Source organism: Nonomuraea sp. B208 (assembly GCF_057536035.1).
This window is the reverse complement of record NZ_BAAJOU010000024.1, coordinates 1-112743: the sequence shown is the minus strand read 5'-3', so window position 1 is coordinate 112743 and position 112743 is coordinate 1. Positions and strand designations below refer to the sequence as shown.

Annotated in this window: 103 protein-coding genes and 1 riboswitch (1 of these 104 only partly in view); of the genes, 52 read left to right on the top strand and 51 right to left on the bottom strand. The window is 73.7% G+C overall.

Annotated elements, in window-relative coordinates:
- Positions 1–1060, top strand: partial view of a serine/threonine-protein kinase gene (locus tag AC27IY_RS26535; protein WP_487179498.1) — the final stretch only. Its footprint begins 1523 nt before the window's first position; 1060 of the gene's 2583 nt are visible here — the last part of the coding sequence; its start codon lies beyond the left edge, outside the window; it ends in the stop codon at positions 1058–1060.
- Between the two features lie 25 nt (positions 1061–1085).
- Here AC27IY_RS26535 and AC27IY_RS26530 read toward each other — a convergent pair whose 3' ends face one another.
- On the bottom strand, positions 1086–1991 hold the full coding sequence (locus AC27IY_RS26530; protein ID WP_487179497.1) for a D-isomer specific 2-hydroxyacid dehydrogenase family protein: 906 nt from the start codon (positions 1989–1991) through the stop codon (positions 1086–1088).
- A gap of 26 nt (positions 1992–2017) precedes the next feature.
- Positions 2018–2932, bottom strand: a complete 915-nt coding sequence (locus AC27IY_RS26525) for a sugar kinase (RefSeq protein WP_364452318.1) — start codon at positions 2930–2932, stop codon at positions 2018–2020.
- A 148-nt stretch (positions 2933–3080) separates the two neighbouring features.
- Here AC27IY_RS26525 and AC27IY_RS26520 point away from each other — a divergent pair, with 148 nt between their 5' ends.
- Complete coding sequence (locus tag AC27IY_RS26520) at positions 3081–4274, top strand: MFS transporter (RefSeq protein WP_487179496.1); 1194 nt, start codon at positions 3081–3083, stop codon at positions 4272–4274.
- On the opposite strand, the gene AC27IY_RS26515 is transcribed toward AC27IY_RS26520, so the two are convergent.
- Positions 4217–5188, bottom strand: a complete 972-nt coding sequence (locus tag AC27IY_RS26515) for a carbohydrate kinase family protein (RefSeq protein ID WP_423448531.1) — start codon at positions 5186–5188, stop codon at positions 4217–4219. The two genes, AC27IY_RS26520 and AC27IY_RS26515, sit on opposite strands and share 58 nt — an antisense overlap.
- The gene (locus AC27IY_RS26510) at positions 5185–6210 is read right to left on the bottom strand and encodes a LacI family DNA-binding transcriptional regulator (RefSeq protein WP_344215105.1); all 1026 of its coding nucleotides are present in this window, start codon (positions 6208–6210) and stop codon (positions 5185–5187) included. The genes AC27IY_RS26515 and AC27IY_RS26510 overlap by 4 nt, the downstream gene beginning before the upstream one ends.
- A gap of 298 nt (positions 6211–6508) precedes the next feature.
- Between AC27IY_RS26510 and AC27IY_RS26505 the strand changes: the two genes are divergently transcribed.
- Positions 6509–7795 (top strand): ABC transporter ATP-binding protein, encoded by a 1287-nt coding sequence (locus AC27IY_RS26505; RefSeq protein ID WP_371247144.1) that lies wholly within the window; start codon positions 6509–6511, stop codon positions 7793–7795.
- 159 nt (positions 7796–7954) lie between these two features.
- Here AC27IY_RS26505 and AC27IY_RS26500 read toward each other — a convergent pair whose 3' ends face one another.
- The gene (locus tag AC27IY_RS26500) at positions 7955–9139 is read right to left on the bottom strand and encodes a type 1 glutamine amidotransferase family protein (protein ID WP_487179495.1); all 1185 of its coding nucleotides are present in this window, start codon (positions 9137–9139) and stop codon (positions 7955–7957) included.
- Positions 9140–9262: 123 nt separating this feature from the next.
- On the opposite strand from AC27IY_RS26500, the gene AC27IY_RS26495 reads away from it, so the two are divergent.
- Positions 9263–9748 carry an NUDIX hydrolase gene (locus AC27IY_RS26495; protein WP_371247143.1) on the top strand — a complete coding sequence of 162 codons (486 nt, stop codon included), beginning with the start codon at positions 9263–9265 and terminating at the stop codon, positions 9746–9748.
- Here AC27IY_RS26495 and AC27IY_RS26490 read toward each other — a convergent pair.
- The 5 genes from AC27IY_RS26490 to AC27IY_RS26470 all read right to left on the bottom strand — a co-directional run bounded on the left by AC27IY_RS26490 (position 9692) and on the right by AC27IY_RS26470 (position 17287).
- Entirely contained in the window at positions 9692–10945 is a 1254-nt protein-coding gene (locus AC27IY_RS26490; RefSeq protein WP_487179494.1) for an acyltransferase family protein, read from the bottom strand. The genes AC27IY_RS26495 and AC27IY_RS26490 overlap by 57 nt on opposite strands.
- A gap of 47 nt (positions 10946–10992) precedes the next feature.
- A complete protein-coding gene (locus tag AC27IY_RS26485) occupies positions 10993–11946 on the bottom strand; it encodes a cation diffusion facilitator family transporter (protein WP_487179493.1) in 954 nt (317 codons plus the stop codon).
- A 180-nt stretch (positions 11947–12126) separates the two neighbouring features.
- Complete coding sequence (locus tag AC27IY_RS26480; RefSeq protein WP_487179492.1) at positions 12127–13290, bottom strand: acyl-CoA dehydrogenase family protein; 1164 nt, start codon at positions 13288–13290, stop codon at positions 12127–12129.
- 72 nt (positions 13291–13362) lie between these two features.
- Complete coding sequence (locus AC27IY_RS26475) at positions 13363–13974, bottom strand: ACT domain-containing protein (RefSeq protein WP_423448539.1); 612 nt, start codon at positions 13972–13974, stop codon at positions 13363–13365.
- Positions 13975–14158: 184 nt separating this feature from the next.
- On the bottom strand, positions 14159–17287 hold the full coding sequence (locus AC27IY_RS26470) for a bifunctional cytochrome P450/NADPH--P450 reductase (protein ID WP_487179491.1): 3129 nt from the start codon (positions 17285–17287) through the stop codon (positions 14159–14161).
- Positions 17288–17342: 55 nt separating this feature from the next.
- Here AC27IY_RS26470 and AC27IY_RS26465 point away from each other — a divergent pair, with 55 nt between their 5' ends.
- Positions 17343–17909, top strand: coding sequence for a TetR/AcrR family transcriptional regulator (locus AC27IY_RS26465; protein ID WP_423448542.1), 567 nt, complete (start codon positions 17343–17345; stop codon positions 17907–17909).
- Here AC27IY_RS26465 and AC27IY_RS26460 read toward each other — a convergent pair whose 3' ends face one another.
- The 6 genes from AC27IY_RS26460 to AC27IY_RS26435 are packed head-to-tail and all read right to left on the bottom strand — an operon-like array spanning position 17910 to position 25014.
- Entirely contained in the window at positions 17910–18215 is a 306-nt protein-coding gene (locus AC27IY_RS26460; RefSeq protein WP_091093265.1) for a hypothetical protein, read from the bottom strand.
- Positions 18216–18224: 9 nt separating this feature from the next.
- Positions 18225–19478 carry a NosD domain-containing protein gene (locus tag AC27IY_RS26455; protein WP_423470605.1) on the bottom strand — a complete coding sequence of 418 codons (1254 nt, stop codon included), beginning with the start codon at positions 19476–19478 and terminating at the stop codon, positions 18225–18227.
- A gap of 56 nt (positions 19479–19534) precedes the next feature.
- Positions 19535–21322 carry a glycoside hydrolase family 13 protein gene (locus tag AC27IY_RS26450; RefSeq protein ID WP_364452351.1) on the bottom strand — a complete coding sequence of 596 codons (1788 nt, stop codon included), beginning with the start codon at positions 21320–21322 and terminating at the stop codon, positions 19535–19537.
- A gap of 5 nt (positions 21323–21327) precedes the next feature.
- Positions 21328–22167, bottom strand: coding sequence for a sugar ABC transporter permease (locus AC27IY_RS26445; protein ID WP_344215136.1), 840 nt, complete (start codon positions 22165–22167; stop codon positions 21328–21330).
- Entirely contained in the window at positions 22164–23738 is a 1575-nt protein-coding gene (locus tag AC27IY_RS26440) for an ABC transporter permease subunit (protein ID WP_487179488.1), read from the bottom strand. The genes AC27IY_RS26445 and AC27IY_RS26440 overlap by 4 nt, the downstream gene beginning before the upstream one ends.
- 4 nt (positions 23739–23742) lie before the next feature.
- Positions 23743–25014 carry a sugar ABC transporter substrate-binding protein gene (locus AC27IY_RS26435; RefSeq protein ID WP_364452358.1) on the bottom strand — a complete coding sequence of 424 codons (1272 nt, stop codon included), beginning with the start codon at positions 25012–25014 and terminating at the stop codon, positions 23743–23745.
- Positions 25015–25262: 248 nt separating this feature from the next.
- On the opposite strand from AC27IY_RS26435, the gene AC27IY_RS26430 reads away from it, so the two are divergent.
- From AC27IY_RS26430 to AC27IY_RS26420, 3 genes are all read left to right on the top strand, one after another.
- The gene (locus tag AC27IY_RS26430) at positions 25263–26780 is read left to right on the top strand and encodes a glycoside hydrolase family 13 protein (RefSeq protein ID WP_344215142.1); all 1518 of its coding nucleotides are present in this window, start codon (positions 25263–25265) and stop codon (positions 26778–26780) included.
- 71 nt (positions 26781–26851) lie between these two features.
- On the top strand, positions 26852–28207 hold the full coding sequence (locus AC27IY_RS26425; RefSeq protein ID WP_487179486.1) for a sensor histidine kinase: 1356 nt from the start codon (positions 26852–26854) through the stop codon (positions 28205–28207).
- A 32-nt stretch (positions 28208–28239) separates the two neighbouring features.
- Positions 28240–29058: an SAM-dependent methyltransferase gene (locus AC27IY_RS26420; RefSeq protein WP_371247136.1), complete on the top strand. Its 819-nt coding sequence runs from the start codon at positions 28240–28242 to the stop codon at positions 29056–29058.
- Positions 29059–29119: 61 nt separating this feature from the next.
- Here the strand turns inward: AC27IY_RS26420 and AC27IY_RS26415 are convergent, their stop codons facing one another.
- Complete coding sequence (locus AC27IY_RS26415) at positions 29120–29719, bottom strand: TetR/AcrR family transcriptional regulator (RefSeq protein ID WP_423470600.1); 600 nt, start codon at positions 29717–29719, stop codon at positions 29120–29122.
- Between the two features lie 87 nt (positions 29720–29806).
- On the opposite strand from AC27IY_RS26415, the gene AC27IY_RS26410 reads away from it, so the two are divergent.
- Complete coding sequence (locus tag AC27IY_RS26410; protein WP_487179484.1) at positions 29807–30970, top strand: DUF418 domain-containing protein; 1164 nt, start codon at positions 29807–29809, stop codon at positions 30968–30970.
- Between the two features lie 6 nt (positions 30971–30976).
- On the opposite strand, the gene AC27IY_RS26405 is transcribed toward AC27IY_RS26410, so the two are convergent.
- Positions 30977–32317 (bottom strand): cation:dicarboxylate symporter family transporter, encoded by a 1341-nt coding sequence (locus AC27IY_RS26405; protein WP_487179483.1) that lies wholly within the window; start codon positions 32315–32317, stop codon positions 30977–30979.
- 125 nt (positions 32318–32442) lie between these two features.
- On the opposite strand from AC27IY_RS26405, the gene AC27IY_RS26400 reads away from it, so the two are divergent.
- From AC27IY_RS26400 to AC27IY_RS26380, 5 genes are all read left to right on the top strand, one after another.
- Entirely contained in the window at positions 32443–33948 is a 1506-nt protein-coding gene (locus tag AC27IY_RS26400) for a sensor histidine kinase (RefSeq protein WP_423448560.1), read from the top strand.
- Complete coding sequence (locus tag AC27IY_RS26395) at positions 33945–34622, top strand: response regulator (protein WP_364452376.1); 678 nt, start codon at positions 33945–33947, stop codon at positions 34620–34622. Before AC27IY_RS26400 ends, AC27IY_RS26395 begins: the two co-directional genes overlap by 4 nt.
- Positions 34623–34694: 72 nt before the next feature.
- On the top strand, positions 34695–36740 hold the full coding sequence (locus AC27IY_RS26390; RefSeq protein ID WP_487179481.1) for an N-acetylneuraminate synthase family protein: 2046 nt from the start codon (positions 34695–34697) through the stop codon (positions 36738–36740).
- A gap of 33 nt (positions 36741–36773) precedes the next feature.
- Complete coding sequence (locus AC27IY_RS26385) at positions 36774–37745, top strand: glycosyltransferase family 2 protein (protein WP_487179479.1); 972 nt, start codon at positions 36774–36776, stop codon at positions 37743–37745.
- Positions 37742–39004, top strand: coding sequence for a polysialyltransferase family glycosyltransferase (locus tag AC27IY_RS26380; RefSeq protein ID WP_487179478.1), 1263 nt, complete (start codon positions 37742–37744; stop codon positions 39002–39004). The genes AC27IY_RS26385 and AC27IY_RS26380 overlap by 4 nt, the downstream gene beginning before the upstream one ends.
- A gap of 136 nt (positions 39005–39140) precedes the next feature.
- Here the strand turns inward: AC27IY_RS26380 and AC27IY_RS26375 are convergent, their stop codons facing one another.
- Both AC27IY_RS26375 and AC27IY_RS26370 read right to left on the bottom strand, forming a co-directional pair.
- On the bottom strand, positions 39141–40307 hold the full coding sequence (locus AC27IY_RS26375; protein WP_487179727.1) for a DUF6716 putative glycosyltransferase: 1167 nt from the start codon (positions 40305–40307) through the stop codon (positions 39141–39143).
- A gap of 2 nt (positions 40308–40309) precedes the next feature.
- Positions 40310–41254, bottom strand: coding sequence for a hypothetical protein (locus AC27IY_RS26370; RefSeq protein WP_487179477.1), 945 nt, complete (start codon positions 41252–41254; stop codon positions 40310–40312).
- 114 nt (positions 41255–41368) lie between these two features.
- Between AC27IY_RS26370 and AC27IY_RS26365 the strand changes: the two genes are divergently transcribed.
- The 3 genes from AC27IY_RS26365 to AC27IY_RS26355 all read left to right on the top strand — a co-directional run bounded on the left by AC27IY_RS26365 (position 41369) and on the right by AC27IY_RS26355 (position 44136).
- Complete coding sequence (locus AC27IY_RS26365; protein ID WP_487179476.1) at positions 41369–42190, top strand: aldo/keto reductase; 822 nt, start codon at positions 41369–41371, stop codon at positions 42188–42190.
- A gap of 20 nt (positions 42191–42210) precedes the next feature.
- Entirely contained in the window at positions 42211–43164 is a 954-nt protein-coding gene (locus AC27IY_RS26360) for a Gfo/Idh/MocA family protein (RefSeq protein WP_487179475.1), read from the top strand.
- Between the two features lie 122 nt (positions 43165–43286).
- Positions 43287–43422, top strand: a riboswitch (cyclic di-AMP (ydaO/yuaA leader).
- Between the two features lie 12 nt (positions 43423–43434).
- Entirely contained in the window at positions 43435–44136 is a 702-nt protein-coding gene (locus tag AC27IY_RS26355; RefSeq protein WP_487179474.1) for a CHAP domain-containing protein, read from the top strand.
- A 73-nt stretch (positions 44137–44209) separates the two neighbouring features.
- On the opposite strand, the gene AC27IY_RS26350 is transcribed toward AC27IY_RS26355, so the two are convergent.
- Positions 44210–44791: a PadR family transcriptional regulator gene (locus AC27IY_RS26350; protein WP_487179472.1), complete on the bottom strand. Its 582-nt coding sequence runs from the start codon at positions 44789–44791 to the stop codon at positions 44210–44212.
- Positions 44792–44898: 107 nt separating this feature from the next.
- Here AC27IY_RS26350 and AC27IY_RS26345 point away from each other — a divergent pair, with 107 nt between their 5' ends.
- The 6 genes from AC27IY_RS26345 (at position 44899) to AC27IY_RS26320 (ending at position 50061) form a co-directional block, all read left to right on the top strand.
- Positions 44899–45582 (top strand): class II aldolase/adducin family protein, encoded by a 684-nt coding sequence (locus AC27IY_RS26345; RefSeq protein WP_487179471.1) that lies wholly within the window; start codon positions 44899–44901, stop codon positions 45580–45582.
- Positions 45579–46490, top strand: a complete 912-nt coding sequence (locus AC27IY_RS26340) for a VOC family protein (protein WP_344215176.1) — start codon at positions 45579–45581, stop codon at positions 46488–46490. The genes AC27IY_RS26345 and AC27IY_RS26340 overlap by 4 nt, the downstream gene beginning before the upstream one ends.
- A gap of 1 nt (position 46491) precedes the next feature.
- Entirely contained in the window at positions 46492–46698 is a 207-nt protein-coding gene (locus tag AC27IY_RS26335; RefSeq protein WP_020541062.1) for a tautomerase family protein, read from the top strand.
- A 1-nt stretch (position 46699) separates the two neighbouring features.
- Entirely contained in the window at positions 46700–48130 is a 1431-nt protein-coding gene (locus AC27IY_RS26330; RefSeq protein ID WP_487179470.1) for an aldehyde dehydrogenase, read from the top strand.
- A 114-nt stretch (positions 48131–48244) separates the two neighbouring features.
- Positions 48245–48670 carry a YciI family protein gene (locus AC27IY_RS26325; RefSeq protein ID WP_449952243.1) on the top strand — a complete coding sequence of 142 codons (426 nt, stop codon included), beginning with the start codon at positions 48245–48247 and terminating at the stop codon, positions 48668–48670.
- Between the two features lie 173 nt (positions 48671–48843).
- On the top strand, positions 48844–50061 hold the full coding sequence (locus AC27IY_RS26320) for an RNA polymerase sigma factor (protein ID WP_487179726.1): 1218 nt from the start codon (positions 48844–48846) through the stop codon (positions 50059–50061).
- Between the two features lie 13 nt (positions 50062–50074).
- Here the strand turns inward: AC27IY_RS26320 and AC27IY_RS26315 are convergent, their stop codons facing one another.
- Both AC27IY_RS26315 and AC27IY_RS26310 read right to left on the bottom strand, forming a co-directional pair.
- On the bottom strand, positions 50075–50410 hold the full coding sequence (locus AC27IY_RS26315) for an ArsR/SmtB family transcription factor (protein WP_423448580.1): 336 nt from the start codon (positions 50408–50410) through the stop codon (positions 50075–50077).
- Positions 50411–50450: 40 nt separating this feature from the next.
- The gene (locus AC27IY_RS26310; RefSeq protein ID WP_423448582.1) at positions 50451–51746 is read right to left on the bottom strand and encodes a UDP-glucose dehydrogenase family protein; all 1296 of its coding nucleotides are present in this window, start codon (positions 51744–51746) and stop codon (positions 50451–50453) included.
- A gap of 311 nt (positions 51747–52057) precedes the next feature.
- Between AC27IY_RS26310 and AC27IY_RS26305 the strand changes: the two genes are divergently transcribed.
- Genes AC27IY_RS26305 through AC27IY_RS26280 form a run of 6 tightly spaced genes read left to right on the top strand, consistent with a single transcriptional unit; the run spans position 52058 to position 59785 of the window.
- Positions 52058–53110, top strand: coding sequence for a sugar ABC transporter substrate-binding protein (locus AC27IY_RS26305; RefSeq protein ID WP_423448584.1), 1053 nt, complete (start codon positions 52058–52060; stop codon positions 53108–53110).
- Between the two features lie 12 nt (positions 53111–53122).
- Entirely contained in the window at positions 53123–54637 is a 1515-nt protein-coding gene (locus tag AC27IY_RS26300; RefSeq protein ID WP_449952042.1) for a sugar ABC transporter ATP-binding protein, read from the top strand.
- Positions 54634–55623, top strand: coding sequence for an ABC transporter permease (locus AC27IY_RS26295; protein ID WP_487179468.1), 990 nt, complete (start codon positions 54634–54636; stop codon positions 55621–55623). Before AC27IY_RS26300 ends, AC27IY_RS26295 begins: the two co-directional genes overlap by 4 nt.
- Complete coding sequence (locus tag AC27IY_RS26290) at positions 55624–56946, top strand: hypothetical protein (RefSeq protein ID WP_423448588.1); 1323 nt, start codon at positions 55624–55626, stop codon at positions 56944–56946. It abuts the gene before it with no gap.
- Positions 56943–58274 carry an S-methyl thiohydantoin desulfurase domain-containing protein gene (locus AC27IY_RS26285; RefSeq protein ID WP_487179467.1) on the top strand — a complete coding sequence of 444 codons (1332 nt, stop codon included), beginning with the start codon at positions 56943–56945 and terminating at the stop codon, positions 58272–58274. Before AC27IY_RS26290 ends, AC27IY_RS26285 begins: the two co-directional genes overlap by 4 nt.
- On the top strand, positions 58271–59785 hold the full coding sequence (locus AC27IY_RS26280; protein WP_487179466.1) for a PucR family transcriptional regulator: 1515 nt from the start codon (positions 58271–58273) through the stop codon (positions 59783–59785). The genes AC27IY_RS26285 and AC27IY_RS26280 overlap by 4 nt, the downstream gene beginning before the upstream one ends.
- 208 nt (positions 59786–59993) lie before the next feature.
- Here AC27IY_RS26280 and AC27IY_RS26275 read toward each other — a convergent pair whose 3' ends face one another.
- Entirely contained in the window at positions 59994–61688 is a 1695-nt protein-coding gene (locus AC27IY_RS26275; protein ID WP_344215198.1) for a hydantoinase B/oxoprolinase family protein, read from the bottom strand.
- Positions 61685–63733, bottom strand: coding sequence for a hydantoinase/oxoprolinase family protein (locus AC27IY_RS26270; protein ID WP_423448592.1), 2049 nt, complete (start codon positions 63731–63733; stop codon positions 61685–61687). Before AC27IY_RS26270 ends, AC27IY_RS26275 begins: the two co-directional genes overlap by 4 nt.
- A 172-nt stretch (positions 63734–63905) precedes the next feature.
- Here AC27IY_RS26270 and AC27IY_RS26265 point away from each other — a divergent pair, with 172 nt between their 5' ends.
- The 3 genes from AC27IY_RS26265 to AC27IY_RS26255 all read left to right on the top strand — a co-directional run bounded on the left by AC27IY_RS26265 (position 63906) and on the right by AC27IY_RS26255 (position 67240).
- A complete protein-coding gene (locus tag AC27IY_RS26265; RefSeq protein WP_487179465.1) occupies positions 63906–64760 on the top strand; it encodes a hypothetical protein in 855 nt (284 codons plus the stop codon).
- A gap of 32 nt (positions 64761–64792) precedes the next feature.
- Positions 64793–65290: a DUF305 domain-containing protein gene (locus tag AC27IY_RS26260; protein WP_487179464.1), complete on the top strand. Its 498-nt coding sequence runs from the start codon at positions 64793–64795 to the stop codon at positions 65288–65290.
- Positions 65291–65401: 111 nt separating this feature from the next.
- A complete protein-coding gene (locus tag AC27IY_RS26255; protein ID WP_487179463.1) occupies positions 65402–67240 on the top strand; it encodes a serine hydrolase in 1839 nt (612 codons plus the stop codon).
- Here the strand turns inward: AC27IY_RS26255 and AC27IY_RS26250 are convergent.
- The 4 genes from AC27IY_RS26250 to AC27IY_RS26235 all read right to left on the bottom strand — a co-directional run bounded on the left by AC27IY_RS26250 (position 67225) and on the right by AC27IY_RS26235 (position 71075).
- Positions 67225–68796, bottom strand: coding sequence for an MFS transporter (locus AC27IY_RS26250; RefSeq protein WP_487179461.1), 1572 nt, complete (start codon positions 68794–68796; stop codon positions 67225–67227). The two genes, AC27IY_RS26255 and AC27IY_RS26250, sit on opposite strands and share 16 nt — an antisense overlap.
- Positions 68797–68862: 66 nt before the next feature.
- Complete coding sequence (locus AC27IY_RS26245) at positions 68863–69321, bottom strand: MarR family winged helix-turn-helix transcriptional regulator (protein ID WP_344215210.1); 459 nt, start codon at positions 69319–69321, stop codon at positions 68863–68865.
- Positions 69322–69349: 28 nt separating this feature from the next.
- The gene (locus AC27IY_RS26240) at positions 69350–70576 is read right to left on the bottom strand and encodes a cytochrome P450 (RefSeq protein ID WP_423448601.1); all 1227 of its coding nucleotides are present in this window, start codon (positions 70574–70576) and stop codon (positions 69350–69352) included.
- An 82-nt stretch (positions 70577–70658) separates the two neighbouring features.
- A complete protein-coding gene (locus AC27IY_RS26235) occupies positions 70659–71075 on the bottom strand; it encodes an ATP-binding protein (RefSeq protein WP_344215214.1) in 417 nt (138 codons plus the stop codon).
- Positions 71076–71309: 234 nt separating this feature from the next.
- Between AC27IY_RS26235 and AC27IY_RS26230 the strand changes: the two genes are divergently transcribed.
- Positions 71310–72167: an SGNH/GDSL hydrolase family protein gene (locus AC27IY_RS26230; RefSeq protein ID WP_423448604.1), complete on the top strand. Its 858-nt coding sequence runs from the start codon at positions 71310–71312 to the stop codon at positions 72165–72167.
- 26 nt (positions 72168–72193) lie between these two features.
- On the opposite strand, the gene AC27IY_RS26225 is transcribed toward AC27IY_RS26230, so the two are convergent.
- The 5 genes from AC27IY_RS26225 to AC27IY_RS26205 all read right to left on the bottom strand — a co-directional run bounded on the left by AC27IY_RS26225 (position 72194) and on the right by AC27IY_RS26205 (position 76930).
- Complete coding sequence (locus tag AC27IY_RS26225; RefSeq protein WP_487179460.1) at positions 72194–73333, bottom strand: esterase-like activity of phytase family protein; 1140 nt, start codon at positions 73331–73333, stop codon at positions 72194–72196.
- 328 nt (positions 73334–73661) lie between these two features.
- Positions 73662–74183, bottom strand: a complete 522-nt coding sequence (locus AC27IY_RS26220; protein WP_364452455.1) for a flavodoxin family protein — start codon at positions 74181–74183, stop codon at positions 73662–73664.
- 14 nt (positions 74184–74197) lie between these two features.
- Entirely contained in the window at positions 74198–74668 is a 471-nt protein-coding gene (locus AC27IY_RS26215; RefSeq protein WP_487179459.1) for a CBS domain-containing protein, read from the bottom strand.
- Positions 74669–74766: 98 nt separating this feature from the next.
- Complete coding sequence (locus AC27IY_RS26210; RefSeq protein ID WP_487179458.1) at positions 74767–75570, bottom strand: putative protein N(5)-glutamine methyltransferase; 804 nt, start codon at positions 75568–75570, stop codon at positions 74767–74769.
- A 283-nt stretch (positions 75571–75853) separates the two neighbouring features.
- Positions 75854–76930, bottom strand: coding sequence for a TetR/AcrR family transcriptional regulator (locus AC27IY_RS26205; RefSeq protein WP_487179456.1), 1077 nt, complete (start codon positions 76928–76930; stop codon positions 75854–75856).
- Between the two features lie 84 nt (positions 76931–77014).
- Here AC27IY_RS26205 and AC27IY_RS26200 point away from each other — a divergent pair, with 84 nt between their 5' ends.
- Both AC27IY_RS26200 and clpX read left to right on the top strand, forming a co-directional pair.
- Positions 77015–78241: a cytochrome P450 family protein gene (locus AC27IY_RS26200; RefSeq protein ID WP_487179455.1), complete on the top strand. Its 1227-nt coding sequence runs from the start codon at positions 77015–77017 to the stop codon at positions 78239–78241.
- Between the two features lie 5 nt (positions 78242–78246).
- The gene (clpX, locus tag AC27IY_RS26195; RefSeq protein WP_487179453.1) at positions 78247–79482 is read left to right on the top strand and encodes an ATP-dependent Clp protease ATP-binding subunit ClpX; all 1236 of its coding nucleotides are present in this window, start codon (positions 78247–78249) and stop codon (positions 79480–79482) included.
- 25 nt (positions 79483–79507) lie between these two features.
- Here the strand turns inward: clpX and AC27IY_RS26190 are convergent, their stop codons facing one another.
- The 4 genes from AC27IY_RS26190 to AC27IY_RS26175 all read right to left on the bottom strand — a co-directional run bounded on the left by AC27IY_RS26190 (position 79508) and on the right by AC27IY_RS26175 (position 83437).
- A complete protein-coding gene (locus AC27IY_RS26190; protein ID WP_487179452.1) occupies positions 79508–80020 on the bottom strand; it encodes an FBP domain-containing protein in 513 nt (170 codons plus the stop codon).
- A gap of 41 nt (positions 80021–80061) precedes the next feature.
- Complete coding sequence (locus AC27IY_RS26185; protein ID WP_487179725.1) at positions 80062–81411, bottom strand: MATE family efflux transporter; 1350 nt, start codon at positions 81409–81411, stop codon at positions 80062–80064.
- A gap of 197 nt (positions 81412–81608) precedes the next feature.
- Complete coding sequence (locus tag AC27IY_RS26180) at positions 81609–82559, bottom strand: endonuclease/exonuclease/phosphatase family protein (protein ID WP_487179451.1); 951 nt, start codon at positions 82557–82559, stop codon at positions 81609–81611.
- The gene (locus AC27IY_RS26175; protein WP_487179450.1) at positions 82556–83437 is read right to left on the bottom strand and encodes an SDR family NAD(P)-dependent oxidoreductase; all 882 of its coding nucleotides are present in this window, start codon (positions 83435–83437) and stop codon (positions 82556–82558) included. Before AC27IY_RS26175 ends, AC27IY_RS26180 begins: the two co-directional genes overlap by 4 nt.
- A gap of 93 nt (positions 83438–83530) precedes the next feature.
- On the opposite strand from AC27IY_RS26175, the gene AC27IY_RS26170 reads away from it, so the two are divergent.
- A complete protein-coding gene (locus tag AC27IY_RS26170) occupies positions 83531–84136 on the top strand; it encodes a TetR/AcrR family transcriptional regulator (RefSeq protein WP_487179449.1) in 606 nt (201 codons plus the stop codon).
- Positions 84137–84263: 127 nt separating this feature from the next.
- On the opposite strand, the gene AC27IY_RS26165 is transcribed toward AC27IY_RS26170, so the two are convergent.
- From AC27IY_RS26165 to AC27IY_RS26130, 8 genes are all read right to left on the bottom strand, one after another.
- Entirely contained in the window at positions 84264–85127 is an 864-nt protein-coding gene (locus AC27IY_RS26165) for an SMP-30/gluconolactonase/LRE family protein (RefSeq protein ID WP_487179448.1), read from the bottom strand.
- 85 nt (positions 85128–85212) lie between these two features.
- Entirely contained in the window at positions 85213–86094 is an 882-nt protein-coding gene (locus AC27IY_RS26160) for a pentapeptide repeat-containing protein (protein ID WP_364452485.1), read from the bottom strand.
- A 41-nt stretch (positions 86095–86135) separates the two neighbouring features.
- Positions 86136–86915 carry a GNAT family N-acetyltransferase gene (locus AC27IY_RS26155; protein ID WP_487179447.1) on the bottom strand — a complete coding sequence of 260 codons (780 nt, stop codon included), beginning with the start codon at positions 86913–86915 and terminating at the stop codon, positions 86136–86138.
- Between the two features lie 2 nt (positions 86916–86917).
- The gene (gene uppS, locus AC27IY_RS26150; protein ID WP_364452490.1) at positions 86918–87694 is read right to left on the bottom strand and encodes a polyprenyl diphosphate synthase; all 777 of its coding nucleotides are present in this window, start codon (positions 87692–87694) and stop codon (positions 86918–86920) included.
- Between the two features lie 70 nt (positions 87695–87764).
- A complete protein-coding gene (locus AC27IY_RS26145; RefSeq protein ID WP_449951978.1) occupies positions 87765–88829 on the bottom strand; it encodes a small ribosomal subunit Rsm22 family protein in 1065 nt (354 codons plus the stop codon).
- A 157-nt stretch (positions 88830–88986) separates the two neighbouring features.
- Entirely contained in the window at positions 88987–89340 is a 354-nt protein-coding gene (locus AC27IY_RS26140) for an MmcQ/YjbR family DNA-binding protein (RefSeq protein ID WP_423470565.1), read from the bottom strand.
- Between the two features lie 60 nt (positions 89341–89400).
- The gene (locus tag AC27IY_RS26135; RefSeq protein ID WP_344215254.1) at positions 89401–90003 is read right to left on the bottom strand and encodes a Dps family protein; all 603 of its coding nucleotides are present in this window, start codon (positions 90001–90003) and stop codon (positions 89401–89403) included.
- A 91-nt stretch (positions 90004–90094) separates the two neighbouring features.
- Positions 90095–91282, bottom strand: coding sequence for an MFS transporter (locus AC27IY_RS26130; RefSeq protein WP_449951973.1), 1188 nt, complete (start codon positions 91280–91282; stop codon positions 90095–90097).
- Between the two features lie 51 nt (positions 91283–91333).
- Here AC27IY_RS26130 and AC27IY_RS26125 point away from each other — a divergent pair, with 51 nt between their 5' ends.
- The 3 genes from AC27IY_RS26125 to AC27IY_RS26115 all read left to right on the top strand — a co-directional run bounded on the left by AC27IY_RS26125 (position 91334) and on the right by AC27IY_RS26115 (position 93200).
- Positions 91334–91717 carry a MerR family transcriptional regulator gene (locus AC27IY_RS26125; protein ID WP_423448632.1) on the top strand — a complete coding sequence of 128 codons (384 nt, stop codon included), beginning with the start codon at positions 91334–91336 and terminating at the stop codon, positions 91715–91717.
- Positions 91714–92337, top strand: coding sequence for a GNAT family N-acetyltransferase (locus AC27IY_RS26120; RefSeq protein ID WP_487179445.1), 624 nt, complete (start codon positions 91714–91716; stop codon positions 92335–92337). The genes AC27IY_RS26125 and AC27IY_RS26120 overlap by 4 nt, the downstream gene beginning before the upstream one ends.
- 77 nt (positions 92338–92414) lie before the next feature.
- Positions 92415–93200, top strand: a complete 786-nt coding sequence (locus AC27IY_RS26115; RefSeq protein WP_344215262.1) for a TetR/AcrR family transcriptional regulator — start codon at positions 92415–92417, stop codon at positions 93198–93200.
- Positions 93201–93237: 37 nt separating this feature from the next.
- Here AC27IY_RS26115 and AC27IY_RS26110 read toward each other — a convergent pair whose 3' ends face one another.
- The gene (locus AC27IY_RS26110) at positions 93238–94365 is read right to left on the bottom strand and encodes a winged helix DNA-binding domain-containing protein (RefSeq protein ID WP_371247099.1); all 1128 of its coding nucleotides are present in this window, start codon (positions 94363–94365) and stop codon (positions 93238–93240) included.
- Between the two features lie 133 nt (positions 94366–94498).
- Between AC27IY_RS26110 and AC27IY_RS26105 the strand changes: the two genes are divergently transcribed.
- The 11 genes from AC27IY_RS26105 (at position 94499) to fusA (ending at position 106343) form a co-directional block, all read left to right on the top strand.
- Complete coding sequence (locus AC27IY_RS26105; RefSeq protein ID WP_487179444.1) at positions 94499–96037, top strand: phenylacetate--CoA ligase family protein; 1539 nt, start codon at positions 94499–94501, stop codon at positions 96035–96037.
- A complete protein-coding gene (locus AC27IY_RS26100) occupies positions 96034–96477 on the top strand; it encodes a DUF4188 domain-containing protein (RefSeq protein ID WP_487179443.1) in 444 nt (147 codons plus the stop codon). The genes AC27IY_RS26105 and AC27IY_RS26100 overlap by 4 nt, the downstream gene beginning before the upstream one ends.
- Complete coding sequence (locus AC27IY_RS26095; RefSeq protein ID WP_487179441.1) at positions 96474–97559, top strand: hypothetical protein; 1086 nt, start codon at positions 96474–96476, stop codon at positions 97557–97559. The genes AC27IY_RS26100 and AC27IY_RS26095 overlap by 4 nt, the downstream gene beginning before the upstream one ends.
- Positions 97556–98476, top strand: a complete 921-nt coding sequence (locus AC27IY_RS26090; protein WP_487179440.1) for a hypothetical protein — start codon at positions 97556–97558, stop codon at positions 98474–98476. Before AC27IY_RS26095 ends, AC27IY_RS26090 begins: the two co-directional genes overlap by 4 nt.
- Positions 98477–98529: 53 nt before the next feature.
- Positions 98530–99942: a carboxylesterase/lipase family protein gene (locus AC27IY_RS26085; protein ID WP_487179438.1), complete on the top strand. Its 1413-nt coding sequence runs from the start codon at positions 98530–98532 to the stop codon at positions 99940–99942.
- Between the two features lie 21 nt (positions 99943–99963).
- On the top strand, positions 99964–100389 hold the full coding sequence (locus tag AC27IY_RS26080; protein WP_487179437.1) for a hypothetical protein: 426 nt from the start codon (positions 99964–99966) through the stop codon (positions 100387–100389).
- Between the two features lie 26 nt (positions 100390–100415).
- On the top strand, positions 100416–100790 hold the full coding sequence (locus AC27IY_RS26075; RefSeq protein WP_344215874.1) for a YciI family protein: 375 nt from the start codon (positions 100416–100418) through the stop codon (positions 100788–100790).
- A complete protein-coding gene (locus tag AC27IY_RS26070; protein ID WP_423448647.1) occupies positions 100787–102049 on the top strand; it encodes an RNA polymerase sigma factor in 1263 nt (420 codons plus the stop codon). Before AC27IY_RS26075 ends, AC27IY_RS26070 begins: the two co-directional genes overlap by 4 nt.
- Positions 102046–102528 (top strand): metallophosphoesterase family protein, encoded by a 483-nt coding sequence (locus tag AC27IY_RS26065; RefSeq protein ID WP_344215280.1) that lies wholly within the window; start codon positions 102046–102048, stop codon positions 102526–102528. The genes AC27IY_RS26070 and AC27IY_RS26065 overlap by 4 nt, the downstream gene beginning before the upstream one ends.
- 227 nt (positions 102529–102755) lie before the next feature.
- Positions 102756–104042: an FAD-binding oxidoreductase gene (locus AC27IY_RS26060; protein WP_487179434.1), complete on the top strand. Its 1287-nt coding sequence runs from the start codon at positions 102756–102758 to the stop codon at positions 104040–104042.
- A 285-nt stretch (positions 104043–104327) separates the two neighbouring features.
- Complete coding sequence (gene fusA, locus AC27IY_RS26055; RefSeq protein WP_487179433.1) at positions 104328–106343, top strand: elongation factor G; 2016 nt, start codon at positions 104328–104330, stop codon at positions 106341–106343.
- 62 nt (positions 106344–106405) lie between these two features.
- Here the strand turns inward: fusA and AC27IY_RS26050 are convergent, their stop codons facing one another.
- On the bottom strand, positions 106406–108979 hold the full coding sequence (locus AC27IY_RS26050; RefSeq protein WP_487179432.1) for a M14 family zinc carboxypeptidase: 2574 nt from the start codon (positions 108977–108979) through the stop codon (positions 106406–106408).
- Between the two features lie 187 nt (positions 108980–109166).
- The gene (locus AC27IY_RS26045) at positions 109167–109823 is read right to left on the bottom strand and encodes a TetR/AcrR family transcriptional regulator (RefSeq protein ID WP_449951941.1); all 657 of its coding nucleotides are present in this window, start codon (positions 109821–109823) and stop codon (positions 109167–109169) included.
- Positions 109824–109881: 58 nt separating this feature from the next.
- Here AC27IY_RS26045 and AC27IY_RS26040 point away from each other — a divergent pair, with 58 nt between their 5' ends.
- Positions 109882–110712 carry an SDR family NAD(P)-dependent oxidoreductase gene (locus AC27IY_RS26040; protein ID WP_487179431.1) on the top strand — a complete coding sequence of 277 codons (831 nt, stop codon included), beginning with the start codon at positions 109882–109884 and terminating at the stop codon, positions 110710–110712.
- A 160-nt stretch (positions 110713–110872) separates the two neighbouring features.
- Positions 110873–111196, top strand: coding sequence for a nuclear transport factor 2 family protein (locus tag AC27IY_RS26035; RefSeq protein WP_487179430.1), 324 nt, complete (start codon positions 110873–110875; stop codon positions 111194–111196).
- Between the two features lie 149 nt (positions 111197–111345).
- On the opposite strand, the gene AC27IY_RS26030 is transcribed toward AC27IY_RS26035, so the two are convergent.
- Both AC27IY_RS26030 and AC27IY_RS26025 read right to left on the bottom strand, forming a co-directional pair.
- Entirely contained in the window at positions 111346–112185 is an 840-nt protein-coding gene (locus AC27IY_RS26030) for an alpha/beta fold hydrolase (protein WP_487179429.1), read from the bottom strand.
- Complete coding sequence (locus AC27IY_RS26025; RefSeq protein ID WP_423470548.1) at positions 112182–112619, bottom strand: MarR family winged helix-turn-helix transcriptional regulator; 438 nt, start codon at positions 112617–112619, stop codon at positions 112182–112184. The genes AC27IY_RS26030 and AC27IY_RS26025 overlap by 4 nt, the downstream gene beginning before the upstream one ends.
- Between the last annotated feature and the right edge of the window lie 124 nt (positions 112620–112743).

Genomic DNA, 112743 nt, shown 5'->3' with positions numbered 1-112743 from the left:
GAGCCCGGGCGCGCACCCTGGCGCGTCCGCGCACCCGGCGTCCTCCTCACAGCCGGGGGTCGCCCCGCACCCTGGCGCGCCCGTGCCGCCGGTGTCACCGGCTGAGCGGAGCGGGCCGGTGCCCGGCATGGTGCCGCCGCACGCCTCCGGGCAGGGGCAGGGCAGCCGGCGGGGTCCGAGGCCGCCCGCGCCCGGTCACAGCGGTCCGCCGCCGCACCCGGATCGCACCGGGCCGGGGCCGCTCGCCGACCACAGCGGCCAGATCCCGCACGCCGACCGTACGGGGCCGGTGCCGCACCTGGACCGCACGGGTCAGGTGCCGCACGGCGACCGTACCGGCCAGCTGCCGCACCCCGAACGAACGGGACCGGTGCCGCACGCCGACCGCACGGGACCGGTGCCGCATGTCGACCACACGGGGCCCATGCCGCGGATTGACCGGACGGGGCCGGTGCCGGGAGGGATGGTGCCGCCGCATCAGACCGGGCAGATGCCGCTCCCCCGTCACCCCCGCGGCAACCAGGGGCCGCTGCCGCATCACGGGACCACCGGGCAGGGGCCGTTGCCGGGCTACCCCCAGCCCCGCAGGAAGCGGAGCATCGCCACCGGCTGCCTGACCGCGCTGGTGGTGGCGGCCGTCCTGGCGGTGCTGATCCTGGCCGCCCTCGCGTGGCTGTTCCGCGGCGGCCCGGAGGCCGGCGCCGACGGTCAGGTGCAGGACGGCAAGCTGCGCTTCTCCGTGACCGGCACGACGTGCCAGAAACCGGCGAAGGCCGCCGCGAAGCGCACCTGCCGGGTCGGCGTCCAGGTGGACAACGTGGGCCCCGACGCCCGCGTCCTCTATCCGAGCCAGCAGAAGCTGGTCGTCGAGGACGACGAGGCGCACGGCGGGGTCAGGTTGCTCGACGCCGCCGGCAAGGAGATCACCCCGATCCGGATCGAGTCGGGCGGGGCGTTCACCGGGACGCTGGTGTTCGACCTGCCGAAGAAGAGCAAGCCGGTCGGCCTGGAGGTCCACGACTCGGGCCTCAGCTCCGGCGCCCGCATCACGCTCGTCTGAGCCACCGAGGTCCAGACGGGGCTCGTCAGAAGCCCTCGGACGGGGAGACCCGGCCTTCCAGAGGGACGCCTTCGGCGTAGCGGCGCACGTTGTCCTCGACCCGCTCGGCCAGGCCGCGCCAGTAGGCGGCGGGCGGGTTCGCGCTGTGCGGGGTGATGAGGACGTTGTCCATGGTCCAGAGCGGGTGCCCGTCGGGGAGCGGCTCGGGGTCGGTGACGTCGAGGGCGGCCCCGCCGATGCGGCCCTCGCGCAGCGCGGCCACCAGGTCGTCGGTGACGACGAGGCCGCCGCGGGCGACGTTCACCAGCCAGGCGCCTGGACGCATGAGCGCGAACTCGCGGGCCCCGAACATGCCGCGGGTGCGGGGCGTGAGCGGCGCGGCGACCACGACGTAGTCGGCCTCGGGCAGCGCCTCGCGGAAGCGGTCGCGGGGCAGGACCCGGGCCGCGCCGGGCGCGTCGCCGCGGTCGGTGACGGCGATCACCGGGCAGCCGAACGGCTCCAGCAGCGGCACGAGCGCCCGCCCGATGCCGCCGTGGCCGACGACGGCGACGGTCGAGCCGGCGAACACCGCCGAGCCTTTCGGGCTCCAGCTCGTGGCCCTGGCGTACCGGGGCAGGTCGCGGGCGGCGGCCAGCATGAGCGCGAGGGTGTGCTCGGCGACCTGGGGGCCGTACGAGCCGGTGGCGGCGGTGAAGACCGGCTCGTCGGTGATCACCCCGGCGGCGGCCATGCGCTCGACGCCCGCGCTCGGCAGTTGCACCCACCGGATCCGCTCGCCGATCATGCCGCGCAGCTCGGCGGGGTCGCCGCTGCCGTAGTAGACGAGCGCCTCGGCCTCCTCCAACGGCACGACGCGCCCGCCGCCGCGGCGGACGGCCTCGACGAGGGCGGGCACGGGCTCGGGGCCGACGTGGACGGCGACGGTCATCGGAAAAACCTCCTGGTCGTACGGGCTCAGCGGTGCACGGTCTCGCCCGAGGAGGCGAACGCGGCCAGCGCCCGGTCAAGGCCGGCCCGGTCGGGCAGCCCGGAGTTGTCGTCGGCGCACTGCACGACCAGCGCCGCCACGGCCGCCGCCTCGCGCAGGCACACCTCGTACGGTTCCCCGCGCAGCAGCCCCGACAGGAACCCGGCCGCGAACGCGTCCCCGGCGCCCACCGGATCGGTGACGGGCACGGGGAACGCCTCCTGCCGCAGCCCGGCGCAGCTCGCCGACTTGTCGCGGTGCTTGATCACGGCCAGTCCTGGCAGCCCGGCCGGGTCCACGCCGAGCAGCTCCAGCTCGTCCTCTCCGGCGAAGACCACGTCGGCGCGGGCCATGAGCGGGGCGACGCGCTCGCGCCACCGCTCGGGCGGGCCGAGCTTGAGCCGTACGTTCGGGTCGAAGGAGACCGTCGCGCCCGCCTCGCGGGCCAGGTCGAGCAGGCGGAGCGTGGCCGGGTGGGCCGTGTCGGACAACATCGGCGTGATGCCGGTGACGTGCACGAGCCGGGCGCCGCTCACCATCTCGGGCGTCAGCTCGCCGGGGGCGAGGCGGGAGGCGGCCGAGCCCGCGCGGTAGTAGGTGACGTCGATGGCCCTGGCCGGATGGCTGTCGCGCAGCAGCAGCCCGGTGGGGGCGTCCGGGTCGACGACGGCGTGCCGGGTGTCGATGCCCTCGGCGCGCAGCATGGCCAGCACCGACCTGCCGGCCGGGTCCGCGCCGACCCGGCCGAGCCAGCGGACCTCGTGGCCGAGCCTGGCGAGCCCGGCGGCGACGTTGGACTCGGCGCCGGCGATCGAGCGGCGGAAGGAGGTGGCGCGCTCCAGGGGGATGCCGGGCTCGGCCAGCATGAGCAGCATCGCCTCGCCGCAGACCACGACGCTCACGGCTGGGCCCGCAGGGGTGACCGGTGGATCATGCGTCCCTATCGTAGTACGACATCACTTTTGCCCAATCGGGTAACGCTGTCATCCAGATCCCTCCGTCACCCGTCTACCCTGAGCAACTTCCGGGTCGGGAACGGGGCTAGAGCGCGTGAGGCGTCCATTCATCATCCTGCTGGCCGCCAACGCCCTCTCCGTCACCGGGACCATGCTGTGCGTCCTCGCCGTGCCGTGGTTCGTGCTGGAGACCACGGGCAGCGCGGCGCTCACCGGGCTGGCGGCGTTCTCGGCCACGCTGCCCGTGGTGGTCGCGGCGGCGTTCGGCGGGACGCTGGTGGACCGGCTGGGGTTCCACCGGTCGAGCATGGTGTCGGACCTGATCAGCGGGCTGGTCGTGCTGACCGTGCCGCTGCTGGCACAGGGCTCGGGGCTGTCGTACCCGCTGTTGCTGGCGCTGCTGTTCCTGCGCTGGCTGGCGGCCACGCCGGGCGAGACCGCGCGCAAGGCGATGCTGCCGGAGCTGGCGGCGCTGGGTCAGGTGCGGATCGAGCGGGCGGCGGCGGCCTACGACGGGGTCTACCGCGGGGCCGCGATGGTGGGCGCGCCGCTGGCCGGGGTGCTGATCGTCTGGCTCGGCACGCACGCGCTGCTCATCGTGGACGGCGTCACGTTCCTGCTGTCGGCGGCCCTGGTGGGCACGCTGCCGCGGGCCGGCGGCGCGGCGCGGCCCGGCGGCGGGGAGGGGTACCTGCGAGGGCTGCGGTCCGGGCTCGCCTTCCTGTGGCGCGACCGGCTGCAGCTCGGCGCCACCGGGATGATCGTGGTGGTGAACATGCTGGACACGGGCGTCACGCAGGTGCTGCTGGCCCTGTACGCCAGGGACGTGGCGGGCGATCCGCGCGCGTTCGGCCTGCTGGCCGGGTCGGTGGCGGCGGGCGCGCTGGCCGGGACCGTCGCCTACGCCGCCGCCGGCGACCGGCTGCCCCGGCGGCTGACGTACGGGGTGGCGTTCCTGCTGGCCGGGGTGCCACGGGTGCTGGTGCTGGCGCTGGACGTGCCGTTCCCCGTCGCCGTCGGGGTGGCGCTGGCCTCGGGCTTCGCCGCGGGCGCGATCAATCCCATCCTGGGCGTGCTGCAGTACGACCGGATCCCGCCCGTGCTGCGGGCCCGGGTCATCGGGGCCATGACCGCCGCCGCCTACGCGGCCATGCCGGTGGGCGGGCTGCTGGCCGGGGCGCTGACGGAGCTGGCCGGGCTCCGGGCCGCCCTGCTCGCCTTCACCTGCGTCTACGCGCTGATCTCGCTGCCGCCGTTCGTCGGCAGGGCCTGGCGCGAGCTGGACTGACCCGGACGCGGGCCGGTCGCCGCCGCCCGCTCCAGCAGCAGTCTCTCGGTGATCGGCGACTCGTGGGTGCCGGGCACGGAGCACGCGTGCGCCCCCGCGAGGGCGCCGAGCCTGACGCACTCCTCCAGCGGCCGGCCGCGCAGCGTGCCGTACAGGAAGCCGGAGACGAACGCGTCGCCCGCGCCGTTGCTGTCGGCGACCGGCCCCGGCAGCGGCTCGGCGGGGAACGCCCGCACCTCGCCGGAGTCTCGGGTCAGCACGAGGCAGCCGTCGGCGCCGCGGGTACAGATCACGGTGTGGGCGCGGCCCTCGGCCAGGATGGCGCGCATCGCCGCGGCCGGGTCGGGCAGCGCCACGGCCGACAGGAACACCAGGTCGGAGCGGAGGGCGAAGTCCTTGTGGTAGTCGTCGGCGCCGTTCCAGTCGTGCAGGTCGGTGGAGATCGGCACGCCGTGGAGGTCGCCGTGGAGGTCGTCGTGGAGGTCGTCGTAGACGTGGCGGCAGAAGTCGGTGATGGAGACGTGCACGTGGCGGGCGCGCACGCCGGCGTAGGTCTCCTTCGGCAGGCGCTCCCCCGGCGTGGCCTTGGGGTCGAAGAAGGAGGTGCGCCGGCCGTCGGGGCCGACGAGCAGCACGCTCCTGCGGGTGCCTGCCTCGGCGTGGCCGTAGGAGCAGGCGAGGTCGCGCAGCGCGTGCCGGATCAGCGCGCCCTGCGGGTCGTCGCCGATCAGGTCGGCGAAGGCGACGTCGAGGCCGAGGGCGTGGCAGCCGAGCGCGACGCCCGCCCCGGTGTTGCCGATGCGGTCGACGACCGGCGGGACCTGGTAGGTGTCGCGGTAGGGAAGCGGCAGCTCGGGGACGTACACGGTGGTGTCGACACCGGCGCCGCCCAGGACGAGGACGTCGCGCGTCATCGGTTGACCAGCGGCCCTGAGCCGGTGGAGCCGCGCACGACCAGCTCGGGCTGGTAGATCAGCTCGACGTGCTTGGCGGGCGCGCCGTTGACCTCCTCCAGCAGCGTCTGCACCGCCGCCGAGGCCATCGCTCCTATCGGTTTGCGCACCGTCGTCAGCGGCGGGTCGGTGAACGCGATGAGCGGCGAGTCGTCGAACCCGACCACCGACACCTCGCCGGGCACCGCGAGGCCCTTCTCCCTGCAGGCGCGGATCGCGCCCAGCGCCATGAGGTCGCTGGCGCACACGATGCCGGTGCAGCCGCGCGCCAGCAGTTGGGTGGCCGCCGCCTGGCCGCCCTCCACCGAGAACAGCGAGTGCGCGATCAGGTCGTCGACGTCGGTCGCGCCGAGGAGCTGGGCCATCGTCTGCTTGAATCCCTCGATCTTCCTGATGACCGGCACGAACCTGCGCGGGCCGAGCGCCAGCCCGATGCGCTCGTGCCCGAGGTCGACCAGGTGCTGCACGGACAGCCGGACCGCCATGCGGTCGTCGGGCGAGATGAAGGGCGCGTCGATGTGCTCGCTGTAGCCGTCGACCAGCACGATCGGCAGGCCGCGGTCGGTGAGGCGAGTGTAGCGGTCCATCCTCGCGGTGGTGTCGGCGTGCAGCCCGGAGACGAACACGATGCCGCTCACCCCGCGGTCGACCAGCAGCTCGGTGAACTCGTCCTCGGGCGCGCCGCCGGGGAGCTGGGTGCACAGCACCGGCGTGTAGCCGTGCTGGGTCAGCGCCTTCTCGATGGCCTGCGCGAACGCCGGGAAGATCGGGTTGTCCAGCTCGGGCGTCACCAGGCCGACCAGCCCGTTGCTGCGCTGGCGCAGGCGGGGCGGGCGTTCGTAGCCCATGAGGTCGAGCGCGGTCATGACCGACTGGCGGGTGGTCGCGGAGACCCCTGGCTTGCCGTTGAGCACCCGGCTGACGGTGGCCTCGCTCACCCCGGCCTGGGCGGCGATGTCGGCAAGGCGAGCGTGACCATTCATGTGAACTACTTTACTTTCCACCCTGCCGCCGAATCCGCTGCTCCGGGGCACCCGAGGCGGGCACGAGCCGGCCTCCCCCCTGCGTCCCGACCATGAAAGCCGTTTCTGCAACTTTACGCAAGTCCTTTGCAGGCATCAGCAATCCGGAAATATCAGTCTTCGACCGCCCAAAACTCCCGACCGAAACGGTGCGGAGGGAGATTCTTTATGTCAAGGGTGGACATCTAGCGTTAAGGCGCGATGTACTACCTCATCAATCCGTCTCGTCACAGGTGACACGCGCGCAAGGTGCAGGCCCATGAGCTCGGTCGTTCTCGACAGCGTGACCAAGGTGTATCCGGGCGACTACCTGGCCGTCGACCGGCTGAACTTACGGGCTGAAGACGGTGAGTTCCTCGTCCTGCTGGGCCCTTCGGGCTGCGGCAAGTCGACGCTGTTACGGATGATCGCCGGCCTGGAAGGCATCACCGAAGGTGAGCTGTGGCTGGACGGCGAGCTCGCCAACCACCTGCCGCCGCGCGACCGCGACGTCGCCATGGTCTTCCAGAACGGCGCCCTCTACCCGCACCGCACCGTGCGCGGCAACATCGCCTTCCCCCTGGAGATCGCCAAGTCCGACCCGGCCCTCGTGCGCGAGCGCGTGACCGAGCTGTCGAAGGTGCTGCACATCGACGAGACGCTGGACCGCCGCCCCGGCACCCTGTCCGGCGGCCAGCGGCAGCGCGTGGCGATGGGCCGGGCGATCGTCCGGCAGCCGAAGTTGTTCCTCATGGACGAGCCGCTGTCCAACCTGGACGCGGGCATGCGCACCGAGCTGCGCATGGAGATCTCGGCGCTGGTCAGGTCGCTCGGCGTCACCACCATCTACGTGACCCACGACCAGGTCGAGGCGCTGACGCTGGCCGACCGCATCGCGATACTCAATCGCGGGGTCCTGCAGGACGTCGGCACCCCGGCCCAGATTTACAACGATCCAGCCACCGCCTTCGTGGCGGCCTTCCTCAACTCCCAGCAGTTGAACCTGTTGGCGGCCACTGTCAGGACGCCGCAGAACCAGTACGTCCTGCTCGACTTCGGCCCGCACCGGCTCACCATGCCCTGGAGCGATCCCAGGGCGTACGCCATCTCGCAGCACACCGGCGGGCACGTCCTGGTCGGCATGCGGCCCGACGGGCTCGCGCCGGTGCCGGAGTCGTACGAGGGGCCGTCGTTCTTCGGGCGGGTGCGGACGCTGGAGTATCACGGGCACGAGTGGCTGGCGTACCTGGAGTGCGGCATGCCCGCCGTGCCGGTGCCCGAGCCGCCGGACCCCAGGCAGCGGCGGGCCCACGGCGCCAAGAACGGCTCCGGCGGGCTGTCGGGCCTGATGCGCCGCATGTTCGCCCCCGTGCAGGAGGCGGAGCCGCAGGAGCAGGAGCGCGTCGGAGCCGCGGGCAGCGGCATCCACCGCCGCGCGGACCTCATCGTCCGCCTCGGCAACCGGCCGGTCTGGCGCGCGGGCGACGCCGCCAAGGTCGCGGTGGACCTCTCCCGAATCATGATCTTCAAGCCGGACGGCGCCCGCATCGACCCACCCCGCCGCTGAGCCCAGGGAGTCAGGAACTCCGGCGGGGGCCGTCGGGGTCAAGCCCGACGGTGCCCGCATCGACCCGCCCCGCCGCCGGTTCAGAGACTCCAGCGGGGGCCGTCGGGGTCAAGCCCGACGGTGCCCGGATCGGCCTGTCCCGCCGCCGACGCCGCCTGGTCAGAGGCTCCAGCGGGGGCCGTCCGGGGTGTCCTCGATCTGCACGCCGCCTGCTCGCATCGCATCCCGCAGCGCGTCGGCGACGTCGTAGCTGCCCTGGCGGCGCAGCGCGGCGCGGAGGGCGAGCAGCGACTCCACCAGGTGGCCGAGGCCGGTCGAGCGGCGGCCGGAGTCGGCGGCCAGCTCGCCGAGGCGGGCGATGAGCAGCCGCATCAGCTCGCGCGCCTGGTCGACGCCGCCGGCGTCCTCCTCGGTGTCGGCGGCCCACTTGACGATCTCGGCCTCCAGGTCGAGGACGGCCTGCGCGGCCGCCACGAGGTCGGGCTCCGCCTCCGCCGCGCGGAAGCGCTCCTCGCCGGCGCGGATCGTCTCCTCCAGCGTCACCTCGGCGGGCGCGGCGGCCCGCTCCGCCGGAGGCGGTGGCAGCGGGGCGCCGCCCGCGCCGGAGGCCAGCCGGCGGAGCCCGGCGAGGTCGGTGCGGGTGCCCGCCGGCAGCACCGCCGCCGACCCCGGCAGGCGTACGGTGAGCCCGCCCCGCCCGGCGACGCGCACGCTCTCGCTCTCCAGGTCGATGACGAGCGCGGTGTGCTCGTCGATGCCGAGCACGGCGGTGCCCTCGGGCAGCTCGCGCTCCATCCGCGACAGCCGCCGCTCGCCGAGGTAGCAGTAGCGGGTGTCGTGGGTGCCGCCCTCGGCGTTGTCGAAGTGCGGGATGAGGACGGCCTGCAGCCCGAGCGGCTCCAGCAGGTCGATGCCCTCGCGCCAGTGGGGCTCGGCGCCCACCTTGTAGATCTCGTAGACGGGGACGGTGGCCAGGCCCGCCGTGCAGGCCGCCGCCGAGGCGAGCACGGTCACGCCCTGCCGGGCGCGCACCCGTGCCCGCAGGTCGCCGGCCACGCCGGACTCGGCCCAGCGCTCCAGCGCGTACGTCGGGCTCCCCGGCCCCGAGAACACCCAGTCGGCCCCCGCGATGCCCGTGCCCACCTCGACCTGGAGCCCCACGCTGTGGGCGAAGTAGCGGCGGGCGCGGGCGGAGATGTCCGCGCAGTTCTCCTGGAAGGCGTAGGGCGTGTCGAGCAGCACCGCCCGCGCCCCGGGTCGCAGCTCCCGCGTGGCGGCGCGGTGGACCTCGACCATGGTCGGGCTCGTCTCGCCCGACCCCATCAGCACCAGCACACCTGGCATGGTTGTTCGGCCCCTCTCTGTCGCACGCCCTTCGACTACAGCCGGGCTCGCCGCGCGGTTCAAGAGCGAACGCCACCTGCGCGCTGCCCGTAGTTGCGCATGGATTGCAGTAAGTTGGTGGCGATGACGGCAGGACACGTGGTCTCGGTTGAGACGCTCATGCTACGCGTGGGCACCGACAATCGCTGGTCGTACCGGCACGCCACGACCAGCCCGCGCCCCGGCGAGACCCCCGACGAGGCGGCGCGGCGGCTGGCCGGGGTGCGCGGCGACGACCCCGGCGTCGTGCTGCACTCCACGAGCTGGCGCTACGAGCCGGACGGCCGGGTCGTGCTCACGTACGCGGTGTGCCCCGATCCCGCCCCCTGGCTGCCCGCCGAACGGGCGCCCGTCCTGGAGATCGCCCGGGGCGGCGCGCCCGCGACGCCGTCGCCGGAGCGCCTCGCGCTGGCCAACGTGGTCGCGCACGCCATCAGGCACCTGGCCTTCCTCGTCGCCGAGGACCCGGTGGTGGCCCGGGCGCTGGCCCGCCATCCGCGCGTCGTACCGGCTCTATCCGGCCCGCCCGCCGGAGCCGCCGCCCCTGAGCCCGCCGCCACCGGCGCCTGAGACGGCCCGCGCGACGCGGCGGCCCCACACCTGGCCGGGCCGTTCGACGAAGTGGTAGGCGAGGGCGCTCGCCCCCAGCACCAGCGCCAGGGCGAGCGCCGCCATCGCCGCCTGCCACACCGGCTCGGCCTCCCTCAGATCGCCCGAGATCGTCGTGAAGTACTTCAGCAGCGGGTGGTGGACCAGGTAGAGCGAGTAGCTGACCAGGCCCAGCCAGACGAGCGCCCGGGGCAGCCGCCGCCCGCGCAGCGCCATCCCGGCCGCGAACGTGCCGCCCGCCAGCGCGATCGTGGTCAGCCAGACGTCGGCCTGCACCCACCACCAGCCGGTCTCGATCGCCCGCAGCGGCGCCAGCCCGACCAGCGCCGTCGTCACCGCCACCGGCCACAGCGGGCCGGCGCCCTCCTCCCAGCGGCGGATCGTGGTGCCCGCGAACATGACCGCCACCACGGCCACGCCGAGCCACGGGATGCGGCTGCTCAGCACCAGCGCGGCCAGCGCGGTCGCGCCCAGCACGCAGGCCGCCGCCGTGCGGGCCCGCCCCCACAGCACGCACGCCAGCCCGGCCGCGAACACGGCGGCCGTGACGTACGCGGGCCAGCCGCCACGCAGCAGGGGCCCGCCGATCACCAGGCCCACGGCCACGGCCCCCAGGCCGAACACCATCGTGAGCGTCCCGCTCCCCCGGTGCGCGCCGACCAGGAACAACGCGGTGACCACGAGGTAGAACACCATCTCGTACGACAGCGTCCACATGGTGTCGGCCACCCCGCCCACCCCGACCACGTCGAGCAGCATCGTGGCGTGCGCCGCCACCGCGCTCCCGTCGCGCGGCACCTCGGCGCGCACCGGCACCCACCAGGCGAGCGCCAGCACGAGCGCGGTCACCGCCAGGTAGAGCGGGTAGAGGCGGAAGAACCGGCTGATCCAGAAGGCCCGCACGTCGCCGTGCCGCTCCAGCGACGTGGGGATGATGTAGCCGCTGACCAGGAAGAACACCAGGATGCCGTAGACGCCGAGACTGAACCAGTAGGGGCGCAGGCCCGGCAGGAACCACGGCAGCAGGTGCTCGGCCACCACGGCCATCGCCCCGATGCCGCGCAGGGCGTCGAGCCAGGCCAGCCGGGTGCCGGGGCCCGCCGGGCCGCCCGAGCTGCCGGGGTCGCTGGGCACGAGCGGAGCGGTGGCTGCGGACACCCGCACCAACTTACCCGTACGGCGGGCGGTGATGCCGCCCGCTCTTCTCACTCGCTCCGGTGCCCGGTGAGCGAGGCGTGGTGGTCGGCGCCGTCCGGGCCGTAGGGGTCGGTGTGGACGGTCGCGGCCCGCAGGCGGGGCAGCTCGTGGATGAGGCGGTGCTCGGCCTCGACCGCCACCGCGTGCGCGTCCACGACCGACATGTCATGGGCGACCAGGATCTCCACCTCGGCGTGCAGGGCGTGGCCGATCCAGCGCAGCCGTACCGAGCCGACCCGCCGCACGCCCGGCACCACGGCGATGATGCCTTCCGCCGCGTCCACGAGCGTGGGGTCCACGGCGTCCATGAGGCGGTGGTAGATCTCGCGGGCCGCGTCGCGCAGGACGAAGCAGATGGCGACGGTGATCAGCAGGCCGACGACGGGGTCGGCGACCGGGAAGCCGAGCGCGGCGCCGCCCGCGCCGAGCAGCACGGCGAGCGAGGTGAAGCCGTCGGTCCTGGCGTGCAGGCCGTCGGCGACCAGGGCCGCCGAGCCGATCTCCCTGCCGACCCTGATCCGGTAGCGGGCCACCCACTCGTTGCCGAGGAATCCGACCACCGCGGCGCCGGCCACCCAGCCGACGGCACGGATGTCCTGGGGGTGGAGCAGGCGCTGGACGGCCTCGTACCCGGCGAGGGCGGCGGAGACGGCGATGATCGCGACGATAACGATGCCCGCCAGGTCCTCGGCGCGGCCGTAGCCGTAGGTGAAGCGGCGGGTGGCGGCGCGGCGGCCGACCGAGAACGCGATGGCCAGCGGTACGGCGGTGAGGGCGTCGGCGAGGTTGTGCAGGGTGTCGCCGAGCAGCGCCACCGAGCCGGAGGCCACGACGATGACCGCCTGGACGGCCGCGGTGACCATCAGCACGGCGAAGGAGACGGCGAGGACCCGCATGCCGCGGCTGCTGGACTCCAGGGCGGTGTCGGTCTTGTCGGCGCTGTCGTGACTGTGCGGCGTCACGACGTGCGCGATGCTCCTCGCCAGCCTCCTCAGCCCGTGCCCATGCCCATGCCCATGACCGTGCCCGTGCCCGTGCCCGTGGTCATGGCCGGAGTTCGGCTGGTGAGCCATGGCATCCCTCGCTCGCGCAGGTCGTCACTGGGCACCAGGATAGGCACCCGGCCCCGGCCCGACCGAGGCTCACCAGCCGATCCGGCCCTTGCCCGACACCAGCGCGCGGGCGATCACCAGCCGCTGCACGTCGTTGGTGCCCTCGCCGATCGCCATCAGCGGCGCGTCCCGGTAGAGCCGCTCGACCACGAACTCCTGGGAGTAGCCGTAGCCGCCGTGGATGCGCATCGACTCCAGCGACGCCTTCAGCGCCACCTCGGAGGCGAAGTACTTCGCCATCCCGGCCTCCATGTCCACCCGCTTGCCGCTGTCGGCCTGGGACGCGGCCCAGTACGTCAGCAGCCGCGCCGCCTGGATCTCGGTGGCCAGGTCGGCGAGCTTGAGCTGGATCGCCTGGAAGTCGGCGATGGGCTGCCCGAACGCGGTGCGCTCCCGGGCGTAGCCGAGCGCGGCGTCGTACGCGGCCTGCGCGACGCCGACGGCGCGGGCGGCGATGTTGACCCGGCCGATCTCCAGCCCGCCGAGCACCTGCTGCATGCCGCGCCCCTCGACGCCGCCGAGCAGGGCGGAGACCGGCACCCGTACCTCGTCGAGCACGACCTCGCAGGTCTCGGTGCCCTTGTAGCCGAGCTTGGGCAGGTCGCGGCTGACGCTGAAGCCGGGCGACGACGGGTCCACGAGCAGCACCGACATGCCCTTGTGCGCGGGTTCGGTGATCGAGGTCTTGACGAGGAGGGGCAGCGGGTCGGCGTGGCGGGCGTTGGTGATCCACGTCTTGGTGCCGGTCACCACGTAGTGGTCGCCGTCGCGGACCGCGCGGGTCTGGATGCCCTGCAGGTCGGTGCCGGCGCCGGGCTCGGTGAGGGCGATCGCGGTGCGCCGGGCGCCGGTGGCGAGGTCCTTGAGGTAGAGCCGCCGCTGCTCCTCGGTGCCGTGCCGGTTGATCATCCAGCAGGCGAGCGAGTGGGAGCCGATGGTGCCGGCCACGCCCATCCAGCCGCGCGCGATCTCCTCGAAGACCAGCGCGAACGACACCATGTCCGCGCCCATGCCGCCGTACTCCTCGGGCACGGACAGGCCGAACAGGCCCATCTGCTTCATCTTGTCGATGATCTCGGCCGGGTATCTGCCGGAGTGCTCCCACTCGACGGCCACCGGCACGATCTCCTTGTCCACGAACGCGCGCAGGGTCTCCCGGAACGCCTTCTGCTCGTCGGTCAGCTCGAAATCCATGTGCCTCGTCCCCGGTCCGCTTGCTGATCAGGCAGCTCACGTTAATAAGGCGGCACTTACCGGGTCAATGTCCTACGCGACGGTCCGGGCGGCGAGCTTGGCGACGACGTCCACGATGCGGACGGCGCGCTCGATCTCCGCGCGGTGGAAGACCGGGCCTCCGGCGGCGCGCGCCACGACCAGGTGCATGCGGTGCTCCAGCACCGGCAGCAGCATCAGTCGCAGCTCGCGGGCGTCCACGGCGACGGCACGGGGCGGCGGCGCGGGCAGCTCGAAGGTGTCGGGGGCGGCCAGCGAGGCGTGCCGTACCGCGCCGTCCGCCACCGCCAGCGACCACTCCGCCCCGCACAGCCCCGGCAGCGCGTCCACGAGGGTGGCGAGGCCGCGGCCCGGCTCGGCCACGACGTGCGAGAGCAGGTCGTAGTCGAGCGCCGATCCCGGCACCTCCTTGGTGGTCCACACCCCTTCGACGCGCACGCCGGGCACCACCGACAGCCGCTCGCCGGCCTCGGCCGGGGTCACCTGCCCGGGCCAGGAGACGGTGAAGTCGTCCACGGCCCGCCCGGCCTCCCTTTCGAGCACGGTGACCTGCAGGATGTCGGCTCCGAGTGTGCCCAGTGCCTTGGCCACCCGGCCGAGCCCGCCCGGCCGGTCCGGCAGGGACACCCTCAGTCGCAGCAGCATGCCGCCCCCTTTCCCGAGCTCTCACAGTGCCGTGGAAAGGTTTCCAGCATGTTCCACGGAAATGTCGTACATGCTGCGGTTCTATCCCTAGATGCGGGTTTAAGTCCGGATTATCAACCACGGTCTGCCCATGGTGAGCTGGAGTTTTCCCAGATCGCGTCCCAAGAAGGCCAAGAAGGCCAGGTCAGGCGAACACGTCCTGCTGGTAGCGGCCGTCCGCCTCCAGCCCGGCCAGCCAGGCGGCGCCGTCCCCGCCGGTGCGCTCCCGGTGCAGGTCCAGGAGAGCCTGCCGGACGGCCGGAGCCATCCGGAGGCCGTCGCCGCAGACGTACACGTGCCCGCCCCGCTCCAGCAGCTCCCACACCTCCTCGCCGTGCGCGGCCAGCGCGTCCTGGACGTACCGGTACGGATGCCCGGCGACCGCCGAGTACGCGGCGTGCACGCTCACCTCCGGCCGCTCGGCCCAGGCCGCGAGCTCGTCGCGGTACAGCAGGTCGTGCTCGGGGTGCCGGCACCCGGCGAACACCAGGGCCCGCCCGGGAGCGTCCGACAGCGCCCGCTCCTCCAGGAAGCCGCGCAGCGGCGCGAACCCGGTGCCGGGACCCACGAGGATCACCGGCGTGGCCGGGTCGGCGGGCAGCCGGAACGCGGGCGCGGGCACCCGTACGTAGCCGTAGAAGACCTCGCCCTCCCCCAGCCCGGCCAGGTACGCCGAGCAGGTGCCGTGGTAGGTGCCGCTCCCCGACCAGGCGGGACCCTCGACGAGCCCGACCGTGAGCCGCACCAGCGACGGGTCGGCCAGCGGCGAGGAGGAGATCGAGTAGTAGCGCGGCCTGATCGGCCCGGCCAGCTCCAGGAACACCGGCAGCGGCAGCTCGATCGCGGGGAAGCGGTCGAGCAGCGCCAGCGGGGACAGGCGCTTGGCGAGGACCTCCTCGGCGTAGTTCGCGGTCAGCTCGGCGAGCTGGCGGCGGGTGAACGGGCAGGCGGTGTGGGCGGCCAGCGCCTCCAGGTCGGCGCGGGTGGCGACCTCCTGCAGCTCGGCGAACTCGCCGAGCAGCAGCCCGGCGGTCACCGGCGTGTCCACGGGCAGGTGCGTGGCGCCGGAGGCGCGCAGCCGCAGGACCTGCTCACGGGGGACGCGCAGGCAGCGCAGCGCCCATTCGACCAGCTCGGGGTCGTTCTTGGCGAAGACGGCCACGTGGTCGCCCGCCGTGTACGTGACGCCCTCGGGCAGCCGGGCCACGATGGAGCGCACGCCGGGGCGGGGCGCCTCGGCCGAGAAGTCCCAGAGCCCTGTGGGGTCGCCGGTCAGCTCCTCGTTGGAGACGACGGTCAGCGGGACGGCCCGCTCGGAGACGACGGCGGGCCGGACCTCGGCCTCGCTCAGCACCTCCATCGTGTAGCGGGGGCCGGTGGCGTCGGCGCCGGCGCCGTACTCCTCGGCGAGGGCCGCCCACAGCCGGGCGGTCCAGGCCGACACGTCGCCGTCGAAGTCGCCGTCGGTGTCGGCCTCGCCCCGCTCGACCAGCGGCACCGCGCCGGCGGCGATCAGCTTCTCACTGGCCCGGCGCGGGAACGCCTGGTAGGTCGGCCACTGGGTGTTGCCGCAGCCGAGCACCGCGAGGCGCACCCCGGACAGGTCCGGCAGCGTATCGAGGGCGTCGAAGCGCTGGGCGTTGTCGGGGGCCTTGCCGTTGTAGGAGGAGGCGACCACGATGAGCAGGCCCTCGCGCGGCGGGTCGAGCTCGTCGAGCGTGGTCAGCGTGGTGGCGAACCCGGCCCGCCCGGCCCGCTCGGCCAGCCGCTCGGCGAGGTCGGCGCTGGTGCCGAGGTTGGAGCCGTAGGCGACGGTGAGCGGCACCCCGGCGACCGCGACGTCCCGCTCCCGCCCGGTCGCGGCGTCGGCGGCGGCGTCGGGGAGCGTCACGACGATCCGCTCGTGGGCGCGCCGCTCGCGCACCCGCAGCGTGAACCCGTCCGGCTTGAGGGTGAGGGTCTGCTTGATCTTCATCCGGTACGCGTCCGGGTCGGACAGCGCGAAGCGCCGCAGGATCATCGCCAGCGCCAGCCGGGCTTCGGTGAGCGCGAACTGGCGGCCGATGCAGGCCCGCTCGCCGTTGCCGAACGGCTTGTACGCGGCCGGGTGGTGGTTCTTACGCTGCTCGGGCAGCCAGCGGTCGATGTCGAACTCGTCCGGCCGCTCCCACGCCCCGGGGTGGCGGTGCAGGACCGGCAGCAGCACGCCCACGCCCTGGTCCTTGGGGATCGGGTAGCCGCCGATCTCGGTGTCCTCGATCGCGCTCACGCCGAAGGCGGGGATCGGCGACCAGAGCCGCAGCGTCTCCTCCAGGATGCGGGGGATGACGTCGAGCTTCATGATCGTCTCGTAGGAGGGCGGCTCGTCGCCGGGCAGCAGCCGGTCCACCTCCTCGTACGCACGGGCCAGCGTGTGGGGCTCGCGCAGCAGGTTGTACAGCGCGAAGGAGAGCAGGCCGCTGGTGGTCTCGTGGCCGGCGATGAGGAAGGTGAGCACCTGGTTGCGGATGTTCTCGTCGGACAGCCGGGCGCCGGTCCGCGGGTCGGCGGCCTCCAGCATGAGCCCGAGCAGGTCGCCGGTCGCGCCGCCGCCCTCGGCCCTGCGGGCCCTGATGACGTCGTCGACGAGGGCCCTCATGGTGGCGATGTCGCGCCGGTAGGCCTCCTCGTGCCCGCGCTTGAGCCGGGTGACGAACGGGAGCTGCTGGTTGCGCAGCATGGCCTCGGTGAGCGCGCCGCCCATGGCCTTGAGGAACGGGTGCAGCTCCGGCGAGTTGAAGGAGTCGAAGCGGTGGCCGAACCCGGTGAGCGAGATCGTGTCGAGCGTGAGCCTGGTCATGTCGTCGGCGACGGGCAGGTCCTGGCCCTGCCGGGCCGCCCACGAGGCGACGAGCTGCTCGGCGACCTCCAGGAACTGCGGATAGTACGCCTTCATCGAGCGCTGGCTGAAGGCGGGCAGCAGGATGCGGTGCGCCTGCCCCCAGACCGGCTCGTGCCGCTCGGCGGTGAACAGGCCGTCGCCGCCGAAGTCGCGCACGATCGACAGCGGCGGCCGGATGCGCTTCTCGAACCGGCTCTCGTCGCACACCTCGGCGACCAGGTCGGGGTCGAAGACCATCACGATCGTCCGGCCGGCGACCTCCAGGCGGAAGACGCCCTCGTCCCGGTAGCGGGCGGCCACCTCGACGAAGTGCTCCGTCGGCGCGTGCGCGGGGATCTGCAGCGTGTTGCCGAGGAAGGGCAGCCCTTGCGGGGCGGGGATCGTCCGTGCCATCACGTGCTCCAGAAATCTAGCCATACACCGTATGGCTCACGCTACCATACGATGTATGGCTGTGAGCGCGCGCAGGGGAACCCCGCTGAGCATCGACGAGATCAGCGCCGCGGCGCTGCGACTGGTGGACGCGGGCGGCGTCGAGGCGTTGTCCATGCGCAAGCTGGCCGCCGAGCTCGCCGTCAACCCGATGTCGCTCTACCACCACGTGGAGAGCAAGGAGGCGCTGCTGGAGCTCGTCTGCGCCACGACGGCGGGGCGGATGAGCCTGCCGCCCGACGACGGCCGGCCGTGGCAGGAGCAGCTCCGCGCCCTGGCGTTCGCCTACCACCGGCACGCGCGGGAGCACCCCGCGCTGTGGATCCACGTGCACGGCCATCCGCGGATCGTCGCCGACCGGCGGCTGTCACTGTGGCAGGTGCTGGAGCGCATCCTGCGGCTGGCGGGGGTGCCCGAGGACGAGCTGCGGCGCACGAGCGACGTGCTGTACGCGTTCGTGTCGGGGATCATCCTGTCGGAGCTGCAGGGTCACCTGCCGGACGACCCCGAGGAGACCGGGCGCAGCCTGAACACCGCGGTCGAGCTCATCGTCAGAGGTCTGGAGGGCGGCGCGGCGGGCTGATCAGCCGGCCGCCTCCCACACGGAGTCGAAGGCGGCCCCGGGGATCTCGGTGAGATCCCAGATCTCCAGCGGCTGGTCGGTGAGGAAGCCCTGCTCGTCCTGCAGGTGCTCCCACCAGTAGCGGCGGGCGGCGCGGTCGGGGCCGACCTCGACCTGCCGGATCGCCCACTGCTCGCCGTCGCCGCCCTCGACGCTCTCGAACAGCCACACCCGGCCGGCCTCGTCGGCGGTGTGCCAGTAGCGGCGCGGGCCCTCGGCCTCGGCGAGCTGCCGGACCAGCGGCCGGCGGAGATCTGGAGCTACCACGCGCCCATGCTAGCGGCCGCTCTGGTAGGCGCCCGCGTCCGGCGAGCCGCCCAGCTCGCGGCCCAGGACGTCTTTCTGGCGGCCCGCGCCGCCGCCGAACCAGGCGGCGGTGAGCGGCAGGGCGCGGCCGATGGCCGGGGAGCCCGGCTGCAGCCGCAGGTCGGTGCGGGAGACGAACTTGGGGTCGGCGACGACGGACTTCGGCCCGAGCTTGAACTTGGTGCGCCCGCGGTAGACGCTGCCGTCCTCGTCGGCGCCCTTGCCGTCCTCCCAGCCGGCCTCGCCGCCGACGACGATGACGTTGTTGCGGAGCTTGAGAATCCCGGGCGCGCAGCCGTCGTGGCAGGACCAGCCGATGGTCTGCTTGCCTGGCAGATAGACCGAGTTGTGCACCGCGATGGTGCCCTTGACCGGGCCGACGACGTGGCGGGGGCCGCGGGTGACGAGGAAGGAGGCCTTGCCGCGGGAGGAGGTCACGACGTTGAAGGCGAAGACGTTGCCGGTGGCGGTCCTGCCCTTACGCGCGCCGAGCTCGGTGAAGGTCTCGTTGTCGCGGGAGATGTTGTGGGTGACGAGGTTGCGGTCGCCGTTGTAGATCTCGACGGCGGCGCCGTCGGTGCCGTAGTCGGCGCTCTTGGCGTAGCTGCCGCTGATGGTGTTGCCGGTGATGACGTTGTCGTCGCCGTTGAGCAGCACGCCGAAGGCGCCGGAGTCGTTGTCGCCGCCCGCGTCGTTGACGCTCATGCGGTTGTTGCCGCTGATCACGCTGTCGCGGACGGTGTTGCGCGAGCCGGTGATCTGCACGCCCGCGACGTTGTGGTCGGCCCGCACGCCGGAGAGCTGGTTGTCACGGCCGGCGAGGCGGAAGCCGGCCCAGCGGCACCGGGTGGCGCGCAGGTTGCTGACCCGCCAGTGGTCGCCGCTGATGATCACGCAGTCGTCGTCGGAGCCGGTGATCTTGGCGTCGGGGCCCTTGCCGTAGGTCTTGACGACGATCGGCCGGGCCGCGGTGCCGCTGGCGGCCAGCGTGAGCGGGCCCTCGAAGGAGCTGCCGCGCTTGATGGCGACGGTGTCGCCGGGCTTGAGGTCGGCGACGTTGACCGCGTGGAGCGTTCTCCACGCGGTGCGGGCGCTGGTGCCCTCGGCCGAGTCGTCACCCGTTTTGGAGTCGACGTAATAGGTGGTGCCCGCTTGGGCCGAGGCCGCCGTCGCGGGAAGGGCGGGCAGGATCGAGGCCATGACGGCTACGGACAGCAACCTCATCGGAGCGCACCACTATCTAATTGAAACGACAAGTAACAGAGGCCACCGTAGCGTGTTCAGTGCGTGACACGCCATACGCTGAGTGACGGCGCGTCGCCGGGGATCTCGTCGCCGTCGGCCGCGTCGTGCACGCCCTCCATTCGGACGCCCGTCGGCAGCGGCTCGCCGGGGGCCCGGCGCGCGGCCACCACCAGCGTCTCCTCCTCCGTCTCGCGGGCGAAGACCAGGCAGTCGGCGTCGGCGTGCAGCCAGCGCAGCCCGCCGTGACGCAGGGCGGGCTCGGCGCGGCGCAGGCCGAGCAGCGCCCGGTATCCCGCGAGAGTGGCGAGGTCCTGGTCGGCGGGCCGGTTCCAGGGCATCGGGGTGCGCGAGTGCTCGCCGTTGACGCCGGTCAGGCCGAACTCGCTGCCGGCGAAGACCATGGGCGTGCCGGGCAGCGTGGCCTGCAGGCCGAGGGCGAGCAGGTGGCGCTCGCGCGAGCCGGTGACGGTGCGGATGCGCGGCGAGTCGTGGGAGTCGAGAAGCTGCCAGGAGTGCACGAGCGAGCGCCACGACATGTGGGCGGCGAAGGTCGTGAAGGTGGCGAGCGTGGCGTGCCCGTCACGCTCCGGCACGCCGCCCGGCACGCCGAGGAAGTGGTCGAGGTTCAGGCCGGGGTCGCGCAGCCAGGCCCAGACCGGGCGGGTGAAGCCGCCGTAGTTCATGGTGCCGTGCCAGCCGCCGCGGTCGAGGTCGCCGCTCGCGTCGTGGTTGTGCTCGGCGATGAAGGCCGCGTCCGGGCCGAGCGCCGCCCGCAGGTACGCGGCGGCGTCGTGTGCGAGGTCGTCGGCGCCGCGCCGCCCGGTCATGTTGGCGACGTCCACGCGCCAGCCGTCGAGCGGGCCGAGCCAGCGGGTCAGGACCTCGCGCATCCCCTCGCGTACGCGCGGGCTGTTCCAGTTGAGCTTGGGCAGCGACTTGACGCCCCACCAGGACTCGTAGTCGCCGGTGTCGGGGTCGAAGTAGAACATCTCGCGCTCGGGCGCGGCGACGTCGGAGACGGCGGCGGTGAACCACTCGTGGGTGTCGCCGCAGTGGTTGGTGGTGACGTCGCCGAGCAGGCGCATGCCGCGGGCGTGCAGCGCGTCCGCCAGGCGGTGCAGCGCCGCGTCGCCGCCGAGCAGCGGGTCGACCCGGTCGAAGGTGGCGGCGTCGTAGCGGTGGTTGGAGCGGGCCGGGAAGATCGGCGTCAGGTAGACGGTGTCGGCGCCGAGGCTCTCGACGTGGTCGAGCCGCCGTACGACGCCGTCGAGGTCGCCGCCGTAGAACTGCTCGGCGGTGCCGGGGCCCGACGGGATGACGGGGTCGGCGTCCCAGTCGCGCGGCAGCGCCCAGTCGGGCAGGTCACGGTCGGGCAGGTCGCGCATCGGGCGGGAGCGCTCGAAGCGGTCGGGGAAGATCTGGTAGACGATCGAGTCCCGCATCCAGCGCGGCGGCGGCTCGTGGCACACCAGCCGGAAGTCCGTGGCGTCGGTGACGTCGTGCCCCACGAGGCCAGCGGCGGTCAGCCACCTCTGGCCCCGCCCGGTGGCCAGCAGGAACCGGTAGGGCGTGACCGGGTTGACGGCGGTGATCTCGGCCCGCCACCAGACGTCCCCGCGGCCGAGGCCGGGGACCCGCCTGGCGGCGGGCGCGGCCTCGGCGTAGCGGGGCTCGCCGTCCTGGACGGCCCGTACGTGCACGCCGGTGACGCCCGCGGCCCGCGGCGCGCGCAGCCAGAGCGTCACCCGCGCGCCGAGCTCGGGCTCCTGGTCGGGGACGTACAGGGCGGAGCCGTCGTGGTGCGGCTCCTCGACGTAGCGCAATGCACTTATCCCTTGACTGCGCCGGCGGTCAGGCCGGAGACGATGTACTTCTGCAACCAGAGGAACACACCGACGGTCGGAACGGCGGTCAGCAGCGTGCCCGCGGCGAACATGCCGAAGTTCGCGTTGCGGTGGTCGCCGGCGATCATGCCGTACATGCCGACCGAGAGGGTCTTGCTGCCGGGGTCGCGCAGGAACACGTTGGCCATGAGGAACTCGCTCATCGTGCCGATGAAGGCCAGCAGCGCGGTGACCGCGAGGATCGGGGTGACCAGCGGCATGATGATCCGCCAGAAGATCTGCGCGTGCGTGGCGCCGTCCACGGTGGCGGCCTCGTCGAGCTCCTTCGGCACGGTGTCGAGGAAGCCCTTCATCAGCCAGGTGTTCACGCCGAGCGCGCCGCCGAGGTAGAGCAGCAGCAGGCCCCACGCCGTGTTGAAGCCGAACGCCGGGTAGAGCTCGGTGACCTCGGTGAAGATCATGAAGATCGTCACGATGGCCAGGAACTGCGGGAACATCTGGATGAGCAGCAGCGCCAGCAGCCCGGCCCGGCGGCCCGCGAAGCGCATGCGGCTGAAGGCGTAGGCGGCGAACATCGACAGCAGCAGGCTCGCGAACGACGAGGCCAGCGCGATGAACACCGAGTTGAAGAACCAGCGCCCGAACGGATAGGTGTCCGAGGTGAGCAGGTTCACGAAGTTCGTCACGCCGGCGCCGGACGGCAGCAGGTCGGTCGAGGCCAGCGTGCCCAGCGGGTTGATCGCCGCCGACACCACGAACAGGATGGGGAACAGCGCGAACGCGCAGACGACGAGCACGAACACGTGCCTGAGGGCGAGCTTCACGCGTAGACCTCCTCCTGCTTGCGGGTGCGCCGGAAGGCCACCGCCGAGACGAGCGCCACGATCGCGAAGATGAACACCGAGATGGCCGCGGCGAACCCGAACTGCGCCCCGGCCGCGCCGAAGGCCAGCCGGAAGGTGTAGGTGATGAGCAGGTCGGTGGCGCCGACCTGCGGGCTCGCGGCCGGGAACGGCCCGCCCTCGGTGGTGAGCGCGATGGCGTTGAAGTTGTTGAAGTTGAACGCGAACGACGAGATCAGCAGCGGCGTCAGCGCGACCAGCAGCAGCGGCAGCGTCACCCGCCGGAAGGCCCGCCACGGGGTCGCCCCGTCGATGGCCGCCGCCTCGGTCAGCTCGCGCGGGATGGCCTGCAGCGCGCCGGTCGTGACGAGGAACATGTACGGGAAGCCGAGCCACAGGTTGACCAGGATCACCGCGAACCGGGCGGTCACGGGCTCGCCGAGCCAGTCCACGTGCACGCCGAGAAGCTGGTTGACCAGGCCGAAGTCGCGGTTGAACATGTCCCGCCAGACCAGCAGCATGGCGAAGGCCGGCATCGCGTACGGCAGGATCAGCGCGATCCGGTAGAACCGGGTGCCGCGCATGCGCGGGTGGTGCAGCGCCAGCGCGACCGCCATGCCGAGGCCGAACGTGCCGAGCACCGAGGCCAGCGCGAAGACCGCGTTCCAGCCGAGCACGCCCAGGAAGTAGCCGGAGATGGTGGGGTCGGTCAGCGCGCGGGCGAAGTTGGCGAATCCGACGTTCACCTGCCAGCCCTGCGCCAGGTGCTCGCCCTTGGCGTTGACGAAGTAGCCCTGGTCCTCGTCGGCCGTCCAGGGGCCGCCGTCGCCGCGTACGCAGTCGCACGCCTCGTCGTACACGAGCGCGGCCCGGCCCTCGACGGCCCGGCTGAGCCCGTTGGCCTTGATCAGGCCGCCGGACGTGGGCACGGCGAGGGCGGAGACCTCGGCGGCGCGGGCGGCGGCCTCGGGGGCCTTGAGCACGGTCAGGCCGGGAGCGGAGACGACCTTGCCGGTGATGCCGAGCTCGGCCCCGGTCAGCGGGGTCAGCCCGTCGGCGGTGCCGAGCGAGACCTGCTTGGTCTTCGGGTCGACCAGCAGGAACACCAGCTCCTCGCCGCGCAGGGCGGGGGTCAGGGCGTACTCGGGAGAGCCGGGGGCCTGGCGCACCGAGCCGGTCTCGATGGCGGTGACCGCCTCGGCCTTGCTGCCCCGGTGCCCGTCGCCGAAGTTGGTGAACGCGGTGGTCGCCGTGTAGACGACGGGGAACACCTGGAAGGCGACGAGGAAGACGGTGCCGGGGACGAGGTACTTCGCCGGGACGAAGCGCCGGGTCAGGTAGAGCAGGGCGATGCCCGCGGCGGCGGCGCACAGCACCACGAGCGCGGCCCACGACTCGGTGGCGACCAGCGGCGGAACGGCGTACAGCAGGATCGCGGCGGTCACGGCGAGCACCGCGATCCGGCTCACCACGAACGCCGTGGTGATCTCCCTGCGGGGCCGGGCGGGCGGCGTCCCCGCCGCCCGCCCGCTCTCGCGCACGTCGAGTGCCACGGCGTCAGTTCTTGAGCGCGCCGTCGACGGCCTTCTGCGCGGCCGCCGCGGCCTCGGCCGCGTCGCCGCCCTTGACCGCCGCGTTCTCGGCGATGCCGAACGGCTCCCAGATGGCGGCCATCTCGGGGATGGCGGGCATCGGCATGCCGTCCTTGCCGGCGTCCATGAACTTCACGGCGTCCGGGTCCTCGGCCTGGACCTGCTGGAGCGCGGCCGACAGCGCCGGGGGCCGCGGGTCGGCCTTGTAGAGCGCCATGGCGACGTCCACGTTGGTCACGTAGTTGGCGACGAACTCCTGGGCCAGGGCCTTGCTCTTGCCCTTGGAGGCGACGAAGAAGGTCTGGACGCCGACGAACGGGGTGGCGGGCTTGCCGTCCTTGAACGCAGGGACGGGGCTGATGTCGTAGGAGACGCCGGCCTTCTTGACGTCGGCGATCGCCCACGGGCCGGAGACGAGGTAGGCGCACTTGCCGCCGGCGAAGTTGACGATGTAGTTCTCGTTGGTGATCGACGTGCGCAGCGCGCCGTCGCCCTTCTCGCCGAGGTCCTTGAGCTTCTCGAACGCCTTGACCGAGTCCGGCGAGCCGAGCAGCACCGTCTTGGGGTCGGGGTCGCCGGTGGAGGTGGCGCCGAACAGCGCGCCGCCGGCCGAGGCGAAGATCGGGTAGACGTGGAAGGCGTCGCCCTTCTGGCCGACCGGCAGGCAGAGCACCTCCTTGACCTTGCCGTCCGCCTTGAGCTTCTTGCCCTGGGCGATCAGGTCCTCGATGCTGGCGGGCGCGTCGGGGGCGAGCTTGGTGTTGCGGATGAGGGCGATGTTCTCCACGGCGTAGGGGGCGCCGTAGATCTGGCCGTTGAAGGTGACGGCCTGCAGGGCCTTGGCGGAGAAGGCGCCCTTCTGCTCCTCGGTCAGCGTGATCGGGTCGATGGCGCCGTTCTGCACCAGGTTGCCGATCCAGTCGTGCGCGCCGATCATGATGTCGGGGCCGCTGCCCTGCTGGGAGGCGGTGAGGAAGGTCGTCTGGTTGTCCTTGGAGATCTCCTTGACCTCCACCTTCACGCCGTTCTCCTTGCCGAAGGCCTCGGCGAAGGGCTGCAGCGGCTGGACCCGGCTGGGGTCGGCCCAGATGACGAGCGTGCCGCCGCCCGCGGCCGCCGTGGCAGGGGCGGACGCGCCGGACGAGGCGGTGGGGGCGGCCGGCTCTGCGCCGCCGCAGCCCGTGGCGGCGAGGGCGAGGGTCGCGAGGGCGGCCACACCCAGAGCACGCTTGCGCATGAGACCTCCTGAGGTCACGCAGAAGCAGCGGCGCGCTGATGGCGCGCCGCCGCGGAGGGAAAGCCCGAACGTTTCCAGGAAGTTAGCGGCTCTTTGCAAGAATTGGAAGGTCTTGCGAAAGAGCGTTACCAAACCCGCACGTCGCTTCTGCAACTTGCGGAAAGTTACGCTTGACCCAGAAGCGACGATCAGGACATCCTTCACCAGAACATCACAGGACCACTCGGTCCCCCGGGGGAAGGAACACCATGCTGCTCGGCAACGACGACTGGTGGCGGGACGCCGTCGTGTACCAGGTCTATCCGCGAAGCTTCGCCGACGCGAACGGCGACGGCACCGGTGACCTCCAGGGCGTGCGCGGCCGCCTGGACTACCTCGCGAGCCTCGGCGTGGACGCGATCTGGCTCAGCCCGTTCTACACCTCGCCCCTCGCCGACGGCGGCTACGACGTGGCCGACTACCGCGACGTGGACCCGCGCTTCGGCACGCTCGCCGACTTCGACGCGCTCGTCGCCGAGGCCCACGGCAAGGGCATCAGGGTCATCGTGGACCTGGTGCCGAACCACTCCTCCGACCGGCACCCCTGGTTCCAGGCCGGCCTGCGCGACCGCTACATCTTCCGCGACGAGCCCAACGACTGGGAGTCGATCTTCGGCGGCCCGGCGTGGACGCAGGTCGAGGACGGCCAGTGGTACCTCCACCTGTTCGCGCCCGAGCAGCCCGACCTCAACTGGGACAACCCCGAGGTGCGCGCCGAGTTCCGCGACATCCTGCGCTTCTGGCTGGAGCGCGGCGTGGACGGCTTCCGCGTGGACGTGGCGCACGGCATGATCAAGGCCGCCGGCCTGCCGGACGTCGGGGCGAAGGACGGCCCGCAGGCCGAGATGCTCGGCGACGAGCAGGTGCCCTACTTCGACCAGGACGGCGTGCACGACATCTACCGCGAGTGGCGGCCGATCCTCGACTCCTACCCGGGCGGCCGGATGGCGGTGGCCGAGGCGTGGGTCTCCTCCCCCGAGCGCCTGGCCCGCTACATCGGCCCGGACGAGCTGCACCAGGCGTTCAACTTCGAGTTCATGATGGCCGACTTCCACGCCAAGTCGTTCCGTACGGTCATCGAGAAGTCGCTGGCCGAGGCCGAGCTGGTCGGCGCGCCCACCACCTGGGTGCTGTCCAACCACGACAAGCCGCGCCACGTCACCCGCCACGGGAGCCTGGCCCGCGCCCGCGCGGCCACCCTGCTCATGCTGGCTCTGCCCGGCTCGGCCTACCTCTACAACGGCGAGGAGCTGGGCCTGCCCGAGGTCCTCGACCTGCCGGACGAGCTGCGCCAGGACCCGGCCTTCCTGCGCCGGGGCGAGAGCCGCGACGGCTGCCGGGTGCCGATCCCGTGGACCGCCGAGCCCGGCTGCGGCTGGCGCGACCCGTGGCTGCCGATCCCGGCGGAGTGGACGGCGCTGTCGGCCGAGGCCCAGGAGGACGACCCCGGCTCGACGCTCAACCTCTACCGGGCCGCGCTGCGCCTGCGCAGGCGGCATCCGGCGCTCGGCGGCGGCACGCTGTCCTGGCTGGACTCCCCCGAGGACGTCCTGGCCGTCGAGCGGGACCCCGGCCTGGTGGTGGTGCTCAACACCGGCGAGCGTCCCGTGCCGCCGGGCGTCGCGGGCGAGGTGCTGCTGTCCAGCGGCCCGCTGGCGGCCGACGGGTCGATCCCGCCCGACACCGCCGTCTGGATCCAGCGCTCCGGCTCCGGCACCGACGATTGATAGCTGATGCTTTGGGGGATCTTTCCCCTCTCGCGGCATCTGCGAGTCGTGACGCTCGGTAATGTCGTGGGATGTCGGCGGTGTTCCGGTCGATCTGGGGCAGGTCCCTGCGGGGACGGGTGACCCTGATCGCCACGATCGTGGCGGCCCTCGTGCTCCTGCCCATGGGCGTCGCGGCCGTCGTCCTCGCCCGCACGCTGGTCGAGTCGTCCGTCTTCGCCGACACCCGCCACACCGCCCAGCGGGTGGCGTACGAGATGCGCTCCGGCAGCCTGCCCCAGGGCTCCACCATCCCGCTGCCCGACCCGTCGGTCGACCTCATCCAGGTCATCGGCGCCGACGAACGGATCATCGCCACCAGCGACGCCGCCCGCGCCCTGCCGCCGCTCACCGACCTGCGCCCCACGCGGCAGGACCCCGAGATCGACGTGTTCAACTGCCTGCCGACCGAGTGCGTGCACCTGTCGGCGATCCAGGTGAACGTCTCCCCCGACTCGCCCGTCGTCCTCGCCGGGCGCAGCACCCCGGACGTGCTGGGCACGCGCACCCTGGAGTTCATCGTCTTCGCCGAGGTCGCGGTGCTGGTCGCGCTGGCCGGGTGGGCGACCTGGCTGATCACCGGGCGGGCGCTGCGCCCGGTGGCCACCATGCGCGCGCAGCTCGACGCGGTGCACACCGGCGACCTCAGCAGCCGCGTCAGCGAGCCGCCGGGCGAGGACGAGGTGGCCCAGCTCGCCCGCTCGATCAACGGCACGCTGACCCGCCTGGAACGTTCCGCCGAGCAGCAGCGCCAGTTCGCCTCCGACGCCTCCCACGAGCTGCGCACCCCGATCGCCGGGCTGCGCGCCCAGCTGGAGAGCGCCCAGCTCTACCCGGACGACACCGACCTGCGGTCGCTGGTGAAAAGCGCCCTGCGCGACACCGACCGGCTGGAGGCCATCATCACCGACCTGCTCCTGCTGGCCAGGATCGGCTCCCAGGTGGACGCGGCCAAGGAACGGGTGGACCTGGCCGTCCTGGTGCGCCAGGAGCTGGGCCGGCGCAGCGACAAACTGCCGGTCCACGCCGACCTGGCCGCCGGCGTCGAGGTGGACGGCGTGCGGCTGCAGCTCGCCCGCGTGCTGACGAACCTGCTGGACAACGCCCAGCGGCACGCCGAGACCCACGTCCAGGTGCGGGTGACCCGCAAGAACGGCCTGGCGGTGCTGTCGGTGGAGAACGACGGCCAGGAGATCCCCGAGGCCGAGCGCGAGCGCATCTTCGAGCGCTTCACCCGGCTGGACGCCTCCCGCAGCCGCGACGCCGGCGGCACCGGCCTCGGCCTCGCCATCGCCCGCGACGTGGCGCTCGCGCACGGCGGCCAGATCCGCGCGGAGGACTTCCCGGGCGGTGCCCGGTTCGTCCTGAGACTTCCGGCGGCTACGTGATTTCTACCGTTCCGATAGTGGATCATTGGTTCATGACGGAGCAGGCGCCGCAGGGCGTAGATCCCCGCATCCCCAACGCGGCCCGCATGTACGACTACTTCCTGGGCGGCAAGGACAACTTCAAGGCCGACCGCGACCTCGGCGACATGGTGCTCGGCGTCATGCCCGAGGTCCGCGACGGCACCAGGGAGAACCGCGCGTTCATCGGCCGCATGGTCCGCTACCTGTGCGAGCAGGGCATCACGCAGTTCCTCGACCTGGGCTCGGGCCTGCCGACCCAGGAGAACGTGCACGAGGTCGCCCACCGGATCGTTCCCGAGGCCCGCGTGGTCTACGTCGACAACGACCCCGTGGTGGCCACGCACGGCCGGGCGCTGCTCGCCGACCCCAACCGGGTGGCGATGGTGCTGGGCGACGTGCGCCGGCCGGAGGAGATCCTGTCCGACCCCGAGGTGCGCGGCCTGCTCGACTTCTCCCGGCCCGTGGCCGTGCTCATGATGTTCATCCTGCACTTCGTGCCGGACGAGGAGGACCCGCAGGGCTTCGTGGCCGCCTACCGGGAGGCGCTGGCGCCGGGCAGCTACCTCGCCATCTCCCACATGGGCAACGACGTGGCGACCGAGCGGGCCGCCCGCATCGCCGGGTTCTACCGTCAGTCGGGGATGCCGTTCACGCCGCGGCCGGGCAAGGAGATCGAGACCTTCTTCGGCGACTTCGAGCTGATCCCGCCGGGTCTCGCCAACGGGCTCGGACCGGCCGTGTGGCCGTTCGCCGACCCCGCGCACCCGACGATCGTGGACGAGGAGACGGCCCGCATGGGGTACGCGGGCATCGCCCGCAAGCCGCGCTGAGAAGTCCCTCCACGAGCGCCCGACCGGCTCGCGGCCGGCGGCTGGGAGCCGGTCCGGCGCTCTAGGCCCGCGGGCCGAACCCGACGGCGGGCAGGATGGCCTGGTCGACGATCGCCTCAAGCGTCTCGTCGGTGGGCGGGGCGCCTCTGTCGAGCAGGTGCTTGGTCACCAGCGCCTCGCCGATGTCGGCCACGACCGGGGTGATCAGCTCGGCGCTGAAGTGGCCCCGGTCGGCGTAGTGCCGCAGCACCGTGAGCGTGAACGTGCCGCCACGGCCGGCGAAGACCCGCTCGTGCAGCGCCTCCGACATCAGCTCCGCGCTCTTCGGGTCGGTGAGGATGGCGGCCACCGCCCGGCCCGCCCTGCTGAACGCCCACTCCGTCATGAGGCGCAGCGCCCTGATCAGGTCGCCGCGCAGATCGTCCGCCCCCGGGGCCGGCTCCTCCACCGGATGCTGGTGGTAGAGCGCGTCCAGAAGCACCTCGACGGGGCTGGACCAGCGGCGGTACAGCGTCGTGCGCGGCGTCGCCGCCCGCCGGCCGATGCCGTCCATGGTCAGCCGTGCCACGCCGACCTCCAGCACCTCCTCCAGCACGGCGTCGTGGATGGCCTTGAGCAACTCCTCGCCACGCCGGCGCGTCCGCCCGCTGTGGTCGCCCATCATCGCCCCCTTGCTCAGCTACACGGGTGTAGCTTACCTTCATCATCATTAGATACAGTCGTGTAGCTAATTACTGAGGGGACACCCATGTCCGTCGCTCCGCCGCTGCCCGTCCAGGGAGCCACTCCCGTCACGCGCCGGGCTCTCGCGCCCGACCTGGCCCGCGGGCTGATGCTGCTGCTGATCGCGCTGGCCCACGCGCACATGTACCTGGGGGGCCACCCCGTGGGCTTCCGCGGCTACGCCCTCGACGGGGGCACGCTGGACCGCCTCGTCGCCGGGGTCCAGATCCTGCTGGTGGACGGGCGCGCCCTGCCCATGTTCGCCGCGCTGTTCGGCTACGGCCTGGTCCAGCTCGCGCACCGGCAGCTCGCCGCCGGCCGGAGCCCGTCCCGGGTGCGCGCGGTGCTGCGCCGCCGGAGCCTGTGGCTGCTGGCCTTCGGGTTCTGCCACGCGCTGCTGCTGTTCTTCGGGGACATCCTGGGGGCGTACGGGCTGGTGGGGCTCGTCCTCGCCGGCTTCGTCCTGCGCGAGGACCGCACCGTGCTGCGCGCCGCCTTCGCCGGGCTCGTCGCGCACGCCGTGGTCATGGCCGCCTTCGGCCTGCTCACGATCTCCGGGCCCAAGGGCGACACCCCGGCCGCCATGGCCGACCCGGTCGAGGCGACGATGATGCGGCTGATCGGCTGGTCCGGGATGACGCCCACGTACTTCGCCGTGGGCGTGGTGCCGGCGTTCCTGTTCGGCGTCTGGGCCGCGAGGCGCCGCCTGCTGGAGGACCCGCTGGCGCACCGGGACCTGCTCTCCCGGGTGGCGACCCTGGGCACCGGGCTGGCGGTCGCGGGAGGGGTGCCGTTGACGCTGATCGACACGCGGGTGTGGGCGGCGTCCGATGCGGTGGCGGTGGCGGCGTACGTGCTGCACAGTCTGAGCGGCATCGCGGGCGGGCTGGCGTACGCGGCCGTCATCGGCCTGGTCGCCTCCCGCGTGCGGCCCGGCGTGGCCGTCAGGGCGTTGTCCGCGTGCGGCCAGTGGTCGCTCACCTGTTACCTGCTGCAGTCGGTGATCTTCGTGGCGGTGTTCGCGCCGTACTTCGGCGGGCTCGGCACCCGCGTCGGCGACGCCGCCGCGTCCGGCGTCGCCGTGCTGACCTGGCTCGCCACGGTGGTCCTCGCCGCCGTGCTGTCCGCGGGCGGCCGGAGGGGTCCGGCGGAGGCGCTGCTCCGGCGTCTCACCTACGGCCGCCGCTGACGCGGGTCAGGCGCGGGCCATCTCCCGCTCCCCGGCGTCGGGCTCGGGACGCTCCCCGGGGGACTCGTCCTCGTCGATCAGGGTGGACTCGTCGAACGGGGCCCGCCCGGCCAGCACCTCGCCGGCGCGCTCCCGGTCGAAGTCGCCGGTCCAGGTGCCCACGAGGACCGTCGCCACGGCGTTGCCCGCGAAGTTGGTGAGCGCCCGCGCCTCGGACATGAAGCGGTCGATGCCCACGATGAGGCCGACGCCGTCCACCAGCTCGGGCCGGTGCGCCTGCAGGCCGCCGGCCAGGGTGGCGAGCCCCGCGCCCGTCACGCCCGCCGCGCCCTTCGAGGCGATCATCATGAACAGCAGCAGCGCCACCTGCTCGCCGAGCTCCAGCGGCGAGCCGGTCGCGGTGGCGATGAACAGCGTGGCCATGGTGAGGTAGATGGCGGTGCCGTCGAGGTTGAAGGAGTAGCCGGTCGGGACCGTGATGCCCGCGACGGTCCGGCTCACGCCGAGGTGCTCCATCTTGGCGATGAGCCGCGGCAGCGCGGTCTCCGAGGAGGACGTCGAGAGGATCAGCAGGAACTCGCGGCCGAGATAGCGCAGCAGCGACCACAGGTTGACCCGGGCGACCAGCCACAGCAGCGGGCCGAGCACCAGGCCGACGAAGAGCACGCAGGTGGTGTAGAAGGCGATCATGATGATCGCGAGGCTCTTGAGCGCCTCGATGCCGGTGGCGCCCACGACGGCCGCGATCGCGCCGAACGCGCCCACGGGCGCGGCCCACATGACCATGGCGAGGATGCGGAAGACGAGCCGCTGCAGGTGCTCGATGCCGCGCAGGATCGGCTTGCCCCTCTCCCGCATCGCCTGGAGCGCGAAGCCGGTCAGCAGCGCCACCAGCAGCGCCTGCAGCACCGACCCCGAGGTCAGCGACGACAGCAGCGTGTCGGGGATGATGCCGAGCACGAAGTCGACGGTGCCGCTCTCGGCGCCCTTGGCCGCCTCCGCCTCGGCCGCCTGCCGGGCGGTGTCGGTGAGCCGCAGCCCCTCGCCCGGGTGGATGACGTTGCCCACGAGCAGGCCGATGAGCAGGGCCACCGTGGACATCACGATGAAGTAGCCGAGGGCGAGGCCGCCGACCTTGCCGACCTTGGCGGCCTGGCTCACCGAGCCGACGCCGAGCACGATGGTGCAGAAGATGATCGGCCCGATCAGCATCTTGATGAGGGCGACGAACCCGGTGCCGAGGGGTTTGAGCGCCTGACCGGCCTCCGGCCAGACGAACCCGACCAGGATCCCGAGCAGGACCGCCGCGATGACGGCCAGGTACAGATAGCGTGTGCGATCGCGCATGGGGGGTTGTCTCCAGCCACTGCGGACGGACGTTCCAGTGGTGCGACTATGCGCGGCGTACGTGACCCAGGTCACCATTAAGTAAGTTACGTTCACGACTAATGCCGGAAAAAGGTGTCTTCACCATGCGTCGCTGGAGCCTGGCGGGCCAGATGCTGGTCCTGCAACTGCTCGTGGTCGCGGTCACCGCGACGGGCTGCGCCGTGCTCGCCCTGGTGCAGGCGCACCGGCTGCTCACCGACGACGCCGGGCACCGGGCCACGGCCGTGGCGGTCAGCGTGGCCGCCGCCCCCGAGGTCGCCGACGCCCTGGGCGACCCCGACCCGAGCGCGCGGCTGCAGCCGTTCGCCGAGCGGGTGCGGCTCAGCACGGGCGTCGACTTCATCACCATCATGCGGCCGGACGGCACCCGGCTCAGCCATCCCCACCGCTCCGAGATCGGCCGGCGCTTCCTCGGCAACACCGGCCCGGCGCTGCGCGGCGAGACGTTCACCGAGACCTACACCGGCACCCTCGGCCCCTCCGAGCGGGCCGTCACCCCCGTCCTGTCGGACGGCCGGGTGGTGGCCCTGGTCAGCGCGGGGATCAAGGTGGACAGGATCAGCGCCATGCTGCGCGGCCAGCTCGGCTGGGGCGGCTTCATCGTGGCGCTCGCGCTCGGGCTGGGCGCGGCCGGCACGTGGCTGGTGACCGCCCGGCTGCGCCGCCAGACGCACGGGCTCGGCCCGGTGGAGCTGGGCCGCATCCACGAGCACCACGACGCGGTCCTGCACGCCGTGCGCGAGGGCCTGCTGCTGGTCGGCGGCGACGGCCGGCTGACGCTGTGCAACGACGCCGCCCGGCTGCTGCTCGGCCTGCCCGCCGGCGCCGAGGGCCGGCACGTGGACGAGCTGGGCCTCACCGAGCTGACGGCCGCCGGCGAGGAGCGGGTCCACCTGGTCGGCGAGCGGGTCCTCGCGGTCAACAGCGCCGCGAGCCGGCTCGGCCGGGTGGTGACCGTACGCGACACGACCGAGCTGCAGGCGCTGACCGGCCAGCTCGACGCCGAGCGCGGCTTCGCCGAGTCGCTGCGCTCGGCCGCGCACGAGGCCGCCAACCGGCTGCACACCGTGATCACACTGGTCGAGCTGGGCCGTACCGAGGAGGCCGTCGCGCTCGGCACCGCCGAGCTGCGCGCGGCGCAGGAGCTGACCGACCGGGTGATGGGCGCGGTCCGCGAGCCGGTGCTCGCGGCGCTGCTGCTCGGCAAGAGCGCCGAGGCCGCCGAGCGCGGCGTCGAGCTGGTGATCACGAACGAGGGCGGCGAGGACGAGCCGCTGGACGACTGGGGCCTGGACCCGCGCGCGCTGGTCACCATCGCGGGCAACCTCATCGACAACGCCATCGACGCCGGCACCCGCGTCGAGGTGCGGCTCGGCTCCGACGGCGGCCGGGCCGTCATCCAGGTCTCCGACGACGGCCCGGGGCTCACCGGCCCGGCCGCCTTCGCCAGGGGCTGGACCACGAAGGGCGACGGCCGCGGCCTCGGCCTGGCGCTGGTCGGGCAGGCGGTGCGGCGGCTCGGCGGGGAGATCGAGGTGCGCGGGTCCGCGTTCACCGTGCGGCTGCCGATCCCGGAGCGCGTCCGATGACCCGCGCCGCCATCTCCGTCCTGGTCGTCGAGGACGAGGAGATCACCGCCGAGGCCAACCGCGTCTACGTCGAGCGGGTGCCCGGCTTCACGGTGGCCGGGGTGGCCCGCTCCGGCGGCGAGGCGCTGCGTTTCCTGCGCCGCCGCCCGGTGGACCTCGTCCTGCTCGACCTGTACCTGCCGGACCTGCACGGGCTGGAGGTGGTGCGGGCCATCAGGGCGGGCGGCCTGATGTGCGACGTCATCGCCGTCACCTCGGCCCGCGACCTGGCGATGGTGCGCTCGGCGGTGTCGCTCGGCGTCTCGCAGTACCTGCTCAAGCCGTTCACGTACGCCACGCTGCAGGAGAAGCTCACCCGCTACGCCCGGTTCAAGGACGAGGCCGGGGTCGCGGCCGGCCAGGGCGACGTGGACCGCGTGCTCGGCGCCCTGCGCGGCAGCTCCGACCTGCCCAAGGGGCTGTCCAGGGACACCCTGGACGCGGTCGCGGCCGAGCTGCGCGCGCGGCCGGGCGGCATGGCCGCCCAGGCGGTGGCCGACGCCATCGGGGTGTCCCGCGTGACCGCCCGCCGCTACCTGGAACACCTGGTCGAGCTGGGTACGGCGGTCCGCATGCCGCAGTACGGCGGAGTGGGCCGGCCAGAGTTGCTCTACCGGATCCCCATGGAGCGTTAATGACGGTGACGCCGGGCGTTCAACCCGGACCTCTAGCTTCTCAATGCCATCAGAAGCTTTGAGGAGAATCCGTTGCGAGTCTTGGCCGTAGTTCCCGCCCGCGGAGGTTCGGCGGGCGTACCCCTGAAGAACCTCGCCCTGGTCGGGGGCGTGCCGCTGGTGACCCGGGCCGTCCGGGCCTGCCTGGCCGCCGAGCTCGTGGACCAGGTCGTGGTCAGCACCGACCACGACGGCATCGCCGCGACCGCCCGCGAGGCGGGCGCGCTGATCGTGGAGCGGCCCGCCGAGCTCAGCGGCGCGACCGCCTCCAGCGAGTCGGCGGTGCTGCACGCGCTCGACGCGCTCGACGCCGACCCCGAGGTCGTCGTGCTCGTCCAGTGCACGAGCGCGTTCATCGACCCGGAGGACCTGTCGGCCGCCGTGCGGAAGGTCCTCGACGGCGAGGCCGACTCCGTGGTGTCCGGCCTGCCGACGCACGAGTTCCTCTGGACCGCCGCGGGCGCGGGCGTCAACCACGACCCCGCCGTCCGGCCGCGCCGGCAGGACCGCGAGCCCCAGTTCCGCGAGAACGGCGCGTTCTACGTCATGCGCACCGCCGGCTTCCGCGAGCACGGCCACCGCTTCTTCGGCCGCACCGCGGTCCAGCCGGTCCCGCCGCAGCACGCGATCGAGGTGGACGAGCCGGGCGACCTGGAGCTGGTCCGGGCGCTGGCGCCGTTCATCGACCGGCCGGAGCCGATCGACGTGGACGCCGTCATCACCGACTTCGACGGCGTGCACACCGACGACCGCGCCTACGTCGACTCCGACGGCCGCGAGATGGTGCTGGTCAGCCGCTCCGACGGGATGGGCGTGTCGCTGCTGCGCCGCTCCGGCGTCAAGGTGCTGATCATGTCCACCGAGCACAACCCGGTGGTCGCCGCCCGCGCCCGCAAGCTCGGCGTGCCCGTGCTGCAGGGCCTGGCCGACAAGCGCACGGTGCTGCGCGACTGGCTGCACATCGAGGGCCTCGACCCCGCCCGGGTGGCCTACGTCGGCAACGACGTCAACGACCTGGGCCCGATGGCCGAGGTCGGCTGGCCGGTCGCCACCCCCGACGCCCACCCGCGGGTGCGCGCCGCGGCCCGCGTCGTGCTCACCCGTAACGGCGGCTCGGGCGCGGTGCGCGAGCTGTGCGACCGCGTGGTGGCCGCCCGCCCCGAGCCCCAGGCCCAGCCGGCCGCCGCGGTCCGGGCCCGCCCCCGCTTCGGCCCGGTCGCGATCGGCGACACGCTGGTGGGCGACGGCGAGCCCGTCTACGTCATCGGCGAGATCGGCATCAACCACAACGGCGACCTCGACATCGCCCGCCGGCTCATCGACGTGGCCGCCGACGCGGGCTGCCAGGCGGTCAAGTTCCAGAAGCGCACCCCCGCGATCTGCGTGCCCGAGGAGCAGAAGGGGCAGATCCGGCAGACGCCGTGGGGCGAGATGACGTACCTGGAGTACAAGGAGCGCACCGAGTTCGGCCGCGACGAGTACGCCGAGATCGCCAAGCACTGCGCCGAGCGCGGCCTGCACTGGTTCGCCTCGCCGTGGGACGTGCCCTCCGTCGAGTTCCTGGAGGAGATGGACGTCCTGGTGCACAAGGTGGCCTCGGCCGGCGTGGCCGACCACCAGCTCCTGCGCGCCCTCGCCGCCACCGGCAAGCCGGTCATCCTGTCCACCGGCATGTCCACGCTGTCGGAGATCGACGCGGCGGTGGAGATCCTCGGCACCGACCGGCTGATCATGATGCACGCGACCTCGACGTACCCGCTGCCTCCGGAGGAGGCGAACCTGCGCACGATCACCACGCTGAAGGAGCGCTACGGCGTGCCGGTCGGCTACTCCGGCCACGAGCGCGGGCTGCAGATCTCGCTGGCGGCCGTGACGCTCGGCGCGGTGTGCGTGGAGCGGCACATCACGCTCGACCGCACCATGTGGGGCTCCGACCACGCGGCCTCGCTGGAGCCCGCCGGGCTGGAGCACCTGGTACGCGACATCCGGATCATCGAGCAGGCCATGGGCGACGGCGTCAAGCGCGTCTTCCCCGGCGAGGAGGCCCCCAAGGCCCGCCTGCGCCGGGTCACCGCCTGACCCCCTGCCCCTCGTTCCTGGAGAGACCCCCCGTTGATCACTCTCTCGGTCGTCGTGCCGATCCGCGACGGTGAGTGCTACATCGCCGACGCGCTCACCGCGCTGGCCCGCAACGCCCGGCGCGACTTCGAGTTCATCGTCGTCGACGACGGCTCCGTGGACGCCACGCCGGACATCGTCGACGACTTCCGGGGCGAGCTGCCCGGCCTGGCCGTCATCCGTCACGACGTGCCGGCCGGGCTGGCCGACGCGCGCAACGCCGGTCTCGCCGCCGCGTCCGGCCGGTACGTGACGTACCTGGACGGCGACGACTGGCTCGCGCCCGGCTACCTGGCCCGGCTGGTCGAGGCGGCCGACGGGCTCGGCTGTGACTTCGTGCGCGTCGACCACGTGCAGGTCGAGGGCCGCAAACGGGTCGTGCACCGCGCCCCCCTGGCGCGGAGGGGCGTGGTGCTCGACCCCCGCGAGGCGATCCTGCCCGCGGACACGCGCACGATGGTGGACTACCCCTACGCCTGGGCCGGGATCTACCGGCGCTCACTGGGCGACCTGCTGCGTTTCCCCGGCTCGCTGCACACGGCCGAGGACCGGCCGTGGATCTGGCGGCTGCACCGGGAGGCGGCCACGTTCGCCGTGGTGTCGCTGGCCGGGGTGTTCTACCGCCGCCAGGTCGCCGGCTCGCTCACCCAGATCGGCGACGAGCGGCAACTGCACTTCTTCGACGCCTTCGAGCTGGTGCTCAAGGACCTGGAGCCGGAGTTCCTGCCGAAGGCCGTACGGACCTTCTGCGCCCTGTTCGCCCACCATCTGGAGCTCGGCGAGCGGTTCGCGCCGCCGCTGCGCGCCCGCTTCGAGGAGCGGGGCGTGCTGATGGTGTCCTCGCTGCCGCGCGAGCTGGTGGCCGAGGCCGTGACGCGGATGCCCGCCGAGCGGGGGGCGCTGCTGCGCGCCCTGCTGCCCGGACTGCCCCCCGACCCGTACGCCAGGATCCGGAGCGCCCCATGAAGGTCTTCTACGCCTCGACCCTGTTCGGGGCGATGACGCTGGCCGCCGCGATCGACGACGGCCGTTTCGGCGACGGCCGGCGGCTGCTGATCGTGTCGAACAACGCGGCCGTCCCCGAGGTGGCGACGCCGCTGGAGGAGACGCCCGGCTTCGCGGCGCTGCGCGGGCGCTTCGACGAGGTGCGCTCGTGGAACGAGCTGATCGCGCCGCTGCATCCGTCCGACTGGCGGGCGCGGGTGATCGAGGTGCCGATGACCGAGCGGCTGATCCGCTCGCACTGGGGCCTGGACGACGTCGAGGAGCTGGTGCTGGAGTCGATCGCGGTGCCGCCCGCCCGGACGATCGGCGGGCTGGTGCGCGACTGCCCGATCACCGTCTACGCCGACGGGCTCATGAGCTACGGCCCCACCCGCGACCCGCTCCCCGCCGAGATCCACCGCCGCGTCACCCGGCTGCTCCATCTGGACCTGGTGCCGGGGCTGACGCCGCTGCTGCTCAGCGAGTACGGCGTGCCGGCCGAGACGCTGCCGGGCGAGCGTTTCCTCGCGGTCGTCGCCGAGGTGGCCGGGGCGGCCGGGGCCGGTGCCCCCGCCCTGCCGCCCGGCGCGCCGGTCGTCCTCGGCCAGTACCTGTCGGCGCTGGAGTTGCTGAGCGCCGAGGAGGAGGCCGGGCTGCACGAGGGGATGCTGGCGGCGCTGGCCGCCCGCGGCCACGACCACGTGGTGTTCAAGCCGCACCCGGCCGCAGGGCGGCGGCACGCCCGGCTCCTGCGTGAGGCGGCCGGGCGGCTCGGGGTGCGGCTGTCGGTGCCCGGGGAGAACGTGCCCGCCGAGGTGTGCTTCGCGGCGCTGCGGCCCGAGCTGGTCGTGGGCTGCTTCTCGACCGGGCTGATGACCGCGCGGCGCTACTTCGGGCTGCCGGTCGCCTCGTACGGGACGGAGCTGGTGCTGGAGCGCCTGGCGCCCTACGAGAACAGCAACCGGGTCCCGCTCACCGTCGTGGACGCGCTGCTGCCCCGGCTGACGGCGGACGGCGTCATCGAGGAGCCGCCGCCGGTGGACCTGGCCGGGCTGGTGCGCGCGGTCGGCTACTGCATGCAGGCCGAGGCGTATCCGGGGTTGCGGCCGGCGCGGATCGACTTCGACGCCCGCTACTTCAAGCGCAGGCGGCTGGAGGTGCTGGGCCTCCTGGACCGGCCGGCGTCGTCCCGTCCGAAGGCGCTGGACCGCCTGCGGCGCCGCCTCCGCCCACTCGCCTGAACGCCCGGCCCGTCGCCGGCCGCTCGGCCGGGCGCGGCCGGCGACGGCCCTCCGGCCGCTCAGCCGAGCGCCGTCGGATAACCGGCCCACCGGCCTCTCAGTCGGGCGCCGTCGGGGACGGCGTACCCGCCGCCGCTCAGCCGAGGGCCGTCAGGTAGCGGCGCACTCGTTTCCTGGCCTTGTATCCGGCCCGCAGCATCGACGGGTGGACCTCCACCCGCAGCCGGGCCCGGCGGCGTGCCGCCGCGTGCTCGGGGCCGTCCAGCAGGGACGTGGCGGGCCCGCTCGGTCCGGCGGACACGAGGCCGGCCAGCAGCCGGGTCCAGTCGTCCCGTTCGGCGGGATGGAAGTAGTTGGCCGCGCACCAGGCGGGCGAGGCCGCGCGGAAGGCGCCCGCGGCCAGGTCGTCGAGCGTGCCGAGCAGGCCGCTGCCCTCGAACACCACGTTGATCATCTCGGCGCTGACGCCGAAGTCGGTCAGCACCAGCGACGGCACGCCCAGCGCGATCGCCTCCAGCGCCGCCGTCGAGCTGACGGTGACGAACCCGGCCGCGTTCGCGAGCTGCTCGTGCATCGGCCCGGCGGCGAAGCGCAGCCGCCCCCGCTCGCCCATCTCGCGCCAGAGCCGCTGGTAGTGGTGGCGTTCGCGGTGCGTCTGCCGTTCGTCCTCCAGGGCCCGCAGCTTGACCACGACGTCCAGGTCCGGCCGGCGCCGGGCCAGCTCGGCCAGGGCGCTCAGAATCCGCTCGCGCTGCTCGCGCCCGCGCGGCACCTTGGCCTGGGTGGCGAAGACCACCCGGTCGCCGCCCGCCGGGGCCGCGCCCGCGCGCAGGAACGGCAGCCGGGCCAGCCCGACCGCCCCTCCCCCGCCGAGCCGCCCGGCGATCTCGCCGAACTCGGCCACCTCCCGCTCGCTGTGCACCACGAACAGGTCGCAGCCGCTGCGGTAGATCCACGCCTTCTCCGTCGCCGGCACCGAGATGCCCGGCAGCCCGCTGACGAACACCGGCCGGGGCCGCAGCCCGTCCAGCACGCCGGACACGAGCACGTCCACCACCGGCCCCGTACAGGCCACGAGGATCACGTCGGGCCGGGTGCGCTCGGCGAGCCGGCGCACCGACCGGGCCGACAGCACCGGCGGCGCCGACCGGCCGCGCCCGCTCACCGCGGCGGCGATCTGCTCGGGCGAGGGCGCGATCGGCGTGCGGACCACCACCAGGTCCGCGGACGAGCCCTCGGGCAGGTCGTCGAGCAGGCAGGCCGCCCACTTCAGGTACGAGTCGGAGTCGGCCACCGCCAACACGTTCAACTAGGCACTCCCGTCAGATGCGAGCGCAGGGCGGGGGCCGCCCTGCTGGTCCACCAGTCGTCAGGCACGTCCACGGGCTCGACGGCGACGCCGCGCGGGCCGAGCAGGACCCGCAGCGAGGTGACGGCGGTCGAGGGGAGGCTGAGCACCCGCTGGTCCGGGCGCAGGCCGCGCAGGGTCAGCTCGGCGGGCGCGCCGGCGTCGTGCACGGTGACGCCGGGCAGCTCCCCGATGAGCGCCACGTCCACCGGGTCCTCGCGGCGGTGCGGGTAGTAGGCGAGCGGCTCGCGGGCCGCCAGGTCGGTCAGCCAGCGCAGGTAGCGGCCGCGGTGCACCAGGCCGTTGCGGACGAGCGAGGTGCCGAGCACGACCGTGTGCTCGTCGGGGCCGTACGGGCTCGGCGGCTGGGCGCGCAGCCAGGCGAAGTCGTGCCGGACCAGCTCTACGCCGGCGGCGCGGACGGCCTCGGCGAGCTTGTCGTCCACGTCGAGCGCGGTGAAGACCGACACCCGGCTGAGGCGCAGCCGCAGCGCGGCGGCCAGGCCGAGCGCGGCGCGCGGCGCGGACGGCTCGGCACGGGCGCGCAGCAGGGGGCGCGACGGCCCGGCGGCCAGCAGCTCCAGCAGGCGCAGCGTGGCGAGGCCGTCGTCCACGATGACGACCCGGCCGGGCCACGACGCCAGCCAGCGCACCTGCACCCTGCCGGAGAAGGCGTCGCCGACCGCGAGGACCCGGCGCGGCATGCGCTCGCGCGGATCGGCCAGCACCAGCCCGTCGGGCGCGCCGAGGGAGCGCAGCTCCGCGCGGGTGGCCTTCAGCGCGCGCAGCCCCGCGCGCGGCACGACCGTGGTCACGGGCCCGAGGAGCCCCGCGTGGTGGGCCTCGACGGCGCACAGCATCTGGAGCGGCGACTCCACCCAGGCCGACGCCTGTCCGACCACTCCTGCCCCTCCCGGCCGATGGGCCTCCCAGCAGGGTGATGGCCCGTCCATGACGCCGTTAAGTTACCCCTGCCGCCTTAAGCCGCCAGGAACGCGACGTGAACAATGGAGACTATGAACTCGCTCATGCTCAACACCGACGGCGTGCAGATCCCGCAGCTGGGGTTCGGCGTCTGGCAAATCCCCGGCGACGAGGCCGAGCAGGCCGTGCGCACCGCGCTGGAGGCCGGCTACCGGCACATCGACACAGCCGCCGCCTACGGCAACGAGGAGGGCGTGGGCCGGGCCGTGCGCGCGAGCGGGCTGCCGCGCGAGAAGGTGTTCATCACGACCAAGCTGTGGAACGGCGACCACGGCCGCGCCGAGCAGGCCTTCGACGAGAGCCTGGCCCGGCTGGGCCTCGATTACGTCGACCTCTTCCTCATCCACTGGCCGGTGCCGCGGCAGGACAAGTACGTCCAGGCCTGGAAGGCCCTGGAGAAGATCTACCGGGACGGCCGGGCCAGGGCGATCGGGGTGTCCAACTTCACCGTCCCCACGCTCACCCGGCTGATGGAGGAGACGGGCATCACGCCGTCGATCAACCAGATCGAGCTCCATCCCTACCTGCAGCAGCGCGAGATGCGCGAGTTCCACGAGGCCAACGGCATCCTCACGGAGGCGTGGAGCCCGCTCGGCCAGGGCAGGGGCCTGCTGGACGATCCGGCGCTCGCGGTGCTGTCGGGCAAGTACGGCAGGACGCCCGCCCAGATCGTGCTCCGCTGGCACCTGCAGCTCGGCAACGTGGTGATCCCGAAGTCGGTCACCCCGGCGCGCATCAAGGAGAACATCGACGTGTTCGGCTTCATCCTCGACACCGAGGACATGGCCGCCATCGGAGCGCTCAACCAGGGCAAGCGCCTCGGGCCCGACCCCGACACCTTCAACGCCACCTGAACCCTCTACGATCTCGCCTTGTGCGAGATTTTGCGTGGGGCATAGCGGCGACCGGCGGCATCGCCCAGACCGTGGGGACGGCCATCGCGGCCGAGCCGGGCATGCGGGTGGCCGCCGTCGGCTCCCGCGACCTCGGCCGGGCGCGGGCGCTGGCGGCGACGCTCGGCGCGGAGTCGGCGTACGGCTCCTACGAGCAGCTGTGCGCCGACCCGGCCGTGGACGCGATCTACGTCGCCACGCCCCACGCCCAGCACCTCCCGGTGGCCGCGGCCGCCATCGCGAACGGCAAGGCCGTGCTGTGCGAGAAGCCGCTCGCGGCGAGCGTGGCCGACGCCGAGACGATGGTGCGCCTGGCGCGCGAGGCGGGCGTCTTCCTCATGGAGGCCATGTGGATGCGGTTCAACCCGCTGATCCGCATGATCGCCACCGACGAGCGCTTCGGGGAGATCCGCTCGGTGCAGGCGTCCTTCGGCTTCGCCCATCCCTATGACGAGGCGCACCGGCTGTGGGCTCCCGAGCTGGGCGGCGGCGCGCTGCTCGACCTCGGCATCTACCCGTTCGGGCTGGCGCAGCTGCTGCTCGGCATGCCCGAGAGCCTGCGCGTCACCGGGGCGCTCGCGCCCAACGGCGTGGACGCCGAGGCGGCGGGGCTGCTGACGTACTCCGGGGGGCGGCACGCCGTGGTGGCGACCTCGTTGCTCGCGCACTACCCCAACTCCGCCCACGTGGTCGGCACGGGCATGCGGGCGGACATCCCGGCGGCGTTCTGGGCGCCGGAGCGGATCGTGCTGTCCGCGCCCGGCATGGAGCCCGAGGAGCATCTGCTCGATCCGGCCGACAACGGCTACGCGGGTGAGGTGCGCGAGGTGCGTGCCGCGGTGGCCGAGGGACGGACCGAATCGGCGGTCATGCCGCTTGACGAATCCCTTGCCATGATGGGGCTGCTGGCCGACGCCCGGCAACAACTGTCCTGACCAGCCCTTTAGGGATTTGTCATCTCCTTGCCATGTGTATTACCTTATGGGGCATCTCAGGGCATACGTCCGTTTTGTCGGAGTATGTCTGACCATCGCAAGTGAAAGAACATCACAGGATCGTCCTGTGACCGCTGAATCCGCCACGCGCGGAACCGGGGACCCACGTCCTTTGGGGTGAATCGGCATCACGTGCCGTAGGGCAGCTTCCACGTCCGAACCCGTCAGCTAACCCGGTAAGCGGCATGGAAGCAAGGAGTAACCCCCTCGATGGCCAAGCACGGCTTCACCGCTGCCCGAAAGATGAAGATCGCCTACGCCGTCCTCGGCACGGCCGTGGCCGCCGCCGCGCTCGGCCCGCAGGCCGCGAACGCCGAGACCGCGTCGGCCGCAGGACAGCACAGCAGCACTGTCAAGAGCACCAAGAACCCGGTCGACCACGCCGCCCAGCGCTCCCGCGCCGACGAGAACAAGATCCAGGTCACCGCCGACCAGGTGCTGTCCATGGCCCGCTCCCAGGTGGGCACCAGCGAGAACGCCGCCGGCGGCGGCACCCCGTACCAGCGCTGGTACGCCGACTCGAAGCGGGCCGCCGAGACCATCGCCCGCGACGGCGGCACCCCCGCCGGCTACCTCAACGCCCCCTGGTGCGCGATGTTCGTCTCCTGGGTCGGCGAGAAGACCGGCGCCCGCCCGCAGATCGGCTGGGACGCCTGGACCGTCGCCCACGCCAAGTGGTTCAAGAACAACGACCGCTTCGGCACCGTCGCCAAGCCCGGCGCGGTGGTCTTCTTCTCCTGGAGCGGCAGCAAGGACCTCGACGCCATCAACCACGTCGGGTTCGTCGAGAAGGACAACCAGGACGGCACCATCTCCACCATCGAGGGCAACACCGGCAACGGCAAGGTGGAGGAGCGCGTCCGGCCGAAGTGGCAGGTCGTCGGCTACGGCTACCCCGAGTACGCCTCCTGACCTCACCCACGTACGAGCGCGCGTCCCCATCGCCCGGGGACGCGCGCTCGTCGCGTGTGCGGCCCCGCCCGGGTCAGGGCGTGGGCTCTTCCAGCAGCCGCAGGCTCTCGCGGGCCCACTCGGCGCGGGCCGTCGCGACCGCGATCTGGCCGGCGAAGACGTGCGCCTTCAGCGCGGCGATGCGGTCGTGCTCGGCCGCCGGGCGGTTCTTCAGCCGCTCCTTGAGCAGGGGCGTGTCCTTGGCCAGCAGCGCCTCCCTGTGCGCCCGCCACTCGGCGGCGAGCTGCTCCTGCTCGGCGATGAACGCCTTGAGCACCGACGCGGCCCGGTCCGGCTCGATCATGTCGAAGAACAGCGCCTGCAGGAAGAACGCGTCGCGCGCCGGCGGCGGGGTGTGGGAGGTGCCGAGCCAGGCGCGCAGCTCCGCCAGGCCGCGTTCGGTGATGGAGTAGACGGTCCTGCTCAGCCTGGTGCCCCGGATCTCCTTCTGGCCCTCGATGAGGCCGACCTGCTCCATCTGGCGCAGCGTGGGATAGATCTGGCTCTGCGGCGCCGACCACACCCAGCGCGGGGCGGCCTCGAAGAAGCGGGTCAGCTCGTACCCGTTCATGGGGCGCGCCTCCAGGACGCCGAGCAGCGCGTGCTGAAGCGACATGCCCTCCAGCATAGGGAGAGCATGATCCGTTCCTCTAGAACAGGTATGGAGATACATGTATTGTCCTCCCTGTCTTCGGGAACGATCTCGCGAGGAGGCGGGCGGCGGTGCGCACGGCTGAAGCCGGACCCTTACCGGAAGAGCACTTACGGACCGAGCTGGCCCTGGCCGGGCGGGCGCTGGCGGCGGCGGGGCTGGTGACCGCGTTCGGGCACGTCTCGGTCCGGACCGGCGCCGACCGGCTGCTGATGACTCCACCCGTGCCCCTCGGCACCCTCACGGCCGCGTCCCCGTACGCCGAGCTCCCCCTCGACGCCGCCGAACTGCCCGGCGGAGCGCCGCGCGAGGCGTGGATCCACGTCGAGATCGCCCGCGCCCGCCCCGGCGCCGGCGCGATCTGCCGGGCGCAGCCGCCCGCCGCCACCGCGCTCGCCGCCGCCGGGGTGCCCATCCGGCCACTCCACGGGCAGGGCGCCTTCCTCGGGCCCGAGGTGCCCGTGCTCGACGACGCCGTGCTCGTCCGCGACCGGGCCCGCGGCCGGGCGCTCGCCGACCGGCTCGGCGACTCCCCCGCCCTGGTCATGCGGGGCAACGGCGCGGTCACCGCCGGCGCGAGCGCCGGCGAGGCCGTCGCCCTCATGTGGGTGCTGGAGGCCAGCGCCCGCATGAACGCCACCGCCGCCGCGGCCGGCACCCCCGTCCCCCTCACCCCCGCCGAACAGCGGGCGTGGCGGTCCGCCGCGCCCGAACTCCTTGCCCGCATCTGGTCCCACCTCCGGGAGTCGTCATGATCGAGTTGACGGACATCGCCTACGTCCGCTCCGGCGCCGCCGACCTGGACACCGCCGTGCGCTTCGCGGTCGACGTCGTCGGCATGGAGCTCACCGCCCAGGAGAACGGCGTCGCCTACCTGCGCGCCGACCAGCGCCACCACTGCCTCGCCCTGGTCGAGGGCGAGTCCGGCGTCATCAGCTCCGGCTTCACCGTCCGCGACGAGGACGCGCTGGCCGCCGCCGAGACCGAGCTGGAGAAGGCAGGCGTCGCCGTCGCGCGGGGCGGCGCCGAGGAGGCCCGCTCGCGCCGGGTCCGCGACTTCCTCTCCTTCGACGACCCCTTCGGCAACCGGGTCGACCTCGTCATCGACCAGGTGACGCTCACCGCCCCCGTACGGCACGGCCGCGAGGCCGGCATCACCGAGTTCGGCCATCTGTGCCTGGACGCGCCCGACGTGCGCGAGGCGTACCGCTTCTGGAACGGCCTGTTCAACGCCCGCGTCTCCGACTGGATCGGCGACTGGGCCTGCCTCATGCGCATCGACCAGGTCCACCACAAGCTCGCCGTGTTCCAGGGCAGCCGGCCGGGGCTCTGCCACATCAACTTCCAGGTGGACTCGCTCGACGACGTCATGCGCAACTGGCACTTCCTGGAGGCGAACGGCGTCGAGATCGAGATGGGTCCCGGCCGCCACCCCCAGTCCACGGCCGTGTTCGTCTACTTCAAGGGCCCCGAGGGCATCACGTACGAGTACTCGTGGGGCGTGCGCCTCATCACCGACGAGGACGCCTGGCGCCCCCGCTACTTCGACCCCGCCGAGCCGGGCTCGATCGACATGTGGCAGGGCCCCACGCGGCGCGTCCACACCCAGCCGCAGATCCGCCGTCCCCTGCCGGGGCGGCCCGTCACGGGAAGCGAGGGCTGACATGCCGCTGGTCGAGGTGTCCCTGTCCGAAGGGCGTGATCCGGCCGCGATCCGGGCGCTCATCCACGAGCTGCACGCCGCCGTGGAGCGGGCGATCGGCTCGCCGGCCCAGAGCATCAGGGTGATCGTCAGGGAGGTGCCGCGTACGCACTGGGCGGCCGGCGACCAGACGCTCGCCGAACGCGACGAGATCAGCAAGGGCGGTTGACGTGGAGTTCTTCGGGCACGTGATCGACGGCGCCGAGGTCGCCTCGGCGAGCGGCGAGACCTTCGCCAGCGTCGATCCCTACACCCGCGAGCCGTGGGCCGAGGTCGCGCTCGGCGGCCCGGCCGAGGTGGACCTGGCCGTCGCGGCGGCGCGGCGCGCGTTCGACGAGGGGCCCTGGCCGCGCATGGGCCGCGCCGAGCGCGGGCGGCTGCTGCACCGCCTGGCGGACCTCATCCTGGCCCACGCCGACCGGCTCGGCCTGGCCGACACGCGCGACATGGGCAAGCCGATCAGCCAGAGCCGCGGCAACGACGTGCCCCGCGCCGCCGACAACTTCCGCTTCTTCGCCGACCACGCCCGCCTCACCCCGGCCGAGGCCCTGCCGATGGACTCCGGCCACCACGCCTACACCCGCTACGAGCCGGTCGGCGTGGCCGCCGCCGTCGCGCCGTGGAACTTCCCGCTCATGCTGGAGACCTGGAAGATCGCGCCCGCGCTGGCCTGGGGCAACACGGTCGTGCTCAAGCCCGCCGAGGACACGCCCGCCTCGGCGACCATCCTCGCCCGGCTCGCGCTGGAGGCGGGCCTGCCGCCCGGCGTGCTCAACGTCGTGCACGGGTACGGCCCGGACTCGGCCGGCCAGGCGCTCACCGAGCATCCCGGCGTGGACCGCATCACGTTCACCGGCGAGTCGGCGACCGGCCGCGTCATCTCGGCCGCCGCCGCCCGCAACCTCGTCCCGGTCAGCCTGGAGCTCGGCGGCAAGGGCGGCAACGCCGTCTTCGCCGACGCCGACCTGGACAACGCGGTGAGCTGGTCGCTGCGCGCGATCTTCACCAACGCCGGGCAGGTCTGCCTGGCCGGCTCCCGCCTGTACGTGCAGCGCCCGGTGTTCGAGGAGTTCCTGGCCCGCTTCACCGCCGCCGCCGGGGCGATGCGGCTCGGCGACCCCAAGCTGGAGGACACCGAGCTCGGGCCGCTAGCCTCCGAGACGCACCACCGCAAGGTGCGCGGCTACGTCGAGACCGTCGCCGCCGAGGGCGGCACCGTGCACGCGGGCGGGCTCGGCGACGGCTGGTTCGTCCGGCCGACGATCGTCACCGGCCTGCCCGCCACCGCCCGCCACCAGCGGGAGGAGATCTTCGGCCCGGTGGTGACGGTGACGCCGTTCGACACCGAGGACGAGGTTGTGGCGCTCATGAACGGCACCCGCTACGGGCTCAACGCCATGCTGTTCACCGAGAGCCTGTCGCGGGCGCACCGCGTCTCGGCCCGGCTGCGGGCGGGCACGGTCTGGGTCAACTGCTTCTTCATCCGCGACCTGCGGGCGCCGTTCGGCGGGGCGGGCGACTCGGGCGTGGGGCGCGAGGGCGGCACGTTCAGCCGCGAGTTCTTCACCGAGCCGAAGGCCGTCGTCATGCAGATCGACTGAGCGGGTGGCCTCCGGGTGTACGACAATCGGTGGCCGCCTGTCGATCCGGCCTCCCGCCGTTCGACGCACCGGCGACGGACCGTACGCGTGAAAGAGGAGCAGACCGTGAAGTTCATGATCGTGGGCAAGGGCAACGCCGCGACCGAGGCCGGGGAGCTGCCTCCTCAGGAGCTCGTGGACGCCATGCACGCCTACAACGAGGCGCTGGCCAAGGCCGGGGTGCTGCTGGCCGCCGAGGGGCTGCTGCCCAGCTCCAAGGGGGCGCAGATCGCCTACAGCGGGGGGCGGGCGAGCGTGATCGACGGGCCGTTCGCCGAGTCCAAGGAGCTGATCGCCGGGTTCTGGCTGATCCAGGTGAAGTCGCGGGAGGAGGCGATCGAGTGGGCGCTGCGGGTGCCGGTGCCGCCCGGCCACGACGGCATCGGGCTCGACGTGTGGCGCGTCTTCGACGCCTCCGACGTGCTCGACGAGTCGCTGCCGGAGGAGGAGCGCGAGCGGGCCCTGCACGTACGCCTGCGCGGCGACGTCCCCGACGCCTGACCCCGCGCGCGCCCCGCCGCGGGTTGCGAGAGCGGCGGGGGCGCTGGTGGGATGGGCGGATGACGACGGACCCCGGCGCGGACCTTGGCGCGAACGCTGGCGCGGACACCGGCACGGACGCCGGCGTGGGCACCGGCGGGCACCGCGGCGCCGGTGCCGATCCGCACCGCACCGTGGAGGCGGTGTGGCGGATCGAGGCCGCCCGGCTCATCGCCGGGCTCGCCGGCCTCGTCCGCGACGTCGGCCTGGCCGAGGAGCTGGCGCAGGACGCGCTGGTCGCCGCGCTGGAGCAGTGGCCCGGGTCCGGGGTGCCGGACAACCCGGGCGCCTGGCTCATGACGGTCGCCAGGCGCCGCGCGATCGACCTGATCCGCAGGAACGAACGGCTGCGCCACAACCTCACCGAGCTCGGCCACCGGCTGGAGAGCGGCGCGGGCGAGGAGCGGCCCGAGCCGGACGAGATCGAGGACGACCTGCTGCGGCTGGTGTTCACGGCCTGTCATCCGGCGCTGTCGATGGAGTCGCGGGTGGCGCTGACCCTGCGCGTGCTCGGCGGCCTGACCACCGAGGAGATCGCCCGCGCGTTCCTGGTCCCGGAGCCGACGGTGGCGCAGCGCATCGTCCGCGCCAAGCGCGCCCTGGCCGACAAGGGCGTGCCGTTCGAGGTGCCCGGGGGCGGCGAGCTGGCCGGGCGGCTCGCGGCCGTCCTGGAGGTCATCTACCTCATCTTCAACGAGGGCTACTCGGCCACGGCGGGCGACGACTGGCTGCGGCCCGCGCTGTGCGAGGACGCCCTGCGTCTCGGCCGCGTCCTGGCCGGGCTGATGCCGGGCGAGCCCGAGGTGCACGGCCTGGTGGCGCTCATGGAGCTGCACGCGTCCCGCTCGGCGGCCCGCGTGGGCCCGTCGGGCGAGCCGGTCCTGCTGCTGGAGCAGGACCGCACCCGCTGGGACCGCCTGCTCGTCGGCCGCGGCCTGGAGGCGCTGCGCCGGGCCGAGAGCCTGGCCGGCGGCGCTCCCGGCCCGTACGCGCTGCAGGCCGCCATCGCCGCCTGCCACGCCCGCGCCGTCGTCGCCGGCGACACCGACTGGGCACGCATCGCCGCGCTCTACGAGGAGCTGGCCAAGCTCCTGCGCTCCCCCGTGGTCGAGCTGAACCGGGCGGTGGCGCTGTCGATGGCGTACGGCCCGGAGGTGGGTCTCGGCCTGCTCGACCAGATCGCCGGCGAGCCCGCGCTGAAGGGCTATCACCTGCTGCCGAGTGTCCGCGGCGACCTGCTGTTCAAGCTGGGCCGCCGTGAGGAGGCGCGGGCCGAGTTCGAGCGGGCGGCGGCGCTGACCCGCAACGGCCGCGAGCGCGCCCTGCTGGAGTCCCGCGCGGCCGCCTGCTGAGCGCGCCGGCGCGTCAGACCCGGGCGCGTTCCGCGTCCATGATGGCGTCGAGCAGGCCGGGGAAGACGGCGTCCAGTTCGTCGCGGCGCAGGGTGTTGAGCCGCGCGGTGCCCGCGTAGTGCTGGCGGATGAGGCCGGCCTCGCGCAGGACGCGGAAGTGGTGCGTGGCCGTCGACTTGCTCACCGGCAGGTCGAAGTCGCCGCACTTGATGGCGGCGGCGGAGTCGCGGAGCTGCGTGACGATGCCGCGCCGCACCGGGTCCACGAGGGCTTCGAGGACCTGCTGGAGCGTGACCTCCCGGGGGTCGGGGTGCGGCGGGATGCGCTCGTCTGCCAAGACGTCTTCCATGACGTCATGGTAGGACAACCGTCGAAGTTCGACGGCGCCGTCACGGCCGGCCGACCCCCATGTACGTGAACCCGAGCGCCCGCATCGCGGCCGGGTCGAGCAGGTTGCGCCCGTCGTAGAGGACCGGGCGCCGCATGGACCCGGCGACCGCCGCCCAGTCGACGTCCTGGAGCTGCGGCCACTCGGTGACCACGATCGCCGCGTCGGCCCCTTCCATGGCCAGCTCCGGGGTCGGGTGGCGGGTCGTGGACGCCCACGGCTCGGCCGCGCCCGGCCGGGCCATCGGGTCCCAGGCGCGCACCTCCGCCCCTTCGGCGAGCAGCCGCGAGGCGAGCACGGTGCTCGGCGCCTCGCGCATGTCGTCGGTGCCGGGCTTGAACGTCAGCCCGAGCAGCGCCACCCGCGCCCCGGCCAGCGTGCCCAGCGCGTCGTTGAGCTGCTGGATGGCCCGCCGCTTCTGCAGGTTGTTGACCTCGATGACGGCCGACAGCAGCTGCAGGTGGTAGCCGGTGTTGCTGGCGAGCTGGCGCAGCGCCTCGGAGTCCTTGGGGAAGCAGGAGCCGCCCCAGCCGATGCCGGCCCGCAGGAAGTGGGGGCCGAGCCGGTGGTCGAGGCCGACGGCCTGGGCGACCTCCGTGACGTCCGCGCCGGTCTTCTCGCAGAGCGTGGCGATCTCGTTGATGAAGCTGATCTTGGTGGCGAGCAGGGCGTTGGAGGCCAGTTTCACCATCTCGGCCGAGCGCACGTCCATCGTCACGACCGGCCCGTCCACGCCCCCGTGCAGGTCGGCGACGAGCCGCGCGACCGTCTCGTCGGAGGCGCCGACGACCACGCGGTCGGGGTGCAGGAAGTCGTGGACGGCCGTGCCCTCGGCGGTGAACTCGGGGTTGGAGGCGTAGCCGACGTGCGCGAGGCCGCTCTCGTCGAGCACGGCGCGGACGCGTGAGCCGGTGCCGACCGGCACGGTCGACTTCACCACGACCGCCTTCAGGTCCTTCGCGCCCTCCAGGGAGCGCACCACCGACCACACGCGCGACAGGTCCGCGTCGCCGGAGGCCGAGGGCGGGGTGTCCACGCACACGTACGCGACCTCGGCGCCGTCCAGCGCCTCGGCGAGGTCCAGGGTGAACGACAGCCGCTCCTTGTTGCGCGCGATCAGGTCGCCGAGCCCCGGCTCGTAGATCGGCACGTCGCCGGCCCGCAGCAGCCTCACCTTCTCGGGATCGATGTCCCTGACCACCACCCGGTGCCCGAGCTCGGCGAAGCAGGCGCCGGTCACCAGCCCGATGTACCCGGCACCGAAGACCGCCACCCGACGTTCCGGCTTGTCACCCATGAACCGACCATCCGTTTCGTGACTCCATCAGCACGACATCCCGCGCGCGCGGGATTGTTCACCTTAACGGCCTCCCGCGGTCGTCACGGATCCGAGGGGGGCCAAGGGCCCGCGGGACGGGCCCGCGGCGGCTCCTCCCCCGGTGCGCGGCACGCCGCACAGTGGCGCCGGGCCGGGATGTGCGCCGCGCCCATGGGGTCCGGGAAGGGCTTCCTACAGTTTCCAGCACGTCGGAGGAGGCCGACGCCCCGGGGGTAAGGCGACGGGCTCTCCACAAGCGTCCAGCCGCGCACCGAGAAACGGGAAAGCCCATGCACATCAGGAAATACGGGCAGGTCAGGAAGACAGGGGTGGCCGTCGGCGCCGCCGCCGCGATCCTCGCGTTCAGCACCGCGTGCGTCGCGCCCGGGTCGGAGACCGGCACGGCGAGCAGCGCGCCCGCCTCGCAGGCCGCCCAGGGCGCCGACGCGCAGAAGCGGATCGCCTTCTTCGGCTTCGCCCGTGCGAACGCCTTCGCCGTCGCCACGTGGAACGGCATCGAGGAGTACGCCAAGGCCAACAACGCCACGGCCGAGTTCTTCGACCCGAACTTCGACGCCCAGACGCAGGTCCAGCAGATCCAGGACGCGGTCACCAGCAAGCGGTTCGACGTGTTCATCGTGCAGGCCAACGACGGCGCGTCCGTGGTGCCGGCGCTCCGGCAGGCCGTCGCGGCCGGGATCACGGTGGTGGCCGAGTTCACGCCGGTCGGGACCGCGTACGACACGGCCGACTCGCAGGTCCCCGGCGTCATCACGCTCGTGGACGTGCCCGCCGACAACGGCAAGAAGCTCGGCGAGCTCGGCGTCGAGGCGTGCCGCAGCAAGAACCTCAACCCCTGCAAGGTCGCGTACCTGGAGGGCATGAAGTCGCTGCCCCTGGACAACGCCCGCACCGAGGCCGCGGTCAAGGCCCTGGAGGCGGCCGACGGCGTCGAGCTGGCCTCCCGGGTGGAGGGCGGCTACACGCAGGAGGGCGGGCGCAAGGCCATGCAGGACGTGCTGCAGGCCCAGCCGGACGTCAACGTCGTCATCGGCAGCTCCCAGGCCATCGCCGGCGCGGAGAGCGTGGTCAAGGGCAAGGGCGTGCTGCTCATCGGCAACGGCGGCTCCCGCCAGGCGGTCAAGGCCGTCCAGGACGGGCGCTGGTTCGCCACCTACTACCTGCCGGAGAAGAGCGCCGGCGCCAAGGCCGCCGAGCTCGGCCTGGCCAAGGCCCGCGGCCAGCAGGTGGAGGAGTCCAACAGCGAGACCGTGCTCGCGCCGAACGACGGCAAGGGCACCAAGGAGGCGCTGGCCGGCGTCGCCGGCGAGTACGACGAGTAGGAGGAGCCGCCGGTGAGGATCGACCTTGAGGGGTTCGGCAAGTCCTACGGCGGCGTGCCCGTCCTGCGGGACGTGTCGTTCACCCTGCACGGCGGCCGGGTGCACGGCCTGCTCGGCGAGAACGGCGCGGGCAAGTCCACGCTGCTCAAGGCGGTGTGCGGGGCGGTGGCCCCGGACACCGGCCGCATCCTGCTGGACGGCCGGCCCATCTCGGTCGGCTCGCCCAGGGACGCGCTGCGGCACGGGTTCACGCTCATCTCGCAGGAGCTGGCCCTGGTGCCGGCCATGACCGTGCTGGACAACGTGTATCTCGGCCGCTGGCGCAACCGGTTCGGCTGGCGCGACCGCCGCGCCGACCGGCGGCGCTTCGCCGAGCTGACCGAGCGGACCGGGTTCGAGCTGGACCCGTCCGCGCTGGTCAGGGACCTGCCGATCGCCGCGCAGCAGCAGGTCGAGGTGCTGCGCGCGCTGGCCTCCGGCGCGTCGGTCATCGGCATGGACGAGCCGACCGCGCTGCTGACCCAGAACGAGACCGAGCGCCTGCTGGAGGTCATCAGGCGCCTCGCGGCCGACGGCGCGGCCGTGGTGCTCATCTCGCACTTCCTTGATGAGGTGCTGTCGGTCTGCGACGACATCACGGTGCTGCGCGACGGCCGGCACATCAAGACCGGCCCGGCCGCCGAGCAGACGCCGCAGAGCCTGGTCGGCGACATGGTGGGCCGCCCCGTCGAGCTGCTCTACCCCGAGCCGCGGCCGGTGCCCGAGGACGCGCCGGTGCTGCTCAGCGCCCGTGGCCTGCGCCGCGGCACCGCCGTGCGCGACGTGTCGCTGGACATCCGGGCGGGCGAGATCGTCGGCATCGCCGGCCTGGTCGGCAGCGGCCGCTCCGAGACGCTGCGCGCGATCTTCGGCGCGGACGCGCCCGACGCGGGCGTGGTCGAGGTGGCCGGTCAGGCCGTGCCCGCGGGCTCCCCCGCCCGCGCGATGAAGGCCGGGCTCGCCATGGTGCCGGAGTCCCGCAAGGACCAGGGCCTCGTGCTCGGCCGCTCGGTCCGCGAGAATGTGGCGCTCGCCAGCCTCGGCAGCAGGCAGCGGGCCGGGTTCGTCAGGGGCGGGGCCGAGCGCGAGGCCGCCGGCGCCATGCTCGGCGGGCTCGACGTGCGCGGCTCCGACCTGGGCGGCCCCGTGTGGACGCTGTCGGGCGGCAACCAGCAGAAGGTGCTGTTCGGCAAGTGGCTCATGGACCGGCCCAAGGTCCTGATGGTGGACGAGCCGACCCGCGGTGTGGACGTGGGTGCCAAGGGCCAGATCCACCAGCTCCTGGTCGAGCTGGCCGCCGAGGGCATGGCGGTGCTGGTGGTCTCCTCCGAGGTCGAGGAGGTGCTGGGCCTGGCGCACCGGGTGCTCGTCATGCGGCACGGCCGCTTCGTCGGGGAGTTCGCGCGCGGCCGGGCCACCCCCGAGCAGGTCGTCGCGCTGGCCTTCGCCGACACCCCCGACACCGAACTTCCTGAGGAGAACCGATGACCGCCACCACCGCGGACGTCAAGGCGGACATGAAAGCCGCGCCCGGCCGCTCGGCCCGGCTGCGCGACCTGGGGATCGTGCTCGGCGTGGTCCTCATCATCGTGGTGCTGTCGGTCAGCACCTCGACGTTCCTCACCACGGGCAACCTGGTCAACCTGCTCGACCAGGCCGCCGTGGTGGGGCTGCTGGCCACCGCCGCCACCCTGGTGATCATCTCGGGGTCGTTCGACCTGTCGATCACCGCGGTGCTGGCCCTGTCGGCGATCGTCGCCGTCGCGGTCACGAACGTGGCCGGGGTCGGCCCCGGCATGATCGCCGGCGTGCTGGCCGGCGCGCTGCTCGGCACGATCAACGGCATCGTGGTCGTCCGGATCAAGGTGCACTCGTTCATCGCGACGCTGGCGCTCAGCATCATCTACCGGGGCGTGGCGGTGATCCTCACGGCCGGCGCGATCGTCTACCCGGCCGAGGACCGGGCCACCGCCTTCCAGGCGCTGAGCTGGCCGACCGTGCTCGGCGGGGTGACCGCCGCGTCGCTGCTGTTCCTCGCCGTGGTCGCGGTCTGCTGGATCCTGCTGGCCCGCACCACGTTCGGCCGCCGCGTGTACGCGATCGGCGGCAACGAGGAGGCCGCCCGGCTGTCCGGCATCAGGGTCGGGCAGATCAAGGTGGCGGTGTTCGCCATCAGCGGCGTGTGCGCGGCCCTCGGCGGGCTCATCCTGGCCGCCCGGGGCGGGTCGGCGCAGGCCAGCCTCGCCACCGGCATGGAGATGACCGCCATCGCCGCGGCCGTCGTCGGCGGCACCAGCGTCATGGGCGGCGAGGGCGCGATCTGGCGCGGCCTGATCGGCGTCCTGCTCATCACGCTGATCGGCAACGGCTTCAACCTGCTGGGCTGGGATACGATATATCAGCAGGTCGTACAGGGTGCGCTCATCCTCGGCGCGGTGAGCCTCGACCGGCTGCTGCGAGGCCGAAGGAGCTAGGTGGAGGGCGCGCGGATCGGGATCCTGCTGGGTGCGGGGCGCGCGCACGCCGCACTCGTCGGCGACGGCGAGACCCGCCACGCCACCGGTCCCAACGCGAGCGAGCGGGTCCTCGCCCGGATGCTGCGCGGTCTCGCGAACGGCGCCCGCGTCGGCTCCGTCACCTGGGACGTCTCCGCCGAGCTCGATCCCGCCCTGGCCGGCACGCCGGTCGCGGCCGTGCGCGTGGTGCCCCGGCTGCCCACGGGCGGGCTCGGCTCCGGTCACCCCTCCCCGCTGCTGCGGTCCCTGCAGGCGCGGCGGGGCGCGGTGATCGGCGGGCACGACCTGTTCGGCGTCGAGCTGGCGCCGCTCGACATCTACGCCGTCCTCGCCGAGGCCGCCGCGGCCCGCGACATCCCCGCGCTCGCGGTGACCGCGAGCGGCGCGCCGGGCTGCGCCGACCACGAACTGGCCGCCGCCGAGCTGGTCCACGACACCCGCCCCGAGGCGCGGGTGTCGCTGTCGCACCAGGTGGGCGGGCTGGGGCTGCTCGACAGGGAGGCCGCCACCGTCATCAACGCGGCGCTGCTGGCGCGGGCCGCCGAGCTGGCCGAGCGGTGCGTACGGGTGGGCGAGCTGGTCGGGCCGCAGGTGTCCACCTGGTTCGCGGCCGGCGACGGCGGGCGCATCTCGGCCGAACGGCTGCGGCTGCTGCCGGTGCTCGCGCTGGCCGCGTCGGAGGCGGCGGCGCTGACCGGCGCCGCCTGGCTGGCCGGCGCCGGCGACGCGCTGGTGGGGCTGGCCCTGCCGGACGCGCTCGCCGTGGGCCACGTCACGGGCGGCCTGCCCGAGGTGACCGTCGACCGGCCGGGGCCCGGCGGGGTGCGGATGGCGGTGCCGACCGCGTCGCTGACCCGCATCCCCGGCTCCCCCGCGGCCACGGCCGCCGCGTTCGCCCTGCTGGCCGAGCACGAACCCGACCAGGCGGTGGTGGCCGCCGGCTCCACCGGCGAGGCGGCCGTACGGGCACGGGCGGTCGCCGCCCGGCTGCCCGCGCCGGGGCGGCTGGTGCTGCCCGGCGGCGAGCTCGCGGCCATCGGCGCGGCCTGCACCGAGCCGACGGCCTGGCTCGACACCGTCGTCTACGCCGAGTCGCGCGAGGAGCTCGACCGCCAGCGCGGCATCGCCGAGCAGCGCGCGCTGACGCTGGTCGCCGAGAGCGGCGCCCGCCTCGGCAGCGAGCGCGTGGTCAGCTCGCGGGCGGTGTCGATGTCGTTCCTGCGCAGCGGCTCCTACCGGCTGATGGTCCGCGCGGGCGGCGAGGCGGGCGAGGAGACGTGAGCGAGCGGCTGATCACCGCCGCCGACGTGCCCGCGCTGCTCGCCGGGGCGGAGTTCTTCTCCACCAGCGCGGCGGGCGAGGGCATCGACTTCGCCGGCGTCTGGCTCGGCGACATCCTGGCCCACACCGGTCCCGTACGCCTGGTCGCGGCCGGCGACCTCGACCCCGCCACCGTCTGCGCCGCCATCGGCGGCATGGGCTCCACCACCGCCATGGCCGAGCTGCCGCCCTCCGGCGCCGAGCCCGAGGCGCTGGCGCGCAGCCTGGAGGGCCGGTGCGGGCCGCTCGGCGCGGTGCTGCCGCTCAACGCCGCCAGCGTCAACGCGCTGTTCCCGGTGGCGGCGGCGGCGCTGCTCGGGCTGCCGCTCATCGACTGCGACGGCATGGGGCGGGTGTTCCCGCTCATCCACCAGACGACGTTCGAGCTGGCCGGGCTGTCGCTGGCGCCCATGGCGGCGGTCAGCGCGGGCGACGACTCGCTGCTGCTGGAGACCGGGTCGGCGCGGGCCGAACGGCTGGCGCGGGTCGTCGCGCAGAGCGCCGGCGGGTGGCTGCTGTGCGCGCTCTACCCGACGCGGGTGGGCGAGCTGGCGGGGGCGGCGATCCCGGGCTCGATGAGCCGGGTGCTGGAGGTCGGCCGCGTCCTGCTCGCCCACGCCCCCGGCCGCCCCGCCTGGGCCGGCGGCCCGGCGTGGACCGGCGGCCCGGCCCATCCACCCGGCCGCCCCGGCTGGACCGACGGCCCACCCCACCCGCCCGGCCGCCCCGGCTGGACCGACGGCCCACCCCACCCGCCCGGCCGCCCCGGCTGGACCGACGGCCCACCCCACCCGCCCGGCCCACCCTGGGAGACCGGGGAGGCGGGGGCGTTCCAGGAGGGCGGGCCGGGGCAGCGGGGGGTCGTGGCGCCGCACGAGCGGCTGCTGGCCGAGCTGACCGCCGTCACCGGCGCGAGCGTGCTCGGCGGCGGGCGGCTGGTCGAGATCGGGCCCTCGGTGCGCCAGGCCGCCGCGCTCTTCCCCGGCAACCCGGTGGGCCTGGCCGTGCACGACCACGACAGCGGCCGGCTGATCCGCATCGAGGCGCACAACGAGCTGATCCTCGCCCTGTCGGACGGCTCGCTGGCGGCGGCCGTGCCCGACCTGCTGTGCCTGCTGGACCGGGGCACGCTGCGCATGACCGGCCCCGGCAGGCTGACCGCGGGCGACCTGGTGGACGTGCTGGTCGTGCCCGCCGCGCCGCTCTGGCACACGATCCCCGGCCTGGCGCTCGGCGGCCCCGGCGCGTTCGGCTTCCCGCTGCGGCACCCGAAGGAGGCAGGCCGATGAGCAGCGTACGCGCCCCGCGCGTCGCCGAGCAGCTCACCGTGGACGAGCTGGTCAGGTACGGCCCGCTGGGCCGCGCCCAGATGCTGGTCGGCGAGGACCTCGGCCGGCGGGTGTCCCGCGTGGCGCTGGTGTCGGAGCTGGACCAGATCCGCTCGCACGGACCGGGAACGGTCGTCGTGCTGTCGGCCACGCTCGGCCACGGCGCCTGGATGGTGGAGTCGGCGCTCCGCCTGGCATGGGAGCGCAGCGCGTCCTGCCTGGTCAGCCCGGCCGAGGCGGGGCCGACGTCGGCGACGGCTCAGCTCGCCACGCGGATGCGGCTGCCGGTGTTCGCGGTGGGCGAGGATCCGGCCGCGTACGCGCTGGAGCTGGCCGCCGTGGTCGCCAGCCCCGAGGCGGCGCGGGCCCGGCTCGCGGCCCGCTGCGCGGAGCTGTTCGCCGAGCGCAGCAGCCCGCGCGGGATCCTCGGCGTGATCAACGCGGAGGTGCCCGGCGTGACGGCGGCGCTGCTGCTGCCGGACGGCCACCTGCTGGCCGGGCAGTCGGCGGCGGCGCGGGCCGAGCACCAGGTGCGGGTGGAGGTCCCCGGCCCGGACGGCCGCCGCTGGGCCGATCTCGTCGCCGGCCTGGCCGCTTCCCCGGCCCCGGCGTGGGCGGAGAGCGTACGGCTTATCCTGCGCCTGGCCCGCGCCCCGCTCACGACGTCGGTGGCGCGGGAGCGGGTGAGCGCCGTCTACGGCGCCGAGCAGGCGCGGGCCGCGCTGACGGCGCTGTTCGCCCGGCCGGGGCACGCGGTGGAGGCCGAGCCTGGTGTGGACCTGCCGGGCTGGCGGCTGGAGGGGCGGCACGTGGCGGTGTTCCTGCGTACCGATCCCGCGCTGGAGGGCGCCGGCCTGTCGCCGGGCGTGGTGTCGGCCTGGCAGGAGGTGCTGCCCGACCTGCCGCTCGCCCCGTGGCAGGACGGCTGGGCGAGCTGGTGGACCGAGCCGGAGATCGAGTCCGGCCAGGTCGCGGCGGCGTTGCGCAGGCACCTGGCCAGGATGCGCGTGCCGGTGCCGCTCAGCGCGGGCGTGGGCCGGGCCGCCGAGGGCGGCGAGGGGCTGCGCGCCTCGCTGGAGCAGGCGGTGCTGGCCGCGGGCGCGACGGTCCGGCTCGGGCACGGCGAGGTGCGCACGTTCGACGAGCTCGGCTACCGGGCGCTGCTCGGCACGCTGGGCCAGGCGGAGCTGGCCGCGTCGGCGCGGCTGGTGCTGGCCGACCTGCTGGCCGCGCCGGACGGGCCGGTGCTGGTGGTGACGCTGGCCGCGGTGCTCGACTGCGGCGGCTCGACCGGGCGCGCGGCGGCGCGCCTCGGCCTGCACCGCAACACGGTGCTCGGCCGCGTGGAGCGCATCCGCGCCCGGGGCGTCGACTTCGACCACCCCGACCAGCGGCTCGCACTCCACCTGGCCTGCTACGCGCTCCTGCCCGAGCTCCAGAACGGCCAGCAGGCGGCAACCCAGCAGCCGTAGGCCGACCGGCAGACAGGCCCGTCGGCAGAGGCCGGTCGGTCGGGGCGCGGACCGCCTGCCGATCGGCGCAGACCCGCGCCGGGTCGGGGTGCGGACCGCGTGCCGATCGGCGCAGACCCGTGCGCGGACCCGCCGACGGACCGGCGCGCAGAACGGCGACGGCCGGCCCCGGAGCGCGATGCTCCGGGGCCGGCCGCCGCTCCGCCGGTCAGGCGGAGAAGGAGTAGACCTCGCCGGCCCGTGTGGCCGAGACCTGGCCGTCGAGCACGTCGGCCCGGACCGCCTCGGCGTCGCGCTCGGCCGGGTCGCCGAAGCCGCCGCCGCCACCGGTCTTGCAGAGGATGACGTCGCCCTTCTTCAGCTTCATGCCGTTGCACTTCAGCAGGCGGCGCTCGTCCTCCCTGCCCGGGTTGATGATGATCTCCGGCGGAGTGGCGTCGTGGCCGCCGAACAGGCCCCAGGCGGGCGTCAGCGACCGCTCGAACCACAGCGACACCGTGCAGTCGTGCAGCGCGGTGTACTCGCGGACCACGCCGTTGCCGCCGCGGAAGCGGCCGGCGCCGCCGGAGTCGGGGCGGATGGCGTACTCGCTGATCCGGAACGGGTAACGGGTCTCGAACACCTCGACCGGGATGTCCTTGAGCGAGCCGTTCACGTTGTTGATCAGCGCGGTCTCGCCGTCGGAGCCGTCCCAGGCGCCCCAGCCGCCGAGCGTGGCCTCCAGACTGACGTAGTCGCGCTTGGTGCGCGGGTCCGTGCCGGCCAGCAGGACGATCATCGAGTCGCCGTGGCTGGCCCCGGCGACCTTGTCCGGCATGGCGGGAGCGAGCGCCTTGGCGACCATGTCGATGAGCAGGCCGAGGTGCGAGAAGTACCACTGGCAGGCGGCCGGCGCCACCGCGCCGAACACCGACCCCTCCCTGACCTGGACGGTCATCGGGCGGAACGAGCCGCCGTTGCCGGGCACGTCGGGGCTGACCAGCAGCTTGTAGCCGACCCGGCAGGCCGAGACGGTCTGCGAGACGCCGCAGTTGACCGGGCCGACGGTCTGGTCGGCGGAGTCGCGGACGTCGAAGTCGATCTCCGAGCCGGACACCGTGATCTTCAGCCGGATCGGGATCGTCGTGTCCAGGTCGATGCCGTCGTTGTCGAGGCAGCCCTCGGCCTCGTACACGCCGTCGGGGATGGCCGCGATGACCTCGCGCTCCAGGCGCTCGGTCTGGGCGAAGATCTCGTCGCGGGCGGCGCGGAGGGTGTCCAGGCCCCACCGGCGCACGATCTCCTCCAGGCGGGCCTGGCCCATCTTGATCGTGGCGATCATGGCGTGCATGTCGCCGCTGGTCTGGTACGGGAAGCGCACGTTCGTGGCGATCGTGCTCATCGCGCCGTGGACGTCCACGCCGCCCTCGACCAGCTTCTGCGGCGCGAGCCGCAGGCCCTCCTGGAAGATGTTGACCGAGTCCATGGAGCCGCCGGGGTCCTTGGAGCCGACGTCGATCCAGTGGGCGCGGGTGGCGGTGAAGCCGACCAGCTCCTCGTCCACGAAGACGGGGCCGAAGATGGTCACGTCGTTGAGGTGGGTGCCGCCGAGGTAGCTGTCGTTGAGGATCCACACGTCGCCCGGCTGCCACACCTCCCGCCCGAACTGCTCCTCGGTGGCCTTGGTGCAGGTCTCCAGGTTGCCCAGGAAGATCGGCAGGCCGGCGGACTGGCCGAGGACCTGGTGCTGGTCGTCCAGCAGGGCCACGACGCAGTCGCCGCACTCGTAGATGATGGGGGTGTACGCCGAGCGGATGAGCGTGGCGTTCATGTCGTCGGCCGCGGCGGCGAGCGCGTTGCGGATGATCTCGACGACGACCGGGTCGACGGTCTGGGCGTCGGCGGTCTGGGCGGGGGTGGTCACTGCTCCTCCTCGGTGTTGCGAACGACCAGCGAGCCGATGGGGTCGACCGACACCGAGAAGCCGGGCGGGACGACCGTGGTGGCGGTGCTCTCCACGATGATCGCCGGACCCTCGAAGGAGTGGCCGGCGGACAGCGCCTCGCGGCGCACCAGGATGGTCGGGCGGGCCTGCCCGTCGAAGACGACCTCGCGCGTCTCGTGCGCGAAGTCCGGCCCCTGCGCCTCCCCGACCTGCTCGGCGGCGCCGCGGCCGAGGTCGCCGAAGGCGGTGGTGCGCAGCGTCACGAACTCGATGGGCGCGCCCAGGTTGGCGTGGCCGTAGCGGGTCTCGTGCTGCTGGGCGAAGCGCTTGGCGATGACCTCGACGAAGCCCTCGGCGGCCGGCTCGTCGGCGTCGGTCAGCGGCACGGTGAGCGTGTACTCCTGGGCCGCGTAGCGGATGTCCACGGCGTGCTCGACGCGGCGGTTCTCCTCCGGGACGCCCTCGCCGGCCAGCGAGGCGAGGCCCTCCTCGGCCATGCCGCGCAGCCTGGCGGCCATGTCCGCGCCGTCGAGGTCGGCGTCGAGGTGGAAGTAGGTGTCGGAGAAGTCCTTGCGGATGTCGGTCTGCAGCATGCCCCAGGCGGAGAACGCGCCGGGGAAGCGCGGCACCACGACCTCCTTGATGCCCAGCTCGCGGGCGAGGAAGACGGCGTGCATCGGACCGGCGCCGCCGAAGGCGACGAGCGTGAACTCGCGCGGCTCGATGCCCCGCGAGACGGTGATCGTCCTGATGGCCTGGGCCATCTTGGCGTTGGCGACGTCGCAGACGCCCTCGGCGATGGCGAGGGTGTCCAGGCCGAGGCCCTGGCCGACGGTGTCGAGCGCGCGGCGGGCCGCCTCGGTGTCGAGGTCCAGCGTGCCGCCGGCGAACCAGTCGGGGTCGATGCGGCCGAGCACGAGGTTGGCGTCGGTCACGGTCGGCTCGGTGCCGCCGCGGCCGTAGCAGGCCGGGCCGGGGGTCGCGCCGGCCGAACGCGGTCCGACGCGCAGGCCGCCCGCCTCCAGCCAGGCTACCGAGCCGCCGCCGGCGCCGATGGTGTGGATGTTGACGACGCTCATGAGCATCGGCAGGCCCTCGATGTTGGCCTCGGGCGAGATGTCCGGCTGGCCGTCGATGACCAGCGACACGTCGAACGAGGTGCCGCCCATGTCCACGCCGATGAGGTTGGGCCGGCCGATGGCGCGGGCCAGCTCGACGCCGCCCATGGCGCCGCCGACGGGGCCGGACAGCAGCGTCTGCAGCGGGCGGCGGCGGGCCGACTCCGCGGTCAGGATGCCGCCGGAGGACTGCATCACGTGCATCGGCACGGTGAGGCCGCGCTCCTTGAGGTTCGCCTCGAGGCGCTCCAGGTAGCGGCGCACGACCGGGCCCGTGTACGCCTCGACCACGGCGGAGGAGGTGCGCTCGTACTCGCGCCATTCCTTGGCGGCCTCGTGCGACAGCGACACCGTCACCTCGGAGCCCAGCTCCTCCAGCAGGATCTCCCTGGTGCGCAGCTCGTGCGCCGGGTCCAGGTAGCTGAACAGGTAGGCCACCGCGATCGCGCCGAACCCGCCCTCGCGGTAGCGGCGGGCGGCCTCGCGCACCGCCTGCTCGTCCAGCGGCTCCAGCTCCTCGCCCGCGGCGTCGAACCGGCCGCCGATCTCCACGATGTCGCGCTTCGGCACCAGCGGCTCGGGCTTGCGGAAGTGCAGGTCGTACAGGCGGGTACGGGGGCCACGGGCGATGTGGTACGTGTCGCCCGCTCCCTTGGAGGCCAGCAGCAGCACCTTGACCCCGCGCCGTTCGAGGAAGGCGTTGAGTCCCTGGGTGGTGCCGTGCACGGTGAACGAGATGTCACGGGGGGAGTCCACCAAGGACTCCAGCGCGGTCAGCACACCCCTCGTCAGATCGTCGGGCGTGGTGGACGACTTGCCGACATGGTAGCGGCCGGTCGTCTCGTCGTACCCGATGACGTCGGTGAACGTGCCGCCGATATCCATGGAGACCCGGTATCGGCTCATGAGCGAGCTCCTCTCTAGCAAGGCGGTGACGCGACCGTAGCCCGGTCACGGTCGCCGCGGGTGTGCGCGGCGACCACTCCCCCGGCGGTTCACCGTGCCCGGGGCCCTGTCGGGGGGTGCGGGGCTGCGGCAGACTGGCGCGGCAGCCGAGCCGAGACGGGGGGAGACGCGCGTGGCCGGGCCGCCGTACCTGGGAGACGAGCAGATCCGGCGCATGTTGCCGATGGAACACGCGGTGATGGCGCTGGAGGCGGCCTTCCGCGCGGGACCGCCCGGTCCCGACGCGCCCGCCGCCCGCGCCGGGCTGGGGGGCGGCGAGCTGGTGCTGTCGGCGGGCGAGCGCGGCCGGTGGGCCGCCGCCCGCCTGACCGCCGCCCCCGCGTCCCGCCCCCTCCCCTCCCCTGAACCCGGGCCCGGGGACGACGCGGTGTTCGTCGTGTTCGACGCGGCCGGGCTGCGGCCGCGGCTGCTGCTCGACGCGCGGGCGCTCGCCGTGCTGCGGGCGGCGGCGGTGAGCGCGCTCGCGACCCGGCACCTCGCCCAGGCCGACGCCCGGCGGCTGGTGGTGCTCGGGACGGGCGCCGACGCCCGCGCACACGTACGGGCCATGCTCGCGGTACGCCAGCCCGACGAGGTGCGCGTCGTCGGCCCGGACGCCCGCCGGGCCCGCCGCCTGGCCGAGGAGCTGGACGCCGAGCACGGCGCGAAGGTCGTCCCCGGCGACCCTGACGACGTGGCCGAGGCGGACATCGTGTGCGTCTGCCTGCCCGGCCCGCTGTTCCCGGGACCGGCTCCCGGGCCGGGGTCGCACGTCAACGTGATCGGCGGCCGGACACCGGAGCCCGGGAGCCCGCGGCCGTACGTGGTGGGCGAGCACGCGGGGATGCCCGGCTGCGACACCGACCTGCACCACGTGCTCACCGGCGAGGGCACACCGCCGCCCGGCGCGCCGACGTTGTTCACCTCCTCGGGGCTGATCGCCGAGGATCTGGTCCTGGCCGCGGAGCTGGCCGCCAAACTCGGCTGAACCCGGGCGTCGCCGCCCGCGTACCCTCCTACATGCGCATCAGGATGACCACGGCGGCCCTGCTGACGACCCTGCTGACGGCGGCGGCCGGGTGCGCCGCGGCCGGCGCCGATCCGGGCTACTCGCAGGCCGACGTGCGCTTCAACCAGCAGATGATCACCCATCACCGTGAGACGATCCACCTCGCCGGGCTGGCCGTCGAGCGCGGCACCGGCGCGTACGTACGGGAACTCGGCGCCGAGCTCATCCCGAAGGAGCAAGCCGACATCAAGGCGATGTCCGACTGGCTCACGTCCTGGGACCAGCCCGTGCCGAAGGAGGAGACCTCGACGGCGGGCGCCGAGCTGAAGGCCGGGCCGGGCTTCGACCGGGGCTGGCTGACGCTGGTGTCCAAGCATCTCGAACACGGCATCCACATGGCCGAGGAGGTCAAGGCGGGCGGCGTGCACGGGCCGACGCACGAGCTGGCCGACCGCATCGTCAAGGCGCAGACCGAGGAGATCGCGAAGATCGCCGGACACCTGGACTGAGCCACCTGGGCTGAGAGCCCCCTTCTGACAACGATTCCCACGTCTGTGCCACGCGGTCGTAAGATCGTCCGCGCGCCTCGCCCCGGGGGCTCGACGTGAGGAGTGAACCGTATGGAACGCAGACGTTTTCTCGCCCTGGCCGGCGCCGCCGGCCTGGCCGCCGCCGGGTCCGCGAGCCCGGCGCTGGCGGCGAGCTACCCCTTCTACGACGCGGGCGTCACCGCCGAGGCGCACGCGAAGCTGGGCGAGCTGGCGCCGTACGGGGTGACGGCGTTCGCGTTCACGCCGTCAGGCGGCTGGGTGGTCGTCACCGACACGGGCCGCTACTTCGCCCGCGGCATCCCCGACCCTTGCTTCAACGAGCTGAAGTCGCTGCTCATGGCGGGCCGGCGGATCCGCTGCGTGGCCTTCCCGCCCGAGGGCGGCGACCGCTGGGTGATCACCACCGACAAGGGCGTGTCGGCGCGCGGCCTGCCGGCGGCCTGCCTGGACCGGATCAAGTCCTACTACGCCGCCGGGCAGCAGGTCGTGGACGTGGCGTTCCCGCCCGCGGGCGGCGACCGGTGGGTGGTGACCGCCGCGAACGCCTTCTACGCCAAGGGCGTGGACGACGAGTGCTACCAGATGATGCGCAACCTCACCCAGGGCGGCCGCAAGCTGACCCGGGTCGCTTTCCCGAAGGCGGGCGGCTGGGTGGTGGTCGCGCAGGACGAGTACTTCGCGCGCGGCATCCCCGACGCCTGCTTCACCAGGATGGGGACGCTCGCGGGCGGCGGCTGGCAGGTGCACACCGTGGCGTTCGCGCCGGGCGGCGGCTGGGTGCTGAGCACCCGCGGCAAGGCGCCCGCGCTGCCCGCCGACAAGGTGCGCCAGGTCGAGAACAAGGTCGGCGGCGCGACGCTCTGGCAGCGCATGAGCGCCTACCACACGCCGGGCGTCACGGTCGCCGTGGTCGTCGGCAACAAGATCGCCTGGTCCACCGGCTACGGCCGGCTGGAGGCGGGCGGCGCGGCGGCCGCCCATCCGGAGAGCGCGTTCCAGGCCGCCTCGATCAGCAAGGCGGTGACGGCTCTCGGCGTGCTGCGCCTCGCGCAGACCGGCGGCCCGGCCCTGAGCGCCGACGTCCGCCCGCACCTCGGCTGGACGCTGCCGCAGCGCGACTGCGTGACCTCCACCGCGGTCCCGACGATCGACCGGCTGCTCGCCCATCGGGCCGGCGTCGTCGGGCGCGGCTCGACCTCGCCGACCGGCGCCTGCTCCGGGTTCGCCTCCGGCGGCGGCGGCTTCGCCGGCTACGGCCCCGACGCCACCGTGCCGACGCTGCTGCAGGTCATGAACGGCGAGGGCAACTCGCCGAAGATCGAGCTGACCACCACACCCGGCGCCGAGTACCACTACTCCGGCGCGGGCTTCGTGCTGCTGCAGCGCATGCTGGAGCAGCGGACCGGCGGGACGCTGGCGGACTACATGCAGAGGGAGGTGTTCGCGCCGCTCGGCATGACGACCAGCTCGTACGCCCTCACGCCCGCCTTCGAGCTGGCCTCCGGCCACACCGCGACCGGCGCCGTGATCCCCGGCAAGCGCAACCGCTACCCCGAGTCGGCCGCTGCCGGCCTCTACACGAACGTCCTCGACCTGTGCCGGCTGGTGTCCTGGCTCAACCGGGCCTACACCGCCTCCGGCGACATCGCCGGCCCGCTCAGCAGGGCGTCGGTGCGCACGCTGCTGTCGGAGGGCCCGCAGCCGGGCATGGGGCGGGGGCTGTTCCTCGCGGGCGCGGGGACCGACGGCTTCTCCTACAGCCACGACGGCTCGAACTACGGCTTCCGCTCGCTGTTCCAGGGCTATCCGAAGCTCGGGGCGGGGTTCGCCGTCCTCGCCAACGGCAGCGACGCCGGCCTGGTGAACGAGATCGCCGCCGCGATCAAGAAGGTCTACGGCTGGCCGTAGGAGGCCCGGCGGACGCCGAGGGCGGCCACCACGGCGGCCCCGGCGCACACGACCGCCGTGACGAGCGCGGCCGTGTGGACGCCGTTCATGAACGCCTGGTGCGCGCCCTCGGTGACGGCCGCCCGCAGCTGGGCGGGCATGTCCGGCGTCACCGGGGCGACCCCCATCGCGACCGCGTCCTCGGCCGCGCGAAACCCCTCCGCGCCGGGGACGCCGGCCGCGGCGAGCTCGCCGGTGAGGGTGCCGGAGACCCGGCTGCCGATCAGCGAGACCAGCACCAAGGTGCCGAGCGCGCCGCCGATCTGGAGCGCGGTGCTCTGCAGGCCGCCCGCGACGCCGCCGTCCCTGACGGGCGCGTTGCCGACGATGGCCTCGGAGGAGGCGGCCATGACCATGCCGACGCCGAGGCCGAAGGCGACGAACGGCGGCCACATGGCGTGGTAGGACGAACCGGCCGACAGCAGGGCCAGCCCGGTGGCTGCGGCGGCCTGCAGCAGCATGCCGAGCGGCATCGACACCCGCGCGCCGAAACGCCCGGTGACGGCGGCGCCGAGCGGCGCGGCCACGACGGAGGCGACGCTCAGGGGCAGCGTGTGGACGCCGGCCTCCACGGGGCTGAGACCGCGGACGTTCTGCAGATAGAGCATGAGGTAGAAGATCGAGCCGAGCAGCGCGAAGAAGTTGATCGCGGTGATGACGGCGCCGATCGTCAGCGTCGGGTTGCGGAAGAGCCGCATCGGCAGCAGCGGGTGCTCGCGGCGGGTCTCGTACCAGCAGAAGAGGGCCAGCACGAGCAGGCCGGCCAGGCCGCAGCCGAGCGTCCTCGCGTCGGTCCAGCCCCACGTCTCGCCCTTGACGACGGCGAAGACGACGGCGACCAGCCCGGCGGCGAGCAGCAGCACGCCGCCGGCGTCGAAGCGGTGGTGGCCGGTGGAGGTCCTGGTCTGCGGCAGGACGAGGGCCGAGACGACCAGGGCGAGCAGGCCGATGGGGGCGTTGATGAAGAAGACCGACTCCCAGGAGACGTGCTCGACGAGCAGCCCGCCCACGATCGGGCCGAGCGCGGTCGAGACCGAGGAGACCATGGCCCAGATGCCGACGGCCATGCCGAACCTGCGGGGCGGGAACACCGCGCGCAGCGTGCCGAGCGTGTTCGGCATGAGCAGCGCGCCGAAGAAGCCCTGCAGCGCGCGGAAGGCGATGACGCCCGCGATGGAGCCGGACAGTCCGATCGCGACCGACGCGAGCGTGAACCCGGCCACGCCGATCAGGTAGTACGTGCGGCGGCCGTAGCGGTCGCCGAGCTTGCCGCCCAGGATGAGGGCGGCGGCGAGGGCGAGCAGGTAGGAGTTGGTGACCCACTGCAGGTCGGCGGTGGTGGCGCCGAGGTCCCTGCCGATCTCGGGGTTGGCGATCGACACGACGGAGCCGTCGAGGCCGACCATGAACAGGCCGAACGCGACGGCGACGAGGCTCCACCACGGGTTGGCGCGCACGCCCCGGGGCGGCGGGCTGTGGGCGGGCGTGGTGACGGTGCCGGTCTGGTGTGCGGACATGCGGAGCTTGGTCCCTGTCTCTTGTGGAACGTTCCAATCAGGCCTTTTGAGCGCGGCCCGGCTGGGTCAGGAGGGTTTCTGGATGAGGCCGGCCAGGCGGCGCAGGGCGGGCAGCGCGGCGGCGATAGCGGCCCGGTCGTCCTCGCCCAGCGAGCCGAACGCGCGCAGCACGTAGCCGGTGAACAGGTCGTGGGCCTCCTCCACGCGCCGCCGCGCCTCGTCGGTGAGGTGCAGGTGGAGCACCCGCCGGTCGGCCGGGTCGCGCTCGCGGCGCAGCAGCCCGGCCGCCGTCATCTGGGTGATCATGGCGCTGGCGTTGCTGGTCTTCATGAGCAGGGCCTCGGCGAGCTCACGGACCGTGATGCCGTCCCGCTCCCGCACCAGGCGCAACGCGGCGAGCTGGACCTCCGGCGGTTTGGGGTGCGGGAAGTCCAGCTCGATGCGCCGGTCGAGGGCGCGGTGCAGCAGAGGGATGACCTCCACCACCCCGTTCGCCGTCGGCGCGGCCGGTGCGGAGGGTGACATGCCCTCCATAATACCTATGCGAGCATAGCTATTCGCCGGAGGCGGTGGCCGGCACGGGAGCGCGGACGCCGCTGATCACGACGCCGCTCGCCGGGCGGGCGGGGACCCTGCGCAGCGAGATGCCGAGATCCTGCGGCGGGACGTCGTGGTCGAGCCGCGCCAGCCGGACCACCAGCTCCCGCAGCAGCGTGACGGTGATGTCCTCGCCGGGGCAGCGGTGCCCGGTGCGCGGGTCGCCGCCGCCCTGCGGGATCAGCTCGAAGGGGTCCATCGGGCGGCCGAGGAAACGTTCGGGGCGGAAGGAGTAGGGCTCGGGCCACAGGTCCGGGTCGTGGTTCTGGCCGTACACGTCGAGCAGCACGAGCGTGCCCTCGGGGATCTCGTGGCCGCGCCAGGTCAGGTCGCGCGCCGCGCGCCCGCCGACGAACGGCGCGAACGGGTAGAAGCGCCGCACCTCGTGCGCGAACGCCTCGGCGAACTCCTCGTCACCCGTACGCAGCCGCGCCCGGTGCTCGGGCCAGCGGTGCAGCGCGTGGGCCGCGTACGCGACGAACCAACAGACGGCCACCGTGGGCCGGATGAAGTTGAGCAGCTCCACCGCGGCCAGGTGCGGGTCGAGGCGCTCGCCGTGGGCGTCCGTGTGCCGGGCGACCGCGGCCAGCGCCGAGCCGGTGGGCGCGTGGATCGCGCCGCGCCGCACGTCCTCCAGCAGCTTCGTCAGCCGGGCCTCCTGCCGGTCGCGGGCCCGGCGGGCGCGCCAGTGGCGCGGCCCGAGCGTGGCGAAGCCGTCCACCATGGCCACGCAGTCGTCGGCCAGCTCGTCGGCCTCGCCAGGGGACATCGTGACGCCGGCCCAGGCGGTGACGGCCCGGCCGAGCACGCGGGCGGCCTCGTCGAAGAGCACGACCGGTTCGCCGCCGGCCGCCCAGCCGGCCGCGGCCTCGTCCCAGGCGGCGGCGGTGCGCCGGCGGAGGTCGGCGATGCCCGCGGGCGTCATGAGCGACAGGAACATCGCCTTGCGGACCCGGTGGTCGGCGCCGTCCAGGGTGTGGACCGGCCCGTGGCCGAACAGTGTGCTCTGCACGAGGCCGGGGAGAGCGCCGTGGCGGAGCACGTGGTCCTCGTCGTAGAGGAAGCGGGCGGCGTCGGGGCCGCACAGGCCGGTCGCGCGGCGGCCCAGGACGCGGGTGCGGGCCACGCCGTCCGGGGCTTCGCGGCGGCGTGCGGGGAGCCAGCCGTAACCTTCAAGGAGCATGAGTGGGGTGTTGTCGAGCGGCATCGCCCCCAGGTTCCCTTTCCGGCGGGGCCGAAACGGCCGGGCGGGGTGATCCGGGCCGTCAGGCCGCGCTCAGCCGGCGGCTCATGAACAGCTCCAGCCGGGTGCGGCCGCCGGGGTGGTCGAGCCGCACGCGATCGCACACGCGCTGGATGATCCGCAGCCCGAGGCCGCCGTGACCGGGCCGGCGCGGCGCGGCGCGCAGGTGCTCGGCGGTGAGGGCGCCCGCCTCGTCCGCGACGTGCACGGTGACGCCGTCGGCGTCGCTGCGCAGGCTCACGGTGCCGGGGGCGCGGGCGTGCTCCAGGACGTTCCCCGCCGCCTCGCTGACCGCGAGCACCAGCAGGTCGGCACGTGAGCGCTCCAGCCCGGCCCGTACGGCGAACGCGCGCACCAGCTCGCGCAGCGGGGCCAGGTCCTCGCCGAGCGGAGTGTGCACGGCTTCGGCGGGACGGAGCGATGTGAGCACGAAAGACACGCAGGCACAGTGCCCACATCGTCGGCTTTCAAGCGGACTGGCCCAAGTTTCTTGTGATTCGTCGCACCAAGGCCCGCAGGGGTTGGTGAGATGTACCGGAATTGACAGCTCTGTTTCACTACTCCGTCCAATTCACAGAATGACCTTCGGGGATCATCGTTGAGCCGCGGGTCATCACCATCGATCGGAAACTCGGCACCCCCCACTCACCCCCCTCGCCCGAGGAGTCCCCTCATGTCCCGACGTGTCCTCGCCATGCTCGCCGCCGTCGCCCTGCTGTTATCCGTCTCCCCGCCCGCCCACGCCGCCGCCCAGAACGACGTCTACGTGGCGCTCGGCGACTCGGCCGCGGCGGGCCCGCTCATCCCCGACCAGGTGCTGCCCGAGCTGGGCTGCTGGCGCTCCACCCGCAACTACGCGCACCTGACCGCCCAGGCCATCGGCGCCCGCACGCTGCGCGACGTCACCTGCTCCGGCGCCAAGACCACGCACATGTACCAGTCGCAGAGCACCGACCTCGGCTCGGTCGCGCCGCAGCTCAACGCCGTCACCGCGGACACCACGCTGGTCACCGTGCAGATCGGCGCCAACGACGTCGGACTGACCGGCTTCATCGAGGACTGCCTCAACCTGCTGCCGCCGCCCGTCGGCGACGCCTGCAACGACGACTACATCGTCGACGGCCAGGACAGCTGGCGGGTCAAGACCGACGCGCTGCGTCCCAAGCTGACCCAGCTCGCCGGCGACATCCGCGCCCGCGCCCCGCAGGCCCGGATCTTCGTGGTCGGCTATGCGACGTACGCCCCGCCCAACGGCTGCTATCCGCGCGTCCCGATCATCAAGGCCGACGCCAACTACATCCGCGCCACCCTGCAGTACTTCAACCAGATGCTCGCCGAGCAGGCCGCCGCGGCCGGCGTCGGCTTCATCGACCTGCAGACCCCGAGCGTCGGCCACGACCCGTGCACCCCGCCGGGGACCCGCTGGATCGAGCCGTACGTGCCGGCCTCGGCCGCGACCCCCTTCCACCCGAACGCGCTCGGCATGCGCGGCTTCGCCGCCGTCGTCACCGCCGCCGTCTCGGGCGCCTGACCCCGTGAATACGGGGCCACGGGCGCTCAGTGGCAGCCCGTGGCCCCGAACGCCAGGAACCGGGTGACCTCCTCCTGGCTGAAGTTGTCGTCGGAGCCGACGACCAGCGTGCACTCGCCGTTCGCCAGCTGCGGCCCCCAGGCCAGACCCTCGTAGTTCTGGACCTGCGGGGCCGCCTCGCCGAGATCGAGGACGAGCCGCTTGACCACCGGCCGGTACGCCCGCCCGTCGGCCAGGGAGCGCCGGCGAAGGACGTCGGTCGCGCCGCGCAGGTCGAACTCGTACAGCCGGGCGCGGTAGCCGACGCCCTGGATCCAGGACCGTTCGAGCGCGAGGTAGCGCAGGTCGTCCACGGCCAGGATCTCCGACACGCCGCTGTCGGCGTCGCCGGTCGGCGGGACGGGCGCGGCGGGCAGCGCGTCGAGCGGGTAGACGTACTGGCCGCGCGGCCTGCCGTCGCGGCTCCACACGGTGACCCGGGCGGGCGCGCCGCTCTCGGCGGTGGGCGGCGGGCCGTCCTCGTAGCGGGGGCCCTCGGTGACGGCGGTGACCACGCGGGGCGTGACGGCGAGGCCCTCGAAGCCGAAGTTGCGCCGCGGGCCGCGTTCGGCGCGGGTCAGCCGCAGGCCGCGCGGCAGCGGGAACGCGCCGAGGTGGCGGCCCTGCCGGTCCATGGCGCGGACGGCGGGCTGGGAGAGCGGGATGCCGGGGTTGCGGTCGTCGGGCCGGTCGCCCTCGTCGCCCCACAGCAGCCGGCCGTTCCAGCGGTCGAACCTGATCGACTCGGGGTCGGCGGACTCGGGCTTGCCGTAGCCGGGGTAGGGCGTGCCGTCGGCGCGGGTGAGCGTGGTGACGCCGGTCAGCCGTACGCCGCGGAACTCGCCCGTGACGCGGTCGATGTGCAGGCGGCCGGTGTAGAAGCGGGCGGGGTTGTAGCGCCAGCGGTCGTCGGAGATGAAGTACCAGGTGCCGGTGCGGGGGTCGTGGTCGATGCCGGACAGGCCGCCCACCGTCGTGCCGTCCAGGCGGGTCAGATGCGGCAGGGTCCGCTCGCCGAGGAAGCGGGTGACGCGCACCGGCTCGCGCCGTCCGGCCGCCGACGCCGGCGGCGCCGAGAACGCCGCCGCCACCACCAGAATGACGGCGACCGCCATTGTCCGTCGCATCCGAACCATTTATTCCCCCCATCAAGAATTGGCGATGACGGGGAAATGAAATCGCGAATCCGGCGGGAAGTCCATGCAGGTGGAAGCGGCGAACGCCCTTAATGTGCGACATTTCACGAGAAACAAAAAACCGTGCGGCGACGAGTCTCCTCGCCGCCGCACGGAATCCACGCGCCCGCCCGCCGCACCGGACCACGCGCGGTCTGCCCGGAGTCCGCCCCGCGGACCGCCCGAGGTCCGGCGCGCGGACCGCCCGATGTCCGGCGCGCGGACCGCCCGAGGTCCGGCGCGCGGACCGTGCGGAGTCTGCCGCGCGGAGCCCGCCGGGTTACGCCGCCGGGACCGTGCGGGCGCGGGCCAGGCTCTCGCCCCATTCCCTGGCCCGGTCCAGCTCGCCGGGGACGAGCGGGCCCAGGGTGCCCTCGACGTAGAAGCTGCGCGCCGGGCAGGCCAGCCGTACCCCGGCCCGGCGCAGCCGCCTCGCGACGCCCTGCGCGGCCGAGCCCGGCATGCGCGGCCTGGCGACCCGCGTGTCGAAGGCCGCCGCGTCGAGGGCGGCCGACGAGGTGCGCAGCGCCGCCAGCCACTCGCGCACCCCGCGTCCCCCGGAGACCAGCGGGCCGCCCTCGGCCTGCTGGGCGGCGGACTGCCGGGTCGAGACCCTGCTCAGCCCGAACGCGTGCGTCGGCCCGCCCACGACCAGCAGGCCCACGTCCGCGCCCACCACGTCGGGGGCGGTGGCGACCTCGGCCACCTCGGCCCGCAGGGCGCCCGCCAGCCCTTCGGCGATCGACTCGGCGACCGCCTTCGTGTTGCCGTACATCGACTCGTACACCACCAGCGCGTACATGCGCCCTTCCTCCCTCAGCTCTCCCGCGGAAGCACCGGTTCGAGGTGGAACATGCCGGTCATCACCTCGCCCGCCGTACTCTTCTGACGGGTACGGCGGCCCGCCACGGCGGCGACCACGTCGGAGGCGGTGATGAGCCCGACCAGCCCGTGCTCGCCCACCACCGGCAAGGCGTCACAGCCGGAGTCGGCCAGGATCGCCGCCACCCGTGGCAGCGGCGTGCCGGGCCGCACCCGCGGCCGGCGCTCGCCCGTCAGCACCGCGCCCACCTGGCGCCCCGACTGCTCCCACGGCCCGCCGGACCAGGAGGCCGCGAGGTCCTCGCGGCTCAGCACCCCGAGCAGGTGCCCGCCGGACACGACGGGGAGATGGTGCACGTCGGCGCGGCGCATCAGCTCCCACGCCATCAGCGGCGACTCCTCCGGCTTGACGACGACCAGGATCCGGCTCATGACCTGCTCGGCCACCAGGGTCTCGACGCTCATGACACTCCTCCAGCGGCTCGCCTTCCCCTTTCATCGTGGCGTCACGGGGCGGGCCGCACCCGGGGACGAAGTCCCTGGATCGGGGTGCCGTTGGTCCTTTACTCCCGTGGGGCGGTGGCGACGACGGCGGTGGCGTCCAGCTCGTCGGAGCCGGTGACGCGGGCGGTCAGACCGGCCTCCTCGGCGGCGCGGGCGGTGGCCTCGGCCTGGCGTTCGCTGGTCTCGATCAGCAGGTGGCCGCCGGGGGCCAGCCAGCCGGGCGCGCCGGCGATCACGCGGCGGATCACGTCGAGGCCGTCGTGGCCGCCGTCGAGCGCGGTCAGCGGCTCGTACAGGCGGGCCTCCGGGGGCAGCAGCCCGACGGAGGCGGACGGCACGTACGGCGGGCTGGCGATCAGCAGGTCCACCCGGCCGCGCAGCGTCGCGGGCAGCGGCTCGTACAGGTCGCCCTCATGGACGGAGGCGCCGGGCAGGTTGCGCCGGGCGCACCGCACGGCGGCGGGATCGAGGTCGGCCGCGTGCAGCTCGACCGGCCCGGCCAGCCCGGCGGCCAGGGCGGCGCCCATCGCGCCCGTGCCGCAGCACAGGTCGAGGACGACCGGCGTGCCGGGAAGCTCCCCGGCCAGGGCGACGGCCTGCCCGATGAGGAACCCGGTACGGGGCCGCGGCACGAACACCCCCGGCTCGACGGCCAGCCGGAGCCCGCAGAACTCCGCCCAGCCCAGCACGTGCTCCAGCGGCTGCCCGGAGACGCGGCGCTCGGCCATCGCCTCGACCTCGTCAGGAGTGCGGGCGGCGGCGAGGATGAGCTCCGCCTCGTCCTCGGCGAACACGCACCCGGCGGCCCTGAGCCGCGCGACGAGACCGGGAACGGCCTCCTTGGACGACAAATAACCCGACATGGGCGACTTTCCTATCAGATGCCGGTCATGTCACCGCGACCCGTCCCCCCACAGAGCCGGTCCCGCCTGCCACCAGCATGACGTGCTCCCGGGCGAGCAGACCAGGCGGGCGGACCAGCCGGGGCGATCAGCCGGACAGACCAGGCGGGCGGACCAGGCGGGCGGACCAGGCGGGGCGATCAGCCGGACAGACCAGGCGGGCGGACCAGGCGGGCGGACCAGGCGGGCGGACCAGGCGGGGCGGTCAGCCGGACAGACCAGGCGGGCAGACGAGCCGGGGCGATCAGCCGGGGTGCCGGGCGGCGGCGTGGGCGGCGCCGTAGCCTTCGGCGCGCACCGTGACGCGGCCCGCCTCGACGCGCAGCGCCACCTCCGTGGCGTCGTCCACGCCGGTGACGCCGGCCGCCGCCGCGAGCTCGCCGCTCTCGTCCCACACCACCCGCAGCCGCGGCCAGGCCGAGCGCGGCACGGCCGGGCGCAGGCAGCCGCACAGCTCGGCGAGCGTGAGCCTGGCCAGCGGGAACAGCTCCTCGGGCGCGCCGCTGACCACGACGGCGGTGACCTCGGCCCCGGGCGGCGCGGCCCGTACGGCGTCCTCGACGGCCGACAGCCGGTGCATGCCGAGCACCGCCACCACGCCGTCATCGGTGAGCCGTACGGGCTCGCCGCTGACCGCGTCCGGCACGGGCGACGACGGCGGCGACCACGGCTCGTCGCCGGCCGACAGGCGCGGCAGCAGCGGCGCGACGAACCACCGGTCGTCGAGGTCGAGATCGGCCAGCCGCTCACACGCGCGCACCACGTTGAACGGCTCCACGAACCCCGGCGCCGCCGCCGCGAGCTGCCCTGCCCCGTGCAGCAGCGTGAGCGCGGCCTCGGCGAGCCCCACCAGCCGCCCGTCCGGGGCGGGCGGCGGCCGCAGGCGTTCCAGCGCGAGCCCGAGCAGGATCGCGTCGAGCTTCACGAGCTGCGCGTACGGCACCCGCGTCAGCTCGTCGGCGAGGATCTCCGGCATCAGGTGCATGCCGAGCCGGCTCGGCCCGCGTTCGTCGTCGGTGGCGAGCGGCAGCCGGGCGAGCCAGGCGCGGGCCACCTCCCCCAGCGCCTCGCCGACGGTCAGCGCGGGCTCCCCGGGCGCGGGCGGCTCGGCGGACTCGGCCAGCTCGGCCAGCACCGCGAAGTACAGCGCCCGCTTGCCGGGGAAGTTGGAGTAGACCGCTCCCCGTGTGAGCTCGGCACGGTCGGCGATGCCGTCGATCTTGGCTTCCCGGTATCCGCGCTCGGCGAACTCCGCCCGCGCCGCGGCCAGCACTCTCGCCCGGTTGCGCTCCTGTGCCTGCGCTCTGGTCAGCCGGGCCATCGTCCTCCTCGCGTTGCCGGGTCCCGCCGGTCAGGATACCGTGAACACTCAAATGATGAGATCATCTGAAATGAGGGGTGGCCCATGGCCGACGTGCCCGAGCTCGACCTGACCGACCCCGCGCTGCTGCGCGACCCCTCCGCCGCGTACGTCAGGGCGGCCGCCGACTCCCCCGTGGCGCGGCTCACCGGGCCGGGGTTCGCGTTCTGGGTGGTGCTGCGGCACGCCGAGGGCCGGGCGGCGCTCGCCGATCCGCGGCTGCGCACCCGCGAGGACAGCTACCAGCGGCCGGACGTCCCGGCCGACTGCCTGCCGTACATGACGACGATGTCCGAGCTGAACGGCGCCGAGCACGCCCGGCTGCGCCGCCTGGTCGCGCCCGCGTTCGCGCCGCGGCAGGCGGAGCGGTTCCGGCCGCGCGTCGAGGCCATCGTGGACGCCCTGCTGGACGAGCTGCCCGGCCACCGGTCGGACGGCGGCCCAGGAGACGGCCCAGGAGACGGCCCAGGAGACGGCACGGTGGACCTGCTGACGCACTTCGCCCGGCCGCTGCCGATGGAGGTGATCTGCGAGCTGACCGGCATCCCGGCCGCCGACCGGCCGCGCTGGCGCGCGTGGGGCGCGGATGTCGCGGCGGGGCACGGGGCGGCGTTCGCCGAGGCGATCCCCGGGATCCTGGAGGGCGCGAAGGCCGCCGTGGCCAGGGCGCGGGCCGAGCCTGGCGACGACCTGATCTCCGAGCTGGCCCGCGTCCAGGAGGAGGACGGCGACCGGCTGTCGGAGGCCGAGCTGGTGACGATGGTGTGGCAGCTCGTCCTGGCCGGGCAGACGCCCGCGAACCTGATCGCCAACTCCGTGGCCGCCCTGCACGAGCATCCCGATCAGCTGGCCGCCCTGCGCGCCGACCCGGCGCTGATGCCGGGCGCGGTCGAGGAGCTGATGCGCTGGTGCGGTCCGCAACTGCTGACCATCCCCCGGTTCACGGCGGAGGACGTCGAGATCGGCGGCGTGACGGTGCCGGAGGGCGAGCCGGTGACGGTCGCGATCCCGGCCGCCAACCGCGACCCGCGCGTCTTCGCCGACCCCGACCGGTTCGACGTGGGGCGGGACGCCGCGGGGCAGCTCGGGTTCGCGCACGGGCCGCACTTCTGCGCCGGGGCGTCGCTGGCGCGCGTGCAGACCGCGGTCGCGCTCGGCTCGCTGCTGCGCCGCTTCCCCGGCCTCGCGCTCGCGGGGCCGCCGCGGCGCGTCCCCGACCCGGGCACGGCCCGGCTGCTGTCGCTGCCGGTGACCCTGGGCACGGCGGGCTGACGGCCGTGACCCGCTCGACGGGACCGGCCTGCTCGTTCTGCGGGAAGGGCCAGAACGAGGTCCGGCGGCTGATCGCGGGGCCGCCGTCGGTCTACATCTGCGAGGAGTGCGTCGGGCAGTGCACCGAGCTCATGGCCGAGGAGGAAGCCGCGACGGCACCCGCCGGGCCGGCGCGCGACCTGCCCACCCCGCGCGAGATCCACACCTTCCTGGACCAGTACGTCATCGGCCAGGACCGGGCCAAGCGGACCCTGGCCGTGGCCGTCCACAACCACTACAAGCGCCTGCGCGCCCCCGTCTCCAGGGACGACCCGGTCGAGCTGGGCAAGTCCAACATCCTGCTGGTCGGCCCCACGGGCAGCGGCAAGACGTACCTCGTGCAGACCCTGGCGCGGATGCTGGACGTGCCGTTCGCCGTCGCCGACGCCACCGCGCTCACCGAGAGCGGCTACGTCGGCGACGACGTCGAGAACATCCTGCTCAAGCTCATCCAGGCGGCCGGCCACGACGTGCGGCGGGCCGAGACCGGCATCGTCTACATCGACGAGATCGACAAGATCGCCCGCAAGGCGGACAACCCGTCGATCACCCGCGACGTCTCCGGCGAGGGCGTGCAGCAGGCGCTGCTGACGATCCTGGAGGGCACGGTCGCGAACGTGCCGCCGCAGGGCGGGCGCAAGCACCCCCACCAGGACCTCATCGCCCTGGACACGACGAACGTGCTGTTCATCGCCGGGGGCGCGTTCGACGGGCTGGAGCGGGTGATCGAGCGGCGCGCGCTGCGGCGGGCGGCCGGGTTCGGCGGCTCGCCGCACGACCCGGCCGAGGAGGACGTGCTGGCCCGGGTCATACCGCAGGACCTGGTGGCGTACGGGCTGATCCCCGAGCTGACCGGCCGGCTGCCGGTGCTGACGACGCTGCGCCCGCTGGACCGGGCCGGGCTGGTCCGGATGCTCACCGAGCCGCGCAACGCGCTGATCAGGCAGTACCAGCGGCTGTTCGAGCTGGACGGCGTCGAGCTCGCCTTCGAGGAGGACGCCGTGGCGGCAGTGGCCGAGCAGGCGCTGCTGCGCCGCACCGGGGCCAGGGCGGCCCGCGCGGTCCTGGAGGAGGTGCTGCTCAACGTGATGTACGAGGTGCCGGACAGGGACGACGTGGCCCGGGTCGTGATCACCCGCGACACGGTGCTGCACCACGTCAGCCCCGCCCTGGTGCCGCGCGCCCGCCGGCGGCCCGCCTGAGGTCCGCGTGCCGCCGGCGCGGGGCTCAGGCGTTCGCGAGGGTGTCGTCGAGCACCCTGCCGAGGAAGGCGTCCAGGTTGGCCACGGCCCGCGCGACCTTCTCCTCCGCCGTCAGCGACTCGAACCGCGTGCCCGCCTCGGTCTGCTTCCTGCCGCGTACGTACAGGGAGCAGGCGAGGTCGGCGCACATGTAGACGCCGACCGTGTTGCCCTGGCGGCCGGCGGCCCCGACGCGGGGCGCGGTGAACAGCGCGACGCCGGTGCCCGCGTGCGGGGTGACGCACACCGAGCACAGGGTGCTCTTGGTGGGGCTCCTCCGTACGTCCTGGGCCAGGCGGAGCGCCACGCCGGTGAGCCCGCCGCCGCGCTCGGCCACCAGGTACGCCCGCTCGGGCGCCCCCGGGTCGCGCCAGCCCAGGAAGTCGAGGTCGGCCCAGGGGGTGGCGGCCAGGTCGCGCGGCAGTCCGAGCCTGCGGGCCTCCCCTTTGGAGCAGTTGACGAAGGACGCGCGCAGGTCGCGTTCGGTGACGGGGTTCATGGTTCTTCCCTCAAACTAGGATCTCTAGGTATAAACCTAGGCTATCTAGTTTCGAGGGGCAAAGGGTTTGTGGGTGCCGACAGCTTTCGTATGTGCCGTACGGCGACGATCGGCACCGTCACGCCGATCAGGTTGCAGTACGCCACCGCCGCGTAGAAGCCGTCCGCGCTGCCGGCGGCGTGGGCCGCCGCCGCGCCCACCGCGACGATCAGGCCGAAGTAGATCGCGTTGAGCACGATGGCCAGGAAGCCGCCGCCGGTCTCCTCCATGACGGTCAGCGAGGCGAGCACGGGTCCCTGGACGGCGTAGGTGAGCGCCACGGCGCCCAGATAAGCGCCCGCGGCCGCGGCCACCCCGGCGTCGCCGCCGATCAGCCGCGCCAGCGGGTCGTGCAGCGACCACACCAGCGCCGCGATCACCACGTAGGTGACGACGGTGACCTCGATGCCGCCGCGCATCGACGCACGGATGCGCCCCCATTCGCCCGCGCCGCGTCGCTGGTTGATGGTGATCGCCGTGGCCGTGCCCAGGACCATGCCCGGCAGCAGCACGACGTTCTGCAGGGTGGAGGCGACGGTGAACCCGGCCACGGCGTTCTCCCCGTAGTTCCCGAGGACGCCGATGACCGCGAGGTTGTACGCCGAGATCACGAGGAAGGACATGGCGATGGGCACCCCGATGCGGCGCAGGTCGGTGAACACCCCGCGCCGCCAGATCCGGGCGGCCGCCGGATGCCACAGCTCGGTGCGGCGCAGCAGCACCAGGCCCATGGCCAGGCCGGTCAGACCCGCTGCCGCCTCGGCGACGGGCACCGCCGCGATCCCGATGCCGGCGCCGAGCCCGAGGCCGGCCACGAGGCCGACCCGCACGCCCGCCGTACAGATGACCAGGACGGTGGCCTGCCGCACGTGCCCATAACCACGCAGGCCGGCCGCGCACAACTCCCCCGCGACGGCCAGCAGGCCGGCGGCGCTGGTCCAGCGCAGGAAGGAGACGAACGTGTCCCGCAGCCCGGCGTCCACATGAAGGAGACCGGACAGGGAGGGAGCCGCCACCGCGAGGACCAGGAACAGGGCCGCGCCGAGCCCGAGCCATACCCTGGCCAGGCTGGCGGCGTTCGACATGACGTCCTGGGGGCGCCCGGCCCCCTTGCTGATCGCGGCGGCGACCTGGTTGCAGACCGCGAAGCCCACGCCCAGGGCGAGGACGACGAGGGCGACAGGCTGATAGAGGGAACGCACATAAATCGCCTCTCCCCCCATGCGTCCAAGAATGGCGATAATTCCGAGCTGGGCGGCAAAATTAACGGACCCGGCCACGAAAAGGGGAACAGCGAGGCCGGAGATGGTCCGCCATACCTCCCTTCTTTCGTGCGCGACTGAGGGAAACATGCGGACCTCCGGGGACATGAATTGGCCTGTGGGAACATAGCGAAATTTCTCGATAAATGTCCACAGGGCCTTGCCCCGGAAATATTTCGGTCAGAAAGCCGCCGGCAGCACCGGGCCCGTGTGCTCCCCCGCCGTGGGTGCCTGGGTGGGAGGTCGCGGCGGGGACCTCCCACCCAGGCCGGCGGCCGGCCAGGCCGTCAGAGCCGAATGCGGACCGGGACCGTGCCGATCGTCACGCGATGGTCGGAACACGCTCCGCCGCAGGCCGTGCCCTTGCCCAGCGCGTCACCGGTGTACGGGCCGGTGATGGCGCTCTCCCGGACGAAGAGCAGGTCTATCTTGGGGCGCTGGCCGCAGGGCTCCTCGACGCCGATCGGCTCGCCGTCCCCGTTGACCTCGTTGACGGTCGTCTCGCCGACGCCGGGGCATCGCGGGTCCTCGTCGTCCAGCTCCCTGTACGCACCGGTGTTGCCGCCGTTGTTCGGCACGTCGAGACTCGACGAGTACCAGCTGTCGAGCCGCTCGTCATGCGGCCGCACGTTCAAGTCGCCGGTGATGAGGACGGTGTCGCCGTTGTCGTGGAGGTCCTCAAGGTGGCCCCGTACCGCCGCCAGCTGCTGTGTCTTGATGTTGCTCCCGCCGACCGTCGCCTCCGAGCCGGTGATGTGCGTGGTGCAGAACCGCAGGTGCGGCCGGGCGTCCAGCGGCGCGCAGAGGAGCTTGTGCACCCCGCCTCGCCCGTCTGCCGGCAGGTCGTATTTCTTGGCGATGCCGAGCTGCCGCCGGCTGAAGAGAGCGATGCCGAACGGCTCACCGTCGCAGGTCGTCTCCCGGATGGTGGCGAAGCGGGCGAAGCTGTCGCCCTCGGGCCAATCGGCCGCCTTCAGCCGGTCCTGCAGTGCCACGTACTGGCTCCAGCACAGTTCGTTGAAGGCCGCGAAATCCGCGTCCCGGTTCACGATCGACGCGGCGGCGGCCTCGACCATGCCGGTGGTCGTGGAGCCGTCGTTCATCGCCCAGCCGGCCACGTTCCACTGCCACACGTTGATGGTCTCGACCACCGTATCGGCGGCGTGTGCCGTGCCCCCGGGCAGCAGCGTCGCGCCCCATGTCAGCACTGCGACCAGTGCGCGGGCGAACAGTCTCATCTCACGTACTCCGATCTCGCTCCGGTGGGCAGGTCCAGCATTCGCGTGCACAGCGCGTCCATCGCGCGGTCGGGCAGCACCCGCCGCAGCCGGGTGAGAAGCTTGGCGTGGCCGCCGACCGGATAGCGCGTCCTCGGCCGCCGGGAGGTCATCGCCCTCACCACGGCTCCGGCGATCACCTCGGGCGGGCTGCCGCTGCGCTGGTTGCTCGCGGCGATCTTCCCGATGACGTGCTCGACGGTCGCGCCGTAGTCGGCGCGGCCCTGCGGCGAGAACAGCTCGGCGACGGCGCGGCGTCCGTTCTCCACCAGCTTGGCGGGGGCGCTGCTCCGCGTGGCGCCCGGCTCCACGATGCTCACGTGCACGTTCCACGGGCGCAGCTCCATGCGCAGCGCGTCGGTCACCGAGACCAGCCCGTGCTTGGCGCTGGTGATGGGGCCGAGAAACGGCAGCGTGATGCGCCCGCCCTCGGATCCGACGTTGATGATCCGCCCTCTGGCACGCTTGACCAGCGGCAGGAACGCCTGGGTGACGGCGAGCTGGCCGGTGAGATTCACCTCCAGATGACGCCGGAACTCGTCGAGCGGCACCAGCTCCATCGGCCAGGGCGCGCCGATCCCGGCGTTGTTGACGAGCCCGGCCAGCCCGGCCGCGCCGGTGGCCTGCTCCACCCGCACCACGGCCGCGGCGATCGAGTCCGCGTCGGTGACGTCGACGTACAGGGGGATGATCCGGTCGCCGGCCGCGTGGCGCAGCGCCTCGCCGTCGGCCGTCTCGCGTATGCCGGCGAAGACGGTGAAGCCCCGGGCGGCCAGCGCCAGAGCCGTGGCCCAGCCGATTCCCGATGACGTTCCGGTGATCATGACCGTTCGTGACATCGCTGCTCCCTTCACGAGGTAACTCAACGATGGTGAGTTCACGATAGTCCGCCATCGGCACGAAACTCAACAGGGGTGAGTTACCCTTGTGGAGTGAGCGAGACCCGTCAGAAGAGGGCCGGCGGGCGCCGTCCCGGCGTGTCAGGGACGCGCGAGGCGATCCTGGCAGCGGCCCAGCACAGCTTCGCCGAGCAGGGCTACACGGCGACCACCATCCGAGGCGTCGCCGCGGCCGCCGGCGTGGATCCGGCGCTGGTCCTGCAGTTCTTCGGCAACAAGGACAAGCTCTTCGACACCGCCCTGCGGGCCGATCCGCCCGTTCGGTCGCTGACCGCTCTGGTGCACGACGGCGACCTCGCGGACCTCGGACAGCGGCTGACGCGCCGCTATCTCGAACTCTGGGAGGCGCCCGGCACAGGAGCACGCCTCCTCGCGGTGGTGCGCGGCGTGTCGGCGTCGCCGAGCGCATCGGCGATGGTGGCCTCGTTCATGTCGGACGAGGTGATGCTTCCCCTCGCCCGCGCCATCGGGGCGGATCGAGCCGAACTGCGGGCCAACCTCACCGGCGCGCACCTGCTGGGCGTCGCCACGGCCAGATACGTGCTGCGGGTCGAGCCACTGGCCTCCCTGGATCGCGAGCACCTGGTCGCAATCCTGGCTCCCCTCGTCCAGCGCTACCTCAGCGGCGATCTCGACTGACGGGACGGTTGAGGGAGAGGGCCGCGGGTGCGGAAACCGGTTCCTGCGAGCATCACCCTCTCCTGGACCGGGCAAGACCGGGCCGGCTTTCTTGGGCCCGCGCCCACCGCACGCAGGCCGCGCGCCCTCACAAGGCGGCCGGCAGCACCGGGCGGCCCCGGACGCCGGGGTCGGCCGCGAACACCGCCCCCGCCTGCGGCTGCTCGGCCCGGTCCACGCCCAGCGCCGAGGTGGTGATGAACAGCCGGCCGAGGTCGTCACCGCCGAAGGCCACCGCCGTGACCTGGCGCGCCGGCAGCGCGACGACGGCGTCGAGCCGGCCGGCGGGGTCGTAGCGGTGCACGGCTCCGCCCTGCCAGAGCGCCACCCAGACGCCGCCCTCGGCATCGACCGTCAGCCCGTCGGGCTGGCCCCGCTCCGGGTCGACGTACGCGAACGGCCGCCGCCCGTCGAGCCCCTCGTCCGGGCCGTAGTCGAACACGTCCACCCGGCCGGTGGCGGTGTCGGCGTAGTAGGCGAGCGAGCCGTCGGGGCTGAAGTCGAACCCGTTGGAGATCGTCACCTCCGGCAGCACCACGCGCAGGGCGCCGTCCGGGCCGGCCACGTAGAACGAGCCGCGCCCCGGGGCGGCGTCGTAGGCCATGCTGCCGATGTAGAAGCGGCCGTCGGGGTCGCAGCCGCCGTCGTTCATCCGTACGGACGGGTCGCTCCACGCCTCGCCGCCCAGCGGGCGCAGCGGTGCGTCGAGGTCGTCGGAGTCGGCCAGCAGCAGCTCGCGCTCGGCGGCGACCACGTAGCCGCCGGCCGCGCGGGGGCGCAGCGCGGCGGCGACCTTGCCCACGTGCCGCCGCCGCACCGTCGCGCCGTCGAGCGCCAGCACGTCGCCGGCCAGCATGTCCACCCAGCGCAGCCCGCCCCAGCGGGCGGACCACACCGGCCCCTCGCCGTGCTCGGACACCGGGTCGGTCACGGGGTAGACGGTGATGCTCATGCCGATCTCCTCCAGGGTGCTGGACGTGATGTTGGCACGATGCTCCCACGCGCCCTTCTCGCGCGCCCTTCTCGCGCGCCCCGGGTCAGCGGCGGCGCGGGCGGCGGGCGGTCCTGGCGGGCGCGGGCCGGGAGGCCGTCTCCGGCCAGTGGGCGGGGCGGGTCAGGGCGGGCGGGACGCGGGTGGCGGCGTCGCCGGCGGCGGCGTTGAGCTGGGCCTGCGTGAGGAAGATCGCGCCGGTGAGGTCGGCGCCCGCCAGGTCGGCGCCGCGCAGGTCGGCGCCGATGAGGTCGGCCTCCCGCAGGTCCGCGCCACGCAGGTCCGCCCCGATCAGGTACGCGCCCCGCAGGTTCGCCCGCCGCAGGTCCGCGCCCCTGAGCCGGGCCCCGATGAGATCGGCCCCACGCCGGTCCTTGCCCCGGCCCTTTCCCTGGGGGCCGGATCTGACCAGTTCGCTGACCCGCAGCAGCAGCTCGTTGACCGCGGCCCGGTGCGGGGCCACGTCGTACTTCTCCAGGGCGCCGGCGTCCTGCCGGGTGAGCCGGTCGGTCTCGTCGAGCGCGCGGCGCAACTCGGCGTGGACCGGCCGGGCGGGCTCCAGGGACAGCGCCTCCGCGAGGTACCACAGCAGCTCGTGGAGCTGCCGCATGACCGGGAAGACGGCGTACATCTGCCCGGCCGTCTCCGGCGCGGCCCGCCAGCTCCGCCCCCCGAACGTGACCTGCGAGACCTTCTGCCCCGCCCCGAAGCAGTCGAAGACCGTGCAGCCGGGGTAGCCGCTCGGACGCAGCCGCTCGTGGATCGAGCAGCGGAAGTCCTCGCGCAGGTTGCGGCAGGGGTCCCCCGCGGCCTTGTCGGCGGCGAAGTCGGCCGAGGCCGCGAACGGCAACGCGACGCAGCACAGGCCGAAGCAGCTGCCGCAGTCGGACAGCAGCTCCAGCTCACGGAAGTCGTCAGCAGGGGACAACGTGCGAATCTCCTCGGGCGCGGGCGGACGCTCAAGGATAGTCACCCGTACGTGTACGGCGTGGTGGTGGCCAGGGCGGCGAAGCCGAGCCGGGTCAGGATCGGCCGGCTCTCGGCGGAGGCGTCCACCTGCAGGTAGCGGTATCCGCGGGCGAGCGCCTCGCGGGCCCGGTAGGCGACCAGCGCCCGGTAGATGCCGCGCCCCCGCCACTCCGGATCGGTGCCCCCGCCCCACAGGCTCGCGAACTCGGTGCCGGAGTGCAGGTCCATCCGGGCGGCGCTGACCGGCACGTCGCCCGCCATGGCGAGGACGGCCACGACGCTTCCCTCGGCCAGCTGCACGGCCAGCCGTTCCCTGATCCGTACGCGGCTGGCCCCGAACACCCGCTCGTGCACGTCGGCCACCAGCTCGACGCCGTCCATGCCGGTCACCGGCACCAACTGGACGCCCTCCGGCCCAGCGGCGGGCAGGGCGGCGGGGACGGCGATCCGCGCGGTCTCGGCCACCATGAGGGTTTCGGGCGGCTCGGCGGTGAAGCCGGCCGCGAGCAGCCGCCGGTCGAGGTCGGCCGGGCGGTCGTGGTCGTAGAGCTTCCACTCGAACTCCGTGCCCAGCTCCGCGTAGTGGCTGATCTGCTCGGCTATGGCGGCGTCCGCGGTCCGCTCGTCGAGGTCGGACCACAGGACGCCGTTCCAGCAGGGCGCGGGGCCGGACTGGCGGACGACCGCGCCCGCCCGTTCCACCACGGCCCCGGGCATCTCGGGCGCGGGCTCGCGGCGGAAGCGCCGCTCGTACAGGCTCAGCACCTCATCGTGGTTCACGCTCAGCCCCCGAAGCGCCGCTGGCGGGCGGCGAAGCTGCGCAGCGCGCGCAGGAAGTCGATCTCGCGGAAGGCCGGCCAGTACGCCTCGCAGAAGTACAGCTCGGAGTAGGCCGACTGCCACAGCAGGAAGTTCGACATGCGCTGCTCGCCGCTGGTGCGGATGACCAGGTCGGGGTCCGGCTGCCCGGCGGTGTAGAGGTGGCCGGCGAGGTCGTCGGCGGTCAGCGTCTCGGCCAGCTCGTGCATGCTCTGCCCGGCCTCGGCCCGCTCGTACAGCAGCTCGCGCAGGGCGTCGATGACCTCCTGGCGGCCGCCGTAGCCGATGGCCAGCGTCAGGTGGAAGCCGGTCGCGCAGTCGCGGGTCGCCTCGACGGCGTTCTTCAGCGCACGGGCGGTGGTGTCGGGCAACATGTCGAGCAGCCCGGCGACGTGCACCCGCCAGCGGGCGCCCGGGCGGGCGAGCCGGTCGGCGACCATCTCCTCGATGACCCGCAGCAGGAAGGCGACCTCCTTGTCGCCGCGCCGCTGGAGGTTCTCCGTCGAGCACAGGAACACCGTCAGGTGCCTGATGCCGAGGCTCTCGCACCACACCTGCACGTCCTGGATGTGGTCGGCGCCGTACTGGTGGCCGATGCTCGGGTTGGGCAGGCCCTTCTGCCTGGCCCAGCGGCGGTTTCCGTCGATGATGAGACCGACGTGCCGGGGCAGCGGGCCGGTCGAGACCTGGCGGCGCAGGCGCCGGGCGTACAGGGGATGAAGAAGATCGCTTACGTGCACCCCCTAAGAATGGCGTGCGGGGTCGGCCGGTTCGGGAGGATTCGAGAAAGTCGGCGCCGGGAGGTCGCCGTCATCCGGGGTCGGCCGCGGGGCGATCCGCTTCCCCGGCGGCTTCTCTGGTGGCCTCACCGGCGGCTTCCCCGGTGGCCTCCCAGGCGTCTCCCCAGCCGACGTCCCTGGCGCGGCGGTAGAGCTCGCCCTGCCGCTTGGAGACGAGCACGTCGCGGATGCCGTCGGCGTCGGTGCACAGGCGCAGCGACACCACGCCCTTGCGCTTCTGCGGGTGGCGCAGCACCCGGTCGGCGGCGGGGGCCGGCGCGGGGCGGGCGGTGGCGGCGACGTAGGCGAACTTCTCGTCCTCGAAGCTGAGGGTGCCCGCCTTGACCTGGCGGTGCAGGGACGTCCGTGGCAGGCGCACCGAGAAGTGGCACCAGTCGCGGCCGGGCTCGATCGGGCAGGCGCGATCGTGGGGGCAGGGGGCCACGACGCTCAGGCCCTCGGCCAGCAGCACCTCGCGGGCCGCGGCGATCGTGGCGTAGCCGGCGGGCGTGCCCGGCTCGACGACCAGCACCATGGCGGCGTCGCGGGCGAGCCAGCGTACGACGTCGGCGCGGTCCCGCTCGGCGAACTCGCCCAGCGCGTACGACATGGTCGCGAGGTCGGCGCGCGGCCGGTCGAGGCCGGACCCGACGGCGGCCTGCCGCCAGGCGGTGCCGCGCACCCCGGGGGCCTGCGCGGTGCGGGCGAGACGCCTGCCGAGGTCGATGATCTGCGGGTCGCGTTCGATGACCGTGACCTGGCGCAGGGACGGCCACGTGGCCCCGGCCGCCCAGATCGCGGCCCCGGTGCCGCCGCCCGCGTCGAGCTGGCTGACCGGCGCGAACCCCGGGACGCGGGCCGCCGCGTGCCGCATCGCCAGCGCGGCGGCCTCGTAGGTGGCCGGCATGCGGTAGGCGGCGTAGGCGGCCACGTCGGCCTGCCCGCGGATGTGCGCGGCCTCGCCGGTCGCACCGGTCGCGCCGGTCGCGCCGCCGCGGTAGCGCTCGGTGAGCCGCGCGACCGAGCGGGCCAGCTCCTGGGGCGAGTGCCGGGCCAGGGCCTGGTCCAGGGCGGCGCGGAGGTCGTCGGGCAGCATGGGCGGAGTCGCTTTCGAGAACGGGCGGGACGGTGCGGGGAACGCCCGCACGCTGGGCCTCGGCCATTATCGGCCATCCACGCCACCACGGCGCCCCCCGCGCGGGAGCGCCGCCCTCGGACAGGCGAACGCCGCGCGAAAGCGCCGCCGTGTGGGGTCAGGCGTCGAGGAGGGCGGCCAGGCGTTTGGGGGCGACCAGGCGGTAGCTGTCCCTGATCAGCTCGTCGAGCTCGTCCCAGTCGTGCCCGGCCGTCAGCCACGCCCCGACCCAGCCCTTGGCGCCGACGTAGGGCGGCACGAAGAAGCGCTCAGGCTGGGAGCCGACCAGCGCCTCCTGCACGCCGGGCCCGGCCTTGAACGTCATCGACCGCCCGTCCTCGCTGGTCATGACGAACAGCTTGCCCCGCACCCGGAAGCTGGGCGCGGTGTGCCCGCCGAACGGCTGCTCCTCCGTCTCGGGCAGGCCCAGGCAGATCTCCCGCAGCCGCGCCGCCACCTCGTCGTCGATCATGTACGCCTCCCGCTCGCCGAGACGCCGACCGTACCGCGCGGCTCCGACAATTTCCCTCGCTCAGCTCCCGGGCGTCTCGACGAGCGGCGTGTCCACCAGGTGCTCGATGAGGAACCACGTCTGCAGCTCGTTCGTCCGGATCACCTCGGAGACGAGCAGGTCGTTGGTGCCGTCGTCGCCCATCTCCTGTGCCCGGCCCGCCGCGTCGTGGCAGGCGACCAGGATGGTCTCGTGGGCCTCGATCAGGCGGGAGAGCATGGCCGGCACCTCCTCGCAGCCGTTCGGCGGGCGCGGGATCACGGTGATCTCGGCGACGTGGCGCGGGTCGCCGACGGCCACGCCGCCGAGGGTCTGCACCCGCTCGGCGATCTGGTCGACCAGTTCGAGCTGCTCGCCGGCGTGCTTGTCCAGCAGCAGGTGGAGCTGGTAGAAGGTCGGGCCGCGCATGAGCCAGTGATGCTTCTTGTAAAGGGCGTGGAGGATCTGGGTGTCGGCCAGGATCTGGTTGAGCCGCTCGCACGAGTACATCCGGGCGTCCCGCGACAGCCCGAGCGGGAACATCCGCACGGTGCCGAACTCCTGGATCTGCACGCCGTTCATGTGCAGCCACGGCTGGCTGTCGGTCTTGGACCGCGTCGCCTTGGCAGGGCGTCTGGTCGTCATGCGCGTCTCCTCACGACGGCGGATGGCAACGATCCCCTTCAACCTCCCCTCTGCCGCGCCAAGCGCCGCCGCGAGCCGGCACAAGAGAGGGTCAATCCGCGGCGGGCCGCCGGGGGAACGCGTGCCGCCTGGCCACCACGGCCGTCACCAGGGCGCAGGCCAGCAGCGGGAGCGCGGTCCACGGCAGCGCCGCCGCCCCGGCGGACTCCAGCACGAGGCCGCCGGTGAGCGAGCCGGCGGCGATGCCGGCGTTGTAGACGGTGGTCTGCATGGAGGTGGCGACGTCGGCGTGGCCCGGCCCGGCGGCGTGCACCAGCGCCGTCTGCAGCAGCGTCGGCACCCCGCCGAACGCGGCGCCCCACAGGGCCACGGCCGCCAGCGGCGTCCAGCCGGGCCCGCCCAGCAGGGGCATGACGGCGACCATCACGGCCAGCACCACGAGCAGCGCCGCGCGGGGCCGCCGGTCGATCGTCGCGCCGGTGGCCCAGATCCCGGCGACGGTCCCGGCCCCGAACACCAGCAGCACGACGCTCGTCGCCGCCGTCCCCGACAGCTCGGCCAGCGGCGCCAGGTACGTGTAGACGGCCTGGTGCCCGACGAGGACGAGCGCGGTCGTGCCGAGGACGACGCGCACGCCGGGGGCCGCCGCCACTTGCCGCAGCGGCGTACGCTCCCCCGCCGCCTCGCCGGGGAAGTCCGGCACCTTCCACAGCACCCACCCGACCAGCGCGACCGCCACGCAGGCCAGCCCGGCGAAGGCGGCCCGCCAGCCGAGGGCCGCGGCGAGCGCCGCGCCCGCGGGCAGGCCCGCGCACAGGGCGACGGTGATGCCGGCCGAGACGATGGCGATGGCCCGCCCGCGCCGCTCGGCGGGGACCATGCGGGCGGCGTACCCGACGAGCATGGCCCACAGCAGCCCGCCCATCACGCCGGCGAGCAGCCGCGCGGCGAAGGTGAGCGGATACCAGGAGGACGCCGCGGTCACCGCGTTGAGCAGCGCGAACCCGCTCAGCGCCGTCACCAGCACGGGCCGTCGCCGCAGCCCGCGCGCCAGGGCGGTGAGCGGGATCGCGGCGAGCGTGGAGGCCACGGCGTACCCGGTGACGAGGAAGCCGACCCGGCCCTCGGGCACGTCCAGGGCCTCGGCCATGCGCGGCAGCAGCCCGGCGGGCAGCAGCTCGGTCATGACGGCGGTGAACGCCGCGGTGAACAGGGCCAGCAGGCCGGCCCAGGGCAGGCGGGAGTCCCGCCCCGGAGGAGCGGTCATCGTGTCGGTCATGCGACCATGCTGAAACCTTCTCATCAATGAGAAGGCAAGCGAGGAGGCCGCATGAGGATCGGGGAGCTGTCGCGCCGCACGGGCGTACCGGCTCGGATGCTGCGCTACTACGAGGAGCAGGACCTGCTGCGCCCGGACCGGGCGGTCAACGGCTACCGGGTCTATCCGGAGGCGGCGGTCTACCGGGTGCAGCAGATCCGGGGGCTGCTCGACTCGGGGCTGACCACGGACATCATCCGCCGCATCATCCCGTTCCTCGACCGGCCCGACGACATCCATCTGCATCCGGACTGCCTGACGCCCGAGCTGGCCGACCTGCTCAGGTCGGAGGCGGCCCGCATCCAGCAGCGGGTGGAGTGCCTGTCACGCAACCGGGACCGCATCCTCGCCTACCTGGAGGCGGTCGAGGCGGCCAAGCAGGGGGCCGGGCGTTGAGCACTCTGGAGGCGGTGCTCGCCGCCGCCGAGCGCGGCGCGCCGCCCGCTGCGGACGGCGGGCTGACGGTGGTGGCCCAGCCGTCCCCGCGCGACCTGGGCGTGATCGCGTTCACGGGGCACACGGTCGTCTTCGCCGACCTGCCGCCCGACTGGGTACGCGAGCGGCTGCCCGCCGGCGACCTCTCGGCCCCGGTGAACCCGCCGTTCCTGCTGGAGCTGGGCCTGCGGACCGGGCGGAGCGCAGGGAACCTCGACCTGCTCGCCGTGGCGGACCCGCTTCCCGGGCCGCCGCCGCTCGCGCTGCGCGAGGTGACCGCGGCCGATCATCCACGGGTCGAGCGGGCCCTCGCCTACCGTGACGAGGTGCGCGTCTGGACGTGCGAGGGCGGCCTGCTGACCGTGGGGCGGGGCGTGGCCGGCCGCTGGGAGGCCGCCGTCGAGGTGGAGCCGGGCCACCGGGGCCGCGGGCTCGGCCGGCTCCTCGCCACGGCCGCCCGCCACCTGGCGGCCCGCCCGCTGTGGGCGCAGATCGCGCCGGGCAACGCGGCGAGCGTGCGCGCCTTCCTCGCGGCCGGGTACGTCCCGATCGGCTCGGAGGTCCTGCTGGTCCCCGGCTGAGCCAGGCCCGTACGTCGGGGACGGCGCTGCTACGCTTCACGGCGTAGCACAGTCGGGTCCGTACGGGGAGTCGCGCGTTGGTCGTCTACGCCGGTCAGGGTGACGCCCGCCGTTCGATGGCGCTGCTGTGGCGCGACGGGCAGGAGCGGCGCGAGACCCGGCCGGGGCCGAAGCCGGGGCTGAGCGTGGACGTGATCGTCGACGCCGCCATCGAGGTGGCCGACGCCGAGGGCATGGCGGCCCTGTCGATGCGCAAGGTCGGCGAGCGGCTGGGCCGCAGCGGGATGGCGCTCTACACGTACGTGCCGAGCAAGGGCGAGCTGGTCGACCTCATGTACGACCGGGCGATGGCCGAGCTGCCCGCCGAGTACGACCTGAGCGGCGGCTGGCGCCCGGCGGTCGCGGCGTGGGCCGAGCAGACCCGCGCCTTCTACCTGCGTCACCCGTGGATCCTCCAGGTGTCGCAGGCCCGGCCGGTGCTCGGGCCCAACGAGTTCGCGGCGCTGGAGACCCTGGTCGGGATCCTGCGGGCGACCGGGCTGCGGCCGGCCCGGGTGCGGGGCGTGGTGGCCCTGCTGTACGACTTCGTGCGCGGCGCGGCCCGCACGGTCGCCGAGTCGCGCGAGGCCCCGTCGGAGACCGGCGTGTCGGACGAGGAGTGGTGGCGGGCCCGCGCGTCGCTGCTGGAGGAGGTGGCTCCCGGGTTCGCCGGGCGCTACCCGATGGCGCGGTGGGTGGAGTCGGAGGACGACTGGCCCGGCGGCGACGGCGAGCCCTACCTGGAGCACCGGACCCGCGAGGCGTTCCTGGCGGGCCTGGACGTGGTGCTCGACGGCATCGAGGCCAGCACCCGCAGGACATGACCGCGGCGAGTCAGGCGCGGCGGGCTCGGCGATTTGTTCAGGCGTGCGCGCCCACGGTGACCGTGCCGACGGTCAGCCGGGGCCGGGCCTCCAGCACCTCGCCCAGCCGCTCCACCTGCTCCTCCAGCTCCCGTTCCGCCTCCGGGCCGAGCTCGTGGAGCGGCTCCACGGTCACGTCGAGGCGGTCGCCGGAGCGGCGCTGGTGCCAGACGCCCGCCACGACGCCGTCCACGAGCAGCACCGGGAAGTTGCCCGCCTGCCCCCGGTTGAGCGCCCGCGCCGCCGCCGGCCCGGCGTACAGCAGCTCGCGGGGCCGCCCCGCCACCACGTAAGCGTCGAAGTACGGCAGCAGCCGCACCCCACGCGGCGGCTCCTCAGGCACCGCCGTGTCCCCGGCGACCACCCAGGCCGGCCGCCCCTCGAACAGCACCTCCTCCAGCCCGGCCCCCTCGAAGGCGCGCGCCGCCCACCGCGCCGGCCCGCCCGCCCACTGCGCGAACTGCTCCGGCGTGGCCGGCCCGTACGCCGTCAGGTAGCCGCGCACCAGCTCGCCGAGCCCGTCCACGACGGGGGCGGCGGCGGGCGGCGCGGTGTAGGTGACCTTGCGCCCCCGTCCGGCCCCGAACACGAACGCGCCCCGGTGCGCGGCCAGGTGCATCGCCTGCCGCCAGCGCGGCCAGTTCCCGCCGAACGCCGGCATGACGAGGTCGCCCGCCCAGGGCCCGGCGAGGTCCACGACCCGGTCGCTCAGCTCGTCGATGGTCAGCTCGTCCGCGGCGACCGCCTCGGTGATCGCGGCCACCACCCGTTCGGTCTGCTCGGGGGTGAGCCGCACGGACGGCCCGAACGGGTTCCTGCCCGCCGGCAGCGACGACAGCGCGCTCACCCACGTGGCCAGGTCGCGGGCGGGCAGCACGTGGACGGTGCCGCGCGGCCCGTACGTCTTGACCAGCTCGCCGCCGGGCCGCAGCGCGGCGCGCACGTGCGCGCGGGTGGCTCCGGCGAGGCGCAGGCCGACGGAGACCTCCGCCGCCGACATCACCTGGGCGTGCGCGCCGCACATGGCCGCCACGACCTCCGCCGGGCCGGTCCTGGCGGGCTCCGCGCCCAGGCCGGCCCGCTCCAGCCGGCGCGCGCTCACCTGCGGCCACGACAGTGCGATCATCGACGTTCTCCTCGGTCGGCCCGTCCGCTTTCACCGCTCACCGTAGGGACGAACGCGGAAAGGTGGGTTCCGCGTCGGCGGTTCAAGTGCGACGCAAGTGATCGGCAATTCGGGATCACTAGGGTCACCGCTCATGAACCGGCTCAGTCCCCGTCTCGGCCCCCTCACCGCGCGCCAGCGCTGGCGCCGCCTGCGGCTCCAGGCGTACTCCTGGTCCCTCACCGGCGCCTACCGGCTCGGCGCGCTGCATCCCGCGATCTGGCGGCTGGTCGCCCGCAGTTACCATCCGGCGCTGGACCGCGTGGCGGCCCGGCACGCCCGCGTGGCCTGCCAGTTCGCCGCCGTGGACGTGCCCGCCTACCGGCACTTCCTGCGCGAGAACGGCGCCGAGCACGCCAAGCGGCTCGCCGACTTCCCCGAGACCACCAAGCAGAACTACGCCGCCGCCTACGACGAGGAGAGCCGCTGCCAGGAGGGCAGGCTGCACCGGGCCGGCGTGATCGTGGACGAGTCGTCCGGGTCGAGCGGCAAGCCGTACAACTGGGTGCGCGGGCCGCGCGAGCTCAAGGGCGTGTACCGCAACGCGGCCGGCTACATCGACCTGGTCTTCCCCGGCAGGCGGCTGTTCGTGGTGAACGCGTACTCGATGGGCGCCTGGGCCACCGGCACCACCACCGGCACGGCCATGGCGCGCATCGCGATGGTCAAGAACACCGGCCCCGACCTGGAGAAGATCGCCGACACGCTGGAGCACTTCGGACCCGGCTACGACTACGTGGTGTCCGCGTACCCGCCGTTCCTCAAGCACCTGCGCGACCATCTCGACGAGCGCGGCTTCCCCTGGCGGGACTACCGGATCCGGGGCATGGTCGGCGGCGAGGGCATGACCGAGGCGCTGCGCGACTACCTGGAGGAGCGCTTCGAGGAGGTCCGCTCCGGCTACGGCGCGAGCGACCTGACGATCGGGATGGGCGCGGAGAGCGGGTTCAGCGTGTGGCTGCGCAAGCGCCTCGCCGTCGATCGGGAGCTGCGCGAGCGCCTGCTGGGGCCGGGCGAGCAGCGGCTGCCGATGATCTTCCACTACAACCCGCTGGAGACGTTCCTGGAGGTCAACGCCGCCGGCGAGCTGCTGTGCACGATCAACACCAAGACGACCCTGCAGCCCAAGCTGCGCTACAACGTGGGCGACGAGGCCGCGCTGCGCACGCTCGCCGAGGTGCGCGCCGCGCTCGGCGACGAGGCGTACGAGCGCGCCTGGACCGACGAGCGGCTGAACCTGCCGCTGCTGTTCCTGTTCGGCCGCAAGGACTCGACGATTTCCTACATGGGGGCGAACCTGTATCCGCAGGACGTCGAGTACGGCCTCTACCAGGGCAACCCGTACGCCGCCGCGATCAACCGGTTCTGCCTGTCCCTGGAGGAGCTGCCCGGCCTGGAGTACCGCCCGGTGGTGAACCTCGAAGTACGCGGCGAGGTGGACCACGACGAGCTGGCCGCCCTGTGCCGCAAGGGCGTGCTGGCCCACCTGAGCGCCGTCTCGCGCGACTTCGCCGAGTCGCTGCGCGAGGACCCGACGGCCGCCGACCTGCGGGTGCGGGTCTTCGGCCCCGGCGAGGGCCCGTTCGCCGGGCTCACCAAGATGAAGAACGTCTACCTGGTGAAGGACGCATGAGGACCACCGATTTCAGCAAGGCGCCCCCGCAGGGGCAGGCGACGGCGATGTTCGTCGGGGCGACCCGCTACCGGGGGCCGCTGTCGATCGTCGTCCTCTCCTTCACCTGGTGGCGCATGGTGCGCGACATGAAGCGGATGCGCGGCTACCGGTGGCACAAGGTCTACTGGGAGTTCCCGTTCACGCTGGGCACGCTGGCGTTCTTCGAGGACCGCGACGCCCTCATGCGCTTCGCCCGCACCCGCCACCACCGCAGGCTCATGCAGTGGGTGACCGACGGCACGAAGAACGCCACCGGCGGCTACATCCGGGTCTACAACGCCGAGCCCGAGGGCTACAGCAACGGCGTGTGGCGGGCCGAGGGCGACGGGATGGCGCACATCGAGTCGTTCACGCCGCTGTCGACGGAGAGCGCGGGCCCGCCGGTGAAACGCGCATGAGCGGGCTGGAACGTGTCACGAGCCGGGCCGGCCTGCGCGACTTCCTGTCGCTCACCGACCGCCTGCACGCCCCCGGTGACGGGCCGCCGCGCTTCGTCCCGCCGCTGCACGCCCAGGTCCGCGCGTGGATGCGCCAGGGCGTCGCCCTGTACGTGCTGCGCCGCGCCGGCCGGGTCGTCGCCCGCACGACCTTGCACACCGACGCCGCGTTCGACGCCAAGCTGGGCGAGCGGCTGCAGCTCTTCGGCCTCACCGAGTTCACGGAGGACGCCGCCGAGGAGCTGTTCGACGCCGTGTGCGAGGCGGGCCGCGCGGACGGGCGGCGGACGGCGTTCGGCCCGGTCTCGCTGCTGCCGAACCAGGCGGGCGGCGTCATCACCTCGGGCTTCGCCGAGCGCGGCTTCATCGACAGCGCCTGGAACCCGCCTTACTACCCGGCCGCGTACGAGGCGTACGGCTTCGCCCGCCGCTTCGAGTCCGACACCTGGATCTGCCCGGTGCCGCAGGAGCCGGTGTTCGCCTTCGACGACGCCCGCGTCGCGGCCGAAGGGCTGGAGGTGCACCGCGGCGACCGCCGCCGGGTGGCCGAGCAACTGCCGATCCTGCGCGGCATGCTCAACGCCTCCTTCGCCGGGCTCGGCTACTACACCGAGATCTCCGCCGAACAGCTCGCGGCGCAGACCGACGGGCTGGCGCACCTGCTGGACGAGGACCTGCTGCTGTATCTCACCAAGGCGGGCCGGCCGGTCGCGTTCGTGCTGTGCCTGCCCGACATCTCCGAGTTCGTGATGCGGGTGCGCGGCGACCTCCACCTGCTCAACCAGCTCCGCCTGCTCGCCACCCGCTCCCGTCACCGACGCGAGGCCGTGCTGGTGATCAAGGGCACCGTGCCGGACGAGCAGGGCCGCGGCTACATGCGCCTGCTCTCGCGCGAGCTGCACGCGGGCCTGCGCCGCGGCGGCTACCACACGCTGCGCAGCACGTACGTCGAGCGCACCAACCCTGGCTCGGCCGCCCAGTTCACCGCCATGGGCGGCCGCGCCCTCCACGGCTACGCCTTCTACGCCAAGGACCTCACGTGAACGAGCTGCGGGCGCTGGAGCCCGACTTCTGGCGGGCGCCGAGCGCGCACAACACGCAGCCGTGGACGCTGACGTACGAGGACGACCGGGTGACCGTCGGCTGGGACCCGGACCGGGCGCTGCCGGTCAGCGATCCCACGGGCCGCGACCTGCGGCTCGGCCTGGGGGCGTTCGTGGAGTGCTGCCTGATCGTCTGCGCGTCGGCGCGCCTGCCCGTGGCGTTCGCCGCCGATCCAGGGCCGCTGCGCGTCGGCCATCTCGTGCGGGCCGCGGGGACGTACGCGACGCCCTTCACCACGGCCGACGTGCGCGCCCGCGGCGCCAACCGGGGCGAATACCATCCCGGCCGGCTGCCGGACGAGCTGGTGGCCGGGCTGACCGGGATGCGCCGCGTGCCGTGCCGCGACCTCGCCGACCTGCTGCACGCGGCCGACCTGCACCAGTACGGCTCGCCGGAGGTGACCCGCGAGCTGCGCCAGTGGCTGCGGCTGACCCGCAGGCACCGCCGCTACCTGCTCGACGGCCTGAGCGACCGGGCGCTGCGCCTGACCCGGCTGGAGGCGGCGGCGCTGCGCGCGTCGCTGGCGCTGTACCCGGCGCTCCGGCCGCTCGGCCTGCCCCGCGTCCTGGCGGGCGCCTCGCGCGGGCTGCTCGACCACGACGGCGACGTGCTGGTGCTGGTCGGCCCGGCGGGCGACGAGGTGGAGCAGGGGCGGCTCCTCCTCCGCCACTGGCTCACCCTGTCGGGCGCCGGCTACGCCACGCACCCGCTGAGCCAGATCATCGACAGCCCGGGCACGCGGCGCGAGCTCGCCGCCCGCCTGGGCGTCGCCGATCCCTCCTCGCTGCTGCACATCGCCCGCGTCGGCCGGCCCCGCTCCCCCGCCTCGCCCTCGTCCCGGCTGCGCGGCCGATAAGGGGTGCAGCCGCGTCCAAGTGATCTCCAAGCATGCCCGGCCAGACTGGAAACATGCAGGTCATCGTGAAGATCGCCCAGGGCTCCGTGCGGGGCGCGACGCGGGACGGCGTCGCCTCCTTCCTGGGGGTCCCGTACGCGGCCGCGCCGGAAGGGCCGCTGCGTCTCCGGCCGCCCGCCCCGCCGCCCGCGTGGGACGGGGTGCGGGACGCCGTCGCGTACGGCGCCGCGCCGCCCCAGCTCCCCCCTGCGCCGGGCGTGCCGCCGATCTGGCGGCCCGGGGACGGCCTCGCCTGCCTGAACCTCAACGTGTGGAGCCCCGACCCTGGAGGGGCGGGGCTGCCGGTGATGGTGTGGCTCTACGGCGGCGCGTGGCAGGTCGGCGCGACGGCCATGCCGCAGTACGACGGCGCCGTGCTGGCCCGCTCCGGCGTCGTGGTGGTGACCGTGGACTACCGGGTGGGCTTCGAGGGCTTCGGCCACCTGCCCGGCGTGCCGGACAACCGCGGCCTGCGCGACCAGGTCGCCGCGTTGGAGTGGGTGCGCGGGAACATCGCCGCGTTCGGCGGCGACCCCGGCAAGGTGACGGTGTTCGGGCAGTCGGCGGGCGCGGCCTCGGTCGCGCTGCTGACGGTCGCGCCGGCCGCCGAGGGGCTGTTCCGCCGGGCGATCGCGCAGAGCATCCCGGCCGGTCTCCGCACCCCGGACGAGGCCGGGCGCGTCACCGGGGCGCTGGCCGCGGCGGCCGGGGTTCCCGCGACGTACGAAGCCCTCGCCGGGCTGCCGCCCGAGGCCGTCCTCGCGGCGCGGGACGTCACGGCGACGAGCCCGTTCGGGCCGGTCGTGGACGGCGAGCTGGTCACCGGGCCGCCGTGGGCGGGCATGGCCGCTCCGGCGGCGCGCGGCGTGGAGCTGATCTGCGGCTTCACCCACGAGGAGTATCGCGGGCTCGCCCCTGGCGGACCGCCCGCCGGGGTCGATCCTGCCGCTGCGGCGGCCTCGTTCGGGCTGGACGCCGACGCCGTGCCCACGTACGGCCTGGCGCATCCCGGGGCCGGCGACGCCGAGCTGTTCACCGTGCTGATGTCGGACGCGCTGGTCCGCATGCCGACCACGTGGACCGCCGAGGCCCACGCGCGGGCCGGCGGCCGTACCTGGCTGTACGACTTCACCTGGAAGGGTCCGGCGCTGGGCGCGGCGCACGGCGTGGACGTGCCGTTCACCTTCGGCGACGGCCGGAGCCGCTTCGCCGGCCGCCTCCTGGGCTCCCCGCCGCCCGCCGGTTTCGCCGAGCTGTCGGAGCGCGTCCGCCACGCCTGGACGTCGTTCGCCGCCACCGGCGACCCCGGCTGGCCCCGTTTCGACCTCGACCAGCGGCGCACCCGCCTCTGGGACCTCCCGCCCGCCGACGTGCCGTACCCGCTCGCCGACTTCCGCCGCATCTGGGGCCGCCCGCCCCAACGCTGATCCCGGCTAGAGTTCGCGGTCATGAGATCCGGATGTCTCGTCGCCGTCGCGTGCGCGGTCCTGGCGCCCTTCGCCGGGCTGTACCTGCTGTTCGCCATCCCCGCCTGGGCGAACGACAGGAAGCTCGCGGCGTTCGGGGACCGCCTCCTCGCCTATCCGCCGCCGCCCGAGACCTTCCACAGGGACAACACCGCCGATGGTTCGATCGCCCTGCGGGGGAACGGCAACCACTGCGACTACCAGGTCCGCGTCGCGCTGTCCACGCGCCTCTCCGAGGGGTCGGTACTCCGCTACTACGCGGCCGCCCGCATCGCCGGGGTCGAGACCGAGCGGGCCTCCTTGCGGATCTACTTCGAGAGGGGCCAGGACGTCGACGGCCTCCCCACGTCCTTCATCGTGGAGGCGTACGACAGCACCGACGCCGGCCTGGACCTCCGCTGCCACTGAGCCCATAGCATGAGCCCGTGAAGTACATGCTGATGATCTACGCCAACGCCGAGTCGCAGCAGCACGTGGCCGATCACGAGGCCGACGTGATGGCCGAGGTGGACGCCCTGATGAAGGAGCTCGCCGAGAGCGGCGAGCTGGTGGGCGGGCAGGCGCTCGACGGGCCCGCCACCTCCCGCGTGGTCAGGGTGCGCGGCGGCGTGCCGGCCGTCACCGACGGGCCGTTCCTGGAGGCCAAGGAGTTCCTGGCGGGCTACCTCATCGTGGAGTGCGCCAGCGTCGAGCGGGCCACGGAGATCGCGGCCCGGTGGCCGGACGCCCGGCTGTGCGCGATGGAGGTGCGGCCGATCATCGACGAGGTCGACCCGCCCGCGGGCGAGGGCGGCCCGGCTCTGGGATGACCGAGGTCGAGGCGCTGCTGCGGGAGCTGGCGCCGCAGGTGCTCGCCATCCTCGTACGGCGCCACGAGCAGTTCGCCGCCTGCGAGGACGCCGTCCAGGAGGCGCTGCTCGACGCCGCCGTCCAGTGGCCGCGCGAGGGCGTGCCGGACAACCCGCGGGCCTGGCTGGTGACGGTGGCCTCGCGGCGGCTCATCGACCTCGTACGCAGCGAGCACGCCCGCCGGCGGCGCGAGGAGAGCGCCGGGGCAGGCGAGCCCGCGGACGCCTACACCGTGGCCGGGCCTGGCGAGGAGCCGGCCGGCGATCAGGACGACACGCTCACGCTGCTGTTCCTGTGCTGCCATCCGGCGCTGTCGCCGCCCTCGCAGCTCGCCCTCACGCTGCGGGCCGTCGGCGGGCTGACCACGGCGCAGGTGGCGGGCGCGTTCCTGGTGCCCGAGGCGACGATGGCGCAGCGCATCAGCCGGGCCAAGCAGCGGATCAAGGCCGCGGGGGCCCGGTTCGAGCCGCCGCCGGAGGGCGAGCGGGCCGAACGGCTGCGGGTCGTCCTGCACGTGCTCTACCTGATCTTCAACGAGGGCTACACCGCGACGGCCGGGCCGCAGCTGCACCGCGACGAGCTGACCGGCGAGGCGATCAGGCTGGCCAGAGCCGTGCACCGGCTGCTGCCCGACGACGGCGAGGTGGCCGGGCTGCTGGCGCTCATGCTGCTCACCGAGGCGAGGCGGCCCGCCCGCACCGGGCCGGACGGGCGGCTGGTCCCGCTCGCCGAGCAGGACCGCGGACTGTGGGACCGGCGGCTCGTCGCCGAGGGCGTGGAGCTGGTGAGCAAGGCGCTGTCCACGGCCCCGCTCGGGCCCTACCAGGTGCAGGCGGCCATCGCGGCCGTGCACGACGAGGCCCCGTCGGCCGCCGAGACCGACTGGCCGCAGATCCTCGCGCTCTACCGGGTGCTGTCCGGGCTGGACGACAACCCGGTGGTCGAGCTCAACCACGCGGTCGCCGAGGCCATGGTCCACGGCCCGCGGGCCGGGCTCGACCGGCTGGACCGGCTCGCGGCCGACGGCCGGCTCAAGGACCACCACCGGCCGGCCGCGGTCCGGGCGCACCTGCTGGAGCTGGCGGGCGACCACGCCGGGGCGGCCGACGCCTACCGCGAGGCGGCCCGGCTGACGGCCAGCGCCCCCGAGCGTGACTACCTCGAGGCACGGGCGGCGGGGGTGACGAGCCCGGGCGACGCGGGCAGGGGCAGGGCATGAACGTGGTCGCGCTGTCCGACACCCACGCGCCCCGGCGCTGGCGCTCCTGCCCACCCCGGGTGGCCGAGCACCTGCGGGGCGCGGACGTCATCCTGCACGCCGGGGACGTCTGCGTCGCCTCGGTGCTGGCCGAGCTGGCCGCGTACGCGCCGGTGCACGCGGTCAAGGGCAACAACGACGGCCCGGACGTGACGGCGCCGGAGACCCTGGAGCTCACGCTGGACGGCCTGCGGATCGGCATGATCCACGACAGCGGCCCGGCCAAGGGCCGCCTGGCCCGCCTGCGGCGCCGCTTCCCCGAGGCGGACCTGGTGGTCTTCGGCCACTCCCACATCCCGCTGGACGAGTCCGGCGACGGCCTGCGCATCTTCAACCCGGGCTCCCCCACCGACCGCCGCCGCCAGCCGCACGGCACGATCGGCCTGCTCACCGTCGAGGACGGCGTCCTGACCAGGGCCGAGATCGTGCCCGTCACGTAGACCCGGTCGTCCTTCGTCCGCCGGTACCACTCCCGCCGTGGCAGGCCGGCGCCCGCCTACCGCCGGCGGCGTAGCGGAAAAGACGACGCCCGCGGGATTCGCCGGCCGCGCGGCGACGAGATTCTGACTCTCGGACGGTCTTAAGAGGTGCGGTAAGGCGACGGGAACGAGACCGTAAGCGCCCTCCCGCACCCTGATCACAGGACATGACGAGAAGGGCGATCGAGATGAGCAACCCCTACAGGATCGACGAGGACATCACGCTCACCGGTTTCACCGGGCGGGCGCACCGGCCGGGCGACGACCGCTACGACGAGCTGCGCCGCGCGCTCAACCCCGCCGTGGACGCCCGGCCCGCGCTGGTCGCCGAGGCGTACGGCATGGCGGACGTGCGGTCGGCGCTGCTGGCGGCGCGGGCGCACGGGGTGCCGTTCGCGGTGCAGGCCACCGGGCACGGCACGCACGCCGGGGCCGAGGGCGGCGTGCTGGTGCGGACGACGCCGATGGCGTCGGTGCTGGTGGACCCCGTCCGCCGGATCGCGCGGGTCGGGCCGGGCGCGCGCTGGGGCCACGTCATCGCCGCCGCCGCGCCGTTCGGGCTCGCGCCGCTGTCCGGCTCGGCGCCCGACGTCGGCGTCACCGGCTACACGCTCGGCGGCGGGCTCGGCTGGCTGGCGCGCAGGCACGGCTTCGCCGCCGACAGCGTGCTGCGGGCCGAGGCGCTGCTCGCCGACGGCCGGCACGTGACGGCGAGCCCGGACAGCCACCCCGAGCTGTTCTGGGCGCTGCGCGGGGGCGGCGGCGGGTTCGGCGTGGTCACCTCGCTGGAGTTCCGGCTGCACCCGGTCTCGCAGGTCTACAGCGGGTTCGCGTACTTCCCGATCGAGGTGGCGGGCGAGCTGCTGGAGGCGTACCGGACCTGGATCGACACCGCCCCCGACGACCTCAGCACCGCCGTCGTGCTGCGGCGCATGCCCGACGAAGGGCCGCTCGCGGGGCGGCACGTGGCGCAGCTCAAGGTCGTGCACGCCGGCGACGAGGCGGAGGGCCGGCGGCTGCTGGCGCCGCTCCTGCGGGCGGCCGGTCCGGCGCTGCTGGACGAGACCCGCACGACGACGTACGCGGACACCGCCATGGGCGGCACCCCGATCCGCCACATGTCCATGCTGGAGGAGGTGCCCGGCGAGGTCGTGGACGTGCTGGTCGCCGCGGCCGAGCAGGCGCAGACCGTGGAGGTGCGGCACTGGGGCGGCGCGATGAGCCGTCCGGGACCGGACGCCGGCCCCGTCAGCCACCGCCGCACCCGGCTGTCGGTGATCGTGGACACGCCGGTGCCGGGGCTCGCCGAGGCGCTGCGGCCGTACGACAACGGGGGCACGTTCCTCAACTTCCTGGCCGACACCGGCCGTACGGCCGCGGCCTGGTCGGGGGCGGACCACGCGCGGCTGCGGGAGGTCAAGCGGGCCTACGACCCGGACGGCTTCTTCCGCGTCGGCCACGTCGTCGAGCGGTGACGCGCGGAAAACCCGTCGCCCCGCCGGAAGCCGCTTCACTACACTCGCCCCGAACCCGCCGCGATCGAGAAGGGAAGGACCCCGCCATGCGCCCCGTCAGCGCCGCCGTCGTCCTCCCGTCCTCGCGGTACGAGGTGATCCTGGTGTCCTCGTCGCCCCGGCGCCGGCTGCGCGGCCGTCGCCGGACGTCCTGACGAACGCCTCCTCTTCCTGATCCTGCCGGGTTGTTCGCCGGGCGAATCGCGCTGTCCTCGTATCCCGACCTTTCACGAAAGGCCGCAGGCCATGCGCACCCGTGTCGTAGCCGACCCCCTCGCCACCGTACGCAACCTCGGCGTCCTCGCCCACGTGGACGCCGGCAAGACCACCGTCACCGAGCGGGTCCTGTACCTGACCGGCGCCACGTACAAGCGCGGCGAGGTGCACGACGGCACCACCGTCACCGACTTCGACCCCCAGGAACGCGACCGCGGCATCACGATCTTCGCCGCCGCGGTGAGCTGCGACTGGGACGGCCACCGGATCAACCTCATCGACACGCCCGGCCACGTCGACTTCTCCGACGAGGTCGAGCGGTCGCTGCGGGTGCTCGACGGCGCGGTGGCCGTCTTCGACGGCGTGGCCGGGGTCGAGCCGCAGAGCGAGTCCGTGTGGCGGCGGGCCGACCGGCACGGGGTCCCGCGGGTGGCGTTCGTCAACAAAATGGACCGGGCGGGCGCGGACCTCGACGCCGTGGTCGCCGCGATCCGGGCGCAGCTGCACCCCGTGGCGCTGCCCGTCCAGCTCCCGATCGGCGCGGAGGACGGCTTCCGCGGCGTGGTGGACCTGGTCCGGATGCGGGCGCTGGTCTGGGACGGCGGCGGCGCGCCGGTGCGCGCAGAGCCCGTGCCCGAGGAGCTGCTGCCGGAGGCGCGGCGGCGGCGCGGGCTCCTGGAGGAGACCGTGGCCGGGCTGCACCCGGGCGCCCTGGAGGAGTTCTGCGCCACCCCCGCCGGAGCGGCGCTCTCCGACGAGACGCTGGCGCTCGCGCTGCGGGAGCTGACGCTGTCCGGGGCGGCCGTGGTCGTGCTGTGCGGGGCCGCCTACCGTGACCGCGGGGTGGAGCCGCTGCTCGACGCGGTCGTGGCGTACCTGCCGTCGCCGCTCGACGTGCCCGCCGCCGCGCGGGCCGCCGATCCCGCGGCGCCGCTGGTGGCGCTGGCGTTCAAGGTGAGCGCGACGGCGACGGGGCGGCTCACGTACGTGCGGCTCTACGCGGGGACCCTCAGGAAAGGGGACGCGGTGCTGGACGCCGGCGCGGGACGCGTCGAGCGGGCCGGGCGGATCCTGCGGGTGCAGGCCGACCGGCACGCCGAGGTGGACCGGGCGGTGGCGGGCGACATCGTGGCGCTGGTCGGGCTCAAGGCGGCCCGCGCGGGCGCGACCCTGTGCGCGCCGGACGCCCCGGTCGTGCTGGAGCCGCCGAGCCCCGCCGAGCCCGTCGTGTCCGTGGCCGTCGAGGCGCGGAGGAGCGCCGACGCCGGCCGGCTGGCCACGGCGCTGGCCCGCCTCACGGAGGAGGACCCGTCGCTGTCGGTACGGGCCGACGCGGAGACCGGGCAGACGCTGCTGTCCGGGATGGGCGAGCTGCACCTGGAGGTGGCGGTGGAGAAGCTGCGCCGCGACCACGGCCTGGCCGTGGCCGCCGGGCGTCCGCAGGTCGCCTACCGGGAGACGGTCGTGCGCGGAGTGCGGGGCGTGCTGTACCGGCACGTCAAGCAGGACGGCGGCGCCGGGCAGTTCGCGCACGTCGTGCTGGACGTCGAGCCGCTGGACGGCGAGGGGTTCGCGTTCGGCTCCTCGGTGACCGGCGGGCGGGTGCCGCGCGAGTACGTCCGGGCGGTCGAGGCCGGCTGCCGCGACGCGCTCGCGGCGGGGCCGCTCGGCGGCCATCCGGTGACCGGGCTGCGGGTGACGCTGACCGACGGGGCCACGCATCCGAAGGACTCGTCGGAGCTCGCCTTCCGCGCCGCCGGGCGGCTGGGGCTGCGCGCGGCGCTGGCGGCGTGCGCGATGGCGCTGCTGGAGCCGGTGGCCGAGGTCACGGTGACCGCGCCGGACGAGGCCGCGGGCGCGGTGCTCGGCGACCTCGCGGCGCGGCGCGGGCGGGTGACCGGGTCCGTGGCGCGGGCGGGCACGGTCGTCGTCACGGCGACGGTGCCGCTGGCCGAGGTGTTCGGGTACGCGACGCGCCTGCGCGGCAGGACGCACGGCCGCGGCACGTTCACGGCCCGGCCCGCCGGGTACGCGCCGGCGCCGTGACCGGCGCGGGCCGGGCGGAGCGATCCGCCCGGCCCGTCCGGCTCATGGGGCCGGCGGCTCGTTCAGTGAGCGGCGGCGGCCGTCGCCGTCGCCGTCCAGTAGGCGGCCCTGGCGACCTGCGGGAACAGGCCCTTCGGGTGGTTGCGGAACATCGGCTCGGTGCCGAACATGACGACGGCCGCGCCGCGCTCGTCCCGGCCGCTCACCACCGCCGCCTGCCCCCTGGCCTGCTCGGGCCCGCCCGAGCCGGTCCGGGGGTCGGCCCGCCAGTGACCGGCGACGAGAGGTCCGTCCGCCGCGTACGACTGCTCCACCCTGACCTCCGGCCCCAGGCCGGTGAACCAGCGCGGCGAGTACACGAACGAGTGTTCCGGCGACCCGGCGCCGACCGGCCCGGCGGAGGACGCCACGCGCACGACGCCGTTGGCGTCGGAACGGCCCGCGACCGCCGTCACGGTGAGCAGCCCCGCCGCCGCGTTGAACGCCGCGCCCGTGCCGCCCCGGGTGATGACGCCGCCGGTGGTGAGGAAGGCGTCGAGCGCCGCGCGGGCGTCCGGGTTGAGCGCGGTGTAGCTGAGCCCGCTGGAGACGACCAGCACGTCCGTGGCGCTCCAGTCGAAGCCGGCGTTGAGCACGGCGGTCGACACCGGGGTGACAGGGAAGCCCAGCTCGCGCAGCGTGAACAGCTCGTCCGCCGCGACGGCGGCGGCCAGCCGGACCGGCGCCAGTGGCCTGCCGGTCGCGCCGGCGGCCGGGGTGAAGGCGACGCCGTAGCGGTCGGAGACGGTCCCGGCCGCGCGGCGGGCGCTCGCCGGGACGATCGCCCGGCCGTCGTCGGTCCAGGTCAGGGCGACGCCCTGGGCGAGCAGGTCGTTGACCGCCCGGACCTCCTTGGCGTCCACGACCTTGAGCGCGAGCGGCCCTGCGCCGCGCGGCACCGAGCCGGTCGGGACGGCGGCCTTGACCGGCTCCGCCGCCACGCGCGGCGCCGATCCGGTCACGGGCTCGACGGTGGCGCCCCACAGCAGGGCGTGGCTCCAGCCGGAGATGTCGTACATCGCATCCACCCGTGGTGAGATGTCCGCACCGGGCTCCAGCATCACGTTGGCCAGGCCGCGCTTGGGCTGGCGCATGTCCACGACGTACGACCCGGCCGGGTAGGTCCGGCCGTCCGCGCGGAAGGCGTGCCTGGCCCGCCCGACCCGGACGTCGTTGGCCACGAGGTGGTCGACCAGGCGGGCGGCGGCGGTGGCCGAGCGCTCGCCGGTGATGACGTACGCGCGGGGGAAGGTCGTGGTGTAGACGTCCTCGGGGCCGAAGCCGGGCACGATGCCGAGCGGCACGGTCCTGGACGGCTCCCCCGCTGCGCCGCGCCGGAACACCTCGATCTGGTCGGCGATCAGCGCGTCGTGCCGGGCCTGGACGAAGGCGTAGGAGGCGCGGATGGCGGCGGCGGCCACGTCGGTGTTGATCGCCGAGCGACGGCGCAGCTCCTCGACCGGCAGGTTGGCGTAGTCGGCGTTGTTGACCCGCAGCGGGATCTCGACGGTGTGCGAGGCGACGGCCCCGTGGAAGGGCGCGTACTGCGGGGTGAAGATCGGCGGCCAGTCGTCCCAGCCCTCGGCGCTGTCGCGGAACGGGATCTGCGCCGGGTGCACGCCGTCCTTCTCGGCGGTGTAGCCGAGGCCGTTGACGGCGGCCTCCATGCCGAGGCCGTTGGCGTAGGCGTTCCTGATGAACAGGTCGTACTCGTAGTTCGCGCCGTGCGGCGGGGTGGTGGGCTCGATGAGGGTGCCGTTCACGTACCCGTGCAGGTCGATCATGGTGACCGGCTGGGCGTCGATCATGAGCCGGCGCATCGCCCTGACCTCCGGCTGGGAGGCGGTGACGAAGTCCCGGTTGAGGTCGAAGCCGTCGCCGTTGGGGCGCACCCCGTTGACCCGGCCGTCGGGGTTGGCGGTGACGTTGAAATAGAGGCGGGTGCGCGCGAGCAGCGCGGCGACCTTCGGATCGGCGCTGGTGGCCAGCTCCTCGATGGTACGCAGTGAGGCGTCGGTGCCCTCCCACTCGTTGCCGTGGATGTTGGCGTTGACGTAGAGCGGGGCCTTGTAGCGGGCGGCGAGCCTGCGGTCGCGGGCGGCGGCGGCCGGGTCGTCCGCGATGCGCTCGCGCAGGCGGGCCTGCTCACGCGCCTCGGCGCGGCTTTCCGGGGCGGTGACGGTGACGAGGTAGAGGTCGCGGCCCTGGGCGCTGCGCCCGATGATCTCGGCGCTCACCCGGTCGCTGCGCCGCTGCAGCTCGTTGAGCTTGGGGGCGATGCCGTGGTACGGCACCAGGCCGAGCTTGATGGAGGCGTCGGCAGGGTTCTCGGGCGGTTCGGGAAGTTCGGTGCGGCGGGGATAGCCGAGGTCGCGGGACGGGCCGCCGGACGGCTCGCCGGTCGTGGGAGGGGCGGCGGTGCGGAGGGCCCGGGCCTGCTCGTCGCCGCCCGCCGCCTCCTCGTGGCGTTCGGGGCCGTTGCCGAAGTCGCGTACGGCGGGCTGGGACGGCGCGGGCGGTTCGGCGGTCGCCGTCCCTGCCGGGGCGAGGAGCACGGCCGAGACGGCGATGCTCGCCAACGGGATGGATAAGCGCACGGCGGCCTCCATGTGCATGAATGAGAGGTGCGTTCCGTTCGTACGATTTGTCGAGGAACGCGGCAAGGCACCGTGATCAGAGCGACGCTCAATCCATGTCAATCCGTGGTCATTCCGGCCCGTCCGGGCGGGGCCGCGCGTCCAGAGCGACGAGGTCGTGCGGCCCTTCTGAGGAACACGGCGTGCTCTAGCGGGCCAGGCGGTCCAGCAGCTCGCCGAGCAGCGCGCGTTCGCCAGGGGTGAGGTCGCCCGGGTCGTCGCCGACCAGCGCACGCAACGTCAGTGCGGCGCTCGCACGGGTCGCGGGGGCGTCGGCGGCGGGCGTGTGCAGGACTCCGGCCAGCGCGGCCTCGCGGACGCGTTCGGACAGCCTGAAGTCCGGCTCCGGCTGGCTGATCAAGGTGAGCGTGATGCCGACGTTGGCGGCGAGCACCTGTTCGGCGGCTTCGTCTGCCGGCACCTTGAGCAGGCCCCGGGCGGCGGCGGCGGTCAACCGCTCGCGCAACGCGGCGTGCGCGGGAGCGGTGACGGCGCAGGGCCTTCCCGGCTCGGCGCGGCCGTAAAGCAGCCCGTAGAACGACGGGTGCTCCAACCCGAACCGCACGTGCCTGTCCCAGCCCTCGCGCAGGTCGTGCAGTGGGTCGTCAGAGCTCTCGACCGCGGTGTACTGGGTGAAGCCGTGGTTCACCACGGCGTCGATCAGGCCCTGCTTGCTGCCGAAGTGGTGGTACAGCGTCGGGGCCTGCACCCCGGCGCGTTCGCACACCGCCCTCGTGGACACCGTGCCGCCGCTCTCCAGCAACTCCGCCGCGGCGAGCAGGAGTCGATCCCGCGCGTTCTGCATGCTTGCTACATTAGCTTATGTAGCGCTACATTGCGCGCTATAGCGGAAGGAGAAGTCCATGAGGACTTGGTTCGTCACTGGCGGGACACCCGGAGGGTTTGGCCTGGTCTATGCCGAGGCTGCGCTGAAACAGGGCGATCAGGTGGTGGTGACCGCGCGTCGGCCCTCCGAACTGCAGGAATGGGCTGAACCGCACGGCGACCGGGTGCTGGTTCTCCAGCTCGACGTCACCGATGCCGAGCAGGTGCGTGCGGCGGTCAGGACGGCGGAGGAGCGGTTCGGCGGGATCGACGTGCTCGTCAACAACGCGGGCCGTGGCTGGTTCGGCTCGGTCGAGGGGGCCCCCGACGAGATGATCCGCCGCACGTTCGACCTCAACCTGTTCGCCGTGGTCGAGGTGATACGCGCGGTCCTGCCCGGTATGCGGGCACGCGGCGGCGGCTGGATCGTGAACATGTCGTCGGTGGCGGGCCTCGTCGGCGCACAGGGGTTCGGCTACTACTCAGCGGCGAAGTTCGCGCTCGAAGGACTGTCGGAGACACTGCGCCACGAAGTTGAGCCGTTCGGTGTGCGCGTGCTCGTCGTGGAGCCGGGAGCGTTCCGCACCAAGGCTTTCGCCGGCTTCCGGAACGAGCCCGTCAACGAGACCGTCGACGCCTACGTGCCGATGGTCGAGGGCGTCAAGGCGGCGTTCGTGGAACATGACGGCAAGCAAGAGGGTGACCCTGAACGCGGAGTGCAGGCCGTGATCAGCGCGATGAACGCACCCGTTCCGCCGCAACGGATCGTGCTCGGCAACTCTGGCTACGACGTCGTTGTCGCGATGCACGAGAACGCGCTCGCGGAGCTGCGCGCGAACGAGAAGCTCTCGCGCGGTGCGGACTTCTGAGCCTGTCGCCAGAACGTGAGGAGCCTCGTCGGGGCCCGACTTGACCCCTGCACGGCCTGTGGCGGGTCGCCGCCCGCATCGTCATCGTGCCGCTGAGGTGCCGCAGGGACGTACCAGGACGCGCCCGCGTCCTTTCACCCGAGAAGACCGGAGAGCAGAAATGGACGACATCACCCTTCCCAAGGCTGTCGAGAACTTCGTCGCGGCCACCAACGCGCACGACGCGAACGCGCTGGCCGCGGTCTTCGCCGACGGAGCCACCGTGCGCGACGACGGGACGACCTACGCCGGCGAGGCCGAGATCCGCGAGTGGATCCAGGGGCATCTGATCAACCCCAAGATCGTGATCACGCCGACCTCGTTCGCGGGCGACCGTCTGGTGGCCTCCGGGGACGGCGAGTTCCCCGGCGGGCCTCTGTCCTTCGCGTTCGTGTTCGGCATCAAGGACGACCAGGTCACCGACCTCGTGATCGACCCCGTCTGACTCATCCCCGGCCGGGGCGGCCTTTCGCCCCGGCGCGACATCCCCGAGTGCTACGGTCCCTGGCAGACCACGCCGGTACCAAGACGGCACCCGGCCAGGATTCTGGAAGATCCACCCCAAAAGGACCCGGACGGCTTCTTCCGCGTCGGCTACTGCAGAAGGAACCGAAGGGTGCGCTCGGCCACGAGCGGGGCCGTCTTCCCTTCCGGCCCGAAATGGCCGAGGCCGGGCACACTTTCGAGCGTGGCGTGCGGAAGGGTGTCGCGTACGACGCCGAACTCCGCTCTGCTCGCGGGCCGCGTACGCCCCCCGCACAGCAGCAGCACCGGAGCGGTGACGTCCGCGAACAGGGCGAGCCGGCCGTGCTGGGCCGCCAGCTGCTCGTGCTCGGCCAGGTTGGCCTCGAGAAGCGGCCGCATCCGCTGCCAGCTCGGCCCGCGGAACCCGATCCGCAACACGGTCCGCAGGTACCAGTGCGGCATCTTCGCCATGAAGGCGGGCGCGCCACCCGAACCCCGGATGAAATGGGCGAACGCGCCGTAGGGGTCGCCCGCCGCCAGCCGCTCCCGGTAAGGGGCCATCCAGTGCGCGGGGACGGGAGCGACGGGAACCCCGGGCTCGTAGACCGCGATGCGCTCGAACACCTGGGACGACCGCGCGGTCTCCAGGACGACGAGGCCGCCGTAGCTGTGGCCGAACGCCAGCCGCGCACCGGTCTCCTCCTGGACCGCCAGCAGGTCCTCCACTTCCTTGCCCAGGTCGTACCGGGGTCCCTGGGGGCCGCTGGCGCCACGGCCACGCCGGTCGACGACGTGCACGGTGAAGGAGCGGGCCAGTACGGAGGCCAGCGGCAGGTAGTCCTGCGAGGTCCGCAGGTTGCCGCCGAGCACGATGAGGTCCGGCCCGGCGCCTAAGGTCTGATAGCTGATCGGCGTTCCGTCGGCCGAGGAGACGGTGCTCGTCCGCGTGATCTGGGTGGTCCGGTTCATCTGGTGGGCTCCTGTTCCGTACGGTCCAACGTCGCGAGCAGTCGCGCGGTGTGCCCGGCGAACTCGGCATAGGGCACGCCGCTGTGCGCGACCAGGGCGGCCAGCTTGTCCTCGAACTCCTGCCGGAGCGAGGCCACGACCCGCTTTCCCTCATCGGTGAGGCTGAGCTGCCTGCGGTTCCCGCCCGCCGGGTCGGGCCGGACGTCGAGCAGCCCTTCGGCGGCGAGGACGGCGGTCATGCGGCTCACGGACGGCTCGGTCACGCCCAGGCCGTCGGCGAGGGCGCGCTGCGTCGAGAAGCCCAGCTCGCCCACCAGGGTCAGCGCGAGGAAGCGGCTGTAGGAGATGTTGTGCTCGGCCCGCAGGATCCGGTCGGCCATCCGGTCGAGCCGGGCGACGAGCACGTGCAGGTTGAGGCTGAGGTTTTGTTCCACAGCCTCTAACTTAGCATTCTAACTTAGCATTGCAAGTCCCAATCCGGAGCTTGCCGGCGCCGGACCGGTCAGTCTCCTCGCTCCAGCTCCCCGATCGCGGCCACCGGGTGCCCGCCACCGCCGT

Excerpts from the sequence above, each read along its gene's own strand:
- AC27IY_RS26530 (WP_487179497.1), bottom strand. The coding sequence starts at position 1,991 with ATGACCGTCGCCGTCCACGTCGGCCCCGAGCCCGTGCCCGCCCTCGTC.
- AC27IY_RS26515 (WP_423448531.1), bottom strand. The coding sequence starts at position 5,188 with ATGACGCGCGACGTCCTCGTCCTGGGCGGCGCCGGTGTCGACACCACC.
- AC27IY_RS26510 (WP_344215105.1), bottom strand. The coding sequence starts at position 6,210 with ATGAATGGTCACGCTCGCCTTGCCGACATCGCCGCCCAGGCCGGGGTG.
- AC27IY_RS26505 (WP_371247144.1), top strand. The coding sequence starts at position 6,509 with ATGAGCTCGGTCGTTCTCGACAGCGTGACCAAGGTGTATCCGGGCGAC.
- AC27IY_RS26500 (WP_487179495.1), bottom strand. The coding sequence starts at position 9,139 with ATGCCAGGTGTGCTGGTGCTGATGGGGTCGGGCGAGACGAGCCCGACC.
- AC27IY_RS26495 (WP_371247143.1), top strand. The coding sequence starts at position 9,263 with ATGACGGCAGGACACGTGGTCTCGGTTGAGACGCTCATGCTACGCGTG.
- AC27IY_RS26480 (WP_487179492.1), bottom strand. The coding sequence starts at position 13,290 with ATGGATTTCGAGCTGACCGACGAGCAGAAGGCGTTCCGGGAGACCCTG.
- AC27IY_RS26475 (WP_423448539.1), bottom strand. The coding sequence starts at position 13,974 with ATGCTGCTGCGACTGAGGGTGTCCCTGCCGGACCGGCCGGGCGGGCTC.
- AC27IY_RS26470 (WP_487179491.1), bottom strand. The coding sequence starts at position 17,287 with ATGGCACGGACGATCCCCGCCCCGCAAGGGCTGCCCTTCCTCGGCAAC.
- AC27IY_RS26465 (WP_423448542.1), top strand. The coding sequence starts at position 17,343 with ATGGCTGTGAGCGCGCGCAGGGGAACCCCGCTGAGCATCGACGAGATC.
- AC27IY_RS26455 (WP_423470605.1), bottom strand. The coding sequence starts at position 19,478 with ATGAGGTTGCTGTCCGTAGCCGTCATGGCCTCGATCCTGCCCGCCCTT.
- AC27IY_RS26435 (WP_364452358.1), bottom strand. The coding sequence starts at position 25,014 with ATGCGCAAGCGTGCTCTGGGTGTGGCCGCCCTCGCGACCCTCGCCCTC.
- AC27IY_RS26430 (WP_344215142.1), top strand. The coding sequence starts at position 25,263 with ATGCTGCTCGGCAACGACGACTGGTGGCGGGACGCCGTCGTGTACCAG.
- AC27IY_RS26425 (WP_487179486.1), top strand. The coding sequence starts at position 26,852 with ATGTCGGCGGTGTTCCGGTCGATCTGGGGCAGGTCCCTGCGGGGACGG.
- AC27IY_RS26420 (WP_371247136.1), top strand. The coding sequence starts at position 28,240 with ATGACGGAGCAGGCGCCGCAGGGCGTAGATCCCCGCATCCCCAACGCG.
- AC27IY_RS26415 (WP_423470600.1), bottom strand. The coding sequence starts at position 29,719 with ATGGGCGACCACAGCGGGCGGACGCGCCGGCGTGGCGAGGAGTTGCTC.
- AC27IY_RS26410 (WP_487179484.1), top strand. The coding sequence starts at position 29,807 with ATGTCCGTCGCTCCGCCGCTGCCCGTCCAGGGAGCCACTCCCGTCACG.
- AC27IY_RS26405 (WP_487179483.1), bottom strand. The coding sequence starts at position 32,317 with ATGCGCGATCGCACACGCTATCTGTACCTGGCCGTCATCGCGGCGGTC.
- AC27IY_RS26400 (WP_423448560.1), top strand. The coding sequence starts at position 32,443 with ATGCGTCGCTGGAGCCTGGCGGGCCAGATGCTGGTCCTGCAACTGCTC.
- AC27IY_RS26395 (WP_364452376.1), top strand. The coding sequence starts at position 33,945 with ATGACCCGCGCCGCCATCTCCGTCCTGGTCGTCGAGGACGAGGAGATC.
- AC27IY_RS26380 (WP_487179478.1), top strand. The coding sequence starts at position 37,742 with ATGAAGGTCTTCTACGCCTCGACCCTGTTCGGGGCGATGACGCTGGCC.
- AC27IY_RS26365 (WP_487179476.1), top strand. The coding sequence starts at position 41,369 with ATGAACTCGCTCATGCTCAACACCGACGGCGTGCAGATCCCGCAGCTG.
- AC27IY_RS26355 (WP_487179474.1), top strand. The coding sequence starts at position 43,435 with ATGGCCAAGCACGGCTTCACCGCTGCCCGAAAGATGAAGATCGCCTAC.
- AC27IY_RS26350 (WP_487179472.1), bottom strand. The coding sequence starts at position 44,791 with ATGTCGCTTCAGCACGCGCTGCTCGGCGTCCTGGAGGCGCGCCCCATG.
- AC27IY_RS26340 (WP_344215176.1), top strand. The coding sequence starts at position 45,579 with ATGATCGAGTTGACGGACATCGCCTACGTCCGCTCCGGCGCCGCCGAC.
- AC27IY_RS26335 (WP_020541062.1), top strand. The coding sequence starts at position 46,492 with ATGCCGCTGGTCGAGGTGTCCCTGTCCGAAGGGCGTGATCCGGCCGCG.
- AC27IY_RS26325 (WP_449952243.1), top strand. The coding sequence starts at position 48,245 with ATGATCGTGGGCAAGGGCAACGCCGCGACCGAGGCCGGGGAGCTGCCT.
- AC27IY_RS26315 (WP_423448580.1), bottom strand. The coding sequence starts at position 50,410 with ATGGAAGACGTCTTGGCAGACGAGCGCATCCCGCCGCACCCCGACCCC.
- AC27IY_RS26310 (WP_423448582.1), bottom strand. The coding sequence starts at position 51,746 with ATGGGTGACAAGCCGGAACGTCGGGTGGCGGTCTTCGGTGCCGGGTAC.
- AC27IY_RS26305 (WP_423448584.1), top strand. The coding sequence starts at position 52,058 with ATGCACATCAGGAAATACGGGCAGGTCAGGAAGACAGGGGTGGCCGTC.
- AC27IY_RS26295 (WP_487179468.1), top strand. The coding sequence starts at position 54,634 with ATGACCGCCACCACCGCGGACGTCAAGGCGGACATGAAAGCCGCGCCC.
- AC27IY_RS26280 (WP_487179466.1), top strand. The coding sequence starts at position 58,271 with ATGAGCAGCGTACGCGCCCCGCGCGTCGCCGAGCAGCTCACCGTGGAC.
- AC27IY_RS26270 (WP_423448592.1), bottom strand. The coding sequence starts at position 63,733 with ATGAGCCGATACCGGGTCTCCATGGATATCGGCGGCACGTTCACCGAC.
- AC27IY_RS26260 (WP_487179464.1), top strand. The coding sequence starts at position 64,793 with ATGCGCATCAGGATGACCACGGCGGCCCTGCTGACGACCCTGCTGACG.
- AC27IY_RS26255 (WP_487179463.1), top strand. The coding sequence starts at position 65,402 with ATGGAACGCAGACGTTTTCTCGCCCTGGCCGGCGCCGCCGGCCTGGCC.
- AC27IY_RS26250 (WP_487179461.1), bottom strand. The coding sequence starts at position 68,796 with ATGTCCGCACACCAGACCGGCACCGTCACCACGCCCGCCCACAGCCCG.
- AC27IY_RS26245 (WP_344215210.1), bottom strand. The coding sequence starts at position 69,321 with ATGTCACCCTCCGCACCGGCCGCGCCGACGGCGAACGGGGTGGTGGAG.
- AC27IY_RS26240 (WP_423448601.1), bottom strand. The coding sequence starts at position 70,576 with ATGCTCCTTGAAGGTTACGGCTGGCTCCCCGCACGCCGCCGCGAAGCC.
- AC27IY_RS26230 (WP_423448604.1), top strand. The coding sequence starts at position 71,310 with ATGTCCCGACGTGTCCTCGCCATGCTCGCCGCCGTCGCCCTGCTGTTA.
- AC27IY_RS26225 (WP_487179460.1), bottom strand. The coding sequence starts at position 73,333 with ATGCGACGGACAATGGCGGTCGCCGTCATTCTGGTGGTGGCGGCGGCG.
- AC27IY_RS26220 (WP_364452455.1), bottom strand. The coding sequence starts at position 74,183 with ATGTACGCGCTGGTGGTGTACGAGTCGATGTACGGCAACACGAAGGCG.
- AC27IY_RS26215 (WP_487179459.1), bottom strand. The coding sequence starts at position 74,668 with ATGAGCGTCGAGACCCTGGTGGCCGAGCAGGTCATGAGCCGGATCCTG.
- AC27IY_RS26210 (WP_487179458.1), bottom strand. The coding sequence starts at position 75,570 with ATGTCGGGTTATTTGTCGTCCAAGGAGGCCGTTCCCGGTCTCGTCGCG.
- AC27IY_RS26205 (WP_487179456.1), bottom strand. The coding sequence starts at position 76,930 with ATGGCCCGGCTGACCAGAGCGCAGGCACAGGAGCGCAACCGGGCGAGA.
- AC27IY_RS26200 (WP_487179455.1), top strand. The coding sequence starts at position 77,015 with ATGGCCGACGTGCCCGAGCTCGACCTGACCGACCCCGCGCTGCTGCGC.
- AC27IY_RS26190 (WP_487179452.1), bottom strand. The coding sequence starts at position 80,020 with ATGAACCCCGTCACCGAACGCGACCTGCGCGCGTCCTTCGTCAACTGC.
- AC27IY_RS26185 (WP_487179725.1), bottom strand. The coding sequence starts at position 81,411 with ATGTTTCCCTCAGTCGCGCACGAAAGAAGGGAGGTATGGCGGACCATC.
- AC27IY_RS26180 (WP_487179451.1), bottom strand. The coding sequence starts at position 82,559 with ATGAGACTGTTCGCCCGCGCACTGGTCGCAGTGCTGACATGGGGCGCG.
- AC27IY_RS26175 (WP_487179450.1), bottom strand. The coding sequence starts at position 83,437 with ATGTCACGAACGGTCATGATCACCGGAACGTCATCGGGAATCGGCTGG.
- AC27IY_RS26165 (WP_487179448.1), bottom strand. The coding sequence starts at position 85,127 with ATGAGCATCACCGTCTACCCCGTGACCGACCCGGTGTCCGAGCACGGC.
- AC27IY_RS26145 (WP_449951978.1), bottom strand. The coding sequence starts at position 88,829 with ATGCTGCCCGACGACCTCCGCGCCGCCCTGGACCAGGCCCTGGCCCGG.
- AC27IY_RS26140 (WP_423470565.1), bottom strand. The coding sequence starts at position 89,340 with ATGATCGACGACGAGGTGGCGGCGCGGCTGCGGGAGATCTGCCTGGGC.
- AC27IY_RS26135 (WP_344215254.1), bottom strand. The coding sequence starts at position 90,003 with ATGACGACCAGACGCCCTGCCAAGGCGACGCGGTCCAAGACCGACAGC.
- AC27IY_RS26130 (WP_449951973.1), bottom strand. The coding sequence starts at position 91,282 with ATGACCGACACGATGACCGCTCCTCCGGGGCGGGACTCCCGCCTGCCC.
- AC27IY_RS26125 (WP_423448632.1), top strand. The coding sequence starts at position 91,334 with ATGAGGATCGGGGAGCTGTCGCGCCGCACGGGCGTACCGGCTCGGATG.
- AC27IY_RS26110 (WP_371247099.1), bottom strand. The coding sequence starts at position 94,365 with ATGATCGCACTGTCGTGGCCGCAGGTGAGCGCGCGCCGGCTGGAGCGG.
- AC27IY_RS26105 (WP_487179444.1), top strand. The coding sequence starts at position 94,499 with ATGAACCGGCTCAGTCCCCGTCTCGGCCCCCTCACCGCGCGCCAGCGC.
- AC27IY_RS26100 (WP_487179443.1), top strand. The coding sequence starts at position 96,034 with ATGAGGACCACCGATTTCAGCAAGGCGCCCCCGCAGGGGCAGGCGACG.
- AC27IY_RS26095 (WP_487179441.1), top strand. The coding sequence starts at position 96,474 with ATGAGCGGGCTGGAACGTGTCACGAGCCGGGCCGGCCTGCGCGACTTC.
- AC27IY_RS26085 (WP_487179438.1), top strand. The coding sequence starts at position 98,530 with ATGCAGGTCATCGTGAAGATCGCCCAGGGCTCCGTGCGGGGCGCGACG.
- AC27IY_RS26080 (WP_487179437.1), top strand. The coding sequence starts at position 99,964 with ATGAGATCCGGATGTCTCGTCGCCGTCGCGTGCGCGGTCCTGGCGCCC.
- AC27IY_RS26075 (WP_344215874.1), top strand. The coding sequence starts at position 100,416 with ATGCTGATGATCTACGCCAACGCCGAGTCGCAGCAGCACGTGGCCGAT.
- AC27IY_RS26070 (WP_423448647.1), top strand. The coding sequence starts at position 100,787 with ATGACCGAGGTCGAGGCGCTGCTGCGGGAGCTGGCGCCGCAGGTGCTC.
- AC27IY_RS26065 (WP_344215280.1), top strand. The coding sequence starts at position 102,046 with ATGAACGTGGTCGCGCTGTCCGACACCCACGCGCCCCGGCGCTGGCGC.
- AC27IY_RS26060 (WP_487179434.1), top strand. The coding sequence starts at position 102,756 with ATGAGCAACCCCTACAGGATCGACGAGGACATCACGCTCACCGGTTTC.
- fusA (WP_487179433.1), top strand. The coding sequence starts at position 104,328 with ATGCGCACCCGTGTCGTAGCCGACCCCCTCGCCACCGTACGCAACCTC.
- AC27IY_RS26045 (WP_449951941.1), bottom strand. The coding sequence starts at position 109,823 with ATGCAGAACGCGCGGGATCGACTCCTGCTCGCCGCGGCGGAGTTGCTG.
- AC27IY_RS26040 (WP_487179431.1), top strand. The coding sequence starts at position 109,882 with ATGAGGACTTGGTTCGTCACTGGCGGGACACCCGGAGGGTTTGGCCTG.
- AC27IY_RS26035 (WP_487179430.1), top strand. The coding sequence starts at position 110,873 with ATGGACGACATCACCCTTCCCAAGGCTGTCGAGAACTTCGTCGCGGCC.
- AC27IY_RS26030 (WP_487179429.1), bottom strand. The coding sequence starts at position 112,185 with ATGAACCGGACCACCCAGATCACGCGGACGAGCACCGTCTCCTCGGCC.